This is a genomic window from Marisediminitalea oceani, assembly GCF_003731635.1.
In the GTDB taxonomy this organism is placed as follows: Bacteria; Pseudomonadota; Gammaproteobacteria; order Enterobacterales; family Alteromonadaceae; genus Alteromonas; species Alteromonas oceani.
On sequence record NZ_RCUA01000087.1, the window covers coordinates 57672 to 170145 of the forward strand.

Here is a 112474-nt window from a genome sequence, read left to right on the forward strand (position 1 = left end):
TTCATCTGCAATGGCCGGTAACGGTGCGCCATGCTTTTGCGCTATCGCCATTGACCTGGCCGTATTGCTGATTGCACCGGTATGCTCATCGATAAAACGACTCAGCTCAGTTCTCATTACCTGCGCTCGCTGGGCCATGTAAGAAGTTAACTGCTGTGCCTGCTGGCGTTGCAACTGAGCAACGTGCACATAAGTCATAATCAGTACTACAAAGAAAAACAGCGAGGCAAACATGTAGCGGAACAAAGGCTCTACATTGAAGTGCAGCGAGTTGCCCACCGGCAAATAACGCAGTAACGCAATATACAATAGATGGCCAGACAAACAGGAAAAAATGCCGCTTATCCAGGTAATGGAGTAAGCCGTAAAGGCCATGGTGGGAGAGCCACTGTAGGTTGCATAGGCAAACACTATATAAACCGGCACAATCAGCGCGCTCCACCAACCAATCCCCAGTTTTAACGGACTCAGCGCATCCGCTTTGTTCGACAATGCATTTATCAGCAAAGGCTGTACCGCCAGAAAGGCGATCATAAATGGGTCGTTGCCATGCACCAGCAACACAGCATAGACGGCAGCAGACACCACCAGTGTAAGGGAAAAAGAAAGCAATAAGGCGGCAGCGATAGCAAAACCACCACCAAAAAACACCACCCCGCCGGTTTCCAGCGGGGCAGAGATTAGATTAACCGCAACTCCGGCCAGCGCCAGAGCAAGCGCCTGCAGCAACCTGTTTTCCATAGGGAATTATTCTGCGTTAGCATCCATGTAATCGAGAGTCAGATTGGTGAGTACCCGCACACCCAGTTTCATCCCGGCATCGTCAACATAAAACTCCGGCGTATGGTGAGCCGGCGAGTCTTCCACAGATACATCAAGGGGTTTACCGCCCAGCCACATAAATAACCCCGGCACTTTTTCCTGATAGAAAGAAAAATCCTCAGCACCGGTAACCGGCTTAGCCAGTATGGTGTTTTGCTTGCCCGCGGTTCGCTCTACGGTAGGGATCATTTGTGCGGTGAGTTCCGGGTCGTTATAGGTAATAGGGTAATTATAATCCAGTGGCAGGGTGAGCTCAGCCTTAGCGCCCATGCTGTCGGCAATGCCCTTAACCTTACGAGCCATCGCCTCGTAAACGTGTTCTCGCGCGGCATGGTTGAGGGTACGAATAGTACCAACCAGCTCAACCTCGTTAGGAATGATATTCGAGCGGTTACCGCCATGGATGGAACCAATGGTTACCACTGCGGCATCATCAATGATTTTCAGTTCACGGCTGACGATGGTTTGCAGTGACATGATCATCTGTGCAGCAGTGGTGATGGGGTCGACACTCTTCCACGGGTAAGCGCCATGAGCCTGCTTACCGTGGATGACTATTTTGAAAGGGTCTACCGCCGCCATGGTACCGCCAGGGTTATAGCTCACCGTGCCGATATCGTTATTAGCGCTGATATGCAGGCCGAAAATTACGTCCACATCCGGGCTCTTTAATACGCCTTCCTGCACCATTACTTCGGCTCCGCCCTTTTCACCAGCGGGCGCGCCTTCCTCCGCAGGCTGGAAAATAAACTTCACCTTGCCATGCAGCTTATCTTTCATTGAAGTTAATACCGAAGCCGCCCCCATCAGCATGGCCATATGGGTATCATGACCACAGGCATGCATGACCGGCACGTCATTACCATTGTATTCGCCGCGCTGTGTAGAACGCCAGGGCAGATCATTTTCCTCAGGTACCGGTAAGCCATCCATGTCGGCCCGTAACGCAACTACCGGGCCAGGCCGGCCGCTGTCCAGAATTGCCACTACGCCGGTTCTAGCGACACCGGTTTGCACTTCAAGATTTAGCGAGCGCAGATGCCGGGCCACGTACTCGGCAGTTTTAAATTCACGATTGGATAACTCAGGATATTCATGCAAATGGTGGCGCCAGCTGATGACCTCACTCTCAATCTCATTGGCCAACCGATCCACTTCACCGGACTGAGCAAAAACAGGCAGGGAAAAAAGAGGTAGCAGAGCAGCAAGTACGACGCGACGCATAATGTTATCCATAAAATTACAATAACTTTACACTACCCCTTCTGATCAAAAATCACAAAAAAAAACCGCTGTCAGGCAGCGGTTTTTAGTAAAATATAAACTAATGATTAACTTCGCTGACGCTTCATCGCGTCGAAGAACTCATCATTGGTCTTGGTCATGGAAAGTTTATTGATAAGGAATTCCATGGCGTCGATTTCTGACATTTCATGCACAATCTTACGCAGGATCCACATCTTCTGTAACTCGTCCTGACCGGTAAGTAACTCTTCACGGCGAGTACCAGAGCGATTAAAGTCAATAGCCGGGAATACACGCTTTTCAGCAATCTTACGATTGAGGTGCAGTTCCATGTTACCGGTACCTTTAAACTCTTCGTAGATAACTTCATCCATCTTAGAGCCGGTATCAATCAGCGCGGTGGCGATGATGGTTAAGCTACCACCTTCTTCCACGTTACGGGCAGCACCAAAGAAACGTTTCGGTTTGTGCAGTGCGTTAGCATCCACACCACCGGTAAGTACCTTACCTGATGATGGAATAACCGTGTTGTAGGCACGCGCCAGACGGGTGATTGAATCCAGCAGGATAACCACGTCTTTTTTGTGCTCAACCAGGCGCTTGGCTTTTTCAATAACCATTTCAGCAACCTGAACGTGGCGGCTGGCCGGCTCATCAAAGGTAGAGGCAACTACTTCACCGCGCACCAGACGGTGCATTTCGGTAACTTCTTCCGGACGTTCGTCAATCAGCAACACCATCAGTTCACAATCGGGGTGATTAGCCGCAATGGATTGTGCGATGTTTTGCAGTAATAAGGTTTTACCCGCTTTCGGTGGTGCCACAATCAGACCACGTTGACCTTTACCAATCGGTGACGCCAGGTCCAGTACACGGGCGGTAATATCTTCTGATGAACCATTACCACGCTCCATGCGCAAACGTGAATTTGCGTGCAGTGGGGTTAAGTTTTCAAAGAGGATTTTATTACGGGAGTTTTCTGGCTTGTCGAAGTTAACTTCGCGGATTTTTAACAGGGCAAAATAACGCTCACTGTCTTTCGGCGGGCGAATTTTCCCGGCGATGGTATCACCCGTACGCAGGTTAAAGCGTCTGATTTGGCTGGGTGAAACATAAATATCATCTGGCCCCGCAAGATAAGAAGAGTCAGCAGAGCGCAGGAAGCCGAAGCCGTCCTGGAGGATTTCCAGTACGCCGTCGCCAAAAATGTCTTCGCCACTTTTTGCGTGGGATTTTAGAATCGAGAAAATAATGTCTTGTTTTCTCGCGCGGGCCATATTTTCGAGGCCCATTTCTTCGGCAAGGGCGACCAATTCGCTGATTGGCTTATTCTTAAGTTCCGTTAGATTCATACTGGTGGGTCTTTGTGCTTGAACGTCTTTTTGGGAAATTCGTTAATTAATAAGAATAGTGCTTGAGCCCGGAGGCGGGCTAGTAAGGATGCCAGGCAAGCCTAGACTCAGTAAAGGTAGCACCATATTTTACTATCGTCCAGACTAAATCCCGCAAATGTTAAAAAAAGATTGCGAAACCCTCGCAGCCCTTTTTTCTTCTATGCCGGCACCGGCTGTGGTTGCTCAATACAGCGTAACAACATGGCCATCTCAGGTGAGAATCCCGCAACCGCCGGGATCTTAACTTTATAACCACTGCCCGGTGCTACCACTAACGTTTCATCCTGCTGGGAGCGCAAGGTATCGAGAGCAATCTCGGTATTGCCGGCCGGTGTCATCACTTCGAGTTTGTCGTTAACGCTGAAGCGGTTCTTTACTTCCACGTACCACCAGTCGTTGTCACCATGGGTTACCTCACCCACCAGCTGACGGGTATCGCTGGCTGAATTACCGCGGGCATATTGCTGATAGTCCTGATGGTTATGGCGTTGCAAAAACCCATCGGTATAGCCCCGGTTCGCCAGGTGCTCCAGTTCCAGGAACCAGTCGGCATCGAATGCCTCGCCCCGGCAGGCTGCATCAATAGCCTTACGATAAACCTGAGCGGTACGTGCGCAATAGTAAAAAGACTTGGTCCGCCCTTCTATTTTCAGCGAATCCACGCCAATCTCCACCAGCCGCTGAACATGCTGAATTGCCCGTAAGTCGCGGGAGTTCATTATGTAAGTCCCGTGCTCATCTTCAAAGGCGGGCATGGGTTCATCGGGGCGCTGGGGTTCGGTTAATAAGAATGCCTGGTCAGTCGGCGTGCCCATACCCAGAGTTGGCTCAACGGCATCACGAGCCGGAATATACTGGCCTACTTCATTATCCACTGCCGCTTCCGCTTTATATTCCCAGCGACAGGCATTGGTGCAGGCACCCTGATTAGGATCCCGTTTGTTTATATAGCCGGATAACAGACAACGTCCCGAGTAGGCCATACACAAAGCGCCATGCACAAACACTTCAAGTTCGATATCCGGGCAACGCTGCCTGATTTCTTCGATTTCGTTTAAACCCAGCTCTCGCGACAGGATAACCCGCTTGATCCCCTGCTGCTGCCAGAACTTTACAGCCGCCCAGTTCACGGCATTGGCCTGCACTGAGAGATGAATAGGTAAGTCAGGAAAATGCTCGCGAGTGAGCATTATAATGCCCGGGTCCGACATGATCATGGCATCGGGCTGTAACTCAGCCACCGGGGCCAGGTCCTGCACGAAGGTTTTTAACTTAGTGTTGTGCGGCGCAATATTATTAACGATATACAGCTGCTTATGATGAGCACTGGTGTAATCCCGGGCTTCCTGCAATTTGGCCAGGGTAAATTCGTTGTTGCGTACTCGCAGTGAATAACGGGGCTGACCGGCATACACCGCATCGGCGCCATAGTGCAGTGCATATCTCAGGTTTTTCATTGACCCGGCGGGTGACAGTAATTCAGGTTTTCGCATAACGTTAAGGTAACCGGTTAAAAAAAGCGCCGAAGCTTAACCAACCTATGCAGTAATGGTATTAACCGAGATCAAATAATGCGTTTTTCGGGCACAAAAAAACCGGCCTTAGCCGGTTTTCTCAGTACGATTTTCACCGTATCAGATGTTTTCGTTCAAAAACTCAGTCAGCTGCGCTTTTGACAGTGCACCCACTTTAGTGGCTGCAACATTACCGCCTTTAAACAGCAATAACGTAGGGATACCACGGATACCGTATTTCGGCGGAGTTTCATTATTTTCATCGACATTCAGCTTGCCAACTGTTAACTTTCCTTCAAAGTCGGTTGCGACCTCTTCCAGAATAGGGGCAATCATTTTACACGGGCCACACCATTCAGCCCAGAAGTCAACCAGCACAGGACCTTCAGCATTGATAACATCTGCTTCGAACTTATCGTCAGTCAACTGGATAATTTTGTCGCTCATTCTTTTCTCCGTAATTGGTCTGTCGCTGAATTGTTCAGCTCTACCATAAGTGTTATATAGAAACTGTTTTTTAATGCAAGCACTGATAAGCTATAAGCTATGCAAACAACTCATTTAACCGAAACACATTTTTCCGATTTACCCATCAATGGCAAAGTCATTGATGCCTTAAATGCTGCAAATTTTACGCATTGTACACCAATTCAGGCGCTAAGCTTACCTCCTTTATTAGAAGGTAATGACATAGCCGGCCAGGCCCAAACCGGAACGGGTAAGACCATGGCATTTCTGGTCGCAACTTTCCACCATATTTTGAGCCGGGAACCAAATCCTGACGGTGAAAAGGAAGGGCCAAAAGCCATCATTATGGCACCTACGCGGGAACTTGCCGTACAAATTTACAATGATGCAGAACTGCTTAGTAAGCATACAGGGCTTTCACTTGCTCTCATTTATGGGGGCGAAGGTTACCAAAGTCAACGCGAAACTTTGCAGGATGGGGTAGATATCGTTATAGGTACGACAGGCCGCATACTGGATTATTACAAACAAGGCGTGTTCTCGCTGAATAATATCCAGGTTGCCGTGCTCGATGAAGCCGATCGTATGTTTGACCTTGGCTTTATCAAGGACATTCGCTTTTTATTCCGTCGTATGCCGCCAGCCGCCGAACGCCTGAGCATGCTGTTCTCAGCCACGCTAAGCTACCGTGTGCAGGAACTGGCTTACGAGCATATGAACAACCCTACTCACGTACAGGTTGAAGCCCAGCAAATGACCGCAAGTCGCGTGTCAGAAGAATTATTTTACCCGTCAGACGACGATAAAATAAAGCTGCTGCTAACCCTGATGGAAGAAGAATGGCCGGACAAAGCCATTGTATTTTCTAACACCAAGCATGGCTGTGAGCGCGTTGCCGACTGGCTTGAAGCCGACGGTCACCGGGTCGGTCTGTTAAGCGGCGATGTACCGCAGAAAAAACGTCTGGGTATTCTGGAAGACTTTACCGGCGGCAAACTGGACATTCTGGTCGCCACCGATGTAGCAGCCCGAGGCCTGCATATCGAAGCAGTTTCCCACGTTTTCAACTATGATTTACCCGACGACCCGGAAGATTACGTACACCGCATCGGCCGTACCGGTCGGGCCGGAAAAAGCGGCGTTGCAATTAGTTTTGCCTGCGAGAAATACGCGCTCAACTTGCCGGGCATCGAAAGCTATATCCAGCATGCGATTCCGGTTACGGAATATGTGCAGGATGCCTTGCTTGACGATATTAAGCCACCGAAACCGCGTCAGCGTCGCCAGAACCGTCGCCCGTCTTCGCGTCGCAATAACTCAGGCAGAAGTTCAGGTAAGCGCCCACAGCATAAAAAGAATTAATATCGCAGTAAAACGTTATGCAGCCACAAACCGATTTTGACGCCGAGACACTCGGCGAATACTACGCCGCCGTAGACCTCGGGTCGAACAGCTTTCATATGGTGGTTGTACATGTTGCCAATGGCAGCGTACAGATCATCGGTAAGGTAAAACAAAAGGTCCGCCTGGCGGCCGGTCTCGACAAAGACATGGTTTTAAGTGAAGAAGCCATGCAACGTGGCTGGGATTGTTTGCAGACGTTTGCTGAGCGATTACAGGACATTCCGGCTTCTAATATTCGTATAGTTGCTACGGCAACACTGCGTCTTGCAGTCAATGCGCAGACCTTTATCGATAAAGCAGAGAAAATCCTCCACCATCAGCTCGACGTCATTCCCGGCGAAGAAGAAGCCCGGCAGATTTATCTTGGCGTAGCCTATACGTCGGCTAATCAGGGCAATTCCCTGGTAATTGATATTGGCGGGGCCAGTACCGAAATTATCATCGGTAATGATATGCAGCCTATCCATATGGTCAGCCTCGATATGGGCTGTGTCACTTTTATGGAGCGCTATTTCCTCGATGGCGAGCTATCGGAAGCCAACTTCCAGCGCGCCAAAGAAGCCGCCTACGAGCTGCTTGACCCGGTTGCCGATGCTTTCCTTTGCTTTGACTGGCAAAACTGTCTGGGCGCGTCTGGTACGCCTCAGGCGATCACTGAAATTCTGGTAAAACAGGGGATCAGCGATGCTATCCGGATTGACTATCTGTATAACCTGAGACAGCAGTGTATTGACTGTGGCAACCTGAAAGATTTGGTGATCGATGGTCTTGAGCCTAATCGACAGCCTATTTTCCCCAGTGGCCTGACTATTCTGCTGGCCTTGTTTGAACGATTAAAAATCCGCACCATGAATATTTCCGGCGGCGCGCTCCGCGAGGGTTTGATTTATGGCATGCTGGATAACCTTAAACATAACGACCGCCGTACCCAGACCTTAAATACCGCCATTCGCCGGTACCATATTGATAAGCCCCATGCGGTTAACGTAAAGCAACTGGCAATCAATTTGTGTAAGCAGCTCTGTCAGCAATCAACGTTTTGTCATCTGGACACCGAGACGGTGCTGGATGCAGCCGCCATGCTGCACGAGATTGGCTTGCATATTGAGTATAAAAAGCACCATGAACACGGTGCCTATATTCTTAATTATATCGATTTACCTGGTTACACGCGCTTACAGCGAGCCGCTATCAGAGACCTGGTAGGCGGTCATCGTCAGGCTATCGATTTGCAACCTTTTGCCTTGTATCACGAGGACGTAAAGCCCATGCTGGAAGGTTTGCTGCGGATCCTGCGAATTGCGGTGGTTGTGTGTTTACGCCGCCATCAGCAACATATTCCTGCCATTGAGCTGAAAGTCGACGGCCTTGACTGGACACTGACATTCCCGGAGAAATGGCTCAAGGAGCATCCTCTTATTAATGCGGAACTGGTTAACGAAGCCTGGTTACAGCATAAAGCAGGCTGGCACCTTACCTGTCAGTAGGGCCAGCCAGTCTGGTAGATTAGCGGTTTTGCAGCAGACGGGCCGCTTCCGGCGCAAAATAAGTTAAAATGCCATCGGCACCGGCACGTTTAAAGGCCAGCAGAGATTCCAGGATAACCTGCTCACGGTTGAGCCAGCCATTGTCGAAAGCCGCCACGTGCATGGCATACTCACCACTCACCTGATAAGCAAAGGTTGGCACTGCCAGCTCTGACTTACAGCGACGAACGATATCAAGATAAGGCATGCCCGGCTTAACCATGACCATATCAGCGCCTTCTTCCAGATCCAGTGCTATCTCAGTCATGGCTTCATCGCTGTTGGCCGGATCCATCTGATAGGTTTTCTTGTTCCCGCCTTTGATATTTGCTGCAGAGCCGACAGCGTCGCGGAAAGGCCCGTAGTAAGCAGACGCATACTTAGCGGCGTAGGCCATGATACAGGTATGGACAAACCCAGCTTCTTCGAGCGCATCGCGAATGGCGCCGATGCGGCCGTCCATCATGTCTGAAGGGGCGACAATGTCCACACCCGCTTCAGCATGCGATAACGCCTGTTTAATTAAAATTTCGACCGTTTCGTCGTTCATCACATAGCCGTCTTCATCGATCAGGCCATCCTGCCCATGGGATGTGAACGGGTCTAGTGCAACATCAGAAATAAGCATCATTTCCGGTAATTCGGCTTTCAGCGTACGGATGGCAGTTTGTGCGATTGCGTCAGCATTAAAGGCCTCACTGGCACACAGGGTCTTTTTCTCCATAGGAGTGACCGGGAATAACGCCAGGCTGCGGATACCCAGTTCATAGGCCTCTTTAGCAGCTTCTACTAACAGATCGATGGATAACCTTTCTACGCCGGGCATGGAAGGTACAGCTTCGCGCTGGTTACTGCCAGGCAGTACGAATACCGGATAAATAAGATCGGCAGCAGTGAGTTGGTTTTCGGCAACCATCGCGCGTAATCCTTCGGTACGACGCAATCGACGCATGCGGCGCGGCAAATATTGTGAATAGCTCATAGTTTTATCTCAATGTGGTTTAACTGAGGTAGCAACAACCCGGTTTCGACCGGCCTGTTTAGCGGCATACAGCCTTTCATCGGCCAGTTTAAGCAATTCTGTTTCGGCATCCTCATGGGAAATAATTGCACTGGCGACACCGCCACTCATGGTTAGTGAAATGCTTTCATTATCGATAATACAAGGGGTATCGGCTAACTGCTGACGAATCGACTCAATGAGCTGACCGGCCCCCTCGGTCTCGGTATTGGGCAAAATAATAGCAAACTCTTCTCCACCGTAGCGGCACACATCGTCGGACGGGCGTTTAAGTAAGCTCTGCAGCGTTTGCGCCACATGGCGAATACAGGTGTCGCCAACACTGTGGCCGTATTGATCGTTAATCTGTTTAAAGTGGTCGATGTCTATCATCGCCAGTGCCAGTGGTGTTTGCTCTCGCCTGCTGCGTCGCCCTTCGGCTTGTATGCGCTTGTCAAAGTGCCTGCGATTGCGGATGCCGGTGAGCGGGTCGATGGTATTGAGTTTTTCCAGTTCGCGGTTAGCATCCGACAGCTCACGCAGCGCAATTTCAAGCTCCAGCGTGCGCTCCTGCACTTTGTACTCCAGCTCATCCTGAGCTCGTTGTTGCAGCTCAATAAGCTCCTGTTTAGCCGATACCGCTTCGCGCTCCTGTTCGAGCGCCTGCTCCTTTGCCTGCATCATCTGATCGCGCTGGCGACTGTAACTCATTGCGAGGATAAACGATAACATCAGAGCTTCGATAGTCGCACCGTACACCAGCAGTACCTGTGACGGAATGCTGATATTCAGTACACCAAGATTATCCAGACTGGCCGACAAGGCACTGATTAACAGCGCACTCCACGCCAGCGCGTAATATCCGGCAATACTGATGCGGCGCACGGCAAACCAGATGGCCACACCCATAATCAGAATAACCGTGATGGTAAGCAGCATTAAAAAGACTTTAATCGAGATGGCGTAATCGAGCAGCAATGCGCTGACTGTTAATACCAGAAATGATAGCGCCAGGGCTCTGAAGCACTTGGTAAAGAACGGGCTGTGTTGCCGGACTTCCAGCAGTGAACCTGAAAAAATAACCGCAAAAAACAACGTGGCGCTGGCCAGAAACCCGACGGCCTGGCTTTGGAACCAAACCTGGTTGGGCCACAGGTACTTATAACCAAAACCATGCAGACTTGCCAGCGTGAGGCCAAGGCACAGTACGTAACCAGTATAAAACAGAAAGGTCAGATTACGGGTGGTAAAAAAGAAAAACAGATTACTCAGCCCCATGGCTAGTAACAGGCCAAAGAACAGGCCCATTATCAGGTTGGTGTTGGCGGTATACTCACTGAATGCCTGGCGCTGCCAAACCTTTACCGGTAGTTTCACTACACTGGATGACTGCACCCGCACAAACACCTCTGCCGGCCGGTCATTTTCCGGCAGGGCAAATAAAAAGCTGTTGTAACGCAACTCGCGTTGATTAAAGGGTTCCTTATCACCCGCCGAAAAATGCTGCTGCGCTTCACCCTGCACCACCCACAGGTCAATGTAATCCAGCAGGGGATAGTCGATTTCGATATAGGACGGCTGACTATCAAGACTGGCAGAGGCTAACGAAAACCTTACCCAATGGGCTTTATCGCTGTAGCCAAAGCTGATTGGGTTGCTAATCGGGTGCCAGTCGGTATTAGTCCTTATCGCTGTTAAGGTACCTGGCGAAGAGGTAGCGACAGCAGCTTGCAGTTCAGGCGTAAAACTTTGCTGGGTATCATCGAGGGCAGACCGGGTGATTACAATAAGCACCGCCACAACCAACAGGCTGGTTAGTATAAATAACCACTTTTCTGTAACCAGTTTGGTTGACGCAAAAAACTGCATACTATTCGCTCTGCTAGCCAAATAACTGTTTGGCGTTGTTAAAGCTGATATTTTGTACCTGTTCAACACTCAGCGTTTTGATCTGAGCGACAGTTTGGCCAATATGCGGCAAACAGGCCGGCGCATTATTGCGCTGTCTCGGCTTCCGATCCTTAGGATACAGATAGGGCGCATCGGTTTCCAGAATAAGCCGCTCTGCTGGCAGCTCGCTTAGCGCTTCTCGTAGTGACTCTCCGCGTTTAGCGTCACACACCCAACCGGTAATCCCTATGTACAGTCCCAGCGCCAGGTAGGCTCGCATTTCTTCAGGGGTACCGGTAAAACAATGGGCGATCCCGCCTGCCAGCTTACTTTTGAAAGGTTCGAGAATAGCCAGTTGTTCGGTAAAAGCGTCCCTTTCATGCAGATATACCGGTTTGTTGAGCTCAACCGCCAACGCCAGCTGTTCAGCAAACACGGCGCGCTGCACATCACGGGGAGAGAAATCACGGTTAAAATCCAGACCGCACTCCCCCACTGCCACCACGCCGGGCTGTTTAGCTTTTTCCCGCAATTCCTGCCAGTGTTCCGGACGGGCATCTTTAGCATTGTGAGGATGAACGCCGAGGGTATAACAGAGCTGCTCAGGATACTGTTGATAGTAATCTTCAGCCTGCTGCCATTCATTCGGATGAGTGGTGATAAGACAAAGTCTGGAAACGCCGGCAGCAAGGGCATCTTCGATGGTTTGTTCGACGGGCATACGCGTATCGAACATATTTACCCCGGCATCAAACCAGGCCATGTTAGCGGATCCGCTTTACTTTAATGCGGCGGTTAACGCCGTCATGACTCAGAAAGAAAGCGCCGAGAAAACCGCTTTCGATAGTCACTTCCATGCCGGTGTCGAGCTGCATTGGCTGACTATCTTTTTGTTGCCACTGAGTGCCGTTATCCAGAGTGATTAGCAGTTTGCCACGGGCAGTCTCACCAAGTTGTGAGATAGTGGCGGTGATTTCATCAATGTCTTCCTCAACCGTCTTTGGCGGTAAACCAAAGTCGGCAGGTGCCTGACTACGCGGCTGAGTCTGCTTGCGCTCGTCACGTCGGGCCTGAGCTTGTTCAGACCTGTTAGCAGCCTGCTTGTCACGTGCCTTTTCTGTGCCAGTGACCGCTGGTTTCTGTGGCTTTTTCTGGTTGTTTTCGGATGCGGTAAAACGCTCAAGGGCCGGGGATTGGATGGCATCAAAACAAGCGAGGCGCCGGGAATCATTGTCGATGGCTTTACAGGATGCAATGGCCTGAAGCAGGTTGTCGGCATAGCTATTTACCGACACCAGCCACAACAAAGCAGGTAAAATCAAAGCGGACAGTTTTTTCATGGCTGGCATCCTTTGGTTTTGTTTTAGTGTCTCAGGCCATTTGTTGTAAACAGTTTAGTCCTTCGCGGCGGACTCTTCCTCATCATCTTCGTTTTCATCTTCGTCATCGCGACTATACAATGCGCCGATGACTACACCGCACTCAAACAATATCCACATTGGGATAGCCAGTAACGACTGGGAAATAATATCCGGCGGTGTCAGCAGCATGCCAATAACAAAGGCCCCGACAATAACGTAAGGCCGTTTCTGTCGCAGGCTGTTGGCATCGGTTACGCCGGTCCAGCACAGCAGAACTATGGCAATGGGGATTTCAAATGACACGCCAAAAGCAAAAAACAGCTTCAATACAAAATTAAGATAACTGTTGATATCGGTAGCAACGGTTACGCCTTCCGGGGCCACCGAGGTAAAGAATGCAAACACCACCGGAAATACCACGTAATAGGCGAACGCCATACCGGCATAAAACAGCAGGGTGCTGGAGAACAGCAGCGGTGCTACCAGCTTCTTCTCGTTGCGATACAACCCCGGAGCAACAAAACCCCACACCTGAAACAGCACATAGGGGATGGCAATGAAAAACGACAGCACCATGGTTAACTTGAAAGGTGCGAAGAAAGGCGACGCGACGTCTGTCGCAATCATGGATGAATTAACCGGTAACGTCCGTAACAGCGGCTGAGCCAGCAACTGATAAAGATCGTTAGAAAAATAAGCCAGGCATGCAAATACCAGAAATACGCTGAGGACAGCGCGCAGCAACCGTGAGCGCAACTCAATCAGATGCGATATAAGACTATTTTCTTCAGACATTTATGGCTTTTTATACGGTTTTTGAACAGATTCGGCAGCTTCTTTTAGTTCGTCAACGCTGTTTTTCAACTCCGGAGACAAATCTTTAAGCCCTTGTTGTTCCGCTTTTTTTAAATTCTCATGCAACTCGTGAACCCGCAGTTGATGCTCAACTTCTTCCTTGAACCCACTGGCCACGTTCCTAACGCTTCGAATTGTTTTCAGAGTAGAGCGCATAGCACCGGGCAGCCGTTCAGGCCCCAGCACAACAAGCGCCAATACACCAATTAACAGGATTTCCCAAAACCCAATATCGAACATTAGTGTTTTTCTTTAGTTTCGCTTTCTGTTTTAACAGATTCGCTACCGGCCTTTGGCTTTTCTTCCACTTTAGACTGCGGCTCTTTAAAGTCGGCGTCTTCTTCAGACACAGCTTTCTTGAAACCTTTAATTGCTCCGCCTAAATCCGAACCAATGCCTTTTAATTTTTTGGTACCAAATAACAGCACAACAATTACCAGCACGATGAGTAGTTGTACCCAACCAATATTGCCCATAAAAACCTCTTGCTTACATCAATGACTACAGTATGCCATTGACTGTCAATTCAAACAGCACTTTTATCGATTAATCGCGATATTCTACCGAGCTATTTGTGATAAGCCAGTATTGATTAGTCCGCAAGCCAAAAAAATCGCAGGTCAGATCTGTGCCGCCCGATGACGAAAATTTTATTTGCAGCAATCGGCATTATCGCGCAAGCTAACTTAATCAGTTACAAGCATTTTCATGGAAGTCAGGTGCTTAACTACCAATGTCCGAATTAGACACGCTAACGATAAAAGGAACTGGCCATCTTGTTTAAACGCAGGCAATTCGCCAGTTTGCTGCTCCTTGGGTTATGGGTGAGTAGTCAGGCCCTCGGTCAGTCTGATGACACATCGGTTGAACGGGATAAGCCGCAGCAAAGTCCGCCGGTCACAGAAAGCTGGCTGGACAACTGGCACAGTAATTTTAGTGAGTCCATGGATTACACAGCGCAACGTCTTGACGAGTTTTTTGCGCTGGCAGACAGTGACGAGCATAAAAATGCCAGGGCTGAAGGCAGAGTGCGATTTGGCTGGGAGCCCCGTACCCGGGATCTGGCTGCGCAGGATTTTCGCTTCAGGGTCAGGGTAAAATTACCGGCTTTAAAAGACCGCGTAGATTTAATGCTATCTGATGACGAAAGCTACGACCGTCAGGACTCCATCCGCGCAGCAAGGGATGCGGTTAACGAAAACCGCGACTCCACTACCCTGTCGCTACGCTATCAGGAAGAACAGGACTCGCCTATATCCCACCGTATTGGTGCCGGAAGACGAGGCCAGTTGTTTGCCAAAAGTCAGTACGAAAACGATTATCACTTTACTGATGTGCTGAAGATGGATTACGACGCCGAGCTTTACTATTACACCCGGGATGAGCTTGGCGCCGAGCTCGGACTCGATTTCACCTACCTGCTGGCCGATGAAAAATACCTGCGCTTTAATAACCGTTATTATTACCGCGACCGCTTTGAAGACTGGTTCTGGCGACACGAAGTGCAATACCTACGACCGCTCACTCAGGAAAGTGCCATATTGTATACCTTTGTGACCAAAGGCCTGACCAAGCCCAATCACCACCTGAATGAGGTGTATACCAGTGCCCGCTGGCGCACTAACTACTTGCGCTCGTGGCTTTATTTTGAACTTGAGCCGTTTGTATTATGGCTTCGCAAAGAAGACTTTAAGCCCTCTTATGGAGTAGCCATGCGCTTTGAGTTTTACTACGGCCAACAGTAACTGGCCATAGAGCGCGTTTCATTGCCCATTGCGCTCACATTGTGATTTTTCTGGCGGATACTTTCTCACCATACCAGCTGAAAAATAAAACAAAATGAAATCAGTGTATTACTCTGCATTAATGTATTTTCGTAACAGTTATAAACCGCAACCCTCTTGCTCACAAACCCAGAATTGGGTTTAATAGACCATCTGGACTGGTTAATTATTAATCGCTATACGCAACAAGGAGGGGCATCAATGCTATTTAAAAGCTGCATTAAACTGTTATTTTGCCTCGGGCTATCCCTGCCAGCGTCGGCGTTACAACCAGATCACGACGAACTCCTTTTACAGTTCCAGCAAAGCTTCGGTTATCAGAGTCCACCGCTGTTTTACAAACCTCCGCCACAACTCAGCTCCCGGTTTGACGAAAGTCACCTCAGTGTGTTTTTTTCCTTCTTCTCTGTGGCACTCATTATACTGGCCATTCGTGGTCAGCAACGTCAGGATTACAGCCAGTTTCGGGATCCCCGCAAACACCACCGGCTGGCCTTACCTAACCACCAGTTTTAGACAAAAAAAAGCCCGGCTAAGCCGGGCTTTTTAATGTTTGAGTGGTTATGGGCGCAGAGCGCGCTCACCCCGGGCCAGGCCACACACGCCGGTGCGGGATGACTCGATGATCTCTGTGCATTGCGCCATGGTGGTAGCAAAGGCATCCAGTTTATCTGTGGTACCGGTTACTTCCATGGTGTAGTTGTTTAACGATACATCAAGGATGTTGGCGCGGAAAATGTCGGCGTTGCGCTTCACTTCTGCACGAATAGCTTCATTACGGGTTGCTACTTTAATCAGCATCATTTCCCGTTCAATGTGCGCATTTTCTGATAAATCGATCACCTTAAGCACGTCCACCAGCTTATTCACCTGTTTGGTAATTTGCTCAATAACCTTATCATCGCCATGGGTGATGATGGTCAGGCGAGACAAGCTCGGATCTTCGGTTGGTGCCACACATAAAGAGTCAACGTTGTAACCGCGCTGTGAAAACACCCCAACAATTCTCGACAGTGCACCTGGCGCGTTTTCCATTAATACTGAAATAATTCTTTTCATCAGGTTCTCTCCGTCTTACTTAAGCGCATGTCATCCATCGCGCCGTACTTAATTTGCATGGGATATACGTGTTCATTCTGGTCGACTGCAATATCCATAAATACCAGACGATCAGTGATGCTAAAGCACTTCTCCATTGCTGCGTCTAATTCAGACAGCGAGTCAACTTTGATCCCCACGTGGCCATATGCCTCGGCCAGTTTGACGAAGTCGGGCATGGAATCCATATAAGAATGGGAGTGACGCCCTTTATAAATCATATCCTGCCACTGACGAACCATACCCAGAGCACGGTTATTCAGTGAAATAATCTTGACCGGCAGGTTGTACTGCAAGCAGGTTGACAGTTCCTGAATGTTCATCTGGATACTACCGTCGCCAGTCACAACCACTGAGGTCGCATCCGGATGAGCAAACTGCACGCCCATAGCGGCCGGTAAACCAAAGCCCATAGTGCCCAGGCCACCGGAATTGATCCAGCGGCGCGGCTTATCATACGGGTAGTAAAGCGCAGCAAACATCTGGTGCTGACCAACGTCAGAACTAACGTACGCCTCGCCATTGGTGTGCTTGTACAGTGATTCAATCACCTTTTGCGGTTTAATTACCGACTCACCCTGCTCGAAGTTCAGGCACTTGCGGCTACGCCACTGAGTGATTTGCTCCCACCAGTCAGCCAGTTTAGCTTTCTGCTCTGGCAGCTCTTCAGGGGTTAACAGGTTTAAAATTTGCTCCAGTACGGTTTCTACTGAGCCAACCACCGGAATATGGGCATTCACTGTTTTAGAAATCGACGCTGGGTCAATATCCACATGAATGATATCCGCATGCGGACAGAATTTCTCAACGTTATTGGTAACACGGTCATCAAAACGAGCACCCAGTGCTAAAATGCAGTCTGAGTTGTGCATGGTTTTGTTGGCCTCAAGCGTACCGTGCATGCCCAGCATACCGACAAACTGCTCGTGAGTGCCTGGGAATGCACCAAGCCCCATGAGGGTACAGGTTACCGGTGCTTGTAGTAATTCAGCCAGTTGGGTAACTAAGCCAGACGCTTCCGCCGTAATTGCACCGCCGCCTACGTAAAGTACCGGGCGCTCTGCCTTTTTAAGTGAAGCAACGGCTTTTTTCACCTGCTTCATGTGGCCGCGTACGGTTGGGTTGTAAGAACGCATGGTTACATCAGACGGGAACACATAAGGGTGCTCTTCCATGACGTTAACGATATCTTTTGGTAAATCAACCACTACCGGGCCCGGACGGCCGGAATTGGCAATGTAGTAAGCCTTCGCAATGGCATCAGGAATATCTTCTGCCCGCTTAACCAGGAAGCTATGTTTTACGATTGGTCGTGAACAACCCACCATATCGGTTTCCTGGAAGGCATCTTCACCGATGTGCATCGATGGCACCTGACCAGACAGGATAACCATAGGAATCGAATCCATATAGGCTGTAGCAATACCCGTTAAGGTATTAGTAGCACCTGGGCCTGAAGTGACGAGGACGGTACCGGTTTTACCTGTCGAACGCGCGTAACCATCTGCCATATGAGCAGCAGCCTGTTCATGACGCACGAGGACATGTTTGACATCATCCTGAGCAAATAATGCATCATAAATGTCAAGAACGGCACCACCCGGGTAACCGAATACATGTGTAACTCCTACATCTTTTAGCGCTTCCACCACCATGGCGGCGCCCGACATCATCTTCACGGTGTTATCTCCTGTTGGATCATTAATTCAAACTAACCATTTAAGTAATTCAATGAATTAGTTAAAGCAAACTGCTTGGCTGACAATCACTGAAAGTCAATTGTAAACTGACCTTGGTTGTTGTGTACGCGGACTATATCGAAGGCACCGGGAAGATCAAATAACTTTTTTCATAAAAGTGAGATACATATCCCAAATAATGAATATAATAGGATAAACATCCTATTTTTAACTATCCAAACCACAGAAAACGAAATTTTTGTATTTACATGATTTTAACAGTAGCAATTATCAAAACTGCCCTGCAGCGCTTAATAATTAACACCTTGCAAATTTATTACGGCGAAAAAATCAATTTAATTTACCACATCAAATTAGGATAAATATTTCGCTTAATCTTTTCAGCTTTTTTAGCTCGTCCGCTGGCAATGGCTTAGTTACAGCTTTATTGGCCACTGTGGCGATGAGCACCCGCTGCCTCTGCACATTCCCGTACCTGGCAACCCACTGTTCCAGTGTAACGGATTTCTGTACACAAAACGATCCGGCACCAATTTTTTCTACATCGGTACGTCCGGAATAGGTGCCAAAAATGCGATCCCAGATAATGATGACACAGCCCAAATTGGTATTGCTGCTGGCAAAATCATGGGAGTGGTGAAGGTACCGGATACTGCGATGACTTCATCGCTGGCCCTCATAATTGCCAGAATAATGGGTGAACCCACGGATAAAGCTAAAAACTACAGAGGATGGCCGCGATCAGCCCTCGCCGCTCCCATTTTAGTGATGTGATGATGGGTCGCGTGGATACGCCACCAGAACAAAGAACTGTGCTGTGCGCGATGTAACCAGTAGTAAATAAACTCTATGAGGGTTCTGACCATGATAGCGGCAAAGACCAGTCCTAAGACCGAAGTCGGCTCAATGGTAAAACCCAGCGGCAGGCTATCCCGCACGGCTTTAAACTCTTCTGATATGGGGGTTTGATAATAATCAGTATAAAAGGGATACCAGATAAACACCGCGCCGGCGAGCCAGAATACATCCTCGGTAAATTCTTTAGGGGTCAGAACCCAGTCCGGCCGTTTGGTCCAGATCCTTTCGGCGATGAGCACCAGCGGTAATAGCAGTACAATCATCCGAGCGGTAAATAAATCCGCATCGAACCAGTTATAAATCTGTATTGAGGCAACCGCAAAAACCGCCGAAAACTAACACCGGTTGCGGAAGGCTTAACAAAAAGTCCCGCCATGACGACGAATTTGCTATTGATGACTCTGCTACAGAGGCTTGCTCGGGGGTATGCTCATCACTCATATAGTTATCCGGAGGTAATATGTCTTGAGAAGGGCATAAGAATTTCTTAGACAACGCCACGAACCAAGAATGAACAGCTACCATTTTAACTGAACAAAAACCACCGGCAGTAAACAAGTTCAGCTTAGTGCATTTTTTAACCAACAGCCATTAAAAATGTACTTCCTGATTCTGGCGGAGCAGATATCCAAAGGGGACAATACGCTTTCTGACTTATCTGTTGCTGATTTACAACTACTTTTTGGGCACCCAGGCCCACAGCATTTCACACACCACAGGTTCGATATTATTAGCATCGGTTACGGTGACCTTAACCAACACCTCACCTTTTTCCTGTTGTTGCATCATCTGAATCTGTTCGTCACTGAGCGAGGCCACTGCCGTCATATCGCCTGTCGCCCGCTTCACGTATTGCAGATTCATCGATTTGATCAGTGGTAACTTATCCCCCGGCAGGTTTAAGCCAACAATAAAACCTGTTGCCGATTCTGCCAGTAAAGCCATTGCCGCAGCATGAACACTACCAATGTGATTCTGCACTTTTTTATAGTTTGGTTGCCTAAAAGTGACTGTAGAAAAGTCAGTAGACACAATATCCACCCGCGCAGTGCCCGCCAGTTTAACTTTATAGCGAAACATCCAGGTCAGCAGACGGCTGCTCAGCCAGGCAGGATAGTGATTTACTTTTTCGGCGTAGCGCCTTAAGGGGTTACTCGACATAAAAACGGCTCAACTGGTTAGACCAGAAGAGCCTACGTTTTCTTCGCGCACAAATCAAGAGCAAGCCGCGCCCTGTTAATTTGCTTTGAGGTCTGCCAGCAGCGCCTCGAGCTTTGCGGTATGCGCAGCATACTGCCGCCAGCGGCCAATGGACCGGGTGTTGATTGCTTCTCTTACCTGCACTTTACTGGCAGTTGAAACCGGAGCCTTATTTTTTTCTACCTGCAGACAGGCGGCCTCCCAACTGAGACCGCAAAAATCAATCAGTGCCGGGATTTCTTCAGCTGGCCGGGTAACCAGTTCCTCATAGGATTGCAGCCGCACGTTGTGTGGAAACAGGTTTTGCCAATGATGTACTAAAGAATAAAAATTCTTATAAAAACGTCCTGTAGATTCAAGATCATAGGCGTAAGCAAAATAAGGGCTGCTTAATGAAAACAACTGCCGGAAGTTACCAATACAGGTATCCATGGGATCCCTTAACAGACACACGATTTTTGCATTGGGCAGGGCCCGGCGAATTAACCCCACGTAGAAAAAGTTGAACGGGAGTTTATCCACCAGGTATTTTTTATTGTTTAGCAGAAATGACGTTCTTTCAAGATACCGACTGCCCAGTTCAGCAAAGGAGAGCTGCTCGGCGGCTTGTAAAGTGGGTAAATCGAGCACCTGATTAGAAGGCGTTTTCGCCAGCTCTTTGACAGCTAACCCGAAATCCTGGAGTTCCCCCCCTGAGGCCACCTGACTATGACTGGTAATGATACGCTCCACCAGCGTAGTACCCGAGCGCGGCATACCGAGCACAAAGATGGGTTGCGATGACGGATCGCCCTGATTAGCGGAGCTAACAGCCGGCTGCTGCGCCTGCAACCAGTTAAAGATAGCGTCATAATGTTGCTCAACCGCTGTAAACTGGCGCCTTTTAGCCTGCTTTGCCTCACTGAGAACATTGAAGGCTTTATCGTACTCTTTAAAAGCTTCGTATTCTTTTGCCAGTGCATGACTTAAATGCAATTTACCATCGATATCAGTGGTTTTTGCATGAAGAACAGATAGTCTTTCAATATGATTATTGGTATCACTGATGCCGCCGAGATCAGAAAGCGCATAGTGCGCCTGGTAATAGTCAGGCTTAAGCGCAATTGCTTGTTCAAATGCTTGCCGCGCTGTATCAAACTGCCCGGCAAACTTGGCCGATACTGCAAAGTTATAATAAAAACTGGCGTTATCCGGCGCCTTAGCCAGCGCCGCTTTAAAATACTTCAGCGCTTCTTCGTGCAAGCCCACCCGGCTTAAAGACACACCAACCGTATCCAGCGCCAGCGGTTTATCCAGACTGGATACCGGACACCTTGAGGCCGCGTCGACCGCAGCGGGCATATTGCCTAGCAGGGCATAACACTTGGTGAGATATGCATAGGTTTGGGGTTCTGGCGTCAGCTCGGCAGATTTATTTAACAGGCGCACCGCCTTCTGGATTTGCAGGATCTCAATATGCACTATGCCGAGCAGAAAGTAGGCCTCGGCATCATCGCCGTAGTGTTTAATCAACGTCACACAGGCGCTGTGTGCAGCGACATAATCACGTTGATTAATCGCACTCAGCGCCTGCTGAATAAACTGTTGCTTGTTTTGCATAGGTTGCTGTTCCAACAAAAAGGCACCTTGCGGTGCCTTTTAAGTAGTGATTTGCCAGGCTTGCTCTGCAAGCCCGAGGTTATGCAGTTTTACATCTCAAACTGATAACTGAACGTTACACCAACGGTGCGAGGGCGCAGCAGGAAGTGGCCGTAACCACGTTGTAAATCGGTGCGGTTAATCTCTATGTCACCAATTCCCTGATAACCCTGGTGGGCACGAGTTGATACAAAGGCGTATTTGTCGAACAGGTTATCAACATAGAAAGTGACACTCCAGTCAAAATCAGAGATTTTGGCGGTCAGGTTGCTTACCGCATAACCGGCCAGGCTCTCACCACTACGACGTTGACCAACCGTAGTAATGATATCGCTTTGCGCGGTAATACCGTAGTTAACATCAAGCATCTTATCGCCAAACACTTCCTGAGTGTAGGTCAGACCAAATGAGAACTGTTGTTCTGGAGAGCCAGGCAGGCGATCGCCATCTTTACCGTCAAACAGCTCATCCAGATTAGTTGGGTTACCATCTTCGTCAAACTCGTCGTACACGTTAAACAGGAATGGCGCGTCGGCCGTTAATTCTGCCTTGGTGTAGGAGTAAGTCGCATACATAGTTAACTCATCAGTGAGCACTGCGCGGGTAAACAACTCGACACCGCGTGAGTTTGCGCCTTCAGCATTGGTTGTGATGGGTTGCTGACCATTAACCGTTGCACCACCTACCTGCGCATCTTCCCAGTCAACATTAAACACTGCCGCATTGAAGTGCAGTTTGTTTTTAAAGAACGTGGTTTTCAGGCCTAATTCATAGTTGGTGGTGGTATCGGCGGTATAGACCTGCTCGTCTGGTAACGCACAGATAATCTGATTCTGGATTTCATCGATGTCCGGAGGACACGCGGCCACACCGTTGGCTCCACCGATACGGAAACCTTCACTTACTGTTGCGTAGGCTAATACATCATCAGTAACCTGGTAGCTGGCATTAAACTTAAACAGGGTACCTGAATCATCCGCGCCTTCTTCACCGAAATCGAGCACGATGGAGTCGGGATCGCGGCCCAGGAACACTGTTTCGAACAGCGGTAAGTCAACGGCTGAGCGTGAGTTCACCTCATACTCGTAAGCCCGTAAACCAGCGGTAATGGTTAGTTTATCGGTGACTTCATAACTTACCTCACCAAACAACGCCTGCTCTTTAACATCGGTATAATCCACCGAGTAGTATTCGAGCGAGTCCGGTCGAGGATTTCCACCCACTCCCCACACGTTCAGTGCGTACTCATCAAAGCCTGGCGTAAATTCCTTACTGTAGCCAAAGCTTTCTGTGTCGTAGTAAAACCCACCTACAATCCAGGATAACGGGCCACTGGGCTCAGACACTAAACGAATTTCCTGGGTAAAGCGGTCGATATCGCCCACTTCTTCAGTGAATGCACTGAAAGCCGGGAACTCTTCATAGGAATAGGCCAGACGAATTAGCAGATCAGTCTGGTCACGATTACCGATGTCTTCTGAGCCTGACCAACCGGTTGCTGAAACCAGTTCAGCAAAGCCTAAGTCGGCTTTTAATTCCAGGCTCAGCAGGTCATCTTCCTGCTCACGAGGTTCTTCGTAACGGTAAGCAGACTCGTACGGACCTAGCACGTCGTTTAAACCGTTAGCCGGGTCCAGGGCACCGTACTGAGTAATTGAACGGCCCTCTACCTCACGCTTCTGGTAGAAGTAGGAAACGGTTCCGTCGAACCAGTCATTCGGTGTCCAGCGCAAGGCAACACGGCCAGTCAGGGTCTTTTCGCCGTTGGCATCCTTAACCTGCTTAAGGTTTTCAGACACGGCGGTTGGATCTGTCCAGTCCGGATCAGGCAGCGAGACACCGCTTTCACGAACCACGTAGTTGTAATCCAGGTAGCCCGGATCGTTGAAATAGTTTACTGCGGCGCGAATGGCCAGCGTGTCGTCAATTAACGGCGTGTTAAATACGAAGCTCGCTTCGCCACCCATGGAATCACTTTCGGCAACGCTGAACACATCACCTTTTACACGGCCAGTGGTCAGATCCATCTCTACTTCATTGGGCAGATAACGAATTGCACCACCAAGAGTACCGGCACCGTACAGTGTTCCCTGTGGACCAATCAGTACCTCAACCCGGTTTACATCGATTAAGCGCATGTTCAAAAACAGCGGCACATCGCCAAAGTAGGTGGCAACCGTGCCACCGTCAGAAGACGGACCCGAAGAGTTAGTATTTAATCCTCGCACAATAATAGGAGAGTCAGTTCGACCGCCCTGGTTGGTAATAGTCAGACCTGGCACCCAACGGGCCAAATCTTCTAAATCTTCTAAATTCTGGTCTTCCATGATATCAGCGGTAATCGCTGAAATATTTAGCGGAACTTCCTGTAATGAACCGGTACGACGGGTAGCCGTTACTTCAATCTTTTCTATCTCTTTTGCACCATCAGGCTCCTGAGCCATAACAGCTGGTACCATGCAGGCAGTCATAACTGCGCTTGCAACGATAGAATAGGCAAATCGATTACCTGGTTTATTCATGTATGCTCCTCAACGACGATAAATCGACAACTGGTTTTTTTATATCCGGCCAATACAGCAGCTTTTGTGCCTGTTTTTATTTACTTAGCCTAATTATTTAGTGGTTTTGTACAAATAATCCGCATAGTTATGCATTACTGTTCAAGAAAAATGCAATATAGCGCTTTCACGACCGGATTGACGGCCCAATTAAGTGCAAAAAATAGTTTTAATGGCGCAAAATCGGCTGACATTCACCATTTTAGGGCGCTATTAGAAAAGTCGCACATAAAACATGCATAATTATGTGAATAAATATGTAGAACGACACACTTTGTGTATAAACTCCCGGCTGCTTTTTGTCTTCATCAACAGCTTACGTGGACAGGAGAATGTTGCAGATAACAAAGTGGTTTTGTTCAGGCTTTGTTTATTGCTCTAAATCTTTACTAATTTTGCAATCTGACTAAACAGAAAATTCGAAATACGATTACACGTCGATGTCCCTTAGGGACGATAAAGAATTTTTGATTTAAAAACTTCTCTGGATGAGAAATTGGAGCGGGAAACGAGATTCGAACTCGCGACCCCAACCTTGGCAAGGTTGTGCTCTACCAACTGAGCTATTCCCGCTTAAGAGTGGTACTTCGTTTGAAGTGGTGCGCATTTTACAAAATTATTTTGCCAGTGCAACACCTATTTTCATTTTTTTGCGTTTTTTTGTCTGAATGCTTAAATACTAAACACTTTCTCGCGATAGAACTGCATTTCAGCGATAGATTCACGGATATCATCCAGTGCCTGGTGAGTGCCCTGCTTGGTAAATCCATCGAGCGCTTCCGGCTTCCAGCGACGAACCAACTCTTTAATGGTGCTAACATCCACATTGCGATAATGGAAGTAGGCTTCAAGCTCCGGCATGTATTTCACCATGAAGCGGCGATCCTGACCTATAGTGTTGCCACACAGCGGCGATTTGCCGGCATCTACGTACTGAGCCAAAAAGGCAATGGTTTGTTTAGCCGCGGCATCTTCATCAAACTCACTGTCACGACAACGCTGGGTAAGACCACTCTCGCCATGTACCCGGGTACACCACTCATCCATCCCATCAAGAATTGCATCGCTCTGGTGCACGGCAATCACCGGCCCTTCGGCAATAACATTTAGCTGGGGGTCCGTCACAATAGTGGCAATTTCCAGTACTTTACAGGTTTCAGGGTCCAGACCGGTCATTTCCATATCGATCCACACCAGGTTGTCATTGTTTTTTGCCATTAACCTTGCCTATTTTCTCTCAAGAGGTGACACATAAAGTGCACAAAAGGTATCATGCACAGCCTAAAACGCAAACTTCGAGAACGGCGTGGCCAAGAAACCCAAATTATCCCATCGACAAAAGCGACAGGTAGCGGCAAACCGCCAGAAACGCCTGTCTCGCAAACAGCAATCATCTCCTGATTTATCTTCATTGCTGGCTGGCCGGGTAATTGGTCGTTTTGGTAAACAAGCCGATGTTCAGGACACCGAAGGCAACGTGGTTCGGTGTCATATTCGTCGCACCATCGAATCGGTAGTATGCGGCGATGAGGTGCTGTTTGCCCGTTCCGAAGTCCCCGACGAAAATATAGGCGGGGTTATCGAAATTGTACAGGATCGGCGCACCGTGCTAACCCGCCCGGATTTTTATGATGGCGTGAAACCCATTGCTGCCAATATCGACCAGATTATCGTGGTGTCGTCGGTAAAGCCGGAATTGTCGCTTAACATTATCGACCGCTATCTGGTGGCCTGTGAAGACACCGACATCAAGCCCTTACTGGTGCTTAATAAAGTCGAGCTTTTAAGTGACGAAGAACGTGAAACCGTGAGTGCTTCTCTGGCCATCTACCAGGAGCTTGGCTACGAGTTATTGCTTACCAGTTGTAAAAGTGGCGAAGGCATTACTGAGCTGCATGAACGTTTACGTGATAAAACCAGCGTGTTTGTGGGTCAGTCCGGGGTGGGTAAATCGAGTATCATCAATCAGGTACTGCCCGATGCCGACGAATTAGTGGGTGAGATTTCCGAAAACTCAGGTTTAGGGACACACACTACTACCGCTGCAAAATTATTACCCATTCCTTCTGGCGGGGAGTTGATAGACTCTCCCGGGGTGCGTGAATTTGCTTTGTGGCACCTCCCTCAGGAACGCATCACCTGGGGCTTTATTGAATTCAGAGATTACCTGGGCGGCTGTAAATTCCGTGACTGTAAACACCTCAACGATCCGGGCTGTATCATTCGTCAGGCCGTGGAAGAGGGTAAAATCAATCAGCAGCGTTATGATAATTACCATCGGATCATCGCCGCCATGGCCGAGCAGCGCCCGGCATATGCGAACCGTCTTATATCAAACCCTGATGAACCATAACCTTATGTTGGTATGTTTCCCCGCAAAATCGGCTACAATAGGCACCATTAGGCGCAAATAGCCCTCAGGCTGTGCCAGACAACATGTAATTAGGAGCATTCACTTTGTTGAATTGGTTTAAAGTCAACCTGCAGTATGTACTGCCTAAACACCTTATTTCCCGGTTAGTGGGTAAACTGGCCGCTGCAGAAGCAGGCGCCCTGACTACCTGGCTGATCAAGCTGTTTATAAAACAGTTTAAGGTCAATATGGACGAGGCAATGTACTCTCAGCCAGAAGACTATCGTACCTTTAATGCTTTCTTTACCCGACCGTTAAAGCCCGGCGTACGTCCTATTGAAGAAAATGACGACGTGCTGTGTCATTCTGTAGACGGCACTGTCAGCCAGTTTGGTGATATTGTTGGCGAAGACCTTATTCAGGCGAAAGGCCACAAGTTTACTTTATCGGCTCTACTGGGTGGCAATCCGGATCTGGCCCAGCCATTTAAAGGCGGTAAGTTTGCCACCATCTATCTGTCACCTAAGGACTACCACCGTATCCATATGCCTATCGAAGGCAAGCTTACCGACATGGTGTATGTGCCCGGCGAACTATTTTCAGTGAATCCGCTAACGGCAGAAAATGTACCAGGCTTGTTTGCCCGCAACGAGCGGGTAGTCACCATTTATGATACGCCGGTGGGCAAAATGGCCATTGTACTGGTGGGTGCAACGATTGTTGCCAGTATCGATACCGTTTGGGCCGGCACCGTTACCCCGCCAGCCGGTAAGCATGTCACTCATTGGCGCTACGAAGGCGACGAAGGGATTAATCTGGCCAAAGGTGAAGAGCTTGGTCAGTTTAAGCTGGGCTCAACGATTGTGGTGTGTTTTGAGCCGGATAAGGTCGACTTTGCCGACCTGGCCCTTGAGCAGGTTACCCGGTTAGGCCAGCCTTTTGCGACCAAAACAGCCCCTGCCGCTGATTAATGGATCCCGTTAAAAAGAGCCTTGTTACCCTTCACCTTGCGGTAGTGCTTTTAGGGGGTACCGGGCTCTTTTCCAAGATCATCCCACTAAACGCCATCGACATCACGTTGGGGCGAAGTCTGTTTGCCTGTCTGGCCTTATGCCTTTTCGTCAGGGCTGGCAGAGAGCATCTGCGTCTTGAACGCCGCCTCGATTATTTTATTGCCATTGGGCTGGGCGTACTTATGGCGGCTCACTGGGCCACCTATTTTGCTTCCATGCAGTACGCAGGTGTCTCGGTAGGGATGATTGCCATGTTCACTTTTCCGGTGATTACCGTATTACTTGAGCCGCTGTTTGAGAAAACCCGACTGGCCTGGCAGGACATGCTCAGCGCACTGGTTGTTGTTATCGGTATCGTGTTAATTGTGCCTGAGATATCGTTGGATAATGATGTCACGCTTGGCGTGGGACTCGGTGTGATTTCAGCAGTCCTTTATGCAGTACGAAACTTATCCTTAAGAAAGTACTTTTCTCACTATAGCGGTGCCCGTTCCATGGCCTGGCAAACGCTGATTATTGTTTTATGCCTGCTACCGTTCAGTGACCTGACAAGTACCCAACAGGACACCAGTGTATGGTTGTTGCTGCTGGCACTGGGTACGGCATTTACGGCGCTGCCTCATGCGCTCGTGGCGAATAGTCTGGCCCACCTGCGTGCCAAAACCTTTTCACTAATCGCCTGTATGCAGCCTTTTTACGGGGTGATTTTTGCCATTATCCTGCTTAACGAGTCGCCGGGATGGCAGACCCTGCTGGGCGGAATTTTAGTGACCTCAGCGTCAATTTATGAAACAGTAAACACCCATAAATCAGCATCTGCCACCAATGAGTAATCGTTATGTGGATCTTAGGTCACCGCGGCGCCAGCGCAGCAGCACCTGAAAATACTCTGGCCGCGTTTTCACTGGCCATGACACAACAGGCAACGGGTATCGAACTCGATGTTTATCAGGTCGAAGATGAAATTGTCATTATTCACGACCGCTGGTTAAACCGCACTACCAACGGCAAGGGCATGGTTACCAGCCATCCGCTTTCATACCTGCGTAGTCTGGATGCCGGTAATGGTGAAGTCATCCCCTATCTGGCAGAGGTATTCGAAATTCTGCCCGCAGACGCCGTGCTTAATGTGGAAATTAAACACCTGAGTAATGTGGATAGCTGGCTGGAGAAAATTCGCCAGGGCCTTGCTCAGAGCGGCTTCCCGGCTGAAAACCTGATTATCTCTTCGTTTAATCACCGCTGGATCCGCCAGATTAAAGCCGCCTGGCCGCAGGTGCACATTGGCGCACTCACTGCTACCTATCCCGAGAATGGGTTGGGTTTTGCCCACGATTTGGATGCCTTTTCGCTCCATATGGCACTGGATGTAGTAGATGAGTTCTATGTAAAAGAAGCCCGTCAGGCAGGTTTAAAAGTACTGGTGTATACCGTGGATTATCCTGAGGATATGCTGATGCTGAAAGCCTGGGGCGTAGATGGGATTTTTACCAATGTGCCGGACATAGCCCGACAGGTACTTAGCCCCGGGGAATAATCTTAACGGTGATTACTGGCCAGATGCTGAGAAACCACTTTGCCTTTGCAGCATCGACACTTTCGGCACAAGCGCAGGTTTAGCCAGTGGCCGAGAATAATCAGGCCGGCGCCAAAAGCGATAGTAAAGGGCTCGCCGGACTCACCAAACATGTCCTTAAACCAGTAAATCACCCCGCCACTTAGCAGTAGCAACAACGGGTAGTATTTACCATGATAGCGCACGGCACCGCTGATAAGCGCGACGCTACCGATAAGAATGGATAAGCTTAAAATGGTCCGTTCAAACCAGGTTTGGCCGAACATGCTGGAAGCCAGCAATGGTAGCAGCGGGATCGCCAGACAATGCAAAGCGCACAGACTTGAGATCCAGATCCCAAGCCGGTCTAAAAATGTTGGATTGTCGATGGGTGATTGCATAACTACCTTACCTTCAGCTGATGTTATAATATAACATCCTTGAGTTTTTTCAAGATCCCATCAACGATCTTCATGCAAATAGCGGCAAATTTCGACGAATGACATAGGGTAATAGCTTAAAACCCTGCTAAGAGCGTTTGTTTAGTTAGGCGCGGCAACACTTACCTGAGTGCTGCTGGCGTATTCACGTTGCGGTGTGTCAGGTTTAGCAAAGTAGTCGTGCATTGATTTCAGCACGAAGTGCTGTGCCGGCAGATTAGCGAGTTTTTCCTGCAGAAACTCAATGGTTCCCGGGTGGGGGTGAGCAATTATAATCACTTTAGAGTGCTTACGGGTTAGCGCTATCGCCCGCTGCCACTGCTCATTCATGAAGTCTTCGGTTTGTTCATGATCCAGAAACACGTGACGTCTGGCATTGGGGATCTGTTTTTCACGGGCCACCTGTTGGGCCACGGTAAAGCGCGTGGTGCGACTATCAACAAAAAATAACCCGGTGTGTTTAATCACATTCATCAGCGGGTGTAGCGCCTGGCCCGATGCCGTAAGTACACTGCCCATGTGATTGTTCACGCCAATAGCATAAGGTACCGAGGCAAGAGCAGCCTCAAAGGTCGCGGTAATTTCGTTGGCATACATCGAAGAGGTGATGGCTCCGGGCCCCAGCGGTTTGTCGGATTGCGCTTCCATTGGCAGATGCAGCATTACATCACGGGATTGAGCATGTGCTCGCTCAGCAAAAGCCTGGCCCTGCGGTGTATGGGGCAAAATGGAGAAAGTCACGGATTCAGGCAGCGCGAATGCCCGTTCGTCGGTGGCACGATAGCCCATATCATCAATGATGATATAAAGTTCTGCAGGTGCCTGGGATGGCTGATGTGCGGTCGCACGACTGGCAGCCGTTGTTGTCTGGCTAACCAGCATTCCCCACACAATAACGCAATATATACCGAGCTGTTTCAAGAGCGCACTTAAACCTGATTATTTGTAATTGTTATGGCCGCTAGCATACCAGCCGGGTTCACAATTACCAATATCAACTGCCATCAACCGCCTTATCTGCATCCATACCAGTCTGGCCCAGGCTATACGAATAGGCTAAATATCCAGCCACTGTAACGGGTTAAGTGCTTTGCCCTTATGGCGTATCTCAAAATACAAATTAGGTGAAGACTGACCGCCACTCTGACCCAGTAATGCCACGGTCTCGCCTTTGGCCACCGCATCACCGGCCGAGCGCAGCAGTGCCTGATTGTGTCCGTAGACCGACATATAACCATCACCGTGTTCAATAATAGTGACCAGGCCGAAGCCTCTCAGCCAGTCAGAATAAATAACCCGGCCATGGGCAATGGCTTTTACCGAACTGCCTTCGCGGCCATCTATCATGATCCCTTTCCATCGCACCTGGCCCTGACGACGCTTACCAAATAAACGCCGCAGTGTACCGTTGGCAGGCTTAAGTAACTTTCCCTTTTCGCCGGATAAGCCGGTTAACTCCTGCGGCACCTGACTGGCCCGCTGAGCACGCTCGATGGCCTCTACCAGTGCCTGTTCCGCTTCTCTTAACTGCGCAATCCGGCTTTCTTCGCTGGCAATTTTGCTACGCAGCTTTACCAGTGTTTGCTGGCGATCCTGTTGGCGGGCAACCAGTTCATTTTGCTGACGCTCCTGATCGCTCAGCAACGCGGTTAACTCCTGAGCCTTAGCCTGCAATTCGGCATTAACCTGCTCCAGCTCGGTGACACTTGCTTTAAACTGAGTGATTTCTTTCTGTCGGGCTTCATTCAGGTATTTGTAGTAAGTCAGCACGCGTTCGAAGCGCGCGGCGTCCTCCTGGTAAAACACCATTTTGGCATAGTCGTAGTTACCGGAGATAAAAGCGGTTCTTAGCTGACCGCCAAGCAGTTCCTGTTGCTGAGCAATAGCTTGCTCAAGCTCATCACGCCGGCTTTTGAGGCTTTCCTGCTGGTCGCGGTTTTCGGCCAACGCGGTTTTTGTGTTATTGAGCCGCCGGGCCACTGCACCGATGTCTTTTTCTGATTGTTCCAGCACTAATTGCAGTTCCTGGGCATCGGCTTTACTGCCCTGCAGTGCCTGTTGACGGGCTTTTAATTCTTCCTGTAGCTCCGCCAGTTCCTGCTCGGCGTCATTACTTTGCGCAAAGACAAGGCCAGCAGGCGATAGCCCATACAACAATGCCACCAGCACAAGGCTGATGGCACAGTTCTTTAGCAACACTATGATGGGCTGCATATCTCTATTTAAGATTTTAGAGTCATGATAGTTTTGCCGGTCATTTCTTCTGGTTGCTCAACGCCCATCAGATGCAACATCGTCGGCGCTACATCGCTGAGTGTGCCGCCCTTACGGGGTTCAGCATCACGACCAAAGTAAATAAACGGTACAGGCTCACTGGTATGGGCGGTATGAGCCTGGCCAGACTCGTTATCTACCATTTGTTCTGCATTACCGTGGTCAGCAGTGATCAGGCACTCACCGCCGGTTTTCTTCAGTGCCTCAATTACGCGTCCGATACACTTATCTACTGCTTCACAGGCTTTAACTGCCGCGTCGAAGTCGCCGGTATGACCAACCATATCGCCATTTGGATAGTTACAGATGATCACGTCAAACTTGCCGGATTCAATCGCTCCAACCAGTTCGTCCGTGAGTTTTTCTGAGTTCATTTCCGGCTGCAGATCGTAGGTGGCTACATCGGGTGATGGGATCAGAATACGCTCTTCGCCTTTAAATTCTTTCTCGACACCGCCAGAGAAGAAAAAGGTAACGTGGGCGTACTTTTCGGTTTCTGAAATGCGCAGTTGGGTCTTATCCTGCTTTTCCAGCCATTCGCCTAACACATTTACCAGCTTCTCGGCTGGGAAAGCAACTGGCGCATCAAAATCTGCCGAGTACTGAGTCAGCATAACAAAGGCCGAAAGCTCTGGTTTAACCGCGAGCTCAAAGCCATCAAAGTTTTTATCAACAAATACCTGGGTCAGCTGACGCGCACGGTCGGCACGGAAGTTCATAAAAATAATGGCATCGCCATCTTCTACACTCACGCTTTCGCCAATAACGGTTGGAGGTACAAATTCATCGTTTTTGCCTGCCTCGTAAGAGGCTTTTAATCCGGCAACTGCTGAATCGGCGGTCGCTTCGCCTTTACCCTGAGTAATCAGGTCGTAAGCTTTTGTTACCCGATCCCAACGTTTGTCACGGTCCATAGCAAAGTAGCGGCCGATGATAGTAGCTGTTTTACCACAACCTATCTCAGCAAATACCGCATCGGCTTTTTCCAGCGACGCTTCAGCGCTTTGTGGCGGCGTATCACGACCATCCAGGAAAGCGTGTAAGTAAACTTTTTTCGCACCGCGGTGAGCAGCCATTTTCAGCGCTGCAAAAATATGGTCTTCGTGACTGTGAACACCACCTGGTGAAAGCAGACCCATAATATGTACCGCTTTATCTTTACTTACCGCGTCGTCAATGGCTTTTACCAGTGCCGGATTGTGCTCAAACTCGCCGTCTGCAATGGATTTGGTTACTTTGGTAAAGTCCTGATACACCACGCGGCCTGCGCCGAGGTTAACATGACCTACTTCAGAGTTACCCATTTGACCCTCGGGTAAACCCACATCCAGCCCGGAACCGCTGATTAACGTGTTTGGGTACTCTTTGGTTAAAGCATCCAGATTTGGCGTGTTCGCGGCCAGGATGGCATTTTGATCTGCATCCTCACGATATCCCCAGCCATCGAGTACGATTAGTGCCAGTGTCTTCTTGGATTGCGTCATGGGTTCTCCTGTAAAATTTCGTTGCCCTTATCAGGCGATGCTGTTCGGGTTAGTTATCCGCTTGCCCGGCTTATTATTAGGTACCGATATTGTCAGGCTTTGGATTGTTCCGTAGGGCGAGGCATACATTTATATTACCAAACCCTAGAGGGGATTGAAGAGCAGATGTTGAAAAATACCTCAATCAGTTTAATTGAGAATGTGAATTAACCAACCGAAGTACAGTAATTTAGCGCGCTTAGCGTTGTATTAACTGGGCTTCCTCCGCGCAAAGCTGGTTTCTGTTGTTTTTTTCTATATACTTTGCACTCTTTTTTTAACAAACCGATGCATTGGGAAGACGTAATGGATCAACTCATCGAATTTGCCAGCAATAACATTATACTGGCGGGTATCTGGCTGGCGCTGGTTATTATGCTGATTTACAGCTATGTCAGCGGTCTGATTTCCTCTGTCAAAGAAGTCAGTGTGCACGAAATGACATTGCTGATTAACCGTGAAGATGCAGTGGTTCTTGACACCCGCCCTGCCAACGACTTTAAGGCAGGTCATATCACCGGTGCCCGGCAGATCAAGCCGGAAGAGGTTCGTGAAAAGAACTTCAGCAAGCTTGAAAAATACAAAGACACGCCCATTATTGTTGTTTGTGCCATGGGTAACAGCGCACGCGGCGTAGCTGCTGCAATGACAAAAGACGGTTTCAGTAAAGTAAATGTACTGAAAGGCGGCATGAACGCCTGGTCTCAGGCCGGCTTACCCGTTGCTAAATAATCAACCAAAAGGCCGCTATTGTGAGTAAAGTTGAAATCTACACCAAAGCTTATTGCCCCTTTTGCACCCGGGCAAAAGCCCTGCTCCAGCAAAAAGGTGTTGAATACACTGAGTATGCCATCGATGCCGAGCCTGCCTTGCGCGATGTTATGATTGAGCGCGCAAATGGCGGTTATACAGTGCCGCAAATATTCATTAACGACCAGCACATTGGTGGTTGTGATGATATGTTTGCGCTGGAAAGACAGCAAGAACTGGATCCACTGCTGGCCAGCTAATTATTCTTATAAAATTTAAAATTACACTTAGGTAAAAACATGTCTGAAGAAAACCAAAGCAATCAAGAAAACGCCGCTGCCGGCCAGGGTCAAACGCCACAGTTCAACATTCAGCGTATCTACACAAAAGACATTTCTTTTGAGTCTCCGAACGCACCAGGTATCTTCACTAAAGAGTGGAAGCCAGAAATCAAACTGGACATCGATACCTCTACTGACAAACTGGATGGTAACCTGTTCGAAGTTGTTCTGTCGGTTACCGTTACAGCCACCATGGGCGAAGAAACTGCATTCCTGTGTGAAGTAGAGCAAGCCGGTATTTTCATGATTGGTGACATGCCAGAACAAAACAAAGCGCACATGCTGGGTTCTTTCTGTCCGAACACGCTGTTCCCATATGCTCGTGAAACTATTTCTAACCTGGTTAATCGCGGTACCTTCCCGCCGTTAAACCTGGCGCCGGTAAACTTTGACGCGATCTTTGCTGCATACATGCAAAAACGTGCTCAGGAAGCTCAGGCATCTCAGCAACAACTGGACGCCTAAGACGCCCATGAATGATGCGTCGGTTACCGTTCTTGGAGCAGGCTCCTATGGCACTGCTCTGGCTATCTGTTTAGCCCGTAACAATACACCCACCGTACTGTGGGGCAGAGACGCCAAACAGTTATCTGTTATGGCTGACAGCCGCCAGAACGAACGGTATCTGCCCGGCGCCTCCTTTCCCGATGCGCTCTCGGTTGAGAGCGATTTAGCCTCTGCTGTTGCGCACAGTCGCGATATTCTGGTGGTGGTACCAAGCCATGCCTTTAAAGGCATGCTTGAGCAATTAGCGCCGTTACTGCACGACTCTCAGCGAATTGTGTGGGCCACCAAAGGCCTAGAGCCGGGCAGCGGTCGTCTGCTCAAAGAAGTTGCTTTGGAAGTGCTGGGTGATAAATACCCGCTGGCAGTGTTATCAGGGCCGACTTTCGCCAAAGAAATGGCGGCGGGATTACCCACGGCTATCTCACTGTCTTCCACTGACGATGAGTTTATCGACGCCATGGCAGCCAAACTGCATTGCGCCCGTTCATTTCGGGTTTACAAAAACCCCGACTTTACCGGTGTGCAACTTGGCGGCGCGGTTAAGAACGTAATTGCCATTGGTGCCGGGCTGGCCGATGGGCTGGGTTTTGGTGCCAATGCCCGTACTGCGTTAATTACCCGCGGACTGGCTGAACTGACCCGTTTGGGCGTTCAGGCCGGCGCGCAGCCAGAAACCTTTATGGGTATGGCCGGGTTAGGCGATCTGGTGCTTACCTGTACTGACAACCAGTCCCGTAATCGCCGCTTCGGCCTTGCTTTGGGTAAAGGCACATCGGTGGACAACGCCATGGAAGAAATCGGTCAGGTAGTAGAAGGCTACCGCAACACCGAAGAAGTGGTTATCCTGGCTCGTAAGCTGGGCGTGGAAATGCCCATTTGCGAACAGATTTATGCGGTACTTTACGAGGGCAAATCGCCTAAAGACGCCGCCCTGGCCTTACTGGGCAGAGAGCTAACGTCGGAATGAGATAAATCTCCCTACAGCACGAATCAAGGATGATTGATGCGACTTTTTTGGTACTCTCTAATATATTCATTGCTCGTAGGCTGCGCCTCCCCTGACAATACCACTATTCACGAGCAAGAAAATGAATACATTGGTATACAAAATGGACAGCTAGTTTTTAATAGTGGCATAACAAAACAATCAAAAGTTGAACTATTCAAAGCATTTCAGTCGGCATCAGTAATTCCAAATCGCCTTTTAGTTTCCAGTAAAGGGGGAGACATAGAACAAGCTCTGGAAATAGGTCGCTGGATTCATCACCATAAACTTGATGTTGAAGTAACAAAGTTCTGTTTCTCCTCTTGTGCAAATTATATCTTTCCTGCCGGAGTCAATAAGTTCTTAAGAAAAGACTCTATTCTGCTTTGGCATGGCAGTGCCTGGCAGCAGTCTTGGCGGATACCAGACACTGCAATCAATATGTCAGAACAAGATATTAGGAAGCTGTTTACGAACTTAAGGACGGAAGAATCACTATTTTTCGACGAAATTGGTGTAGATAACCTGTTGACTGTATACGGACAACATATTGATTCACTAATAGATCATTTTTGGAGAATGATTGGACGAGGGTCTATTGGATTCGACTACTCACTTAATGATTTAGAACGACTTGGGCTAACAAATATTCGATTAATTGACGGCGATTGGAACTGGCGAGATTCAAATACAGATAAATCGCATCTGATAAAACGAGTTAAATTAGACGACAACTATCAGTTTGAGAGGCTTCGCTTTGATAAAAATGACGCCGAATCAATACCTCTCATACTAAAAAATTAATATGGCTTAACGCGCACCGTCGTAACCAAACTGACGCCAGGACTCATACACAAATACCGATACCGCATTCGACAGATTCATGCTTCGACTATCTGGCAGCATAGGAATGCGCACCCGTTGCCCGGGCGGTAACGAGTCGATGATGTCATCGGGTAATCCGCGGGTTTCCGGCCCGAACAATAACGCGTCACCCTTTTTGTATTGCACATCAGAGTGAAACGCTTTGCCTTTGGTGGTACATGCAAATACCCGTGCTGGCTGACGCTCTTCAAGAAAACGCTCGAAACTGGCATAGCGCTTAACTTCTGCAAACTCGTGATAATCCAGCCCTGCCCGACGCACCCGTTTATCATCCCAGTCAAAACCCAACGGCTCGATAAGATGCAGTGCATAACCGGTATTGGCACACAGGCGAATAATGTTACCGGTGTTAGGTGGAATTTCTGGCTGGTATAACACGATGTCTAACATGCTGGTTCACTCTTTTCTAAGTCGGGCGGCATTATGAGAGGTTTCGTGCAGCCGGTCAAAATTCGCTGCTAAAGAAATCGAATATACGCTTCATCACCGGTTGGCGAATGGTGTCTTTCTCAATCAGAATTTCATGGCGGGCAGCTTCTACCAGAATATATTCGGCATCCGGCATGTTCGCTACTACCCTTTGCTGGCGCTTATTGTCGACCACGGTATCTTCGCCAGCTCCGAACACCAGGGCAGGCAATGTAATTTGCTGCGCATGTTGTTCCACCTTCCACATGGCGGCACTGGCCGCGGCAAGCCATTGCGGAGTTACTCCGCCTAGCTGAATCTCGGGCTGTTCAGCGTACAGGTTTCTGAATAACTGATAACGTATCTCACTACTGGTAAGCCGGTTAACCATAAAATCATCGGCATGATAATCGCGCTGACCAAAAAAATAGCCCGAACTCCCCGGCAGCAGCCAGTTGGCGCAGCGGTTAACTCCGATTAAAACTTTAGCCAGCCATTCGGGTAAAGCCGGACGAATCCCAAACATGGGCGAACCAAATACCACCCGATTAAACTGGGCAGGCCGTTGCAGGATAGTTAGCGCACCAATGGCTGAGCCCATGGAATGGCACAGCAGATTTAACGCCCCGCGCTGCTGTGGGGTAACAATCTCATCGATAAAGTGGCACATGTCATCCACATAGTGCTGAAAATCGTCGATGTATCCCTGGTGAGGATTAACCGTCATACGGCCAGACAGCCCCTGCCCCCGGTGATCAAGCACAAATACCGCAAAACCGTTGCGGTAAAGCTCATAAATCACTTCTTTATATTTAAGCAGTGATTCAATGCGGCCAGAGCTGATAAGCACCGATTGCCTGGCTTGCTCGGGAACACAGAAGGCATAACTAACTCTGATATCACCGTTTCCCTGAAAACTTCCCTGGGTCACATGCGTCTGCCAGAACGGCACAATGTGCTCTGAGAATTGTTGTTCTAACCGGGATTCGGTACACAGGTACCAGTTATGCTCTGTCATAGGATTTACAGGGATGTTGCCAAATGGTGTTCAGCTTGAATTAATCCCCCCCTGATGGCAATGTAATTTTGGTTATAGCGACATTCACGAAAAAGGAAAATCGAATGAACAAAGCAATCAGGATGCTGGGATTGGGCGCGTTAATAGCGTTTTGTAGCACAGCCTGGGCAGCCACCCAACCGCCAAGACAAGCCCCCACAATGTCTGCCGATGATATTGAGCTGGCCGAATCCAGTTTAATTGTGCGTATTGACCCCAAATACCCGTCTCAGGCCGCCCGCGACGGCCTGGAAGGTTGGGTTATGCTGTCTTACAACATCGATAAGCATGGCAGCGTTAGCGATATTGCGGTGCTCGACGCCAGCCCCAAAGGGATCTTCGACCGCGAAGCTCGCAGGGCACTGGCTAAATGGCGCTATAAACCCGCCGTTAAAGGCGGCAAAACACAGGCTGTACCAGGCGTAATGGTGTTACTGGAGTTTAACCTTAGCGACTAAATGGCGGTGTTTACTTACCGTAATCCGGCACCAGACGCTGATGACCGGCATCGCTGAACAAGGGCGAAGTGACCACCAGATCGGCGGTAGCCGGGGTACAGGCTACCGGAACATTCCATACAGAACACAATCTCAGCAGCGCTTTAACATCGGGGTCGTGAGGCGCCGGATTGAGTGGATCCCAAAAGAAAAACAACGCATCGAGCTTATTTTCCGCGATAAGTGCCCCGATTTGCTGATCCCCGCCGAGCGGCCCGCTTTTATAGCGATGCACTGACAAACCAGTTTCATCACTGATTAATTTCCCCGTTGTGCCAGTGGCAACCAGATTAAACGGGGCTAATAACGCCTTGTGGTGTTTGACCCATTGGAGTAATTCGGCTTTTTTGTGGTCGTGGGCGACCAGAGCAACAGTGCGGGCTGTCATGGGATATCCTGTTTTTATTTGTATGATTTTTGGCGAACTATGGCAAATCCTGCTACATCCGGCAAGAAATACAACATAAATTGTTGAAAAACCGTAAAGCCATTCATTTCCTTTAAATATTTATACAAAATTATTGCATAAATATGCCAAGATTGTATCATTAGCAGCAATTAAGATTCCGCACATTGTCTGTGCCTGACTAAACTATCAGTGTAGCGGAAGAAAATGACAGGATTAGGACATGAATATTAAAACCAACCGGCATTTCCCTGCGGTTGCTTTATCACAGTTTAGCTCTCCCCTGGCTGGCTACACTATGCAGTGCCTGTGGCGACGATGGAGTTCATCAACGCCGAAGAAGTAATGCACTAGTATGCGTAGCGCACTTTTTACCTTTGTGGTTTTATCGGCCTGCTCACAAGCACCAACACAAAGGTAAAAAGTGTTTTTTTAATTTTGTAACCAATCAATTTCAAACGATCAGATTATGTTTAACGTAGCAGTGATAGGCGCCAGCGGCTATACCGGGGCGCAGTTAGTGAGTTTAATCAGTGGACATTCACACATGACCTTGCAGCATGTACTGGTGTCTGAAAACAGTCAGGATGCCGGCAAGACGATTGCCCAGCTGCACGGTAACCTCGCGCACCTGACCCAACACGTACTTGAGCCATTAGCCCCGCACCGTCTGGCCGAACTGGCAGACTCTATGGATGCGATATTCCTGGCCACCCCTCACGAAGCCAGCCACGACTGGATGGCTGAGTTATCTGCCGGTAAAGCTAAAGTATTCGATTTGTCTGGCGCGTTCCGCCTCAAAGACACCGAAGTGTTTGCCAAACACTATGGCTTTGCGCACACCTCGCAGGAATGTCTGGCCCAGGCGGTCTATGGTCTTGCTGAATACAATGCCGATGCCATCAGCCAGGCCAGTATTGTGGCGGTTCCAGGATGTTATCCCACCGCTTCTTTGCTGGCGTTAAAACCTTTACACGATGCCGGTCTGCTGGACAACAGCGTACGCCCAATCATCAATGCCGTTTCCGGCGTAAGTGGTGCCGGTCGTAAAGCCAGCCTTGGTACCAGTTTCTATGAAGTGAGCCTGCAGGCTTATGGGGTGCTGGGTCATCGTCATACGCCGGAGATCGAACTCCACCTGGGTACGCCCGTTATCTTCACACCGCACCTGGGTAATTTCAAACGTGGGATCCTGGCTACGGTTACCGTTAAGCTAGCAAGTGGTACCAGCCAATCGACACTGGATAATCTGTATAGCGAAGTGTATGGTGACCAGCCTGTTGTGCGTTTGCGCGAAAGTTTCCCTAAAATTGATGATGTTGCGCATACGCCGTATTGCGATCTGCACTGGAAAGTCGACGAGCAATCAGGCTACGCCGTGATTACCAGTGCCATCGATAACGTGATGAAAGGCGCGGCCTCGCAAGCCATGCAGTGTGCCAATTTAGCGCTGGGTTTCCCGGCGACCGAGGGATTAATCAATGGCTGACATATCATCGCCGGTGGTTATAAAAGTGGGTGGCGCTCTGCTGGAAAATCCTCAGATTGCCGGCCAGTTATTGGCTGAGATCAAAACACTGCAAAGCCAGCGTCCGGTAATATTAGTCCATGGCGGTGGCCCGCTGGTGGAAACCTTACTGGCCGCCATGCAACTTACCAGTACCAAGATCGACGGTTTACGGGTAACCCCCGATGAACAAATGCCATTTGTTTGTGGCGCACTGGCTGGCAGTGCCAATAAAAGTTTATGCGGCCTGGCTATTGGTGCCGGTATCACACCGGTGGGACTATCTTTGCTGGATGGTGGCATAACCGATTGTAAAGTACTGAATGAAAATTACGGCGCAGTGGGCGTACCGGCTGCCGGCAAACCAGAGTTGCTTAATCAGCTGCTCAGCGCCGGCTTTCTGCCCGTTATAAGCTCGATTGGCAGCAACGCCGAGGGGCGTTTGCTCAATGTTAATGCCGATCAGGCAGCCACTGTAATTGCTGAACTGATGGGCGGCGATCTGTTGCTGCTGTCAAACGTTGACGGCGTATTTGATGGCGACAAACTACTGATACATGAACTCGACCAGCCACGGCTTGATGAAGAAGTGGCTAAAGGCGTGATCAAAGACGGCATGTTGGTTAAAGTGGCAGCAGCAATGCAGGCCGCCACCGAACTGGCTAAGCCGGTAACTATTGCAAACTGGTCAGCGCCGCTGACAGCAATATTGGACAATCAAACCGGAACCCGCGTAATTCCGGCCTCCCAGACATCTGGAGTATAAAATGAAGCAGGATTTATTGACGTTTGCTAACTGGACACCAGAGCAAATGCAGGAGCTATTGTCATTAGCGGTACAAATTAAACAGGCGCCACAAGCTTATTCACAGGCGTTGGCGGGCAAGTCCATTGTTGCCCTGTTTGAAAAACCATCGCTGCGTACGCGCGTCAGCTTCGATATTGGTATTAACCGTTTAGGCGGACACATGGTTTACTTAGACAGTCAGTCCAACAAGCTGGCTGGTCGTGAGGACTCAGTAGACGTGGCCGCTAACCTGGCTTGCTGGGCAGATGCCATTGTCGCCCGGGTATTTTCTCACAGCACGCTGGAAACCTTTGCCGAAGCGGCCAAGGTTCCGGTAATCAACGCGCTGTGCGACAAATACCATCCTTGTCAGGGCTTAGCCGACTACCTCACCCTGTTCGAAAAATTTGGCAGTTGTGAAGGCCTGACCATGGCTTATGTGGGCGATGGCAACAATGTTACCCATTCGCTGCTTATCGTAGGCGCGCTGCTGGGTTGTCATCAGGTAGTTGTGACTCCTGAAGGCCATGAAGCCAGCCCTGAGATGGTTGCTCAGGCCAAAGCTATCGCCGCCAAGACCGGCGTAAAAATCGTTGAGTCAAATGACGTTGCGGCAGCCAAAGGCGCCAACGTGATTTACACCGATACCTGGTTATCAATGGGCGATGACACGCCACTTGAAACCATTAAAGACAAATTCATGCCGTACCAGGTTAACGAAGCCCTAATGGAACTGACCGGTGCAACCCACGTGTTGCACTGTCAGCCTGCTCACCGCGACCTGGAAATTACCGGCAGCCTGATGGACAGCGATGCGTCGTTGTTAATGCAGCAGGCTGAAAACCGGATGCACGGCCAAAACGCAATTTTAACCCATTTACTTGGAGCCTAGTCAGGACACTCATTATGCGCAAAATCAATAAAGTTGTGCTTGCCTATTCAGGCGGTTTAGACACATCAGCCATCATTCCCTGGTTAAAAGAAAACTATGACTGTGAAGTAGTTGCTTTCGCAGCCGATGTTGGTCAGGGTGACGAAGAGCTGGAAGGCTTAAAAGAAAAAGCCATCGCCACCGGTGCCAGCGAATGTTACATCGTTGACCTGAAAGAAGAATTCGTTAAAGAATATATCTTCCCAACCATTACCACCGGCGCAATTTATGAAGGTGAGTACCTGCTGGGTACATCCATGGCCCGCCCGGTTATCGCCAAAGCGCAGGTAGAAATTGCCCGTAAAGTCGGCGCCGATGCGCTGTGCCACGGTTGTACCGGTAAAGGTAACGACCAGGTTCGTTTTGAAGGCGCATTCAACGCGCTGGCCCCTGATTTAGCGGTTATCGCGCCATGGCGCGAGTGGGATATGGTATCCCGTGAAGATCTGCTGGCTTATCTGGCCGAGCGTAATATCAAAACCACCGCATCAGCCACCAAGATTTACAGCCGTGATGCCAACGCCTGGCACATTTCTCACGAAGGCGGCGAACTGGAAGATCCATGGTGTGAGCCTAGCAAACAGGTCTGGACCATGACGGTTGATCCGGAAGAAGCGCCGGATCAGGCAGAGCGTATTAACCTGAAGTTTAACGAAGGCGCGCTGACTCACGTAAACGGCAAAGAAGTTTCACCGTACGAAGGCCTGGTTGAGCTTAACAATCTGGCTGCCGCCCACGGTGTTGGCCGTATCGACATCGTTGAAAACCGTCTGGTTGGTATGAAGTCGCGTGGTTGTTACGAAACTCCGGGAGGCACAGTACTGCTCAAAGCGTATAAAGCGCTGGAAACCATGGTACTGGACAAAGCTTCACTGAAATACCGTGAACAACTGGCGCTGGAGTTCTCTCACGTAATGTATGACGGCCGTTGGTTTACGCCGCTGAGCGATGCCCTGATTGCTGGCGCAGCCTCTTTTGCCAAGTACGTGACTGGTGAAATCGTGGTTAAGCTTTATAAGGGCCAGGCTACGGTTACTCAACGTCAGTCACCAAACAGCCTGTACTCTGAAGACTTCGCTACCTTTGGCGCCGACGACGTATACGACCAGAAGCACGCTGAAGGCTTTATCCGCCTGTTCAGTTTATCAAGCCGTATTGCGGCCTTGAAAAAGCAGGGAGAGTAATCATGGCATTGTGGGGAGGCCGGTTCGCTGCCGGCAGCAGTAACATGTTCCGTCAGGTCAACGACTCATTGCCGTTCGACCAGGCCATGGCCGCGCAGGATATGGAAGGTTCAATCGTATGGTCACGGGCACTGGCAAAAGCCGGCGTGCTGACCAGCGAGGAACAGCAGCAACTCGAAGCTGCACTCAGCGAATTAAAAGCCCAGGCGGAAGCCGGTGAAATCGACTTTAACGCCAGTGGCGAAGAAGACATTCACAGCTTTGTCGAAGCAGCCTTAATTGACAAGCTCGGCGACGTGGGGCGTAAACTGCACACCGGCCGCAGCCGTAACGATCAGGTTGCGACAGATTTCCGCTTGTGGTGCCGTACCCACATTGAGTCATTAAAAGCCGATGTGACGGCAGTGGTTCGCAGCCTGCTGCATACCGCCAGTCGTCACCAGCAAGCGATTATTCCCGGCTATACGCACTTACAGCGCGCCCAGCCGATCCGTTTCCCGCACTGGTGCTTAGCCTATGTGGAAATGTTTAAACGCGACCTGAGCCGGTTAAACGATTTACATGAACGCATGAATCAGTGCCCGCTGGGCTCTGGTGCACTGGCCGGTACTACGTACCCGGTCGACCGTCATGAAATCGCCGATCAACTGGGTTTCAGTGGCCCCTGCTTGAACAGCCTGGATGCGGTATCAGACCGTGACTTCGTGCTGGAGCTGCTATTTACCGCCAGCACCAGCATGATGCACCTGTCGCGTCTGGCTGAAGATTTAATTTTCTATAACTCTGGCGAAGCCGGTTTTCTGCAACTGGGCGACAGCGTGACCTCTGGTTCATCACTGATGCCGCAGAAGAAAAACCCCGATGCGCTGGAATTACTGCGCGGCAAATGCGGCCGGGTATTTGGCCACTTGCAGGCGCTGCTGGTCACCATGAAAGGTCTGCCTCTGGCGTACAACAAAGACATGCAGGAAGACAAAGAAGGTGCCTTTGATGCCGTGAATCAATGGCACTGCTGTCTGTGTATCGCTTGTGAAGTGCTCGACAGTCTGGCGCTTAACGAAGAACGCTGCCGGATTGCCGCCGCCCAGGGCTATTCTAATGCCACTGAGCTGGCCGATTACCTGGTAGGTAAAGGCATTCCGTTCAGAACGGCTCATGATATCTCTGGTCAGGTAGTATTACTGGCACTGGAGCAGAATGCACCCATTGAAGATTTATCGCTGGCACAGCTGCAATCAGTGTGCAGTGATATTGATGAAGATGTTTACCCGGTTCTCCAACTCGAATATGGCGTGGATAAGCGCAATATTCTGGGTGGAACCAGTGCTGAGACGGTCACCAAGGCACTGTACGAAGAACTGGAAAAACTGGATAAGTTAGGATAACTGCAAATGGTGCTATCGCATCACGAAAGTATTGGATTATTCAGAAGCTCGGCGCCTTACATCAATGCACACCGGGGTAAAACCTTTGTGCTGATGTTTGGCGGCGAGGCCATTGAAGACGATAACTTTCCCAATATTATTCAGGATATCGCACTGCTGAGCAGTCTGGGGGTACGTCTGGTACTGGTGCACGGTGCCCGCCCGCAAATTGATCAACGGGTAGCCCTGCGTAAAACCGAGGCGCGCTTTAGTCACGACGTGCGTATTACCGATAAAGAAACCCTGGAATGCGTAAAAGACGCAGCTGGCTCGGTGCGCTGCCATATTGAAGCGTTGCTGACCATGGGTTTACCCAACTCACCTATGCACGGTGCGCATATTCGCGTGTGTACGGGTAATCTGGTGGTCGCTAAACCTATGGGTGTACTCGACGGTGTAGACTTTGAAAACACCGGTCAGGTGCGTCGTATCGACACCACAGGTATCAACGACCACCTTAATGATGGCTCTATCGTGCTACTGTCGCCGATGGGCTACTCTTCTACCGGTGAAGTGTTTAACCTGTCTCACGAAGATGTGGCAACCCAGGCCGCGATCGCGCTGGAAGCCGATAAACTGGTGGTATTCTCCAACTATTCGGGCATTTTCCGTAAAGACGGCAAGCTTATTCGCACCATTGAGCGAAACCTGCTTGAACAGTTACACCGCGACGATGAGCTGATGACCGAAGCCACGGTTATCCGCGCACTGACTACCAGCGTGGCAGCGGGCATTCCTCGTGCTCACTGTGTCAGTTATGAAACCGATGGTGCCCTGCTGCAGGAATTATTTACCCGTGACGGTGCCGGTTCACTGGTGATGGAAAACCACTACGAGCAGCTTCGGGAAGCCACCATCGACGACGTGGGCGGCATCCTCAATCTCATCAAACCGCTGGAAGAAAGTGGTGTATTGGTGAAACGTTCCCGGGAACGGCTGGAGAATGAAATTCATCAGTTTATTGTGATAGAACGGGACGGCATGATCATCGCCTGTGCCGCGCTTTACCTTTATCCTGATGACGGCTCAGCCGAGCTTGCCTGTGTAGCAACCCACTCCGATTATCGGGGTAAAAACCGTGGCGAGCGGATCCTCGATGAAGTTCGCGAACGCGCCATTGCCGCCGGTATTCAGCGCCTCTTCGTTTTAACCACTGTGACCGGTCACTGGTTTCTGGATCAGGGTTTCAAGGCGGCGGATGTTGACGCGCTGCCAGCTCAAAAGAAAGAGCTGTATAACTTTCAGCGTAAATCAAAAGTCTACACCCTCGATTTATAGCTATAGCCTGCACTGTAGCCGGGTTCCCCGGTTGCAGTGGAAGCGTCACGAAAAATCCCCCTCTTTCATATTGTTAAGAGTTGGTTATAATTGGCTCAAACTGGTTAGACCAGAAGGTCATTTATGCTTTCTCCCCACGCTGTCACCATTGAGTGTACAGACGATATTGCTTTATCCGGCTTACTCTATAAGCCATTAGATTCACCCGTTGCGGCGGTAATGATTGCGCCGGCTACGGGCATCAAACAAGGATTCTATACCCGCTTTGCCACCTTTCTGGCCGAACAGGGTATTGCCGTGCTGACCTTTGATAACCGCGGCATCGGAGACTCACCCAAAACCCGCAAAGTGATGCGCGAAACCCGCTTACAGGACTGGGGCCAGAAAGACATGCCGGCAGCACTGGCTTTTCTACAACAACAGTATCCAGAGCAGCCACTGCACCTGATTGGCCACAGTGCCGGCGGCCAGTTGGCAGGACTAATGCCCAACGCCACCGAGCTGACCAGCATTATTACCTACGGCAGCTCATCCGGCTGTTTACGTAACTTTACCGGCGCCTATAAGTACCAGGCACAGTTTTATATGAACGTGTTTATTCCAGTGACCAATGCGTTATTTGGCCGTACTCAGTCCCACTGGATGGGTATGGGCGAACCGCTGCCGAAGGGAGTGGGTGCTCAGTGGCGTCGTTGGTGTAACGGTCAGGGGTATGCCAAAACTGAGTTTGGCAGCCATATTCAGCAGCAATATTATGACCAGCTTACCCAGCCGGCATTATGGATACGCGCAGTCGACGACCAAATCTCTCCACAGATCAATATGGAAGATATCCTCACCGTTTATGAAAATCTGAAGGTTACACGCAAAGTAATCGAACCTGCTGAGCATGGTCTCGGGCATCTTGGTCATATGCGTTTTTTCTCGAAACACGGACTGCCGTTTTGGCCGGATATTGTGAGCTGGATCGTTAAACATTCCTGATCCTAATCCGCTAGAAGTGTGCAAAAAAAGAGGGGGCACTCCATCGCCCCCTGAGGATCAAAAGAAGGGAACCACAAGCGCTTCACCCATCCGGATTGACGCCGTTGTGACACATCTGAAAAGCAATGTGCAATGCATGCCCTAGTGAAGCAAATGCATTACACTTTAGTATAATCAAGAGCCGTGCCAAATAGACTTTATCTTTATTTTACAGATAGTTAATTAAATACAGCGGAAAAACAGGCGGATAAAGGGTGGGTAAATGTTGCAAAACGATAACAGTTTTTACCGACTGCGCAGCTGCGCAGCCGGTAATCGGGCCAGAATCAGATACTGACCCGCTTGTAGGGACGGTATTCCGCGCGCCAGTAGTTTTTCTCAATGCTGGCTAGCAGGTTGTCGTCAGTTTGCTCCAGTGCCAGTCCTTGCTGCATTGCCACCTTGGCAACATCAAAGGCAATCTGGCGACTCAGGGCCGAGATCTTACGCAGTGGTGGCAACAACTCCCCCTCACCGGTATTGGCCAGCGGTGAAGCATTGGCCAGCGCGTTACTGGCAGCCATCAGCATTTCGTCACTGATTAAGCGTGCCTTTGAGGCAATCACGCCCAGGCCGATCCCCGGGAAGATATAACTGTTATTACACTGGGCAACCGGGTAAACATTGCCTTCGTATTCCACAGGCTTGAAGGGGCTGCCGGTAGCAATAACCACTTCCCCGTCGGTCCATTCGATCACCTGCTCCGGACGGGCCTCAACCTGGCGGGACGGATTGCTGAGCGGGAATATGATAGGCAGTTCTGTATGCCTTTTCATGGCGCGTACCACATGCTCGGTAAATAAGCCTGGCTGACCGGACACACCAATCAGCACATCGGGCTGTGCGCAGTTAACCACATCCAGCAATACCGGATATTCACCGCTGAACGACCACTCAGCAATTTCTTCCTGGGTATGTTGCAGGCGTTGTTGGAAGTCCCGCAGGCCATCCTGCCCTTCCATGACCAGTCCGTAACGGTCGACCATAAATATTTGCTTACGCGCCTCTGCATCGCTGAGACCTTCAGAAACCATTTGCTGGATCAGCATTTCGGCAATACCGCAGCCGGCAGAGCCTGCGCCCACAAACACTACTTTCAGCTCCGAGAGTTTCGCTTGTTTCATGCGGCATGCCGCCAGAATGGTACCTAGAGTGACTGCCGCAGTGCCCTGGATATCATCATTAAAGCAGCACACCTCGTTGCGATAACGGTTCAACAGTGGCATTGCGTTGGGCTGAGCGAAGTCTTCAAACTGAATCAGCGCTTCCGGCCAGCGTCGGTTTACGGCCCGAATAAACAAATCGAGGAATTCATCGTACTCCGCCTGGCTTATACGAGGGTGACGCGCCCCCATATACATTGGGTCATTAAGCAGTTTTTCGTTATTGGTTCCCACATCCAGCATCACCGGTAAGGTGTAGGCAGGTGAAATACCACCGCAAGCGGTATACAGGGAAAGCTTACCGATAGGGATCCCCATCCCGCCAATGCCCTGATCACCAAGGCCGAGGATTCGCTCTCCGTCGGTTACCACAATGACTTTGACCTTACGTTTAGTCGCATTGCGGACGATGTCATCAATCTGGTCGCGCTCTTCCCAGGAAATAAACAGGCCTCTTGAACTGCGATAGATATCGGAGAATTGTTCACAGGCGTCGCCCACCGTAGGGGTATAAATAATCGGCATCATTTCTTCAATGTGCGACTGGATCAGGCGGTAAAACAGGGTTTCGTTGTTATCCTGAATGGCACGTAAATAAATATGCTTATTCAGGGGCTCATCAAAGGAGTTATATTGCAGATAAGCCCGTTCCACCTGTTCTTCGATGGTTTCGTAGCGCGGGGGTAACAGACCGGTAAGGTTAAAACGGGCCCTCTCTTTAGCGCTGAACGCACTGCCTTTATTCAGTAGGGGGGTTTCCAGCAAAGACGGGCCGGCATGCGGTATATACAAATATCGCTTATCGTCATCAGACATTATTAGTAACCAGTTTCTTATTTTGTTGTTTTGAGTATAGACGTTAGAAGATTTCCTCTACGTCAGGCGTTGAGTCTTCCTGCTCAGCCGGATCCATGACTTCGTCATCTAAGACATACACGGTCGGCTCAGTGCCCCTCAGGAAATACTCGAATAGTGTGGTATGGTCTGTGCGCCGGGTCAACTTCCCACTGGTACGATCAATCCGTACCCGCACAATATCATCTGGTACTGACATGGCTTCTTCCGGCTCGTCCTCGAGAGCCACCTGCATAAAGCGAATCCACGCTGGTTGTGCCGCCATGGCACCGCTCTCGGTGCCCACCATAGCGTTACCCATCCAGCCAAACCGATCAGGATCGCGCTTAGCCAGCGGATTATTATAAGCCGCGCGACCCAGCTGCCTCGTCATGTCATCAAAACCAACCCAGGCAGTTGCCACCAGGTTACGGCTAAAGCCACTGAACCAGGCATCCCGGGAGTCGTTGGTGGTACCGGTTTTACCAGCCAGGTCGGTGCGCTGCAGAATATTTCTCGCCCGCCAGCCAGTCCCCTGCCAGTAGGTCTTTTTATTCCAGCTACCATTGGCTCTTACAGCGGTGCGCATCATATCGGCAACCAAAAAGGCATTTTGCGGCGTAATCACCCGGGGGGCTACCAACACTTCATCACTATCGGTCTGTACCGGCAGCGACTGGTTTAACTCGGCGGCCAGCAGCGCTTCGATATCCGCTTCCTCGCTGACCGGTTGCTGTTGTGGAGTATTGGTCTCATCACAGTCGTTGCAGGCAACCACCGGATTGGTTTGCCAAAGTACTTCACCCGTCTCGTTCAGTACCCGGTCGATAAAGTAAGGTTCAATCAGAAAGCCGCCGTTGGCAATGGTGGCCATGCCGCGCACTATTTCCAGCGGCGTATGGGAGCTCGAGCCCAGCGACACGGTTTCATCGCGGTGGATATCGGCCTTATCGAGACCAAACCGGGTGAGGTGTTCAATGGTATTATCCAGCCCTACGCCACGCAGTAAGCGCACTGATACGACGTTCTTCGATTTACCCAGAGCCACCCGCATACGGATAGGACCGTCATATTCTGCCGGTGAGTTTTGCGGACGCCAGGCCACACCCGTAGCTTCGTCCCATTCGTTGATGGGCGCATCGTTGATAATACTGGCCACAGTGTAGCCGTTGTCGAGTGCCGCAGAATAAACGAACGGCTTAATGTTTGAGCCCACCTGACGCTTAGCCTGTGTAGCGCGGTTGAACTGGCTTTGGTAGAAACTGTAGCCGCCTACAATGGCTTGTACCGCGCCGTCATGAGGGTCTAATGCCACAAAGGCGCCACTTACCTCTGGCAACTGTGCCAGACGCCACTGATTATCCTGTTCCCTGATATAGACAATGTCGCCCGCATTAACAATATCAGAGGCCTGAGCTGGAGGTTGTCCTTGTCGGCTATCACTTAAAAACGGCCGCGCCCAGTCCATCCCTTCCCATTCAATCACCCGTTCGATGCCGGTGACGTCACGGGTAGTAAAAGATTGTTCATCAACACTGGTAACAGCCACCGGAAACACAAAACCAAACGCGCCGGCGTTATCCAGTTGGTTGATGAGGGTTTCTTCGGTTACTTCACAGGGCCAGTCAGGATAGAGCGAGTCACTATCACATTCCGTCGATGTCTCTTCCGGGTTCGGTTCTTCGTTGTTCTGCTCCTGTGGCCATAAACGAGCCACAGCGCCGCGATAACCGTGGCGTTCATCATAATCGTGAAGATTCTGTTTCACCGCATTTTGCGCGGCTTGCTGTAATTCAGACGAAACCGTCGCGTAAACCTGATAACCGCCGGTTTCAGCTTCTTCCTTGCCGTACAGCGTCACCATTTCTGAGTAAATCAGGTCGGCCAGATAAGGCGCGTCCAGTTCGATTTCGGCACCGTGTTTTTCAGCTGTCACCGGCGCACTGGCCGCTTCTTCAAATTGCTGACGGGTGATATACCCTTCATCCAGCATCCGCAGCAACACGATACGACGACGCTCGACTGAGCGTTGTGGGCGGCTTACCGGGTTTAATACCGAAGGCGCCTGGGGCAGTCCGGCCAGTGTGGCAATTTGCGCCAGGGTTAGCTCGTCGAGCCGCTTACCGTAATACACCTGAGCGGCGGCACCAAAACCAAACGACCGGTGCCCCAACTCAACTTTGTTTAAATACAATTCGAAAATTTCGTCTTTGCTGAGCTCAGTTTCCATGTGCAGAGCAATAAAGACTTCCTTAATTTTGCGAATATAGGTTTTCTCGCGGGTTAAGAAGAAGCCCCGGGCCAGCTGTTGCGTGAGAGTACTCGCCCCCTGACTTTTCTCACCGGTCAATACAAGGTTAATGAAAGCCCGGGTGATGCCGATAGGATCAATACCAAAGTGTTCGTAAAAACGATTGTCCTCGGTGGCCAGAATCGCTTTTTGCAGCAGATCCGGCGCCTGGTCAAGGGTAACCGGTATGCGGCGTTTTACACCATACTGGGAGATGAGTTTGCCGTCATGAGTGTAGATACGCATAGGCGTTTGCAGCCGCACATCCTTGAGGATTGCAACGCTGGGCAGGTCCGGCTTGATATAAAAATAAATACCCGTGAGTGCAATACCGCCGAGCAGTGCACCGACAAATCCGAGTAATAAGAAGGTTTTGATATACTTCACAATAAGAATAAACAGGGCTTTTTTGCCAAAATGACTTATATTTTATACCTAAGTGTATTTATTAGAACCATTAAATGGAAAAAATTTAAGTAACATCTTATGTTAGAAATTGATCGCAAGTAAATGAGACTCAGTTGATATGCTAAAATCGCTGTTCAAAAAAAAGCAACCCCCCATTGTCGGACTCGACATTGGCACCCGTTGCATCAAGGCAGTTGTGCTGGAAGGCGCTGAAGGCGACTACACGCTGACCGCGTTTGCCTGCGAGCCGATTATTAAAGATGCATTCAGAGAGCGAGAGATCACCGACTTCGACGCTGTGAGTGTGGCGCTGCGTAAAGTACGTCTGGCACTTAAGAATAAAATTAAGCCAGCAGCCATTGCCGTAGCCGGCACATCCGTAATCAGTAAAATTGTTCATATGGAGCCTGACCAAACTGACTATGAGCTGGAAGGGCAGATAGAAGTAGAGGCCGACAGCCTGATCCCCTACCCGCTGGAAGAAGTTTATCTGGACTTCGAGGAAGTGGGTATGAGTGAAACCCATTCTGGCAAAGTAAACGTGTTGCTTACCGCCGCCCACCGCGATGTGGTAGATAGCCGCTCAACGCTGGTACGTGAACAAAGCTTCGAGCCGAAAGTGGTGGATGTGGAAACCTACGCAATGGGTAACGCGGTAGATTACTTTTATCCTCATGGCGAAGAAGCCCAGCGCATATGCTGCATCAATATTGGTGCCTCCCTCCTGCAGGTTTGCGTGTGGGACGATGGCAAGACTGTGTATACCAAAGAGCACACCTTCGGCGTAGATTCACTGCTGCAGGATTTGTCTCTGGTACATATGCTTGACCGTAAAGACACCGAAGAGCAGTTAATCAACAACACCCTGCCAAGTAACTGGATCAGCGATACCCTGCCTATTTTTGCGGCAAATCTGCAGCAGCAAATTAATCGTGCCTTACAAATGTACATGAGCACCATGCAGGCCAATCGCCCGGACAAGATCGTCCTGATCGGTGCTGGCGCGGTTATCCCGGCACTAGTAGATACCTTACAACAGGATCTCGGCATTGAGGTGGAAGTCTTTAATCCATTTGCCAATGTCAAAATCAGCGACAAACTGAATACTGAGCAGGTCGAGCAGGTTGCACCGTTACTGGCAATTGCTGCAGGCCTGGCCAGTCGGGGGATGTCAAGATGGCACATGTAAACCTTCTGCCCTGGCGTGAACAACGCCGTCAGCAGCAGAAACAACAGTACATTGTTGTGCTGGCGTTTGTGGCCATTATGACGGGTTTAATCTTCTGGTTAATTGGCCAGATTATCGACACCCAGATCAGTAATCAAAACTCGCGCAACCAATATCTGCAAACCCAGATTACCTCTCTGGAGAGTCAGATTGCGGAAATCAAACGCATTAAAGAAAGTAAATCGGCCATTGAGCAACGCATGGCCCTGATTGAACAACTGCAAAGCAGCCGTAATCTGGCTCCTCAGGTGCTCGATGAACTCGCTCGTATTGTGCCGCAGGGCGTTAGCTTTAAATCGCTCCAGCGCACCGGCTCCAGCCTTCAGGTACGTGGCACCAGTGAGTCAAACAACCGCCTGGCCGAATTTATGCGCCAGTTGGAAACATCAAAAGTGTTCACTTCCGGCGAACTGTCATCCATCGTGGCTGACACCAGCGCCACTGATGCGGTTAGCGAATTTACCCTGACCTTTTCGATTACCGAACAGGTTGCCATGGAAAAAGAACAGCAAGAAAGAGGTGGCAAATGAAAAAGTTTGACTTTGCCAAATTAAAAGAGATTAACGACCTCGATTTTGAACAAATTGCCATCTGGCCATTTGAGGTAAAAACCGTTGTTGCCTTATTCATTGTGATTGTGGTGTCTGGTATCAGCTATTTCGGTATTGTTAGTCCCAAGCTACCGCTGTTGGATCAGGCTGAAGCCAAGGAAGCCGAGTTAAAAATGCAGTTTCAGGCAAAATACCGTCTGGCGGCTAACCTTTCGGCGTACAAACAACAGCTGGCCCAAATCGAAGAAGATTTTTCCTCGATGTTAAAATCGCTGCCCACCCGCAACGAAACGCCCGGGCTGTTGGATGACATCACCTATGTAGGAACCAGCGCTGGCCTTACTTTCCGACTGTTAAACTGGGAAAAAGAAATTCCCAAAGAATTTTACACTGAGCTACCTATTCGTATCGAGGTATCCGGTGGCTATCACAATTTTGGTGAATTCGTGTCTAAAGTGGCCGACTTACCGCGAATAGTGACCATGCACGATTTTGAAGTGCACACCGACCAGGGCGGTTTACGCCTGAGTCTGCTGGCCAAAACATACCGTGCCGCCAACACCGAGAACAAGGAGAGTAAGTAATGTCGCAATTTACTCGCCTCCTGGGGATCGCAGTGGTAGCCTTGACCGCGACAGGTTGTGCGCCGCATATTGACGATTTGGTGGCTTACACCAACGAAGTCAGACAAAACACCAAACCCAGTATCGAACCTTATCCGGAATTTGAACAAAAACCGGTGTTCGTTTACGACGCGCAAGGGTTTCGTAGTCCGTTTGTCCGCCCGAAAGCCAGCCGGGCGCCCGTGGTTGCTCAGGTAAAAGCAAATTGTTTACAGCCTGATGCCAACCGTACCCGTGAGCCTCTTGAAGCCTACGGCATAGATGCTTTGTCACTCACCGGTAGTTTCCGCTCAGACGGTGACACCTGGGTGTTATTTAAAACCAATGATGGCGGGCTTTACCAGGCTAAAAAAGGCAGCCGCCTGGGTTTGTTCTTCGGACAAATCATCAGTATTGGCAACGACAAAGTGATTATTGAAGAGCTTGTTCCTGACGGCACTGGCTGCTGGCAGAAGAAAGAAACTACGCTAACGATGAAGTCGTGAGCAGGAGATTATTAGATGTCTAAGCGATATATCTTTAACGAAAGACTAAATCGGCAAACCAAACGCCGCTACTGGGTAGCTGGCGCCGTGGTCACGTTTTTACTATTTAATGTAGTTGCCGCTGAGCTCAGAGCTCAGGAATCTCCGCAATTGATTAACCCGAATGCCGAAGCTGAGAAAGTCTTTAAGTCGACACTGAAAGACATCGACTTTACCCGTGGCGCTAATGGTCTGGCAGTTACCACGCTGACCATGAATAACCGGGATGTGGAACCTCAGGTGATAGAAGCCAACGGTAAGTTAGTACTTACACTACCCGCAACCGAGCTCGCGGAAGATCAATTAATCGAACTGGATGTAACGGCGTTTGGCACGCAGGTAACCACTATCGAGACCTTTCAGGAGAAAGACTCATCGCGCATTGAATTTAATTACACCGGTAACGTAATCACTAACACTGAGCAGGACGGTAAAACCCTGACGGTGACTGTCAGTCCCATGAGCCAGGAGCAAATGGCCAAACTGGAAAAGAGCCAGTATGAAGGTGAGCCAATTTCCCTCGACTTCCAGGACGTTCCGGTTCGCCAGGTATTGCAGATTATCGCCAAAGTGAACGGATTTAACCTGGTGACCACCGATACGGTTACCGGCAATGTATCGATTAGCCTGACGGGTGTGCCCTGGGATCAGGCGCTGGATATGATTCTAAAAATTAAGGGGTTAGATAAACGTCAGGAAGGTAACATTTTACTGATCGCTCCCAGCGAAGAGCTTTCTCAGCGTGAAACCCAAAAACTGCAGTCAGACCAGCAGGTTGCGCAACTGGCACCACTTGCTTCAGCCAGCATTACGGTTAACTACGCGAAAGCCGCTGAATTATCGCAGATTCTGAAAGCCGAAGAAGGCGCCGGTGGTATTCTGACCGACCGTGGCACCGTTACGGTAGACAGTCGTACCAATACCATTCTGGTTCGTGATACGCAGGCGTCTATTGATGAAGCCCGCCGGGTCATTGAATCACTGGATATTCCGGTGAAACAGGTATTAATCGAATCACGCATGGTAACCGTGCGCGATAATGTGGACGAGCAGCTGGGCGTGCGCTGGGGTTTCTCTGACCGTCAGGACGAAAACGGCGTGTCAGGCTCACTCTCCGGAGCAGAAACTATAGCAGGCGGCAATGTCCCGGCCCTGAGTGACAGACTTAATGTTAATCTGCCGGTAGCCAGTGCCGCAGGCAGTATCGGCTTTCAAATTGCCAGCCTGGCTGATGGCACCATTTTAGACCTTGAATTATCGGCCCTGGAGTCAGAAAACAAAGGTGAAGTGATTGCCAGCCCGCGTATTACCGTGGCTAACCAGCAGGAAGCCTACATTGAACAAGGTACAGAAATACCTTATTCACAGGCTACTTCCAGTGGTGCCACCTCGGTAGAGTTTAAAAAGGCCGTGTTAAGCCTCAAGGTAACGCCGCACATCACCCCGGATAACCGTATCATTCTGGATTTGATTGTTACTCAGGATACCCGTGGTGAAACCGTCCAAACCGCTACTGGTGATGCCGTGGCCATCGATACCCAGGAAATTAAAACCCAGGTATTGGTAGAAAACGGTGAAACCATTGTCCTCGGTGGTATCTTTCAACAGGTTAACAGCAATGATGTGAGTAAAGTGCCACTGTTTGGCGATTTGCCGGTGGTTGGCGCATTGTTCCGCAATAGCTCAACCGTGTACCAAAAACGTGAACTGCTGATTTTCGTAACGCCTAAAATCGTTACCGAAGCACTGTAATTTTTTATGCCTCAGGCAGGAAACCCCTGTCTGAGGCAATAATTTTCGTCTTTTCTCCCCCCAATCCGGTTCTTAATCCTTTGGCTAAGCTTCATTTTTGGCGCTTTCGCCCTAATCCCTGCAACAAAACTTGCATAGCGGTCTGAGAAACTGAGATAATCCCGCTCTCGAAATTTTTACGAGGTTTTGTGTATGTGCTTATTAGCGACAAAATAAGCACGTGTGAACGGGTGGTTGAGGAAAACAGAACATTCTGCCCTTAACATAGATAAGTTGTGAAATAAGCAAATATGGCTGAAAAACGTAATATCTTTTTGGTTGGTCCAATGGGAGCAGGTAAAAGTACCATTGGTCGTCACTTAGCAGATGAGTTACACCTCGAGTTCTTCGATTCCGATCAGGAGATTGAACGTCGTTCTGGCGCAGACATTACCTGGATCTTTGATCTCGAAGGTGAAGATGGATTCCGCAAACGCGAAGAAAATGTCATTAATGATTTAACTGACAAACAAGGTATTGTGCTGGCCACTGGCGGCGGTTCTATTATGACCAAAGCAGTGCGTAACCGCCTGTCAGCGCGTGGTATTGTAGTGTATCTGCAAACCACCATCGACAAACAGGTTGCCCGTACCCAGCGCGACAAGCGTCGCCCCTTGTTACAAAAGGATGATCCGGAAAAGGTATTAAGAGAACTCGCTGAACTGCGTAACCCACTGTACGAAGAAGTGGCCGATTATGTGGTTGAAACCGACGATCAGTCAGCGCGAGCCGTTGCTAACCAAATTATAAGCAAGATTGGGTTATAACATTTAAAGGAGCTACAGGCGTGTCAACCTTAACCGTAGAACTTGACGAGCGTAGCTACCCTATTCAGATTGAAGCCGGACTGTTATCGCAGCCCGGCTTTTTTGTGCCCTACATCAAAGGGCAACGTGCTGTTATCGTCACCAACGAAACTGTGGCACCCCTTTATCTGGAGCGGGTACTGGCGGCTTGCGGAGACAAGCAAACCGATGTCATCACTTTACCGGATGGCGAACAATATAAAACTCTTGAGCAGTTTGAAGTAGTAATGACCCGCCTGCTGGAAATTAACGCAGCCCGGGATGTCACTCTGATTGCCCTGGGCGGCGGTGTCATCGGCGACCTGTGCGGCTTTGTTGCAGCCACCTATCAGCGGGGCGTACCCTTTATTCAGGTACCTACCACCTTGTTATCGCAGGTAGATTCATCCGTAGGCGGTAAAACCGCGGTAAATCATCCCCTCGGCAAAAATATGATTGGCGCGTTTTATCAGCCTGTGCTGGTAGCTATTGATATCACCACGCTTAACACCCTGCCAGAGCGTGAATTTGCCGCCGGTATGGCAGAAGTCATTAAGTACGGCATTATTTATGACGCTGCGTTTTTTGACTGGCTGGAAGCCAATCAGCAAAATCTTAAATCACTCGAGCCAGAGGCCCTTGGCAAGGCTATTTTCCGTTGCTGTCAGATCAAAGCTGAGATTGTGGCTCAGGATGAACGTGAAGGCGGTATTCGTGCGCTGCTTAACCTTGGCCATACTTTCGGCCACGCTATCGAAGCCGAACAGGGTTATGGCAACTGGCTACATGGCGAAGCGGTAGCGGCTGGTATCATCCTTGCTTGTAAAACGGCAGAACACCTTGATTGGTTAACACCGTCAGAAACCCGTCGTGTTGAAGCGCTCCAGCAGCAATTTAAGCTGCCGGTTGCCGGCCCTGACAGTATGTCTGTGGCTGACTACATGCGCCATATGGCACGCGACAAGAAGGTCGAGGCAGGTCAGATCCGTTTTGTTATCCCCCAGGGCATTGGCAAAGCGGTGGTAACCAAAGACGTTACCCAGCCTATTCTGGACACGGTATTAAGTTAATCGGGTAATATAACTGGCCGTTTAATGAGGAAACTACCGTGGCATCTGAGCTGCACAGCAGGCTTGAATATTTAGTCAACTACTCGTCTCAGCTGATTTTTGTCAGCGGAGACAGTATTGCTGAGCAGCAACGCACGCTGGAATCCTTCGTTTTTCAGCAGTCCGACAACACCGAACTGGCGTTTATTACCGCCGAGCCGGATATGCAGGTCACCGATTACCGTGGCACCCTTTGCAAACAACTCCTTGGCCAGGTTGTGGGCAGTTATATCCGGCCGTTAAATGAATTGCTCGCCGGTCTTAATCATCATGATGGACCGGTACTCATCACCATCACTCAGGCGCAACATATTCCCAATAGTTTCCTGCAGGAATTGTGGGATTTGGTTTTACAAAGCCGGTTTGCCAATAATAAACAGCACCTTAATGTGCTGCTATTTGGTGAAAGTGACTGGGCCGAACAAGCCAAAGAGTGGCTGCCGGCCAAGAATACCAACACGCCCCTGTTGATTAGCAGCCAGTCGGTATCTACCCAGCAATACAGCAGTGATGTGGATAAATTACTGGCTGAGCGCCGGGCCGCTTTTGAACGTTACCGTCAGGAACGCGGCGAAGCAGGCGCTCCCCCGCTCACCGATAACCGTTTACGTTCACCCTGGCTGTGGATTGGCGTAACGCTGGTGTTTTTATCCTGCTTTGTTGCGATTATGGGCTGGCAATACGGGGCTACCATGACCACCCTGTTTGATCCGCTCGATAGCAACGAACCGAGAAACACGCAGACTATAACTGATGAGCCAGAAGCGCTTATCAAGCCGACCCGAACACTGAGTATTGTAAAGCAGGATAATACCGCCGCTATGGACCAGCAGCCGGTAACAGAAGCTGAACTGCCGACTGCTCAGCCGCGCGTTATGGCCAGTTTTAATGATGCAATTAAAGCGATTCCGGCCCCAGCCAACAATCAGGTTACCAACGATAAACCCAATACCAAGGAACCGCTCGCGGCTACGGATGTAACAGAGCCTTCTTCGGCAGAAGCCGCCACCGCACAAAACGCTCAGCCACAGCAAGTTACTGCATCAGCTGAAACAGTAAATTCTTCAGAGCCTGCGGAAGTAACTAACATTCAGGCCGCGCCGCTACGAGACTCGCTGAATACCGGAACAGTGCAATTAGCCAATGATCAACCGGCCAATAGCGATGCCGGTCAGTACTGGATTCAGATTGCCGGCATGAAAGATTTGGAGCTGGCCCGGGATTTCCTAACGGATCATCAGCTCACCAGCCAGGTCACTATTTACAAAACCTATCGCTACGGTGGTGACTGGTATGTCATTCTGTGGTCAACGCCCGCTGCCTCTTTACCAGCCGCTCAGCAGCAACTGCAGGCCTTACCGCAATTTCCTGGCAGCGACAAGGCATTCGTTAAAGCCGGTAACCAGGTAAAAGCAGAAATAGCCAGTATCCCCTAATAATTATCGATTTCTGGCTATTGTCGGTTGTCGAGATCCGCGCTGACAGATACAATCAATGATTCGTTAAAGTTGAATGCCACCCAAGGGTAACCTTTCCGGGTGCGGGATGCTGGGCTTTGTGGCAGTTGTTCACAATATCCCCAATAATAAAAATCATAGCGTCAGTGAGTAGTTACCAACATAATGGCCGTCAGTAAACACCGGGCTTTCCTCAAATGGGCAGGAGGCAAATACAGTCTGGTTGAACAAATCAATGCACACCTGCCAGAAGGGAAGAAGCTCATCGAGCCTTTCGTTGGCGCAGGGTCGGTGTTTCTCAACTCTGACTTTAAGCACTATGTGCTCAATGATATTAATCCGGACCTGATTAATCTCTACAATCTGCTAAAAGCGCAACCTGACCCGCTCATCAATGATCTGAAAGATTTTTTCTCGCCGCACCATAACAGCGAAAAAATCTATTATGGCCTGCGTGAGGAATTCAACCAGACCAGTGACCAGTATTACCGTGCTCTGTTGTTTGTGTATCTGAATCGACACGGCTATAACGGCTTGTGCCGCTACAGTCTCAAAGGCCGTTTTAATGTGCCATTTGGCCGATACAAACGCCCCTATTTCCCGGAGCGCGAGATGTTTGTGTTCGCTGAAAAGGCACAAAAAGCCAGGTTTACGTGTTTACCGTTTGAAAAAGTGTTTCAGCATGCCCGCAGAGGTAGCGTGATCTATTGCGACCCGCCTTATGCACCAATCAGTAAAACCGCTTTGTTTACCAGCTACGCGGCCAAGCAGTTCAGCTTATCCTGTCAGCATAAACTGGCAACTCTGGCTCAGCGTGCCGCGTTTAAACGAAACATTCCAGTACTGATTTCAAATCATGATTTACCGATGACGCGGCAGATGTACTATGGCGCTCAAATCACTACATTAAATGTAAAACGCTCAATCAGTCAGAAAGGAAGTGCTCGCAAGCCGGTAAGTGAGTTGCTTGCGTTATTCAAACACAAGCCTGTGTACCCAATCACCGCAGTAGACGACGAATAGTTACCAGCTATAAAACTGATTCAGGGGGTAAGCCAGTTCACCAGGCCAATCAACCCGAGTACCAGCAATACAACGAAGATAATCCCCACCACAATATAAGGAGCAATAGTTGTTTGTGAAAAATCCTGCTGGTATTTTTGCTGACTCTGAACACCAAAGGCACTGGCCAGTACGCTTTGTACGACTCTCAGGAAACCCGGTTTATTTGCCACAACATTACAACCAGCGAGCGGTTACTCGCTGTCTTTGCCTTTGTGACGTGACAGTAATTCGAGAAGATCGAGAAAATGAAAACGGTAGGATGTAGAGCGACCTGTCAACCAGCTGACCCAGCTGACTTGCTCAGCTTCATCAAGCACGTTTGCCACTCGGTTTTCCAGACAATCTGCCTCTGGCGATCCTACGCTCAGGTTAAAACTGCCCACGGTTAAAGCCAGAGCAAATACTGCTCCTGCGACGCGCCAGTTCAAGCTTTTCTTTAGCTTTGTCATACTGAAAACCATTCCAGAATAAAATCCATTGGTGTAATTATAATCAGTCTGTTACATCTGGCAATGAAAATTTTAACCAAAAGTACAAAGGCCACACTAATGTGTGGCCTTTGCGTGCACAAAACATAAACACTGTAAAAGTGTTAAAGGTCTCTTACAGTTCGAAATCTACTGAGTAAGAAACAGTGTATTTGATTGAGTCATTATCACGCTCTGGCGTGTTTGCGAAATCATCATTGTCGTCTAAATCAGTACCACTGATCATAAACGCAAAGCCATCTTTAGCAATGGTTACACCGTAATCAATGTAAGCGTCAGTAACGCCGTTAAATGATTCGGCAAAATCACCCTGGTGGTGACCTAAGTGCAGACCAATCTCTGTACCGCTCTCCAGCGCAATGCCGTAATCAAGTGAAAGGTAAGTTGCCTGGCCGAAACCGAAGTCTTCACCCGGACCTTCATCTGGCTCAGCATTCGCTAATACAGATAACGTTGCACTGAAGCTGCCGTAACCGATGCTTCCGTAAACTTCACCAAAATCATAACCCGCATTTTCATCGTAGTTATAATACAGGTAACCTACGTCGTAGCTGATATCACCAGCTTCGCCAGCAAAACCAAAGTAAACGTCATGCTCATAAGAGTAAGCGTCAGATTCTTCATACTTAACGTTAGATGCCCAGGTACCCGCGTAGAAGCCGCTATCGCTGGCGTAATCGATACCGCCCTGAACCGCTGCTTCGTTCATGGTCTGAGTCAGACCACGCCAGATGTAGTTGTTAGTTACGCTTACGTTACCAGACAGGCTATCAGCCAGTACAACTTGTGACGAAAGACAAGAGCCAACAACGGCTAAAGTTACCAGTGTTTTATTAAATTTCATGTGTGTTCTCCGTATAAATCACGCATAAGTGTTTTTATTTAAATCACTTTTCTGTCTGTATTTTTATTTTTGTGATGTCGGTATACGCAAAACTAGTGCCCAATGTGTCGACACTTGCCAATGGGCCACATAAACTTAATAAATTACTGTTTTAAATGCATTTTTATTCACAACTTTTACAGCATAAAAATCTTTAAAAGCGCTTTCGCACAGTCAATTAGCAATAGTCTGCACCAAAAAGAAGCAAAATCACCGTTAAGGTGCGAGATAAAACCTTTTGCCAGTTACGATAATCCGTTAAAATATCGCCCAATAAATACGCTGGCCAAGTGTTTGTTTTGTCGTACATATCACATAACAACAGCGCTTCTCATCACTCGCCCGGCATTACTCTGCTTCCCTACACCGTCTATAAGGGTTAATCATGCAACGATTCCTGATAGCACCGTCGATACTCTCGGCGGACTTCGCCCGTCTGGGTGATGATGTACAGCGTGTGCTCGACGCCGGCGCTGACGTGGTTCACTTTGACGTGATGGACAATCACTACGTGCCTAACCTGACCTTTGGCCCGATGATTTGTTCTGCGCTGCGTAACTATGGCATTACCGCACCTATAGATGTGCACCTGATGGTTTCGCCGGTGGACGACTTAATTACCCAGTTTGCCGATGCCGGTGCCAGTTATATCAGTTTCCACCCGGAGGCCTGCCAGCATCTCGACCGCAGTCTGCAGTTAATTGCTGATAAAGGCTGTCAGCCGGGTCTGGTATTTAATCCGGCCACGCCACTGCATTATCTCGACTATGTAATGGACAAACTGCATCACATCTTATTAATGTCGGTTAACCCTGGTTTTGGTGGTCAGTCGTTCATTCCTGGTACGCTCGATAAGCTCAGGGAAGTCAGGTCTCGTATCGACGCTTCTGGTCAAAACATCCGTTTGGAAGTTGACGGCGGAGTTAAAGTCGATAATATCGCAGCCATTGCCGCTGCCGGTGCGGATATGTTTGTCGCCGGTTCAGCGATCTTCAATCAGCCGGACTATGCCGCAGTTATCCAGCAAATGCGTGACGAACTGGCTACAGTGTCTTCAAAGTAATTAAGTGTGAATAGGTAAATAAGTAATGAGCGCAAAACCAATCGTATTAAGCGGCTGTCAGCCATCCGGACAGCTTACCCTGGGTAACTACATGGGTGCGCTGAAGCAGTGGGTCTCCATGCAGGAAACACACGACTGTCTGTATATGATTGTGGATTTGCATGCCATAACGGTTCGTCAGGACCCGGCCAAACTCAAAGAAGCTTGTCTTGATGGTCTGGCGTTGTATCTGGCCTGTGGTATCGACCCAACCAAGAGTACGCTGTTTTTGCAGTCTCATGTGCCTGAGCACGCGCAGCTTTCGTGGGTGCTAAACTGCTTTACCCAAATGGGTGAACTGAACCGCATGACCCAGTTCAAGGACAAGTCGGCCCGCAATGCCAGCAATATTAATGTAGGCCTGTACAGCTACCCGGTTTTACAAGCCGCCGATATCCTGCTTTATCAGGCAAATGAAGTGCCGGTAGGTGAAGACCAGAAACAACACCTGGAGCTTACCCGCGATATCGCTACCCGCTTCAACAACATCTATGGCGACACTTTCCGCATTCCGGAGCCTTACATTCCTGAATTCGGTGCTCGTATTATGAGCTTGCAGGAGCCGGATAAGAAGATGTCTAAATCAGACACCAACCCGAACAACTTTATCGGCTTGCTGGAAGAACCTAAGAAGGTAGCCAAGAAGATCAAACGCGCTGTCACCGATTCTGACGAGCAGGCGCGCATCTATTTTGACTGGGCGGAAAAACCAGGCGTGACTAACCTGCTGACGTTATTATCTCTGGCTACCGGCAGAACAGTAGACGAGCTGGTACCCGCTTACGAAGATAAAATGTACGGTCATTTAAAGTCAGACGTGGCTGATGCAGTGGTTGCGCTGATTGAACCACTACAACAGCGTTACAATGAGCTGCGTGCCGACCGGGCCTATCTGGATAAAGTAATGCACCAGGGCGCAGAAAAAGCCCAGGTACGTGCGGCCGCTACGCTCAAGGCTACTTACGAGGCGCTGGGATTTATAGCTAAGCCCTGAGAAGTCGATTAAACCTTGATACTACTGATCGACAATTACGATTCCTTTAGTCACAACCTGGCAAGATATTTTCAGGAGCTGGGTTGTGAGCTGCAGGTAGTGCGTAACGATGCTATTACAGTGGCCGATATCGATCCGGCACGGATTCAGGCAATTGTCATCTCGCCAGGCCCCTGCACACCCAATGAATCCGGCGTCAGTCTGGAGGTAATCCGTCAGTTTGCCGGCATCATCCCAATCATGGGCGTGTGTCTTGGTCATCAGGCTATCGGTCAGGTATTTGGCGCTTCAGTAACCAATGCCCTGCAGGTTCGCCATGGTAAGCTCTCCGGCGTTAAGCACAATGGTGACAGTCTGTTTACTAATATTCCGCACCAGTTTGTAGTCACCCGCTACCATTCTCTGGTTATCGATCCGGCTTCTATCCCCGACTGCCTGCAAGTAATAGCCTGGAGCGATGACGGCGAGACACCCGAAATCATGGCTGTGAAACACAAAGACCTGCCGGTATGGGGTGTTCAGTATCACCCGGAGTCGCTACTCACCGAGTATGGTCATCAGGTTCTGCTAAACTTTTTGCTACTGGCTAAGGTTGTTTCAGCAGATGCCGATATCAATTGTGTATCAGAATTCAACGGTCAGTCCGTTACACTGAACAATGCGATGTAAGGCACTGGTTATTTAAACGGTCTGATTGCCTGAACAAACACAAACATGTCCTAGCCTTAGCATTGCAAAACAGATAAGGTTCGGGTATTACATGGATAGAGCGGGACTTCAATGGTAGAGCGGTTACTGGCCCCACCAGCTTTTGCTAAACGATTTAACTATTTATTGCTGGCACCTGAGCTTGCGAAAGCGATGATTGGCCGTCGTGGACCCGGTGAAGTGAGTTACGCCGAGTCTGAGCAAAGCTTTACCCGCCGTCAGCTGCTAAAAGTTGAAAAAGACGCTATTAAAAGCAAACTGGAAACGGCTAAGATCCAGGCCAATTACGTACAGCAAATTAACCAGCAACTGCACACGGTTATCGACAAAAAGCTGCTACAGACACTGGCCGACACCCAGGATGTATGTGAAAACCTGCTGAACTGGTCAGAACATACTACCAACCTGATAGACTTACTTGCCACACCATCGGCTACCATCAGCAAGGTTGAAGCCATTGCGGTAAATATTCCCTGGCTGGTTGATGAACTGCTTAAGCAGGTAAACCAACCGCAATACCGACGCCGCGATGCCCGCGGTGATGTGATTGCCGTAGATACCCTCAAAACTGCTCTGAGCTTCATTGGTATAGACAATGTAAAGCGGGTCATCCCGGCCCTCATTTACAAACAGACCTTGCCGTTAATAAGCGATCCGTTTCCGCAAATAAAGCACAAGGTCTGGGAATACAGCCTTATATGCGCCAGAACTGCCGAAGCCATTGCGAAAAGCCATAAGGTAAAACCTTTTGAGGCCTACACCCTTGCCCTTTTTAGCCAGCTGGGTCGAAGTGCTATTATCAAGCTTTATTTTCGCCTGTTTGAACAGGTGCACCTCGACTTTTTACGCCATGCGCAAAAAGCCAAATTACGCAATCTGCACTCGGCGCTGGTTCAACTGGTACCAGATCCAAAACGCTTACTGCCTTTAATTGATGAGCACAGTGACAAAGCAGCCCTGCATTTGTTTGAATACATGGTCTTTAAGCGCGTTGGATATACCAGCGCCATGCAACAGGTGTTGCAGGACGTATTACCAGAGGATGCAGATCCGCTCACACAAGTGTTGCAACAGGCCCGTTATTACGCCAAATACCGCATGTTAAAAGACAATAACCTGTTCCTCGATGACGAAAATGACAAGTTCATCGCGGGCTGCGCTATTGAGTCCGATTTGCTGCAAAAACTGCATAGCCAGACACTTCATCTGCTCCCCATACTGACCGATCTATGAGCAAAACATCGGCGAATAAGCCGTTGTGAAGACCAAAAATGCGCTTTTTCAACCGATTCATAATCATTCAGCCGTAAAGCCTGTTTTACAGGCAAAAACCTCACTATAGCCAGCATGGAGCAGAATCCGCCGATATTTTTGCCCCGACGGCCGCATATTCACATATATGGATAGTTATTCACATTTTATGCAATAAGTGCCAGACCCCTTGATTTTACTGCCTTTGAGGAAAGGTAATAGACAAGACAACAGCCATTTAAGGTGGCATACTGGAGCGCTTAAAAATGAATTGAAGCCATAAATTCGCCAGCCTGAAAGACGCGGGTTTATGACGATAACTAACAGTTAGAGGTGAAAAAATGCAGGTAACCCGCGAAATGTTTGATCAAGTCATGGTTCCTAACTACAACCCGGCCAAAATGGTCCCGGTACGTGGTCTGGGCTCGCGAGTTTGGGATCAGGCAGGTAACGAGTTTATTGATTTCGCCGGCGGTATTGCCGTAAATGCACTGGGCCATTGTCACCCGGAGCTGGTTAATGCCTTAACTGAGCAGGGTCAGAAATTATGGCACCTGAGTAACGTTTTCACTAATGAGCCGGCATTACGACTGGCCAAAAAGCTCACCGACCATACTTTTGCTGAGCGCGTTTATTTCGCTAACTCCGGCGCAGAAGCTAACGAAGCCGCTCTGAAACTGGCTCGTCGTTTCGCGCTCGAACAATATGGTGAGCACAAACAAAAAATCATCGCTTTCACCCAGGGCTTCCACGGCCGTACTTTCTTCACCGTAACAGTAGGCGGCCAGCCAGCTTATTCTGATGGCTTCGGACCAAAACCAGGTGCGGTTGAGCACTGCGATTACAACGACCTGGCAGCATTTGAAGCGCTGATTTCAGATGAAACCTGCGCGGTAATGATGGAGCCGCTGCAGGGTGAAGGCGGTATCATTTCGCCGGATCCAGCCTTTGTTAAGGGTGTTCGTGAACTGTGCGACAAACACAACGCACTGCTGATTTTCGATGAAGTCCAATCAGGCGTAGGCCGAACCGGCCACCTGTATGCATACATGGGTCTGGACGTAGTGCCGGATATCCTGACCACAGCCAAAGCCCTTGGCGGCGGTTTCCCGGTAGGCGCTATGCTCACCACTACGGCCATTGCCCAACACCTTAAGCCTGGTACTCACGGCAGCACCTATGGTGGTAACCCATTAGCCTGTGCCGTGGCCGAGCGTACTTTTGATATTGTCAACGACCCGGTTGTACTGAACGGCGTTAAACAAAAGGAACAGTTGTTCCGCGACACCCTGGAAACCATCAATGCCAAGCACAAAGTGTTTGCTGAAATTCGTGGGAAAGGGTTGCTGCTGGGTTGTGCATTAAACGACGACTTCAAGGGCGAATCACGTAAATTCCTCGACGCGTCTACCGAACAGCAACTGATGTGTCTGGTAGCCGGGGCTAACGTTGTTCGTTTTGCTCCGTCTCTGGTTATCCCAGACGAAGACATTGCCGAAGGTCTGACTCGTTTTGAACGTGCTATTGCGAGTGTGGTAGCGGCACGCTAATTAACCGGGAATTGCTCATGTACATTATTCGCCCTATTCGATCGAGTGATTATGACGCCCTGTATGCAGTAGCAGAAGAGTCCGGCATCGGCTTTACGTCGCTGCCGGTCAACGAAGGCCTGCTCAAGCGTAAAATCGGCAAGTCACTGGAAGCGTTCAGTCGCGATGTGTCTGCGCCTGGCAATGAATCCTACCTGTTCGTTATGGAAGATATCGTTACCGGCGAAGTCGTCGGTACAACGGGTATCGAAGCCGCGGTTGGCACTGACGATGCTTTTTACCACTACCATTTGGGTAAGGTGGTACACGCGTCCCGTGAACTCAATATCCATAACACGGTTGAGATCCTCACGTTCTGTAACGACTACACCGGTGTCAGCGAAATCTGCACGCTGTTCTTGCGGGAAAATGCCCGCAAGGGAGTGAACGGCCGGTTCTTATCCAAAGTACGTTTTTTGTTTATGGAAGAACACCGCGAGCGTTTCGCCGAGATCGTGATTGCCGAAATGCGCGGCGTCAGCGACGAAAATGGCCGCTCGCCATTCTGGGAGTGGCTCGAGGAGCATTTCTTCTCCATGGACTTCCCCACCGCAGATTACATGACCGGCATTGGTAATAAGGTTTTCATTGCCGAGCTTATGCCGAAATATCCGATCTACGTCAATCTGCTCAGCCAGGAAGCCCAGAACGTTATTGGCAAGGTTCACCAGAAAACCGAACCGGCGCTGCGCTTACTGCAGGAAGAAGGCTTTAGTTGCCGTGGTTATGTCGACATTTTCGACGGTGGTCCAACGGTGGAAGCCCGCTTAAGTCACATCAATACCGCCCAGCGTAGCCGCCGTGCAACGGTACATATTGACGACCAGTCGGCTGCCCAAGACGGCGAACTTTGCTACATCATTAATACTAAAATCGCCGATTTCAGAGCGGTTGTTGCCGATGTCAGTTTTGATGAACAGACCGGCCAGGCAGTGCTTTCTCACAAAGCTGCAGCGTCGTTAGACGTGGAAGAAGGCGACTCAATTCGGTTCGCGAGCGTGAAACCCCGCAACTGATATCAATACACAATTACAACAGCATCAGGACAGAAATCATGCAACAAGCCATTCATTTTATTAATGGGCAGTGGGTTGCCGGAGAAGGTTCTCCAATTACTTCGGTCGACCCGACCAAAAATCAAACCATCTGGCGCGGCCAGGCCGCCTCAGCTACCCAGGTAGACAGCGCCCTCAACGCCGCCCGCGCGGCGCTTCCTCAGTGGTCAGCTAAAACCGTTGAAGAACGCCTGTCACTGATTAAAAAATTTGCCGAATTGCTGGGCGAAAACAAGCAACAACTGGCAGCGCTGATTGCACAGGAAACCGGTAAGCCACTGTGGGAAACCGCCACCGAAATTGGCGCGATGATTGGCAAAATTGCCATCTCAGAAAAAGCTTACTTCGAGCGAACCGGCACGGTAGAAAACCCAATGCCGGTGGGCAAGGCATTCATCCGTCATAAGCCCCACGGTGTCGTGGCGGTATTCGGCCCTTATAACTTCCCGGGTCACCTGCCTAATGGCCACATCGTGCCAGCGCTGATCGCCGGTAACACCGTAGTATTTAAACCCAGTGATTTAACCCCGGCAGTTGCTGAAGCAACCGTTAAGCTATGGGAGCAGGCTGGTATTCCGGCAGGCGTGCTTAACCTGGTTCAGGGTGAAGTGGAAACCGGCAAGGCGCTGGCTTCACATCCGCAAATCGATGGCCTGTTCTTTACCGGCAGCTCGCGCACCGGCAAGATCCTTCACGAACAGTTTGCCGGCCATCCGGGTAAGATCCTGGCGCTGGAAATGGGTGGCAACAATCCGCTCATCGTTACCGAAGTAGCCGATACCAAGGCCGCCGTGCATGACATTATCCAGTCTGCGTTTGTCACCTCAGGACAGCGTTGCACCTGTGCCCGTCGCCTGTTTATCCCGGCTACTGCCGCTGGTGATGCGTTAGTGGATGCCCTGGTTAATGCCACCCGCAAGATTTCGGTGGGTCACTACGACGCTGAGCCACAGCCCTTTATGGGCGCTATGATCAGCGCCGCTGCAGCGAAGGGAATGGTAGCAGCCCAACAGCAACTGCTCGACGCCGGTGCCACAGCACTTGAGCCGCTTAAGCACCTTGACGAGCAAACTGGTCTGGTGACACCAGGGATCGTGGACGTAACCACTATTGCCGACACCATGGAAGACGAAGAACACTTTGGTCCGCTGCTTAAGATCATTCGCTATACCGATTTGGATACCGCTATTGCACAGGCTAACAACACTCGCTTTGGCCTATCGGCCGGACTGTTAAGCGACAGCGAAGCGGATTACCAGCATTTCTTTACTCACATCCGGGCCGGGATTGTAAACTGGAACCGTCCAATTACCGGCGCCAGCAGTGCCGCTCCCTTTGGTGGTATTGGTGAAAGTGGTAATCATCGCGCCAGTGCCTACTACGCGGCAGACTACTGCGCATACCCGGTTGCCTCAGTTGAGCTGGATAAAGTGACTTTACCCGGCACTCTGAGCCCTGGATTAGAATTAGAATAAGGACAGAAATTCGTTATGCATAAGACAACCGATAGCCTGTTTTCGGCGCTCTGGAACGATTACGTTAGTATTACCCCCAGTGCGCTGCGCATTCATAAGCTGCTGGCCGGTGAGGAAAACAGCCCGCAAATCGTTAACGACCATGTGGCGTTTCGTACCTTTGCGCTGGATAAAACCCGCCTCTCTCACCTGGCTGAGCATTTTCTGGCACTGGGTTACGAAGCGAAGGGCGACTACGACTTTAAAGCGAAAAAAGTCACCGCCCAGCACTTCGAACACCCGGATCCAACAGTGCCTAAAGTGTTTATCAGTGAGCTACGCGTAAATGAGTTCTCTGCCGAAACACAGCGTATTATCCATGCGCTGGTAGAACAAATGCCTGCCAGTGTAGTAGAGGCCGAAAACTTTCTTTACTCAGGCCGTCACTGGCAGCTTTCCACCGAGGAATATCAATCGCTCATCAGTGAATCTGAATATGCCGGCTGGCTGGCCGCCTGGGGCTTTAGGGCTAATCACTTTACCGTGAGCGTAAACCACCTGAACAACATCGACACCCTAGCCGATGTAAACATCCTGCTGAAAGAAGCCGGTTTTGTGCTTAACACTTCAGGCGGCGAAATCAAAGGTGGTGAGTCTGTCTACCTGGCGCAGTCATCAACTATGGCTGATGAATACAACCTGGCGTTCAGCGATGGCAGTCTGAATATCCCTAGTTGCTTTTATGAGTTTGCCCAGCGCTACACTATGCCGGATGGCAAGCTATATCAGGGTTTTGTTGAAGCGTCTGCAGATAAGATTTTCGAAAGCACTAACGCGCGTTAATCTTGTATAGCACGGTCGGGTATTATTGTCCCGACCGTGTTTACTTAACCATGCGCCAGCCCTGGGTATGTTTTAATATAAACTGATCATAAGGCAACGGTTTTTCAAACAGGAACCCCTGATAAGAATTTATGCCTATATTTTCCAGTAATGGCAAATAAGCAGAATTATCCACCCCTTCAATAATGACCTCCAGTCGTAAGCTGTCGAGCATTTTAAAAATCCCATTTAACAGCGCACGCGCCCGCTCAGAACCATCAATCCCTTTTACCAGACTGCGATCGAGCTTTATCACATCAAAGTCAAACTTGCGCAAATAACTCAGCGACGAAAAGCCGGAGCCGAAATCATCCAGCGCGAGAATAAATCCATGGGATTTCAAAGCCGCCAGCCCTCTAATTGCCGCCGCTTCATCCTGAATGAAAATAGACTCAGTAATTTCGATCTCCACCAGCTCGGGCGACACAAAATGTTCTGCACAAATAGCTGCGGCATCTTCAGCAAAGGATTCACTCAACAACTGATTAGCACTGATGTTCACCGACAAAGGCAGGCTAATGCGCTCGGTTTCCAGCATGCTGATATATTCACAGGCAGACTCCAGGGCCACCAGCCCGATATCCATATCCAGACCGTGTTGCTCAGCCAGGGGAATGAAGATCCCGGGACTGACGATGCCGTGTAGTGGCGAAAACCAACGGCATAATAATTCCGCACCAATCAGGCTGCCAGCCACGTTATACTTGCCCTGCAGGTAGAATTCCAGCCCCCGGTTACGGATGGTCCGGCGTAAGTCGCTGAGCATGGTTACCTGTTCTTTTACACTTTCAGTCAGGCCATCGTGGTATTCAAATACCCGGCCCTTACCACCGGTTTTAGCCCGGTACATGGCCACATCGGCATTTTGAATAATTGCCTCGATACTGTCGCCATCCTCAGGATAAGCCGCTATGCCTATACTGGCCGACACGGTGAGTTCGGTTTTGCCGCTGTTAAAGGTCTGGCGTTCAAGGGTGTCGATCACCTGGCGGTTGAGCTGATGAAAAGCGGCCTTATCTAACTCGGTGCTGACGATAATAAATTCGTCGCCACCCCAGCGGGTAACAATCGCCGAGGCAGGAAAGGCACTACTCAACAGGCGGGCAACAATCTGCAGACACTCATCGCCGAGCTCATGACCGGCAATATCATTGATTTGTTTAAAGCCGTCCAGGTCAATGAAGGACAATACAAAACGTTGTTGCTTATCCACCAGCTCTTCCAGCGCACTACGCAAGCTTAAGCGATTCTTCAAGCCGGTGAGATCGTCGTGATTGGCCAGCACGCGTAGCTGTTGTTCGTTTTTCTTGCGTTCACTGATATCCCGCAAGGTGGCAATTAAGTAAGATGAACTCTGGTGCCTGGCTTCAAATACCGACAGTGAAACGTCAACCGCAATAGCCTCACCATCCCGGGTAGTGAGTTCGGTTTCAAACCTTTCCTGCCGACTCTGATTAATTCGCTCCAGCGGTTCCTGAGCATCACTTAAAAAACAATCCAGCCGCAACTTTTCGACAGTCTCAGTATCACCGAGCCTGGCTAATCGCCTGAAAGCCTTGTTAGATTCAGTTATTTGCAGACTGGTAGACAACACCAGCATAGGTTCGCGGGAGCTGGAAAAAGCGGAAGCCATAAGCTGAAAGGATTGCTCGGCGCGGTGTTCCCGGGTTTTATCCTTAGCCATTCCGACGATGTAGGTGGCGGTACCGGTTTTATCCCTTTCCAGCACCTTGCCTCGGGCGCGGGTCCATTGGTAACCACCCACCCCACGGATCCGGCAAATCAGTTCAATATCGTCGCTTTCACCATTAACCGCCATAGACCAGCCTAACTGCACCTGGGGTAAATCATCTGCATGCACCCTACGCATCAGCGCGATGGCATTTTGTTTAACCTCTCGCAGTTGCTTGTGGCGTAAGCCGAAGGAACGGATGATGAAAGCATCTTCCTCTGCATGCCACTCAAAATAGCTCTCCTGACTGGCCCATAGCGCCAGTTCAAGCTTTTCCTGGTCGCTACGACTTGTGGTCAGTGCATCATAAAGGGCCCTACTCTTTTCTGTGAGCAGAGTTTCGGCTTGTTTTCTGGCCGCCTTTTCCCGTTCCAGTCGTCGGGTCAGACTGGCAACACTGGCTGCGGGGGGTGAGATATCATTCACGATGCAAGCAATTTAACGTCTATATGATAAGTGTGCGGTACTTCGGTTGGCGTCACATGATGCTCAACCCGTTGCGAGAAATACGCTGCTGCGCCATCAATAAGCCCCTCAGCCAGGGCGTAAAGGTCGTGCATGGAATGATATTCCATCTTAATTGTGTCGGGAGTACGTTCCAGTACCTTAAACGAAGGCAGGTCTGCATCAGGGTACAACTTCCTTACCTGCACATGGATATCGTCATCCAGGCAATCGAGGATCTCCAGCACCGACTGTCGGTTGGCCATCATCTCGGCATGACCTGCCGATAACACCGTGAACAGGTACTTGCCATAATCGTAAAGTAAATCGTTCAGTGGCCGGCCAGTCTTATTGACCAGCACCACCATAATTTTTTGCAGCTCACTGAAAGGATAATAACCTACAGCGGTAAAAGCACCGTCATTCTCCAGGTTTGCCTCAACCAACACCTCGTCGGCAAACTCAGGTGAGATATTGTCCTCGAGCATTTCCACCAATGACGTGAACACAATTCCAAGCATAGCAACTTTCCCTAAATCCTATGGCGATTGGTATTAAGTGTAGAAGAAGTGGCTGAAAGTACACACAAATTGCCCGCTAAAACAGGATTTTTAGGCTAAAGGTGATAGCACTGGGGGGACGTTTTACAGAAATGCGCGCGCCCTCTGAAGCGAGGGCGCTAAATAACAGTTAGATTTCGATGTCGACCTGGTCAACGCGCTGTAACCCGCGGGGGAGCTTATTACCGCGACGACCGCGCTCGCCCTGGTAGTGCGCCAGATCGTCCGCGCTAAGGGTCATACTTCGTTTGCCCGCAGTAATTTTAACTGCCGCGCCTTCCGGAACGACCGAAAGCACTTTGACATACTCTTCGTGGGTTTGCGCTTTGGCCGATGGGATACTGATAAGCTTGTTACCCTTACCTTTACCCAGGCTCGGCAAATCCCGTAATGGAAACAGCAACATACGACCTTCGTTTGAAATAGCCATGCACCAGTCGGTCTCCAGGTTATCCACCCGCTGCGGGGCGAGCACTTTGGCACCAGTCGGCAGGTTCAGGTAGGCTTTACCCGCTTTGTTTTTACTGATCATATCAGCAAAGGTGCCAACGAAACCGTAGCCAGCGTCGGAGGCCATCAGGTACTTTCCGTCGTCTGCGCCCATTACTACATGGCTAAACTGCTCCCCGGCCACCACACTGAAGCGACCGGTCAGCGGCTCACCCTGACTTCGGGCCGATGGCAAGCCATGCGCATCACAGGAGAATGCCCGTCCGGAAGTATCGAGAAATACCACTGGCTGATTACTGCGCCCCTGCGCACTGGCAAGGTACTTATCGCCCGACTTATAACTTAAGGCCTCAGCATCAATATCGTGCCCTTTGGCGCACCGTGCCCAGCCTTTTTCAGATAGCACTACTGTAACGGCTTCACTGGGCACCAGTTCTTTCTCGCTCAGTGCCTTAGCTTCCGCTCGCTCAACGATAGGAGAACGGCGGTCGTCACCATAGGTTTCTGCATCCTGGAGAATTTCTTTCTTAATCAGCGTTTTTAAACGGCGATCGGAGCCGAGTAACTGCTGCAGATGGTCGCGCTCTTTTTCCAACTCTTCCTGCTCACCCCGAATTTTCATTTCTTCGAGCTTGGCAAGGTGACGCAGTTTTAGTTCCAGAATCGCTTCGGCCTGCTTGTCACTCAGACTAAAGCGGCGCATTAACTCCGCTTTGGGTTCATCGTGGAAGCGGATAATTTCAATTACCTCATCAATATTCAAAAAGGCAATCATTAAACCTTCAAGAATATGCAGGCGAGCCAGCACTTTATCCAGGCGGAATTGTAATCGACGGGTGACAGTATCTTTTCTGAATACCAGCCACTCACTCAGGATAGTCCGCAAATCCTTGACCTGAGGCCGGCCATCCAGGCCAATCATATTCAGGTTAACCCGGTAGCTTTTTTCCAGATCGGTGGTGGCAAACAGATGCTGCATCAATTGTTCGGTATCGACCCGGTTAGACCGTGGCACAACCACCAGCCGGGTGGGATTTTCATGATCTGATTCATCGCGCAAATCGCTGACCATGGGTAACTTTTTAGCCTGCATCTGACCGGCAATCTGTTCCAGAATTTTCGCACCGGAAGACTGATGCGGCAGGGCGGTAATAACCACATCGCCATTTTCTTCATGATACTTAGCGCGCATCTTAATGCTGCCGCGCCCGGTTTCGTAGAGCTTACGAATATCACTGCGCGGGGTAATAATTTCGGCATCAGTGGGATAGTCCGGCCCCTGAATATCCTCGAGTAATTCATTTAGCTCGGTTTTGTTGTTATCCAGTAATCTGGCACAGGCATTAGCGACTTCACGCACATTGTGCGGCGGAATATCGGTGGCCATCCCCACGGCAATACCGGTTACCCCGTTAAGCAGGATGTGCGGTAATCGCGCTGGCAGCACCTGCGGCTCGTTCAGCGTGCCGTCAAAGTTAGGGATCCAGTCAACGGTTCCCTGGCCCAGTTCTGACAACAGTACTTCACTGAATTTAGACAGCCGCGCCTCGGTATAACGCATGGCAGCAAATGACTTAGGATCGTCTGGCGCTCCCCAGTTGCCCTGCCCGTCGACCAACGGATAGCGATAGGAGAAAGGCTGAGCCATGAGGACCATAGCTTCGTAACACGCAGAATCACCATGGGGATGAAATTTACCCAGTACATCACCCACGGTACGGGCTGACTTTTTGTACTTTGCCGTGGAGCTCAGGCCCAGATCGGACATCGCATAAATAATCCGCCGCTGTACGGGTTTGAGCCCGTCACCAATATTGGGTAAGGCACGGTCCATGATGACATACATGGAGTAATTCAGATAAGCGTCTTCAGTAAATCGTCGAATGGGGAGCTGTTCGACACCGTCTTGGTTAATGGTAATTTCGTCGCTCATGGGTACTGTTTTATTCTCGTCTTATTATTTACACCAATCCGCCGGGGGAGTGTGAGTTGCCGCAATGATTCTCACCCCATTGTGAGTGAATCCGCCATGAAGCGCAATAGATCATCTGTGTCACCCCGGGCAGATTAATCCTTATTCAATCAAGCTTTTGCAGACGAGCCAAAGTTAGGGTTTAATAAGCGTTCGGCAACCGCCATCTGTATTTAAAGGCGCACTCATTTTGATCGGCAAATTCTCCGTTATCCGCTGGTTACTCCTGCTTACCTGGCTCAGCCTGCCAGCGCACGCCGGTGTGCATCTGTATGAAGGGGAACAAACCCAACTGCTGGCCGATAACTTCGCTATTCAGCATGAGCAGTCCTCGCCCTTTACCATCAGTGAAATTCTCAAACGTCGCCACGAATTTATTTACCAGGCCGACAATAATCCCAACTATGGTTTCAGCGATAAAGGTCTGTGGCTGCATGCCGAGCTGTCCAACCTTTCACACAACACCGACTGGGTCTTCTCATTAAACTTCAGTCAGCTCGATACGGTTGATTTCTACCTGGTAATTAACAATGAGGTGGTATCACAGAGCCACCAGGGCAAGCTGCAACGCGAACAGCTTTACCGCGTACCGACTTTTAACACCAGCATTCCCATTGGTGAAGAAGCCGAACTGTTTATTCGCGTACAAAGCGATTCTTCCAGCCTGATTGCACCGATTTATGTAATGTCTGAGGCGGCCGAAATTCGTATCAGCCAGGTAGATAACCTTATCTGGGGTCTGTTTTATGGCGGACTGTTCATTCTGGCCATCTACAATCTGGTGCTCTATTTTGGTTCCCGTGAGCCAAGCCTGATTGCCTATGTGGCTTATATCGTTACCGTACTGGTCTGGCAATTTGTATGGGGCGGTCATATCGACTTTTTCTTCTCCGATACGTTGTCACCGCTGCTGTCTCCGTATACGTCGCTGATATTCTCATTGATAGGTATCAGTTCCGGTATTTTCTCACTGATATTTCTGGAAACCAAAACCAATTCACCGTCCATGCATCCGGTGGTTGTGGCTTTCTTATGGTTGCAGGCCATTATGGGGCTGGCTACGCTGGTCGATATCTTCCCACCGGTATGGGAGCATAATCTGGTGTATGGCATTGGTATGTTGTCGATTACCAGTTACATCGCAGCGGGGTTTGAAGCCTACGGTAAACGCTACCGACCAGCGCGCTACTTTATTTTCGCCTGGGGTATTCTGGCCACCGGCGCCATTGTTGGCATGCTCAGCCTGGTGGGTATTTTGCCGTCGAACCTGCTTACCACCTATTGTTTTCAGGTGGCGGTATTCTGTGAGGCAGGCCTGTTTTCAATAGCCCTGATGGAGAAAAGCCGCAGCCAGCTTGAGAACGAAGTCAGCCAGGCCACCGACGAACTACGCCACAATATGGAGCTGATAGAAGAGCAAAACGCCCGGCTCGACATCGCCCGTAAAGACGCCATTAAAGCCAGTAATGTTAAGTCACAATTTCTGGCCAACATGAGTCACGAAATCCGCACACCTCTGAACGCCATTCTGGGTTTCAGTAAAGAACTCACTAACCTGACCCTGCCAGTGGATAAAATGGAACAGGTGCGGATCATCAACACTGCGGCCGACAACCTGCTCACCATTGTTAATGACGTACTGGATTTCTCAAAAATCGAAGCCGGTAAACTGCAAATTAATAATCAGCCATTCTCCCCCAACTCTTTGATTGAAGAGATGGTCACCATAATGTCGAAGTCGGCACATATGAAAGGACTGGAGTTTATTCTTGAACTGGGCCCGTTACCGGAAAAGCTGATTGGCGACGTATTCCGTATCCGGCAAATCCTTAACAACCTGCTAAGTAACGCCCTCAAATTTACCTCCTCGGGCTATATTAAACTGGCCGTAGAAGGTAAGGCACTGCAACACGGAATTCATGAGCTGGAAATTAAGATCGAGGATACCGGTATTGGTATCAGTCGCAAGGATAAGAACAAACTGTTCAGCGCGTTTTCCCAAATCGATGACGCGCTTAACCGTAGCTACCAGGGAACCGGCCTGGGCCTGGTGATCTGTCAGGAGCTGGTCAAGTTAATGCGTGGCCACCTGACGCTCAAAACCTCACCGGGACAAGGCAGTACCTTTACCGTTGTGCTACGAACCAACCAGTTAAGCCAGCGCTATGCGCTGTCACCATTACCTGAGTGGCTTAACAAGCGGGTATTAATTTTTGACCCGCATCCGGAGAGTCGCCGCGCCAGCGCGCAAATGATGATTAGTCTGGGGGCCAGGGTATATTGCGTAGAGTCTATTGCTCACCTGACGTCTATTGAAGAAGAGTTTGATTACCTGTTTGCCACCCTGCCAACGCTGAAAAAAGCCGCTCGTGAGCAAATGCTCGAAGCCTTGTGCGTATTTAACGCCGATAAGCGAATCCTCTGGTACTCCGGTGACGAGCCGCTGACCGACTTTCCTGCCTACATCGAGGATTTTGAGGCCCAGGTCAGAATGCCACTCACCATTACCAAGCTTGAGGGGATTGTTCACGGTAACATTAAAGAAAAAGTCTCTTCCCAGCAGAGTAAGCTCAACACATTGCCCAAAGCCCGTATCCTGGCGGTGGACGATATGGACATGAACCTGAAACTGCTGGATACCTGGCTGGCTGATTCGCCGGTGCAACTCACCTTGTCCACCAGTGGTCAGGACTCAGTGAATCGCTGTAAAAATGAAGAGTTTGATTTGATTCTGATGGACGTTCAGATGCCGGGAATGGATGGCATTCAGGCTACCCGCCACATCCGTAAGACGCCGCTTAACGCCGGAACGCCAATTATTGCCGTTACCGCCCATGCATTTAAGGAAGAGCAGGAACGCCTGCTATCATCCGGCATGGAAGATTATCTGCCCAAGCCCATTGAGTTTTCCACGCTTATCACACTGATTAAACGCTGGTGTCAGGGCGTGGACAGCAGTGCCATGGCGCTGCCAACGCTCGACTGGCAGCTGGCCCTTAAGCGTGCTAATCAGAATCGGGATTTGGCGATGGAACTGCTCCGTGAGTTTATTGCTCATTTACCGCAAGCGGCAGAAGTCATCAGAAGTGAATGGGATGCCCGCCATTACAAGGGCGTCCAGGATGAGATCCACCGCCTCCATGGTGCCTGTTGCTACACTGGGGTACCTAAACTTCAGGCGTTGGCTAACGAGATGGAATCAGCCCTGAAACTGGGCAATCATTATGAAGTGGCAGAAATGCTGCCGACCATCATTCTGGAATGTGAAATCGCGGCTGCCCAGGCTGACAAGTTTATTCAGGACAACGGCGCCTTTAATTCCCACTAAGCCTGTTCTCGTAAACGCGCTACCTGGCATTCACGTAACAGCCCGACAAACTCGCCCGGCTCACGGTCTAATTCGCTGGCGGAAATAAACACGTCATAGCCCAGCGCACTTCTTACCGCTGTCATGCGATTAGCCAGAATTGCCTTAATACCAGTTAAGGTCTCACCGTTTTCCAATACGAAGGGTTTATCTTCAAACAAACTGCTGCTGTAGCAGCCGCCAGTCGAGCAGGACTTGTCCTGTGCGTGAACCATCAATGGCCTTTGCTCAATAATGATGTGGGAGGCCAGACGTGGCGAGATGGTGGTTAAAAAATCGTCGTACCGTTTTAATTTAAAGCCCACCAGTTCCAGAGTGTCATGGTCAAGCCCGCGACTCACACGGGGGCAATCCACCCGCTGGATATCGTCCCAGGCTATATGCCATTGTCCGCAGCGATGCTGGTAGCTTACTTTATCGCGGCCGATAGCCAGACTATGCGGCGGCTCCCGTAATTTAAACCAGCCCACTAATATGGTCACAATGCCGCCACTTATGGCAAAGATGAGGGGTAGAAACAACCAGTCAGGGCTCAGGCTCAACGCCACTGAAGCAATCAGCAATACGGCTACGCCAATCAGAAGCGTGGTCAGGCCGTTGCGCTTGGCTGTAGAGCGGATAAAAATGTAATCATCGCTGGAAGACATAGAAATACACCACAAACATTAATATTGTCCAAATCACATAGAGCCGCATACGTTTACAAAACGGGCAGTTCGTTGACCACCAGCCGGCCTTGTTTTTACTCCCCTTCGCGGAGGACTCAGTCTGGCTCTGATTCGTCATTTTGTTGGGCTCAGGCATACGCGGTACTGTTCATTTAAACGACGGGTTTGAGTAAATAGTTTATCATGCCCCGGTTGCAACGCTGAGGGAATATATTTAGCACGCCAATCTTGGCAATATTTACGCACAGGGATATGATCCCGCGCAACGATAATCCGCACGGCAGTTAGCGATTTTTGCTACACTAGCCACAAATCAATGAGGCCGCAGCTAAATCTATGTCGAGTTTCACCGGTAATCATATTCTTTCTGTCTCTCAGTTCGATCGTGATGCGATAGAACTGGTCTTTAGTGTCGCCCAAAGCATGGAACCTTACGCCAAGCGTCAAAAGAGAACCACTGTTCTTGATGGCGCAATTCTGGGTAACCTGTTTTTTGAACCCAGTACCCGAACCCGGGTGAGCTTTGGGACTGCCTTTAACCTGCTCGGCGGTGAAGTGCGGGAAACCACGGGCATGGCAAACTCTGCGCTGGCTAAAGGAGAATCCCTGTACGACACTGCCCGGGTACTTAGCGGCTACTCCGACATTATTGCCATGCGCCATCCGGCTGCCGGATCGGTTGCTGAATTTGCCCAAGGCAGCCGGGTACCGGTGTTAAACGGCGGTGACGGCGCCAATGAGCATCCCACCCAGGCCTTACTTGATCTGTTTACCATTAAGCGTGAACTGCAGTTTAATAACAAAACCATTGATGGTCTGCATATCGCCATGATTGGTGATTTACGTTACGGGCGAACCGTGCACTCCTTGTCTAAACTGCTGTGTTTATTCAAGAACGTTCGTTTTACCCTGATTTCTCCTAAAGAACTGGCGATGCCGGACTATATTCTGGAAGCTATTGAAAATGCCGGCCACTCGTTACAAGTTACCGACCAGCTGGAAGGGAATATGGACGCCGATATTTGTTATCAGACCCGTATTCAGGAAGAGCGCTTCCCTTCGCAGGATGAAGCCAATAAATACCGCGGAAAATTCCGTTTAAATCAGTCGATTTACACCCGGCATTTTCAATCTAAAACCGTTATTATGCATCCGTTACCGAGGGATTCCCGTACAGAGGCTAACGAGCTGGATAACGACCTCAATCTCAACCCTAATCTGGCGATTTTCAGACAAACCGACAACGGCGTTTTAGTGCGCATGGCGTTATTCGCTCTCACGCTCGGCGTGGAAAATCTGGTGAGTCAATACGAAAAGCCTGTCATCTGGTATAGCAATAAGAGCTAAAAACATTATGCAACGATCCGAACAACTATTTGAGCGCGCCCAACTTTCTATTCCCGGTGGCGTAAATTCACCTGTGCGAGCCTTTAAAGCAGTCGGCGGAACACCGCGCTTTATTGAAAAGGCTGACGGCCCGTATATCTATGATGTGGATGGCAAGCGATACATTGACTATGTGCAATCATGGGGTCCTATGGTACTGGGCCATAACAATGACAAAATCCGCGAAGCGGTAATCCATGCCGCGGCTTCGGGTTTAAGCTTCGGTGCGCCCACTGAAGCCGAAATTATTATGGCCGAAAAAGTGCGTGAGATAGTGCCATCCATGGAAATGGTCAGAATGGTGAACTCAGGCACCGAAGCCACAATGTCAGCCATTCGTCTGGCGCGTGGTTACACCGGCAAAAATAAGCTGGTGAAATTTGAAGGCTGCTATCATGGCCACGCCGATTCCCTGCTGGTAAAAGCCGGCTCCGGCGCCCTGACCCTTGGCGTACCGAGCTCTCCGGGCGTACCAGCCGACGTAGCACAGCACACCTTAACCGTTGAATACAATAACCTCGATAGCGTTAAGCAGGTGTTTGCTGAAGTGGGCGACGATATTGCCTGTATTATTGTTGAGCCGGTTGCCGGCAACATGAACTGTATTCCTCCTGTCGATGGCTTTTTGCAAGGCCTGCGCGATATTTGTGACGAACACGGCGCGGTACTGATTTTTGACGAGGTGATGACTGGTTTTCGGGTTAGTCGTGGCGGCGCGCAGGAGCGCTATGGCGTGACTCCCGACCTGACTTGCCTGGGCAAAGTCATTGGTGGCGGTATGCCGGTGGGTGCATTTGGCGGTAAAAAGTCCATCCTCACCCATATTGCGCCAACCGGCCCTATCTATCAGGCGGGTACCTTATCAGGCAACCCTATCGCCATGGCGGCGGGTCTGGCAGCAATGGAACAAATTGCTGAGCCTGGCCTTTACGAACCTATCTTCAACAGCACCAAGGCGCTGGTTGAAGGATTTCAGGCTATCGCTGATGAACATGGTATCCCGTTTACCACCAACCACGCCGGTTCAATGTTCGGCCTGTTTTTCACCGACGTAGATAAGGTTGTGAACTATCAGCAGGCAATTAACTGCAATCAGGAGCGCTTTAAGCAGTTTTATCACGGCATGCTCGACGAAGGTGTTTATTTGGCTCCGGCCTCTTATGAGGCGGGCTTTGTGTCTAAAATGCATACGCAGGACATTGTCGACGCTACACTTGAAGCGGCGCGCAAAGTGTTTGCCAACCTTTAAGTTAACGGGCGGGTCAGGAACAATGCAGGGATGACGCTGCTTTACACAGCCTTTGTGTGCGTAACGGTACTCTATGCCGGGATTGTAACCCTGCTGCTTATCAGACAGAAACGGGTAACCCGGCGTATCGCCCGGGCGGCGACCCGCGTTATTCCTGAACCGGTCATTCGGAACGACGATAGCGAACAACGTTTTCTGGAAAAGGCAGATGAAGCCATGCGGCTGAATCAGACTTTCCAGAAATTTGTACCGAAACAGTTTGTCGACCACTTTGCCAAACATGGTATCGACACCCTCGAACTCGGCCGCGCCGACGAAGACGAAGTTGCCATCCTGTTCTGTGACATTCGGGGGTTCACCGGCCTGTCGGAGAAAATGAAACCCCAGGAGTTAATGAACTTCCTGAATTCCTATTTTTTGCGCATGAATGACCCCATTCACCAGAACGGCGGCTTCATCGACAAATTTATCGGCGACGCCATTATGGCCCTGTTTGACCACCCCGGCGGCACTGGCACCGACAAAGCCACCGATGCGGTGAATGCAGCGCTCGACCTGCAAAAAGCCCTCAGCGTGTATAACAGCCACCGGGCTAAATCCGGCTATGAAGGCATTCGGGTTGGCGTAGGCGTTCATATTGGCCCGGTTATTCTGGGCACTGTGGGCAGCGATGACCGAATGGACACCACTGTGATTGGCGACAGCGTGAATATCGCCTTTCGTCTTGAAGGCCTGGCGCCGAAGTATCACGCCGATATTGTTATCAGTTCGCAGACACTCAAAGCCATTAGCCATAAACAGCAAATAGACTGCCGGGTGCTGGATGTGGTCAGGGTTAAAGGCAGGCTCCGGTTAGGGTTTATGAAGTACTTAACCACCTGAGTGAGGATGCCCGTAAACAAAAACTTATCGTGGCGCCCTATATTCGTGATGGCCTGGCTTGCCGTATTACCAGAGACTGGCAGGAAGCGCTCAGCCATTTCAATAAGGCTTTGCTGATAGCCCCCGACGATCGATTGCTGCATCATCACATTCATACCATTGAAACTCTGATGCACACTGACCTCCCGGACGACTGGGATGGCGCTGTAGCACATTAACCAACAGGAAGCCGAAGTGAGTAATTACGATATACAGACAATTTTTCAATGGCTTATCCCCGTGGCTATCATCATGACCGTGGTGGGGTTTATTTTAGGTAAACGCAAAACAGACAAACCCATACTGACCGCGCTGTCTCTGGGTATTTCTGTCTTCGTGCCGATTGTAGCGATTGTGTATCTTATCTACCTGCTTAATAAACCTGATCAGGCTGCGGCAAAATAAGCTGTTCGTGCAAGACCAATAAAAAAGCCAGACGGGAAGTGGAAGCCCGTCCGGCCAAAGCATTCAACCATCACCGGGTAGCGCTGGTTGGGTTACTGATTAAACATGCTCAGTAGAGCGCAGCGCCTGGATCCGCTGTTCCAGCGGCGGGTGACTCATAAACAGCTCTGAGAAACTGCGTTTACCGGCAATACCGAAAGCCATCATGGTGCCTTCCAGTTCGCTTTCCCGGTTAGACTTGAGTCGCTCCAGTGCCGCAATCATTTTTTGTTTACCCACTAATGAAGCGGAACCCGCATCAGCACGGAACTCACGTTGACGAGAGAACCAGAACACCACCACACTGGCCAGCGCACCAAAAATCACTTCCAGAATGATAACCGTGAACATATAAGCGAAACCGCCCACTACCTCACCATCTTCATCGTTTTGCATCAGATTGCTGATTAAGCCTGCAACCACCCGGGCCAGGAAAATTACGAAGGTGTTTACCACGCCCTGAATAAGCGCCAGGGTAATCATATCGCCATTGGCCACATGAGATACCTCGTGGGCCAGTACCGCCTCAGCTTCTTCCTGCGTCATGTTTTGCAGCAAGCCTGTGGACACTGCAACCAACGCGTTATTGCGATTGGCACCAGTGGCAAAAGCATTGATTTCCGGCGAGTCATAAACCGCCACTTCCGGCATGCCGATACCGGCTTTCTGGGCCTGGCGTTTTACGGTTTCCAGCAGCCATTGTTCAGTCGCATTTCGCGGCCGTTCTATAACAACAGCGCCGGTTGAGCGCTTTGCCAGCCACTTAGACATTAACAGTGAAATAAACGAACCACCAAAACCAAATACAGCAGCAAATATCAGTAAGCCACCCATACTCTGGCTGTTAATACCCAGCACGGCAAACACCACACTGAGCACAATCCCGAGTACCAGTACCACGGCCAGGTTTGTGATCAAAAACAGCACTACACGTTTCATAAAAGCCTCGCTAAACAAGAAACGAAAATTAACACTGTGCATTATATAGGGTCATACACTGTAAGTTAAAATCGTATATAACTTACATTTAGTCAGATAAAAACTGATCAAAAACACCAGATGCTGGTATCAGCTACGCAGGGCTTTTACCAGTTGCAGAACGGCAGGGTGAGTGAGTTTGCGCTCTGGGGAGATCGCGTAGAGCTGCTCGGTAACACGGTTGATAACACCGACTTTAAGCAAGCCAAATTGCTTTTCCAGTTGAGGTGCCAGCAGCAAGGGGGCAGAAAACGCGCCCAGCCCTTCCTGGGCAAAAGCCAGCATCAGCGCGCTGTCGTCAAACTCAGCCGTGATATCAGGCTGAATATCCTGGGTGCTGAACCAGCCTAACAACTGTTGTCGAATTAGCGACTTTTTGCCTTGCAGCAGAAAAGGGGCGTTATGCAATGAGCGGGGAAAGTCCTGAGTTAGTGTGTCGTATTTATCGGCGGCGGCATACACAGCCATGGGCGACTCGGTGATTAAATGGCTGTATGCCTTAATGTGACTGCCGGTTTGAATGGGCTGGTCGGATAACACCATATCCAGACGGTTAACCGCCAGTTCGCCGAGCAATGAGGTCAATTCTCCCTCCCGGCACACCAGTTTTACCGGTAACTGTAAGACCGGCTTAAGCATTTCGTAGACCAGGGTTTTGGGCAGCACATCGGTGATCCCCACGGTAAAGCTCTGCCACTGGTTGTGCTGCTGATTAAGCACCGACTTGAGTTCTTCTCCGAGCTGAAAAATGTCTGCCGCGTAGCCCTGCACCAGTATCCCCAGCTCGGTGGGTATCAGTCGCCGGGATTGGCGGGTGAATAACGATGCGCCAATGGTGTCTTCCAAAGCACTTATCTGGCCACTGATAGTTTGCGGTGTGATATGCAGTAATTCGCTAACCCGGGCAATAGAGCCGTGCTCGGCCACCATATAAAAGTAATACAGCTGATTGTAGTTAATTGGCGTCATGGGCAGGTGGCGTGATCAGAGCTTGGCCTGGGCTTTAATAAACGCGATGGACGGTGCGAAAAAAGCGCAGCCTGTCTCGGCAGCGGTATAGTCCAGCCAGCGATCGTACTCGCCGTCGCCACTGCCGTATACCTGACTGTGTAACATTCGTTTAAAGGGTTGTGAGCTGGCAGAACAGATAACCGAAAACATACCCTGCGATGTCATATCGCCGTAAGGCATGCCCTGCTTGAGCAAGTCCGCCTTACCCTGCTCGGTAGCAATAATACTGGCCCTGACGCTATGAGAGGAAGGATTACACTCTACACTGGGCAGGTTATGCTCTTTGGTTGTGCCCATGATTTGTTCCTGCTGGCGTTCAGACAGGCTCAACCAACGGCGTAAATCGTGCCTGAAGCGCTGTACATGCACATAGCTGCCACCGGCAAAGCCGTTGTCATCGTCTTCGATAACCGCAACTTTGGCTCGCTGCAGGCCCCGGGGATTGTCCTGGGCGTACAAATAGCCATTAAGATCGCGACCGTCCAGATAGCGGAAGCCCTGTATCTGTTCCACCAGCTCTACGTGGATCCGCAGTAGTTCCATGATCTCCAGGCCAATGGCATAGCAAATATCGATGCGATCAGCGCGGATTTGAATAAACAGATCGCAGGGCGTGGAGGGTGCAACACGGTCTTCACTTTGCATATCAGGAAACGGCGTAAGTTCAACGGGGATGGGGCCGGGATAAAGTTCACTCCAGTAATTACTGCCCACGGCAATAATCCCTGACACCATGGCTTCATAGTGTTCATTATCGTAATGATCAATCACTTCCAGAGCCCGGCCCAGCTTGGCACGGACTGCCTGTGAATCGTCGTCAATCACATTGAACAACAAGTACTGCGCATGCAGATTGGGTTCAGCACAAATACCTTTTTGTGGTTGCGACATAGTCTTCCCGTTGTTTTTATCGTTATCGACCGGTGTTGTTATTTAATACCCGGCAGCCTGACCATCTTTGCGGCTTTCCGATGCTCCATAGTATATCTGCTTATCGGCATCATACATAATCGCTTGATAGCCACCGTAAATCCCCAATATATTTTCCAGTTTGTGGCCTCTTTCCAGCAACTCTCTTTCGGTGCTCAGCGAAAAGCCACGTTCCAGACTAATCGAGCCACCGTCTTTCATTAAGGCGCCGGTAGGGCTGCTTGAGCCACTGTGAATAAACCGGGGCGCATCTCCAGCCTCCTGCAAATTCATACCAAAATCAATAAGGTTGACGATTATTTGCGCATGCATCTGGGGTTGTGTGGCGCCGCCCATAACGCCAAAGCTTAACCAGGGTTTATTATTGCGCGTGACCATGGCCGGAATAATGGTATGAAAGGGACGTTTACCCGGCTGATATTCGTTACTGTGACCGGGCTCCAGGGTAAATAACTCACCTCTGTTTTGCAGAATAAAGCCCAGCCCTGGCGGGGTCATGCCGGATCCCATGCCGCGATAGTTACTCTGAATTAATGACACCATATTACCGCGGCTGTCGGCAACGGTGAGATATACAGTGTCGCCGTCGATAACGCCAGCATCATAGCGGTTGGCCGCCTTTTGCGGATCGATAAGTTTACGGCGCTCCCGGGCATACTCTTTACTGATAAGCGGTGCTACCGGGATATCATTAAATGCAGGATCGGCGTAGTACTTAGCACGGTCCTCAAAGGCCAGTTTTTTTGCTTCAACAAAGGTATGGATATAGTCGGCAGAATCCAGTCCCATGCCTTCGATATCGTACTGTTCCAGAATATTGAGGATCTGCAGCGCCGCAATGCCCTGACCGTTAGGCGGTAACTCCCAGACATCATAGCCACGATAATTAGCTGATACCGGCGTCACCCAGTTAGAGGTGTGAGCAGCCAGGTCCTCATAACTTAAATATCCCCCCTGCTCTTTCATGTAAGCCGCAACCACCCGGGCAATATCACCTTTGTAAAATGCATCCCGGCCGCCGGTAGCGATTTTTTCGTAGGTCGCAGCCAGCCCCGGATTCTTAAACACATCACCCTTTTGCGGCACTTTACCGCCCGGCATAAAAGTGGCTGCAAATGCCGGGTAATGACCGATTCGATTAACATTCATTTGCCAGTAATAAGCCACAAGCTCGCTAATCGGAAAGCCGTTACGTGCGTAACGAATTGCCGGCGACAGCAGTGAAGTCATGGGTAAGCGGCCAAAGCGGTTGTGCAGCTCAAACCAGCCATCTACCGCTCCGGGCACAGATACCGGCAACGGCCCGAAGGATGGAATCTTAGTTAGCCCCGCAGCGGAGAATACTTCAGCAGTCAGCGATTTGGGCGACCGTCCTGACGCATTCAGCCCGTATAGCTGTTTACTCTCAGCATCCCAGACAATCGCAAACAGATCGCCACCAATACCGCTACCGGTGGGCTCGACAAGGCCTAGCATGGCGTTTGCTGCAATGGCTGCATCGATGGCGCTGCCGCCTTGCTTAAGGATATCCAGGCCAACCTGAGTTGCCAGCGGCTGACTGGTTGCCACCATTCCTTCCCGGGCAATCACTTCGGAGCGACTGGCAAAGGGTTTGCCGGTAATTCTGTCATAAGCACTGGCGGATACAGAGATCACCAGCCCCATAACCACACAAGTCAGCTTTATTCCCATGCCTTTTACTAACCTCAACATCATTATTATTTCGTTACCCTTGTTATTGTGAGTATCTGGCTGTCTGTAAGAATTACCAGCCCGGCGTGAATGCTTTGCCTAAGATAACATATTATTACAATCCTTCACTTTTTGCTGAAAAACCAAACACCTTTAAATACGCGGGCTGCGCAACCATCAGCGGGCGCAGGCGAATTGGAATCATGTTTGCAATGCTGTTGGTAATAATGAATTGAGTTGCTATGAGCTAATAATCTGTCCCCTCGCTTGCAGTACTAGTGGACCATTTTTTCAATTTGTCTTGTGAGACATCCAACCGCAGAGAGTCAGTACCATGAGCACAGAATTTAGTATCGTTACTATTGTGAAGCATCGCACCCAGCAATTGTCTAATTTGCTAAGCAGTATTGAGCGTTCTTCAGTTATCCCCAAAGAGGTGGTGATTGTATGGATGACCTCGCCCAGTGACGAGTCGCTATTAAGCAGTGAGCACTTTGACATTCAGCATTGTTTCACCACGCATTCAGAGTTACCCATAGCCAAAGCCAGTAATCGTGGCTTTGAAGCCTGTACCACAGCAAAGATTATCTACCTGGATGTAGACTGTATATGTCCGGCAACGCTGCTGCAGGAAATGACAGCTCCATTGGTAAACGGCAAGGTGACCACCGCAAACATAACTGACCTGCCGTGCAAAGCTGAAGAAGTCTCTGAAAGTGTCTTACAAGACCTGGCAGCAATACCCGTTCAGGCGCCCAAAGAACTTCCTTTTGTTCATTTTGATGCCACGGCATTTGCTATCACCAGCGATGATTTTGAGCGTCTCGGTGGCTTTGATACCGACTACGATGGCTATGGCTTCAGCGATGTGGATTTTGCCATGCGTTGCAGCCAGGCCGGTCTTACACTAGTGAATACAGGCCGGCACATCTTTAAACAATTTCATATGCATTTTGATCCGCCACTTAATCACTTGTGCGATCTCGTTGCCAATGCGGAGCTGTTTAAACAAAAGTGGAGTTGTTATCCCTTCTGCGACTATTTCGAGAAGTTTGCTGAGCTTGGCTATGTGAATGCGGATTATGAACAAGCCGGGATCCGGGTTACCCGCCTGGCATCAGAGGAAGAGCTGGATGAATTTTTTATTGAACAGCCCTGCGAGGAACAACCGGAAGTTGCAGAGGAAATGCGGCAAACCGCTTAAGACGTAAGACATTAAAAAGCACGGTTCAATTGATGAAGTGAACCGGGCTTTTTTTGCATTTAGCTGACTTATTTATCTTTCAGCGGTGTTTCTTCGGTTACCGGTACCGTATTCACATCGGTATCCAGTGACTCAACCGCCTTTCTAACGCCAGCCGCATAGTCCGGGTGGACCTTTTCGAGTACCGCATACCAGCGTTCTTTTACCCCATCTGAGCATGGCCCCATGGCCGCTGCGTAATTTTTGTATAAGCGGGCCTTTTGTTCGTCGGAAAACATTTCATACAGTGCTCTGGGCTGCACGTAATCAATATCTGCTTCCTCCTGATTGTATCGGTCGGCGTCGCCGTCGATACGCAGCGGTGGTTCGGGGTTTTCCACCTGCGCTTGTGGGCCGCTATGCTGATTAGGTTCGTAATAGGCATCGGGGTTATCAAAATCATTGGTAAAGAATCGCATGGCGCCATCTTTGTGATAGTGATTCACCTTAGCGTTTTTTGGTGCATTAGCAGGCAGGGCTTCATAGTGCGTTCCGAGTCTGTACCGGTGCGCATCTGCATAAGAGAAGATTCTTGCCTGAAGCATTTTATCCGGACTAAACCCAATGCCTGGCACCACATTAGAAGGGCTGTAGGCGGCATTTTCTATCATCTGAAAATAATTTTCCGGTACGGTATGCATTTCCAGCTCACCTACCTCAATCAACGGATAGTCTTTGTGTGGCCAGACTTTGGTTAAATCGAAGGGATTGTAGGCCTGATTACCGGCTTCCTCTTCAGGCATTACCTGAATGTAAAGTGTCCACTTGGGGTAGTTGCCTTCATCAACGGCGTTGATAAGGTCTTCCTGATATGACTCCCGGGTTTTGCCAATAATGTGCTCGGACTCTTCATTGGTATAATGCTCGTGACCCTGCTGGGTTTTAAAATGGAACTTCACCCAGAATCGCTCGCCCATAGCATTCCACATACTAAAAGTATGTGAGCCATAGCCATTCATATACATCGGGTTTTTGGGAATACCGCGGTCAGACATTAAGATCGTCACCTGATGCACGGATTCGGGCTGAGCCGCCCAGAAATCAAACATGGCTTCCGGGCTTCTGAGGTTAGTTTTTGGGTGGCGTTTCTGGGTGCGAATAAAGTCAGGAAACTTAAAGGCATCGCGGATAAAGAAAATGGGCGTGTTATTACCCACCATATCCCAGTTGCCCTCTTCAGTATAAAACTTAAGGCTGAATCCACGCACATCGCGTTCTGTATCGGCCGCGCCGGACTCTCCGGCTACCGTCGACCAGCGGCTTAACACGTCGGTTTTCTTGCCGATTTCTGAAAACAAATCGGCGCATGTGTATTGGGTAATGTCATGAGTAACGGTAAACGTACCCTGCAGCCCCCATCCCTTTGCGTGTACTGCCCGCTCTGGAATACGCTCACGATTTTGATGGGCGAGCTTTTCGATTAGCTGATAATCCTCCAGCAGCACCGGACCGCGACTGCCTGCCGTTTTTGAAGTGGAATTTGACGAAACCGGGGCGCCTGCGGTGGTGGTTAGCTTGGGTGCTTTAGCCATTTTCTATCCTTTGATTATGAGTTCCTGAATTGGTACGCCTTCGGGCTCTAAAGCGACCAATCGATTTTATCGGTTGGTCGGCGCAGTCGAAGCGATTAGCTCAGCAAAACGTTAAGCGCTACCAGCGGCTTTTACGCAAAAATACCACCACCTGTTAAAATATAGGGCTAACCGGTTGGCATTGCTTGCAGTAAACATACTGCTGATCTTATGAACTGCTGCTGGTCACAATTCCAGACCCTTCGCCAATAAGTGGGATGCAGTCAATGACAACTTATTTTGTAGCCGTTATTACACTAAACCTGGTTTGTTTTCTGTTCATCCTGCTGTCCGGTATTCAGCATAAAAAACATCACTACTACTCACTGGCAATCGTTAATTTACTGCTTGTTGGTTACCACTTTTTATCCTGGCGTTTTCACCAGGCCTCCACGGTTTCCGAAGCCATTACTCTAAGCCGGTTACACACCAATACCGTCATCCTTGGCTGGCCGTTTATTATTTATACCTTTGGCCACTGGTGCAGATTCCGCTATACCAACCTTATGGTATTAGCTTTCGGTACTATGGCGGCCATTTTCACGCTGTTTAACACATTCTCTGATACGGTTTTGCGACATGGTAACAACCCACAACTGGTTAAATTTGATAACTTGTTCGGCGAGCCAATGTCCCTGCTGGTTGGTGAGCCCAGTATGTTTTTCTCCCTGTTCCATGCTGGTTTTATTGTTATGGCTGTTGTGCTGCTTTTGTTTGCTTTACGCTTTTATCAGCAGCAGAACAATTTTATCTCACTGGCTCTGACCATTTGCCTGGGGTTGTCGGTAGCCACCAGCTTTATGAGTTATCAGATAGACAGTGGTAGCGTCCCATTGTTCTACACAGGAGGCCTACCCTTTACTCTTATTTCTCTGGCTTTCGCCTTAATGCTCAGTGTTTCATACCGGCGGAATGCCAGGGAGCTGGATCATCAGCGTAAACGCCAGGGTGAATTCGAACTCGCTCTCAGACGCCTCGCTACCAGTGCGGCAGGCGAAGACGCCGATCATTTTTACATCGAACTGATTGCAACCCTTTATCAACTCTCACCGGCGGAATTCATATTTATCGGTGATAAGTGTGCAGACAGTGAGACTAAGATAGAAACCAGGGCTGTACTAAAACACGGGCAACCAGTGCCAAACTTCACTTATCAGACTGAAGGCACAGCCAGTCAGGAGGTGTTAGACCGGGGCCTGCATAGTGAGAAGCACATCACCGCCGCCAGCTTTAAATGTCGGGAAGCCAATGAGGCACCGGCCTTTGCCAGCTACACCGGCATCCCCATTGAGAATAGCAGCAGGGAGAAGGCGGGCTTAATTATGATGTTCTTCTCGCGACCCGACGGCATTGATAGTGCCCTGCAACAAGCCCTGCAGGTCGTCTCATCCCGTGCTGCATCAGAATTACAGCGCGATCAACTCGAACAAAAACTGCGCTCCATGGCTTATTATGATTACCTGTCGAACTTACCTAATCGCGCCCGCTTACTCGAGGTGCTCAATGCTACGTACCTTGATGCCACCAGGCATCGGCAGAACGCCTTGCTAGTACTGCTCGATCTGGACCATTTTGGTGAGATTAACCGAAAGTACGGCTACGAAATTGGCGATCAGGTTATTCATATTCTGGGTAACCGATTTGCTGCCTATCGCTCTGCAGACGTTTTTATAGCACGTAATGGCGGCGATGATTTCGCCATATTGCTAACCAACCTGCAAGCCGATTACACCGCGCTACTGCATGTTCACTGGGCCGCCCTGAAAGCCATAGTCAGTGATGAAATCACTATCGGCCGACGCAAGATATCGGTTCAGTGCAGCGCCGGAGCCGTGTTGTTCCCAGAACAAATTGAAAGCCGTTTTGATGTGATCAGCTCAGCAGAACACGCGTTGCAACAAGCTAAAGAGCGTGGCCGCAATCAATGCTCATTGTTTGCCCCTGAAATGCTGGCCATCAAGGATGCTGCCCGTGAGCTGGAGGAGGACTTATCCAGCGCGTTACAATATAACGACGAACTCTCAATGGTTTATCAGCCAAAGGTGGATGCCCATGGCAGACTGACCGGCAGTGAGGCGTTGCTGCGCTGGCACCATCCGGTTAAAGGGTTTATCTCACCGGCTCATTTTATACCCATTGCCGAAGAAACAGGCCTTATTCATGAGTTGGGCAAATGGGTGTTACGCCGCGTCTTTGAACAGATCCGCGACTGGCAACAGCGAAGCGTGCCGCTTTACCGGGTTTCGATTAATGTTACGGCTTCCCAGTTTGCTGAAGGCGACTTTATTCATTACCTGCTTGCACAACGGACTGAATACAACATACCGGCACAGCTGATCGAAGTAGAGCTTACAGAATCAAGTTTGCTATTCGATAGCCACAAAGCCATTGAGCAACTAAAAACCTTACAGAACACCGGTATCTCGGTGGCACTGGATGATTTTGGTACCGGTTATTCATCACTCTCTTATCTGCGCGATTTACCGCTAAACGTGCTTAAGATTGATAAGTCCTTTATCGACAATATCGACCATCAGCAAAGTAAGGAGCTGGTCAGGTCAATTATCGCCATCGGCAAACATATGAAGCTGCTCACCGTTGCAGAAGGTACAGAAAGCAAGGAGCAGGTAGAGATGCTTAAAGAAATGGGCTGTGACTATTTTCAGGGTTACTACTTTAGCCGCCCGCTGACGCCAGAAGCTTTTGAAGCATACGTAATGAGATAGAGCCTCAGTAAAAGCAAGAAAAAACCCCGCATAAGCGGGGTCTGAGTCGAAGTGATTTAGGCTTATTATTATTAACTTAAGTGCCTAATCAATAATGTGTCCGAAGATTATGAACGGCCACCAGTGAAGTCAGGATAAGCTTCCAGACCACATTCACTGATATCAACACCTTCAAATTCTTCTTCTTCGCTAACGCGTACACCGATAACTGCTTTGATGATTAACCAAACCACTAAGCTGGTTACGAATACCCATACGAAGATAGTCAGAGCACCGATGATTTGACCAGAGAAAGTCGCGCCACCAGTAACAGGAACCAGTAACAGACCTAACAGACCAACAACACCGTGAACAGAAATCGCACCTACCGGATCATCGATTTTCAGTTTGTCCAGAGTAACGATGCTGAATACAACCAGGATACCGCCCAGGGCACCAAACAGAGTCGCAGTCAGTGGCGTAGGAGTAGAAGGTTCAGCAGTAATAGCAACCAGACCAGCCAGTGCACCGTTAAGTGCCATTGTCAGGTCAGCTTTACCAAACATGATGCGAGCAACAATCAGAGCAGCAATAGTACCACCCGCTGCAGCAGCGTTAGTGTTCATGAAAACTACAGCAACCGCGTTAGCGCTTTCTACAGTAGCAGTAGCCAGTACTGAACCACCGTTGAAACCGAACCAACCCATCCACAGGATGAATGTACCTAAAGTTGCCAGAGGCAGGTTTGCACCAGGGATAGCGTTAACTTTGCCATCTGCAGTGTATTTACCTTTACGAGCACCCAGTACCAGTACACCCGCTAATGCAGCCGCTGCACCAGCCATGTGAACGATACCAGAACCAGCGAAGTCAGAGAAACCAAGGTCGCCCAGTGTGTACATGCCGAATACAGACGCGCCACCCCAGGTCCAGGCACCTTCCATTGGGTAGATGAAACCAGTCATCACTACCGAAAAGGCAAGGAACGCCCACAGTTTCATACGCTCAGCTACCGCACCAGATACGATAGACATTGCAGTGGCAACGAATACTACCTGGAAGAAGAAGTCAGCTGATGGTGCATAGGTTGCTGGTTCATCAGCAACGCCAGTTGCGCCGTCGCCTACGATGCCGCCCAGGAAAGGTACCCAGTCACCACCGCCGTACATGATGCCGTAACCGCAAATCATGTACATAGTACAAGCAATCGCAAACAGTGCGATGTTTTTAGTTAAGATTTCAGTTGTGTTTTTAGCACGTACAAGGCCAGCTTCCAGCATGGCAAAACCTGCAGCCATCCACATTACCAGTGCGCCACAGATCAAAAAGTAAAAGGTATCTAACGCGTACCCTAATTCAAAAGTTGTTTCCATTATGCTTATCTCCGCAAATTTCTCGTCGACTGCTCTTACAGTGCGTCGGTATCTGTTTCGCCAGTACGAATCCGGACAGCGCCTTCAAGGTCGTAAACGAAGACCTTGCCGTCACCAATTTTGCCGGTTTTCGCAGCACCTGTGATGGCTTCAACCAAACGTTCCACCTGATCATCCTGAACTGCAATTTCCAGTTTGACTTTCGGCAGGAAGTCGACCTGATACTCGGCTCCGCGGTATAATTCTGTATGTCCTTTTTGACGTCCGAAACCTTTCACTTCGGTTACGGTCAGACCGTCAATACCGATTTCTGAAATGGCTTCACGAACATCATCCAGCTTAAATGGCTTGATGATTGCTGTGACTAGTTTCATGTGTTGCTCCCAAAATAATAGTGGTTTGCTACCAGTGTTCATGTTGTGCGAGATTGACTAGAACAAGTCCTATGCCATAAATTAAAACCCATATAAATCAACAACTAAATCAAAAATTGTTATATTTTCTTACAATTTTACGCACCATTTAAATGCATGAGACCCGGTTTGCACCATTTTGGTGCCATCACATTTCATCCTGTCAGTAATGTCGTTTATCGCAGGGAACTTAGCGTAAAACAGCCGGTCTATCTGGCATGGAAAAAATGGACTTAGCCTTTACCGGGCCCACGCGTTTTCAACCTGCTGAACCAGCCCCGAAAAAGGCTGGCAGGCTGGTGTGGCTGATTGTCGGCTCGGTGCTGGTTCATATTGCAGTAATCGCCACGTTATCGTTTCCGCCGCCTGTTACGCCGCCGGTGAAACCCAGTCCGGTGAAAGCAGTTCTGTACACGCCTGTTGTGCCTGCACCAACCCAGCCCGCGCCGGCAGAATTGCCCGAGCCCGCTGCAACCGATGCCCCCCCTGAAGAGCCAGAAATAGTCGGGTCTCAGCCCGTAAACGAACCATCACAAACCGAACCCGCGACACCGCCAGCGCAAGCCGAAGAAATTTCCGGTGTCAGTACTGAAGCCTCTGCACCGTCTTCAGGTGAAATACTTACTCAGGCAGAGGACAGCCCCGCACCACCTTCACGGCGTCTATCTAACGCCATTAATCGGGGGATTGCAGGACTGCAGTCACAAAAACAGCATAAACTCGCCGAACAAGTTACGCGGCAGCGCCGTCTGGAGCAGAAATCACCAGATTTACGCATTGGTGAGTACCAACCAGCCGAGCAAACTATTGGAGAATATGCCGTGAATTGCGAAAAGGGAGTGAATAGTACTGTGGCAACAGTTGCGCGACTGTTTGGAGGCAATGTAAAGTGCAACAGTCGCAACGAGTTCCAGCAATTCATCGACAAACGACAACATAAACAACCAGAACAATAAGGGACTGCCCGTGGCCGGAGCCAACCTACTTGCACTCATTGATGATATAGCCACCCTGCTAGACGATGTCGCCATGATGTCGAAAATGGCAGCCAAGAAAACTGCCGGTGTGCTGGGCGATGATTTAGCGCTGAATGCCAATCAGGTACAGGGCGTGAAACCCGACCGCGAGATACCCGTGGTGTGGGCAGTGGCTAAGGGCTCCTTCATCAATAAACTAATACTGGTGCCTGCCGCATTGTTGATCAGTGCTTTTGTACCGGTACTAATCACAGTACTGCTGGTACTTGGCGGTCTCTATTTATGTTTTGAGGGAGCTGAAAAAGTGCTCCATCGTTTCCTGCCCCATGCCGACAGCGCCGAGGAAGCCGATGAGCGCCTTAATAATCTGGCCGACGCTTCCATTGACCTGGTGCAAATGGAGAAAGATAAAATTAAAGGGGCGATACGCACCGACTTTATTTTGTCTGCAGAGATTGTAGTGATCACCCTCGGTAGCCTGCAGGGTGCCGACCTTACCACGCAAATTCTGGTCCTCAGCGGACTAAGTATCGCCTTTACCATTGGGGTTTACGGTCTGGTGGCCGGCATTGTAAAAATGGATGACCTCGGCTTATACCTGCTACGTAAATCATTAACGGGTGGCTACAACAGTGCGCAACGCATAGGCGGGCGTTTTTTACTGACAGCGGCACCAATTCTGATGAAGGTATTGTCATTCGTGGGCACCATCGCAATGTTTTTAGTCGGCGGCGGCATTCTGACTCACAGTATCCCGTTCTTACATCATCTCGCTGAATCGGTAACCCAGCTGATACCACAGATAGCCTTAATTCTGAGTATTGCTGCCGATGGTATCGCCGGATTAATCGCAGGGACGATCATCGCTTTCGCCCTGGCTATTTTTAATAAAGTCCGTCAGTAAAAAGGCTCCGCATCACAGTAAAGTAGCGTTAGCCATTTGCGCTACTTTACTGGCAATTAAATTATTAATTAGCAAAAAAAACCACACACTCAATTTTACCCGCCTTCGCAAAACCACAATAAAACCATATAAATCAAAATCTTATAAATTAATCACCTGACTGGCACAACTATCGCTAACTATTCTGCGACTTAGATTAACAGACAGCCTGCTCGGCGAGCATGATGAGGCTCTGATTGGGTACAGGGCAGTAAGTGTGAATCACTTACTGGTGTGCCCGTAACGAACAGCGAGGTTCAAGATTATGATTACTTACAGTTTTTTAATTTGGCTTTTATTGGGTCCGGTGCTGGCCTATATCGTTGCGCTGGGGATTTTTAACGGGATTCGTTACCTGTTTACGTCAGACTCATTGATCCACTAAAGGCTTACCGCATTTGTATCCCTGGACACTCCCGTAGTGCCACTTCTCAGGAATTGCAGATCTCTGCAATCTCCTGAGTTTTTTATCTGCTGAAGACCAATCAATTCTCCCAGGCAAACTCACCAGACTTAAGGCTTTTCTTATCAAAGACAAACCTTCAAAAATTCACCAATAAAGAATAAAACTTTACCTCCCCCCTTAAAGTGAGCTTATTTAAATCGAAGAAAGAACAAACTTTGTGCCCTTCTTCAGTGTTGTTATCGTCACTGGCATACATAACAAACCAGAAGAATCATCATGGATGAGGATTCAGTCGATGCGGCACATGGATGTGCCGTCATTGACGGTCTGGTTTGTTCTGCCAGGGACGATGACGTTGTTTACTGATAAGGGCTGCGGGGAGTCCAGAGGGTGTCGCATTACACCCTCTGGTCGGCGTCGGCGACTCCGACAGCGATCTTTAAACATCATTCTTTCGCTGAACCAGGGCTAAGCTCTCAAAAAAAGGGAAGGGGAGCCACCTTCCCTTTGGGTGCTGTCGGCACCCCGACATATTGCCGTTCAAGCAAACCAGATTAACCTATCAACCCCCAAACAACCGTTCCCACCAGGACTTTTCCTTAGCTTTCTTAGCCGGCGCTTTTTCTCCCGACTGACCCACACAACCCTTAGCAGGCGGTAGCGCATCAAGCACGGCAGGCACACTCATACTGCCCTGACATCCAGCCGTTACTACCGCACCGGTTGCAGGATCGAAATGCGCGATCCCAAGGCCATTAGGAAAACGTCGAGACAGGGATTTAGGTTCCTGTAACTGCTGATAGGCAAGGAACACAGGCAGTGCACCAGTAGAGCCCGTCAGGCCGGTTGAGCGGTTTTCATCATTGCCTACCCAGACCGTAGCCAGATTATTGCGGTCGTACCCGGCAAACCAGCTGTCGCGGTAATCATCGGTGGTACCGGTTTTTCCCGCCATGTTTATGTTGTCATAGGTTCTGCCAATGGCTTTTGCTGTACCTTCGGTGGCCACCTTATAAAGCGCGTAATTAAGCAGGTAAGCTGACTCCTCATTAACACGCTGCTCACCATACTCCGCCTGACGCCACATTAAGCGGTTATTCACGCTCACAATGGCACTCACCGTATGTAGCGGTCGGTACGCACCATTATTAGCAATCGTCTGGTATATCTGGTTGGTTTCAAAGGGGGTCAGCGCGACCGCGCCCAGGGTAAGCGCAGGTACTTCCGGAACCGGCCGTTTAACACCCAGATTTTTTAAAGTGGCGGCAACGTTATCAATACCCAGCTCAAGCCCCAGATTAACCGTAGGCACATTAAGTGACAAACTAAGCGCATCAATAAGCGGCACGGAGCCACGGTAAGTTTTATCAAAGTTTTGCGGCTGCCAGTTATCACCGTGTTCATCGCTGAGAGATAATGGCTTGTCTTCCAGTGGTGTAGCCAGATTGTACTGCGCTGGTTGCTCCAGTGCCGTCAGATACACCGCCGGTTTTACCAGCGAGCCTATGGGCCGAACCGCATCCAGAGCGCGGTTAAAGCCAGCAAAGCTGACATTGCGTCCGCCTACCAGTGCGCGCACCTCACCACTGCCAATGTCTGATACCACCATAGCGCCTTCCAGGGTCGCTTCGCGGCCTGGTTGCAAGCGGTCCAGAGTGCTGGTTAAAGCCTTTTCGGCGCGGCGTTGGGCATAAATGTCCAGAGTGGTGAACACCTTCACGCCCGACTCCCGAATGTTAGGGTCGGCAAGAATGGTTTGTAGTTCTTTACGCACCTGGGTCATAAATGCCGGGTGTTTACCGGTTGCCAGACTGTCGCCTGTAGCAATGCCTACTGGCCTCGATACGGCCATTTCGTATTGCTGCGGGGTTAACTCATTGCCTTCCAGCAACAAACGCAGTACCAGATTGCGCCGTTCGATGGCACGTTCGGGGTACTTACGGGGGTTGTAATAAGAAGGGCCTTTTATCATCCCTACCAACATGGCGATTTCGGTTTCGTCGAGTTCGTACACCGGGCGGTCAAAGTAAAAATAGCTGGCCAGGCCGAAACCGTGTACAGCCATATCACCGCTCTGCCCCAGAAACACTTCATTCAGATAAGCCTGGATGATCTTGTCTTTGCTGTAGCGGGCATCAATGATGATGGCCATCAGTGCTTCTTTAATTTTTCGTTCAAGCGAACGTTCGCGGGTCAGATAGAGGTTTTTAACCAGTTGCTGAGTGAGCGTACTGCCGCCCTGAACTGTGCGTCCCGCTGCGATATTCGCCAGTAGCGCACGAATGATAGACAACGGGGCAATACCGTGATGACTGTAAAAATCACGATCTTCGGTAAGCGTTAATGCCTTTACCAGTAACGGCGGCACATCTTTCAGCGTCACCAGCATACGATCTTCCTGACTGCCACTGGCAAGACGGGTTACCAGCCAGGACTCCAGCCTGACTTGTTGTAATGACTGGTCGGTTTGTAAATCAGTAATAGAGGCGATGCGCGCACCATTCCAGCGGATAGCTAACTGCCGCAACGGCTGAAAGCCATCAGGAAAATGGAACGCCCGACGGTAAATATTAATAGCTGCCTGACTAACACTGTATTCGCCACTGCCCTGAATCTGATTCACCCGTCGGTAACCCAGCAGTTTCAGCTCATCCAGCACTTCTTTGCGAGTAATCTCCTCACCCTTTTGCAGTTGCAGCGGACGGGCGTAGATTTGTGCAGGCACCTGCCATTTATTACCTGAAAAGTGGTGCTTAATCTGGGCATCAAGATAAATAATGTAGGCCCCGAACAGCACCAGCAGAATTAAAGATAACTTCCAGAAAAACCGCCAGAGTCGGCGTTTTCGGTTAGGATTAGAAGTAGGCTCGGCTTTTTTTGATGTCACAACGCTTCCTGTAAATACTTTGCGGGTACGACCGGTTGCTGGCATTCAGTCCGGGCAAGGGACACAGCAGTTTTGTTTGCGCTGTATCAATTACCTGTATGCAACTTTAGGCTCATCAGACTAGACAAGTGATTGTTCGCTTTTTACTCTGTAAGTCAATCAGCCTTTGGGAAAGCCATGATACTGGCTGAAGTAAGGAGTTTACCATGAAAATTACCGTCGATATCGATCTGTCACCGTCAGAAGCTCGCGAACTCTTAGGCTGGCCGGACATGACCAAAATCCATGAAGCCACCATTGCCATGTTTACCGAACAATTAAAAAACGGTAACCAGGAAACAATGATGACCCTTCTGAAACCCTACCTTGATGGCAGTCAGCAGGCCTTTTCTTTCTACCAGAAAATGATGGAAGGCATTGCCACCAGCACCGCCTCAGGCAAAAAATAACAACTTCAAGGAGCACTTGTGGAGCAACAGGATAAGCAGGAAATTCTGGACACGCTGAACCAGTATGCTGAGCAGTTTAATAGCATGGTACAGAAAATTCTTACCCGTCAGGCTGATTCGAACGACGCTGCAAAGATGTTCGACCCGCAACACTTGCAACAGCTACTGACCACAAAACTGGCTGATAAGGTAGAAGTAGATACCTCTAAGCTGGTTGAAAACCAGATGGAGTTTATGCGCCAGCAAACCGAGCTTTGGCAGCAGGCAAGCAGGGCCATGTTCGGCGAGAAGGCTGAAGCAGTAGTTAGTGAGTCACGTGGTGACAAACGTTTCAGCCACACCGACTGGAATGAAAACCCGGTTTTTAACTATTTAAAGCAAGCCTACCTGATTAATTCCAAAATGCTGCAGGGCATGATGGACTCCATGACCTTTGCTGATCCTAAATCTGCTGAACAGGTAAAGTTTTATACTCGTCAGTATATTAACTCGGTAGCGCCAACCAATTACCTGTTCTCTAACCCGGATGTGTGTGAAGAAATCCTCAAGTCCAAAGGGCAAAGCATGCTCAAAGGCATTGAGAACTTCATGCGCGACCTGGAGCAGAGTCCGCTTGAAGCGTTTAAGATTACGCAAACCGATATGTCGGCCTTTGAGCTTGGTGAAAACCTCGCCACAACTGAAGGCAAGGTGGTGTATCAGAATGACCTCATGCAGCTCATTCATTACACACCGAAAAAAGCTAAAACCTACGCGCCACCGGTGTTGTTCGTGCCGCCGTTTATCAACAAATATTACATCCTCGATCTGGATGAAAAGAAATCCGCAGTAAAAGGACTGCTCGAAAACGGCTTTAGCGTGTTTATGATCTCCTGGGTCAATCCGGATAAATCCCTGGCCGACCATGACTTCGTGAGTTATATGGAGCACGGTCCGCTGGCCGCGCTGGATGTGGTATGCGAGATTACCAAACAGCCCAAAGTTAACATGACCGGCTTTTGTGTAGGCGGAACCCTGTCAGCCGTAACTGCAGCTTACCTGCGCGCCCGGGGCGATGAGCGAATTCAGTCACTTACTCTGCTAACCACCCTGACCGACTTCAGTGAGCCAGGTGAAATTGGTAACTATCTGACCGAAGAAAGTCTTAACGCCATGGAGCAGAATGCCGACATTAAAGGCGTATATGATGGCCGCATACTGGGGCTTAGTTTCAGCCTGTTGCGCGAGAACAACCTGTTCTGGTCGTACTTTATCAATAACTATCTAAAAGGCGAGGATCCCGCCGCCTTTGATATTCTGTTCTGGAACAGTGATGCCACCAATATCACCGCCGCCTGCTTTAAACAGTATGTGCGTACCATGTACTGGGAAAACAAACTGCGGGAACCAGGTGGTATGGTGATTGACGGTGTGCCTATCGATTTAGCCAATATCGACGTGCCGGTATACTTCCTGGCCACCATTGCCGATCACATTGTGCTCTGGCAGGCCGCTTATAAAGGCACACAACTGGTGGGCGGTGATACCCGCTTTGTACTGGCTGGCTCCGGGCACTTAGCAGGGGTAATTAACCCGCCCGCTAAAGGCAAGTATCCCCATTGGATCAACGAAGACCTGCCAGAAGATGCCGCCGCCTGGTTTGACGGCGCCACTCAGCATGAGGGCTCGTGGTGGCCGGACTGGTACAACTGGTTGCAGTCACACAATGATAAACAGGTTACTTCACCAAAACCGGGGAAACATAAGTCTTACCCTATTATTGAAGATGCACCAGGCAGTTACGTTAAACGACGTCTCGGCTAATTATAAACTGCCCGATATTTGCCCTGTCGGCCTGTTCTGCGCTACATTGCAGGATAGCTGACAGGGTTTACTGAACCTGCCAGCCCCGTTTCGGGGCTTTTTTTCGGTTTTTTCATCACTCTGTAAACCAGATTCTGAGGCTGCTAATGCCATTGCACGGCAATCATTAACAAGCAGCCACAGGCGCTGCTCACTCACGGACAAACAAGATAAGCACAGGTTGCCATGATTACTATTAAGAAATATCCAAATCGCAGGCTTTATGACACGTCTCGCAGTCAGTATGTGAACATGGATTACATTAAAACACTGGTCAATGAGCGTACCGACTTTAATGTGGTCGACTCAAAATCCGGTGACGATGTAACCAAGACCATCCTGTTACAGATCATTAGTGAGTCTGAAACCAATGAGCATCAGTCGCTGCTCACCAATAAACTCCTCAAGCAGCTTATTCGTTTTTATGACTCTGATATGCAGTTATTCCTTCGCGAGTACCTGGAACAAAGCCTGATTAGTTTTATGGAACAACAGGACAGTTTGCAGGGAATGATGAAGAATATGGTCGATACCAGCCCGCTGGGTATGTTCAGTAAAATCATGGAACAGAATATCGACGCCTGGACCAAATCACCAAAAGATCAGAAAAAATAGCCACTTGCTGCACCGCAGCATAAAAAGTTGTATAGTTATTCTATATTGTTATAGGCATTTTGCTGCATTGCAACAAAATACCCCTTGACCATTCCGCCTTCTGCTGTCTAATATATAACCAACGAATGCTGCAACGCAGCAAGTATAAACTTCGAACGGGAGTGTTATATGTTTGGCAAATTTTCAGAGCAACTCAAGAAGTCTTCCAAGCCGGTGAATTCATGGATGGCCGTGAATGCAAAAATGCTGGAAGATTTATCGCAAAACCAAACCGAGTTGTTTACCGGTTTATTGAGCGACAGCGTGAAATATCTCGAAACCGTGTCGGTACAAACCGAGGCGAAAGGTGTTTTTGCCGCAAATTCTGAATTTGCTGAAGCCATGCGCGACCGTTTGGCTGTTGCTTCTAAAGGCGCTTACTCAACATTAAGTCACTTACAGTCTGACATGAAAGACGTAGTGAAATCGTCGATTGAAGATAGTGCCGAAGCCGCCAAAGAGGTCACGAAAGAAGTAACCAAGGCTGTTGAGAAACCAGCAGCCAAGGCCGCACCGGCAAAAGCGCCTGCGAAGAAAGCAGCGCCAAAACCGGCAGCCAAGGCCGCTCCTAGTCCGGCGCCCGCGCCAAAAGAGGAGCCAGCCCCGGCAAAGGAAGCTAAAGCAGCGGCGAAACCTGCTGAAGCTGAGGCAAAGCCTGCAGCTAAGCCGGCTGCAAAGAAAACCACGCGTACGCGTAGAACAACTTCGACAGCTAAAAAGCCAGCAACTAAAGCGGCCGAAACCAAATCAACCAATTAATTAACGACTCTTTAAGGAGAGACTAATGCTAGAGCAAATGACTGAAAAATTTCAAACTGCAATGAAGCCTGTAACTGAACTTGCGACTTTGAACATGAACACCATGCAGGAATTAGCTGAAAAGCAAAATTCTCTGTTCTCTACCCTGATGTCTGACGGTATGTCTTTTGTTGAGACTGCCAGCCAGCAAAAGGACCTGATGAGCCTTGCTGAAGCGCAAAAAGCGTATTTAGAAAGCATGCAGGAAAAAATGACTGAGTCTGCGAAAAGCAGCTACACGCTGATCACTGAAACCCAGCAAAAAGCGGGCGAAATGATGAAAGGCATGAGCGAAGAGTTCACTACTAAGTTTACTGCTAAGTAAGACTCCGCCAGGCTAAAAATGCCCGCAACACTTGCTCTGAAAATAGAACAAAAGTGTTATGCGGGCCCAGAAAAAGGGCTGTTATACTTAATGGCCCTTTTTTGATATTTGTATTACATTTTTTTGACATCTGTGGAACCAAGGGCGTTTTTGTCGGTCCACATATCACTCAAAAAGTAGTACCTCCGGGAGTGAAACAATGAATTACCAAGCATACGACTACATGGCTCGCGGTGCGCAAATCATGCATGAAGGGTTTAGTCTGCTAAACGATATTGCCAGCCACCCGTCGAATCCATTTTCCCACACTATTCCAGGCCGTGTCAGCCGGGCGAGTCTTGAGACTGCCATGCGACTAACCCGCCGTTACGAGAAAGTTGGCTTTAATATTGACGAGATCACCATTGATGGCAAATACCACGCCGTTAAGGAAGAAGTTGCAGTATCCAAACCGTTTTGCGATTTAATTCACTTTAATCGCGTAGGTGTGCACGACGATCATAAAGTATTGCTTGTTGCGCCGCTCTCCGGCCACTTTGCTACATTACTCAAAGGCACCGTAGAAGCGCTGTTGCCAGACCATGAAGTGTATATTACCGACTGGGCTGATGCTCGCGAAGTGCCTCTGGACGAAGGCCCTTTCAGCTTTGACTGTTATGTTGAATACCTGATTAGCTTCATGGAGTATCTTGGTCCGAATACCCATTTAATGGCTATTTGCCAGCCCACCGTTCAGGCATTGATTGCCACCGCGGTAATGGCCGAGCAGAAGAGCCCGGCTACGCCTCATACGCTTACGTTGATGGCGGGCCCAATCGATACCAGTAAAAATCCTACCCGGGTGAATGAGTTTTCCAAGAAGCATCCCATGTCCTGGTTCCGTAATGTCGCCATTATGACTGTTCCGCACGGTTATCCGGGCGAAGGCCGTAAGGTGTATCCTGGCTTTATGCAGCTTGGCGGTTTTATTAGCATGAACCAACAGGCACACATGCAGAAGTACATCGATTTCTACCAGAACCTGTTTCTGGGTGAGGAAGAAGATGCCGACCGTTTCCGGGCATTCTACGACGAATACCTGGCGGTACTGGATATGCCGGCAGAGTTTTATCTGGAAACTATCGAGCGCGTATTTAAAAATAATGAAGTGGCTCGTGGCGCCATCACCTACAAAGGTCAGCCGGTTAACTTCGAGTCTATCGAAAATACGCCGCTGTTAACCGTTGAAGGGGCTAACGACGACATTTGTGGTTTGGGTCAGACCGAAGCAGCTCAGCATTTATGTAAGAGCATTCCAAAATCCAAACGTAAACACCACGTTCAGCAAGGTGCCGGTCACTACGGTATTTTTAGCGGTTCACAGTTCCGCAAACATATTCGTCCGTTGATCACCGATTTTATTCATAAATTTGCCTGACGTTATCTCGCCCATGCTGGCAACTTAGGTTAGCATGGGTGCTCTTAATTTCAGGGAGATTTCTATGCGCTTTGTTCCCCGCTGCACATCCGCTAAAGGTCAGCGTTTGTTCCCACGGTTAACCTCCTGTTTTATGCTGTCTGTGGCAGCGCTGAGTTTTCAACCGACTGCTTATGCCCAGCAAAATATCGATGAGCAGCCCTCTGCTGATGCCGATCCGGTTCAGGCCTTTAACATCTGCAAGCAAAGCCTGCAACAATCAGCCTTAGAGGCGGGTATTACACCAGCCACAGCCGAACAGGTTTTTGCCAATATCAAATATCAGCCCAGAGTCATTGAGCTTGACCGCAGCCAGCCGGAGTTCGTACAAACTTTTCCCGGTTACTTCAGTAAGCGGGTCAATGACTGGCGAATCAACAAAGGTCGTCACCTGGCCGGCGAGCATAAAGCGCTGCTGCAGGATTTGGTAAAGCAATACGGTATTCCCGCTCAGTACTTACTGGCGTTCTGGGGTCTGGAAACCAATTTCGGCGGCTATAAAGGGAAAATGCCGGTACTCGATTCTCTGGCAACCCTGGCCTGTGATCCGCGACGCAGCACGTTTTTCACCCGCGAATTGCTCACTGCCGTAAAGTTGCTGGAAGAGCAGTCTTTAGAGCAGGAAAAAATGGTGGGATCCTGGGCGGGTGCCATGGGTCACACCCAGTTTATGCCATCAGCCTATGCTAACTACGCCATTGACGGCGACGGTGACGGACAGATTAACCTCTGGGATAGCGAGGCAGATGCGTTAACATCAGCGGCCAACTTTCTGTCTCAGCTGGGCTGGCAACCCGGGTTCCGCTGGGGCAGAGAAGTCAAACTGCCGGGCGGTTTTGATTACTCATTACTGGGCTATTCTAAACGTCGCACCGTGACCGACTGGAACGAACTCGGGGTAACCCGTGCCAACGGAGATGCACTGGGTAGCAGCGATATGAATGCCTATTTAGTCATGCCCGCTGGTCATGAGGGGCCAACCTTTCTCGCCTACCCTAATTTCAGAGTGATCATGCGCTGGAACAATTCTGAGTTTTACGCCATTGCGGTAGGCCGGCTGGCAGACAGAATTGCCGGCGACGGTGAACTGGTTGCATCCCTGCCTCCTTTGCCGAATTATCGTCGCGACGATATCAAAGCCATGCAGGAACAACTTAATCAGAAAGGAATTGATGTGGGTGGCGCAGACGGTATTTTAGGACCGGCTACCCGCGAGGGGATCCGCGAATTTCAACGCCGTAGCGACATGATTGCCGATGGTTTTCCTTCGCTGGCCGTCATGCAGGCACTGGGTATAGAAGTTACTCCGACCTCTTAATTGTATTGAGTGAAAAGAGCCGGACAGCGCTTTCTAATCAAAGCATGTCCGGCTTTTTCGGTTTAGTACATATGCTGACCGCCGTTAATAGACAGCGTTGAGCCTGTGATAAAGCTCGACTCATCTTTAATCAGGAACAACACACCATCAGCGATATCTTCCGGCTTACCTAAACGGCCAACCGGGATTTTCGCAACAATTTTCTTCAGTACGTCTTCTGGTACTGCGCGTACCATATCAGTATCAATGTAGCCTGGAGCAATAGCATTTACGGTGATGCCTTTTGCAGCACCTTCCTGAGCCAGCGCTTTAGTGAAGCCATGGATCCCGGATTTCGCCGCCGCGTAGTTCACCTGGCCATACTGACCCGCCTGGCCATTGATTGAACCAATGTTTACGATACGGCCAAATGAACGCTCGCGCATCCCTTCGATAACCGCCCGGCAAGTGTTAAAACACGAAGCCAGGTTAGTTTGGATAACCGCGTTCCACTGTTCAAACGTCATACGGTGCATGGTACCGTCGCGGGTGATACCGGCGTTATTGATCAGCACATCTACCGGTCCGAAATCCGACTCGATCTGCTCGATAGCGGCTTTAGTTTTCTCAAAGTCTGACACGTCAAACTTCATTGCTGCAATACCGGTTCGCTCGGTAAATTCCTGTGCCGCCTGATCGTTTCCGCCATAGTTAGCCACTACGGTATAACCCGCATCCTTCAGTGTCGTACAGATTGCTTCACCAATACCGCGTGTTCCACCTGTAACGAGTGCTACTCTGCTCATGCTCTTTCCTTCTTGTTTGATATTGCTCAACGTACAACTGATTACTATATAATCATCTATAGCTTGAATATTCCACCGTGAAAATCAGACGTTGGTCTATAAACTATTCTCCAAGTCAATAGCCTATTCGGTCTATATGACATTTTAATAATAGTATTCAGTTACTTATTCTTCGTTGTTTTAACAGAAGGAATTGCAGTGGTCGGATCTTCAGGCCAGTAATGTTTGGGATAACGGCCCTTCATATCTTTTCTCACCTCAGCATAACTACCCTGCCAGAAGCGCGGTAAATCATTAGTAGTCTGAATCGGTCGGCCAGCCGGTGATAACAACTCTACCGTAACCATCTGCCGACCCTGAGCAACGGTCACTGGTGCAGCACTGCCATACATTTCCTGCATTTTGACTGACAACACTACCCGCGATTCGCTTTCATAACGCAAGCGTCGTGTTGTGCCGCTGGGCACTTTAAGGCTCGCGGGCAATTGTTGCTCAATGACCTGACGCTGAGGCCAGCTCAATGTTTGCAGTAGTACCTCCGCCCAGTGCGCTTTTTTAAGCTGGCTAAGTGACGCGCATCGCCCTAATACGGCATGCACCACCTCCTGCCCGAGTAACCAGCTTGTCGACACCTCCGGCCAGGACGCGTCCCCGTCAAACCCGCTGGCCACAAGATTATGTGTTCGCGCCATATTAAGCCGGTTTAAAGTCTCTTCAAGCTCGTTAAAGAATGGCCAGTCTTTAATGTCTTTTTCGCCTAACCAGTCTTGCCAGCACTGAATTCTTTGCGCTTCGCCGAGCTTAGCCAGCGGTTTGCGGGATAGCAGGATTTGCTTGAAGTAACGCCGCTCTTCGGCCTTCATTGTGTCGCTTTGAGCGTCATAAAAGGCAACCTGCTGTGATGAAACAGAAGCCGTGAAATGCTCACTGATAAGCTGCTCTTCGATTGGCTGTGCTAAACGAATCAATAAATTAGTGCCTTTGCGTTGGCCAGCTAATACCGCCAGCCAGGGATGTTCTGTCGCCGCCGGCTGAACCAGTTCTGCACCGGTCCCCATCGCTAGCTTAAACTCCTGTAAATTGCGCGCCCGGGCAATCCAGCCTGGCCTGGCCAGACTTATTGCCAGGCCAAGGTAGTGTTCCGGCACATTCAGCCTGGAGTCTATTTTGGCGTCGCTGCCTAGCAAACGAGCATACCTCGACGCCTGACGGCTTACCGATTGTCTGACCGGAGAAGGTATGGAGCGAAGAACATCACTCACCAGCCAGTGTTCCGTTCGGGGCGCTTCTTCGGCCAGGGCAGTCACCACGCAACCAGCAGTCAGCAGTGTCTGATCATCCGTTAATTCAGCTTCCTCTTTTAGCTGTAACAGCATACTGGCGAATTTTGCATCAACCGGTAGTTTAAGACTGTCCTTACCAAGTGGCGTAATCCGCCCGTTAGTATCCAGTAATCGTAGTTCCTGCAGCGTCTGCGTCGCGGCATTTATTTGCGCGTCACTCGGCTTGTCCAACAGCGGCAGGGCATCAAGAGAAGTGCCCCAGTCGGCACTGTGTAGCACCAGAGACGTTATGTCTTCAGTGCGTATGGCGGGTAGAGCGAACTCTGCCAGCCGGCTATGGGCTTCTTTACTCCATAGCCGGTAGCATGTGCCCTCCTGTACCCGGCCCGCACGACCTTTACGTTGCTCAGCTGATGCCTGTGAAATCATCTTTAATGAAAGCTCGGTCATGCCGGTTGTCGGATGAAACTGAGCGACCTGCTCCCGGCCGCTATCAATGACCAGACGGATACCTTCAATAGTTAAGCTAGTTTCTGCAATATTAGTAGCCAGTATGACTTTTCTTAAACCCTCTACATGAGGTCTAAGAGCTAATTGCTGTTGCTGAAGTGGCAAAGCACCATGAAGAGGTAGGACCGCTACTTCTTTGCTCTCTATGCCAGACAGAGCACCTAACACCTGATTAATGTGTTTTACGGTAGGTAAAAACACCAGTATGTCGCCGCATTCTTTAGTGAGCACCTCGGTAATCAGGGCGCCAATACGCGGGCTCAGTTGCGAAAGATGACACTCGCCCACATACACTTCTTCCACGTCGAAGCGGCGCCCCTGGCTGGATAATACCGCTGCTTCCGGTAACAGTTTACGCAGAGGGGTAACATCCAGCGTTGCCGACATCACTACCAGGCGCAGGTCATCACGCAGGGTTTGTCGCACCTCAGTGGCGAGCGCCAGACTGAAGTCGCTGTGCAGGCTACGCTCATGAAATTCATCAAACAACACAATATCCACGCCGGCCAGTTCGGGATCCTGCTGCAACCTGCGGGTGAGGATCCCTTCGGTAATAATTTCCAGACGGGTGGCCGCACTGGTTTTCTGCTCGCCGCGAATACGATAGCCAACTGTCTCGCCTACCTCCTCGCCTAACTGCCGTGCCAGATAGCCCGCCAGTTGCTTCACCACCACACGGCGGGGTTGTAATAGCAGAATCCTAGCGGAGGTTGACCGCAACAAGGCCATGGGTACAGCGGTGGATTTACCGGCACCGGGCGGCGCGCTGAGCAACACATCAGTGGTATCCAGAGCGGTAAGTAAATCAGGTATTATGCTTTCTACGGGTAATACTTTCGACATCAGAATAAATTCGGCAACGCGCTAAAGAATAGTTGTTCTTTAATTATTTGCACTACAATTGAGTAAACAGAGGCAGTATAGCCATGGCCGGTTAAGACATAAACCTGTCTTGTTCTGCGCCGGATAAACTGCCAACATATAATACCAATCTGCATAGAAGTTTGCCCACTCAGCAAGACTGGCAGGTTTTGTGGCTAGGCTTGGTTGCA

Annotated in this window: 99 protein-coding genes, 1 tRNA gene and 1 pseudogene (1 of these 101 running past the window's edge); 55 read left to right on the top strand and 46 right to left on the bottom strand. The window is 49.7% G+C overall.

What is annotated here, in order from left to right:
* The 5 genes from D9T21_RS21750 to trxA form a co-directional block, all read right to left on the bottom strand.
* Window positions 1-741 carry the beginning of an ATP-binding protein gene (locus tag D9T21_RS21750; RefSeq protein WP_123327265.1) on the bottom strand. It extends 2076 nt beyond the left edge of the window, so 741 of the gene's 2817 nt are visible here — the first part of the coding sequence; its start codon is at window positions 739-741; the stop codon falls past the left edge of the window.
* Window positions 742-747: 6 nt separating this feature from the next.
* Window positions 748-2046, bottom strand: coding sequence for an amidohydrolase (locus D9T21_RS21755; RefSeq protein WP_123327348.1), 1299 nt, complete (start codon window positions 2044-2046; stop codon window positions 748-750).
* Window positions 2047-2153: 107 nt separating this feature from the next.
* A complete protein-coding gene (gene rho, locus D9T21_RS21760) occupies window positions 2154-3419 on the bottom strand; it encodes a transcription termination factor Rho (RefSeq protein WP_105936163.1) in 1266 nt (421 codons plus the stop codon).
* Window positions 3420-3619: 200 nt separating this feature from the next.
* Window positions 3620-4954: a prephenate-dependent tRNA uridine(34) hydroxylase TrhP gene (gene trhP, locus D9T21_RS21765; protein WP_123327266.1), complete on the bottom strand. Its 1335-nt coding sequence runs from the start codon at window positions 4952-4954 to the stop codon at window positions 3620-3622.
* A gap of 141 nt (window positions 4955-5095) precedes the next feature.
* Window positions 5096-5422 (bottom strand): thioredoxin TrxA, encoded by a 327-nt coding sequence (gene trxA / locus D9T21_RS21770; protein ID WP_105936165.1) that lies wholly within the window; start codon window positions 5420-5422, stop codon window positions 5096-5098.
* A 99-nt stretch (window positions 5423-5521) separates the two neighbouring features.
* On the opposite strand from trxA, the gene rhlB reads away from it, so the two are divergent.
* Both rhlB and D9T21_RS21780 read left to right on the top strand, forming a co-directional pair.
* Complete coding sequence (gene rhlB, locus D9T21_RS21775) at window positions 5522-6805, top strand: ATP-dependent RNA helicase RhlB (RefSeq protein WP_123327267.1); 1284 nt, start codon at window positions 5522-5524, stop codon at window positions 6803-6805.
* A gap of 17 nt (window positions 6806-6822) precedes the next feature.
* Entirely contained in the window at window positions 6823-8334 is a 1512-nt protein-coding gene (locus tag D9T21_RS21780) for a Ppx/GppA phosphatase family protein (protein WP_123327268.1), read from the top strand.
* A 19-nt stretch (window positions 8335-8353) separates the two neighbouring features.
* Here the strand turns inward: D9T21_RS21780 and hemB are convergent, their stop codons facing one another.
* The 7 genes from hemB to tatA are packed head-to-tail and all read right to left on the bottom strand — an operon-like array spanning window position 8354 to window position 13955.
* Window positions 8354-9355 (bottom strand): porphobilinogen synthase, encoded by a 1002-nt coding sequence (gene hemB / locus D9T21_RS21785; RefSeq protein ID WP_123327269.1) that lies wholly within the window; start codon window positions 9353-9355, stop codon window positions 8354-8356.
* Between the two features lie 9 nt (window positions 9356-9364).
* Complete coding sequence (locus tag D9T21_RS21790; protein WP_123327270.1) at window positions 9365-11242, bottom strand: sensor domain-containing diguanylate cyclase; 1878 nt, start codon at window positions 11240-11242, stop codon at window positions 9365-9367.
* Between the two features lie 13 nt (window positions 11243-11255).
* Window positions 11256-12026 carry a TatD family hydrolase gene (locus D9T21_RS21795; RefSeq protein ID WP_123327271.1) on the bottom strand — a complete coding sequence of 257 codons (771 nt, stop codon included), beginning with the start codon at window positions 12024-12026 and terminating at the stop codon, window positions 11256-11258.
* Between the two features lies 1 nt (window position 12027).
* Window positions 12028-12603, bottom strand: coding sequence for a hypothetical protein (locus tag D9T21_RS21800; RefSeq protein WP_123327272.1), 576 nt, complete (start codon window positions 12601-12603; stop codon window positions 12028-12030).
* A gap of 54 nt (window positions 12604-12657) precedes the next feature.
* Complete coding sequence (tatC, locus tag D9T21_RS21805; protein ID WP_123327273.1) at window positions 12658-13419, bottom strand: twin-arginine translocase subunit TatC; 762 nt, start codon at window positions 13417-13419, stop codon at window positions 12658-12660.
* Window positions 13420-13719 (bottom strand): Sec-independent protein translocase protein TatB, encoded by a 300-nt coding sequence (gene tatB / locus D9T21_RS21810; protein ID WP_123327274.1) that lies wholly within the window; start codon window positions 13717-13719, stop codon window positions 13420-13422.
* Window positions 13719-13955 (bottom strand): twin-arginine translocase TatA/TatE family subunit, encoded by a 237-nt coding sequence (gene tatA / locus D9T21_RS21815; RefSeq protein WP_105936174.1) that lies wholly within the window; start codon window positions 13953-13955, stop codon window positions 13719-13721. The genes tatB and tatA overlap by 1 nt, the downstream gene beginning before the upstream one ends.
* 300 nt (window positions 13956-14255) lie before the next feature.
* Between tatA and D9T21_RS21820 the strand changes: the two genes are divergently transcribed.
* Both D9T21_RS21820 and D9T21_RS21825 read left to right on the top strand, forming a co-directional pair.
* The gene (locus tag D9T21_RS21820; RefSeq protein WP_123327275.1) at window positions 14256-15224 is read left to right on the top strand and encodes a hypothetical protein; all 969 of its coding nucleotides are present in this window, start codon (window positions 14256-14258) and stop codon (window positions 15222-15224) included.
* A gap of 240 nt (window positions 15225-15464) precedes the next feature.
* Entirely contained in the window at window positions 15465-15779 is a 315-nt protein-coding gene (locus D9T21_RS21825) for a hypothetical protein (protein WP_123327276.1), read from the top strand.
* Between the two features lie 45 nt (window positions 15780-15824).
* Here the strand turns inward: D9T21_RS21825 and ilvN are convergent, their stop codons facing one another.
* The 8 genes from ilvN to orn form a co-directional block, all read right to left on the bottom strand.
* The gene (gene ilvN / locus D9T21_RS21830; protein ID WP_105936177.1) at window positions 15825-16322 is read right to left on the bottom strand and encodes an acetolactate synthase small subunit; all 498 of its coding nucleotides are present in this window, start codon (window positions 16320-16322) and stop codon (window positions 15825-15827) included.
* On the bottom strand, window positions 16322-18040 hold the full coding sequence (locus D9T21_RS21835; RefSeq protein ID WP_123327277.1) for an acetolactate synthase 3 large subunit: 1719 nt from the start codon (window positions 18038-18040) through the stop codon (window positions 16322-16324). The genes ilvN and D9T21_RS21835 overlap by 1 nt, the downstream gene beginning before the upstream one ends.
* 743 nt (window positions 18041-18783) lie before the next feature.
* The gene (locus tag D9T21_RS21845) at window positions 18784-19182 is read right to left on the bottom strand and encodes a sterol desaturase family protein (RefSeq protein ID WP_123327279.1); all 399 of its coding nucleotides are present in this window, start codon (window positions 19180-19182) and stop codon (window positions 18784-18786) included.
* Window positions 19183-19594: 412 nt separating this feature from the next.
* Window positions 19595-20080 (bottom strand): DUF4442 domain-containing protein, encoded by a 486-nt coding sequence (locus tag D9T21_RS21850; RefSeq protein WP_123327280.1) that lies wholly within the window; start codon window positions 20078-20080, stop codon window positions 19595-19597.
* Between the two features lie 75 nt (window positions 20081-20155).
* The gene (locus tag D9T21_RS21855) at window positions 20156-21736 is read right to left on the bottom strand and encodes a tetratricopeptide repeat-containing sulfotransferase family protein (protein ID WP_241155788.1); all 1581 of its coding nucleotides are present in this window, start codon (window positions 21734-21736) and stop codon (window positions 20156-20158) included.
* Window positions 21737-21807: 71 nt separating this feature from the next.
* The gene (locus D9T21_RS21860) at window positions 21808-24279 is read right to left on the bottom strand and encodes a TonB-dependent receptor (RefSeq protein WP_123327282.1); all 2472 of its coding nucleotides are present in this window, start codon (window positions 24277-24279) and stop codon (window positions 21808-21810) included.
* A gap of 536 nt (window positions 24280-24815) precedes the next feature.
* Window positions 24816-24891: transfer RNA gene (locus D9T21_RS21865), tRNA-Gly, on the bottom strand.
* Window positions 24892-24990: 99 nt separating this feature from the next.
* Complete coding sequence (orn, locus tag D9T21_RS21870; RefSeq protein ID WP_123327283.1) at window positions 24991-25536, bottom strand: oligoribonuclease; 546 nt, start codon at window positions 25534-25536, stop codon at window positions 24991-24993.
* A gap of 88 nt (window positions 25537-25624) precedes the next feature.
* Between orn and rsgA the strand changes: the two genes are divergently transcribed.
* The 4 genes from rsgA (at window position 25625) to D9T21_RS21890 (ending at window position 29221) form a co-directional block, all read left to right on the top strand.
* Window positions 25625-26671, top strand: coding sequence for a small ribosomal subunit biogenesis GTPase RsgA (rsgA, locus tag D9T21_RS21875; protein ID WP_123327284.1), 1047 nt, complete (start codon window positions 25625-25627; stop codon window positions 26669-26671).
* A 104-nt stretch (window positions 26672-26775) separates the two neighbouring features.
* Complete coding sequence (gene asd, locus D9T21_RS21880; RefSeq protein WP_123327285.1) at window positions 26776-27642, top strand: archaetidylserine decarboxylase; 867 nt, start codon at window positions 26776-26778, stop codon at window positions 27640-27642.
* The gene (locus D9T21_RS21885; protein ID WP_123327286.1) at window positions 27642-28517 is read left to right on the top strand and encodes a DMT family transporter; all 876 of its coding nucleotides are present in this window, start codon (window positions 27642-27644) and stop codon (window positions 28515-28517) included. Before asd ends, D9T21_RS21885 begins: the two co-directional genes overlap by 1 nt.
* Window positions 28518-28522: 5 nt before the next feature.
* A complete protein-coding gene (locus tag D9T21_RS21890) occupies window positions 28523-29221 on the top strand; it encodes a glycerophosphodiester phosphodiesterase (RefSeq protein ID WP_123327287.1) in 699 nt (232 codons plus the stop codon).
* Window positions 29222-29223: 2 nt separating this feature from the next.
* On the opposite strand, the gene D9T21_RS21895 is transcribed toward D9T21_RS21890, so the two are convergent.
* The 4 genes from D9T21_RS21895 to gpmI form a co-directional block, all read right to left on the bottom strand.
* Window positions 29224-29640, bottom strand: a complete 417-nt coding sequence (locus D9T21_RS21895) for a MerC domain-containing protein (RefSeq protein WP_123327288.1) — start codon at window positions 29638-29640, stop codon at window positions 29224-29226.
* Between the two features lie 141 nt (window positions 29641-29781).
* Window positions 29782-30600 carry a divergent polysaccharide deacetylase family protein gene (locus tag D9T21_RS21900; RefSeq protein WP_164464813.1) on the bottom strand — a complete coding sequence of 273 codons (819 nt, stop codon included), beginning with the start codon at window positions 30598-30600 and terminating at the stop codon, window positions 29782-29784.
* 135 nt (window positions 30601-30735) lie between these two features.
* Window positions 30736-31893, bottom strand: a complete 1158-nt coding sequence (locus D9T21_RS21905; RefSeq protein WP_123327290.1) for a murein hydrolase activator EnvC family protein — start codon at window positions 31891-31893, stop codon at window positions 30736-30738.
* 8 nt (window positions 31894-31901) lie between these two features.
* The gene (gene gpmI, locus D9T21_RS21910; RefSeq protein ID WP_123327291.1) at window positions 31902-33437 is read right to left on the bottom strand and encodes a 2,3-bisphosphoglycerate-independent phosphoglycerate mutase; all 1536 of its coding nucleotides are present in this window, start codon (window positions 33435-33437) and stop codon (window positions 31902-31904) included.
* Between the two features lie 345 nt (window positions 33438-33782).
* Here gpmI and D9T21_RS21915 point away from each other — a divergent pair, with 345 nt between their 5' ends.
* Genes D9T21_RS21915 through D9T21_RS21935 form a run of 5 tightly spaced genes read left to right on the top strand, consistent with a single transcriptional unit; the run spans window position 33783 to window position 36863 of the window.
* Window positions 33783-34208, top strand: coding sequence for a rhodanese-like domain-containing protein (locus D9T21_RS21915; protein WP_105936196.1), 426 nt, complete (start codon window positions 33783-33785; stop codon window positions 34206-34208).
* 20 nt (window positions 34209-34228) lie between these two features.
* On the top strand, window positions 34229-34486 hold the full coding sequence (gene grxC / locus D9T21_RS21920; protein ID WP_105936197.1) for a glutaredoxin 3: 258 nt from the start codon (window positions 34229-34231) through the stop codon (window positions 34484-34486).
* A 39-nt stretch (window positions 34487-34525) separates the two neighbouring features.
* Window positions 34526-35032, top strand: a complete 507-nt coding sequence (secB, locus tag D9T21_RS21925) for a protein-export chaperone SecB (RefSeq protein ID WP_123327292.1) — start codon at window positions 34526-34528, stop codon at window positions 35030-35032.
* 7 nt (window positions 35033-35039) lie between these two features.
* The gene (gene gpsA / locus D9T21_RS21930; protein ID WP_123327293.1) at window positions 35040-36041 is read left to right on the top strand and encodes an NAD(P)H-dependent glycerol-3-phosphate dehydrogenase; all 1002 of its coding nucleotides are present in this window, start codon (window positions 35040-35042) and stop codon (window positions 36039-36041) included.
* Window positions 36042-36077: 36 nt separating this feature from the next.
* Complete coding sequence (locus D9T21_RS21935; protein ID WP_123327294.1) at window positions 36078-36863, top strand: hypothetical protein; 786 nt, start codon at window positions 36078-36080, stop codon at window positions 36861-36863.
* Between the two features lie 6 nt (window positions 36864-36869).
* Here the strand turns inward: D9T21_RS21935 and trmL are convergent, their stop codons facing one another.
* The gene (gene trmL / locus D9T21_RS21940) at window positions 36870-37334 is read right to left on the bottom strand and encodes a tRNA (uridine(34)/cytosine(34)/5-carboxymethylaminomethyluridine(34)-2'-O)-methyltransferase TrmL (RefSeq protein WP_105936200.1); all 465 of its coding nucleotides are present in this window, start codon (window positions 37332-37334) and stop codon (window positions 36870-36872) included.
* Between the two features lie 55 nt (window positions 37335-37389).
* A complete protein-coding gene (locus D9T21_RS21945) occupies window positions 37390-38370 on the bottom strand; it encodes an alpha/beta fold hydrolase (protein ID WP_123327295.1) in 981 nt (326 codons plus the stop codon).
* A gap of 104 nt (window positions 38371-38474) precedes the next feature.
* On the opposite strand from D9T21_RS21945, the gene D9T21_RS21950 reads away from it, so the two are divergent.
* Window positions 38475-38867: an energy transducer TonB gene (locus D9T21_RS21950; protein ID WP_123327296.1), complete on the top strand. Its 393-nt coding sequence runs from the start codon at window positions 38475-38477 to the stop codon at window positions 38865-38867.
* Between the two features lie 10 nt (window positions 38868-38877).
* Here the strand turns inward: D9T21_RS21950 and D9T21_RS21955 are convergent, their stop codons facing one another.
* On the bottom strand, window positions 38878-39294 hold the full coding sequence (locus D9T21_RS21955) for a methylglyoxal synthase (RefSeq protein ID WP_123327297.1): 417 nt from the start codon (window positions 39292-39294) through the stop codon (window positions 38878-38880).
* Window positions 39295-39535: 241 nt separating this feature from the next.
* Between D9T21_RS21955 and D9T21_RS23195 the strand changes: the two genes are divergently transcribed.
* From D9T21_RS23195 to D9T21_RS21990, 8 genes are all read left to right on the top strand, one after another.
* Complete coding sequence (locus tag D9T21_RS23195; protein WP_277423869.1) at window positions 39536-39658, top strand: hypothetical protein; 123 nt, start codon at window positions 39536-39538, stop codon at window positions 39656-39658.
* Window positions 39659-39781: 123 nt separating this feature from the next.
* Window positions 39782-40801: an N-acetyl-gamma-glutamyl-phosphate reductase gene (argC, locus tag D9T21_RS21960; RefSeq protein ID WP_123327298.1), complete on the top strand. Its 1020-nt coding sequence runs from the start codon at window positions 39782-39784 to the stop codon at window positions 40799-40801.
* The gene (argB, locus tag D9T21_RS21965; protein ID WP_123327299.1) at window positions 40794-41585 is read left to right on the top strand and encodes an acetylglutamate kinase; all 792 of its coding nucleotides are present in this window, start codon (window positions 40794-40796) and stop codon (window positions 41583-41585) included. Before argC ends, argB begins: the two co-directional genes overlap by 8 nt.
* Window position 41586: 1 nt before the next feature.
* The gene (locus D9T21_RS21970) at window positions 41587-42498 is read left to right on the top strand and encodes an ornithine carbamoyltransferase (RefSeq protein WP_123327300.1); all 912 of its coding nucleotides are present in this window, start codon (window positions 41587-41589) and stop codon (window positions 42496-42498) included.
* Between the two features lie 14 nt (window positions 42499-42512).
* Window positions 42513-43721: an argininosuccinate synthase gene (locus D9T21_RS21975; RefSeq protein WP_123327301.1), complete on the top strand. Its 1209-nt coding sequence runs from the start codon at window positions 42513-42515 to the stop codon at window positions 43719-43721.
* 2 nt (window positions 43722-43723) lie between these two features.
* A complete protein-coding gene (gene argH, locus D9T21_RS21980; protein WP_123327302.1) occupies window positions 43724-45106 on the top strand; it encodes an argininosuccinate lyase in 1383 nt (460 codons plus the stop codon).
* A gap of 6 nt (window positions 45107-45112) precedes the next feature.
* Window positions 45113-46423: an amino-acid N-acetyltransferase gene (gene argA / locus D9T21_RS21985; protein WP_105936208.1), complete on the top strand. Its 1311-nt coding sequence runs from the start codon at window positions 45113-45115 to the stop codon at window positions 46421-46423.
* Between the two features lie 123 nt (window positions 46424-46546).
* Window positions 46547-47407: an alpha/beta hydrolase family protein gene (locus D9T21_RS21990; RefSeq protein WP_123327303.1), complete on the top strand. Its 861-nt coding sequence runs from the start codon at window positions 46547-46549 to the stop codon at window positions 47405-47407.
* Between the two features lie 326 nt (window positions 47408-47733).
* Here the strand turns inward: D9T21_RS21990 and D9T21_RS21995 are convergent, their stop codons facing one another.
* Both D9T21_RS21995 and D9T21_RS22000 read right to left on the bottom strand, forming a co-directional pair.
* Window positions 47734-49425, bottom strand: coding sequence for an NAD-dependent malic enzyme (locus D9T21_RS21995; protein ID WP_123327304.1), 1692 nt, complete (start codon window positions 49423-49425; stop codon window positions 47734-47736).
* 43 nt (window positions 49426-49468) lie between these two features.
* The gene (locus tag D9T21_RS22000) at window positions 49469-52120 is read right to left on the bottom strand and encodes a penicillin-binding protein 1A (protein ID WP_123327305.1); all 2652 of its coding nucleotides are present in this window, start codon (window positions 52118-52120) and stop codon (window positions 49469-49471) included.
* Between the two features lie 139 nt (window positions 52121-52259).
* Between D9T21_RS22000 and pilM the strand changes: the two genes are divergently transcribed.
* The 9 genes from pilM to D9T21_RS22045 all read left to right on the top strand — a co-directional run bounded on the left by pilM (window position 52260) and on the right by D9T21_RS22045 (window position 61232).
* The gene (gene pilM / locus D9T21_RS22005) at window positions 52260-53330 is read left to right on the top strand and encodes a type IV pilus biogenesis protein PilM (protein ID WP_123327306.1); all 1071 of its coding nucleotides are present in this window, start codon (window positions 52260-52262) and stop codon (window positions 53328-53330) included.
* Window positions 53318-53899, top strand: a complete 582-nt coding sequence (locus tag D9T21_RS22010) for a PilN domain-containing protein (RefSeq protein WP_123327307.1) — start codon at window positions 53318-53320, stop codon at window positions 53897-53899. The genes pilM and D9T21_RS22010 overlap by 13 nt, the downstream gene beginning before the upstream one ends.
* The gene (locus tag D9T21_RS22015) at window positions 53896-54504 is read left to right on the top strand and encodes a type IV pilus inner membrane component PilO (RefSeq protein WP_123327308.1); all 609 of its coding nucleotides are present in this window, start codon (window positions 53896-53898) and stop codon (window positions 54502-54504) included. Before D9T21_RS22010 ends, D9T21_RS22015 begins: the two co-directional genes overlap by 4 nt.
* A complete protein-coding gene (locus D9T21_RS22020) occupies window positions 54504-55028 on the top strand; it encodes a pilus assembly protein PilP (protein WP_123327309.1) in 525 nt (174 codons plus the stop codon). The genes D9T21_RS22015 and D9T21_RS22020 overlap by 1 nt, the downstream gene beginning before the upstream one ends.
* 15 nt (window positions 55029-55043) lie before the next feature.
* Window positions 55044-56819 carry a type IV pilus secretin PilQ gene (locus tag D9T21_RS22025; protein WP_123327310.1) on the top strand — a complete coding sequence of 592 codons (1776 nt, stop codon included), beginning with the start codon at window positions 55044-55046 and terminating at the stop codon, window positions 56817-56819.
* Window positions 56820-57109: 290 nt separating this feature from the next.
* Window positions 57110-57625: a shikimate kinase AroK gene (gene aroK / locus D9T21_RS22030; RefSeq protein WP_105936217.1), complete on the top strand. Its 516-nt coding sequence runs from the start codon at window positions 57110-57112 to the stop codon at window positions 57623-57625.
* Between the two features lie 20 nt (window positions 57626-57645).
* Window positions 57646-58713: a 3-dehydroquinate synthase gene (gene aroB, locus D9T21_RS22035; RefSeq protein ID WP_123327311.1), complete on the top strand. Its 1068-nt coding sequence runs from the start codon at window positions 57646-57648 to the stop codon at window positions 58711-58713.
* A 38-nt stretch (window positions 58714-58751) separates the two neighbouring features.
* Window positions 58752-60188 (top strand): SPOR domain-containing protein, encoded by a 1437-nt coding sequence (locus D9T21_RS22040; RefSeq protein WP_123327312.1) that lies wholly within the window; start codon window positions 58752-58754, stop codon window positions 60186-60188.
* A 186-nt stretch (window positions 60189-60374) separates the two neighbouring features.
* Window positions 60375-61232: a Dam family site-specific DNA-(adenine-N6)-methyltransferase gene (locus tag D9T21_RS22045; RefSeq protein WP_123327313.1), complete on the top strand. Its 858-nt coding sequence runs from the start codon at window positions 60375-60377 to the stop codon at window positions 61230-61232.
* A 20-nt stretch (window positions 61233-61252) separates the two neighbouring features.
* On the opposite strand, the gene D9T21_RS22050 is transcribed toward D9T21_RS22045, so the two are convergent.
* From D9T21_RS22050 to D9T21_RS22060, 3 genes are all read right to left on the bottom strand, one after another.
* A complete protein-coding gene (locus tag D9T21_RS22050) occupies window positions 61253-61444 on the bottom strand; it encodes a DUF2970 domain-containing protein (RefSeq protein WP_123327314.1) in 192 nt (63 codons plus the stop codon).
* A 21-nt stretch (window positions 61445-61465) separates the two neighbouring features.
* Window positions 61466-61723: a hypothetical protein gene (locus D9T21_RS22055; protein ID WP_123327315.1), complete on the bottom strand. Its 258-nt coding sequence runs from the start codon at window positions 61721-61723 to the stop codon at window positions 61466-61468.
* A 154-nt stretch (window positions 61724-61877) separates the two neighbouring features.
* On the bottom strand, window positions 61878-62606 hold the full coding sequence (locus D9T21_RS22060; protein ID WP_123327316.1) for a TorF family putative porin: 729 nt from the start codon (window positions 62604-62606) through the stop codon (window positions 61878-61880).
* Between the two features lie 424 nt (window positions 62607-63030).
* Between D9T21_RS22060 and rpe the strand changes: the two genes are divergently transcribed.
* The 8 genes from rpe to D9T21_RS22100 all read left to right on the top strand — a co-directional run bounded on the left by rpe (window position 63031) and on the right by D9T21_RS22100 (window position 71641).
* A complete protein-coding gene (gene rpe, locus D9T21_RS22065; protein ID WP_123327317.1) occupies window positions 63031-63708 on the top strand; it encodes a ribulose-phosphate 3-epimerase in 678 nt (225 codons plus the stop codon).
* A 25-nt stretch (window positions 63709-63733) separates the two neighbouring features.
* Entirely contained in the window at window positions 63734-64741 is a 1008-nt protein-coding gene (gene trpS, locus D9T21_RS22070) for a tryptophan--tRNA ligase (protein ID WP_123327318.1), read from the top strand.
* A 15-nt stretch (window positions 64742-64756) separates the two neighbouring features.
* Window positions 64757-65410, top strand: coding sequence for an anthranilate synthase component II (locus D9T21_RS22075; RefSeq protein ID WP_123327319.1), 654 nt, complete (start codon window positions 64757-64759; stop codon window positions 65408-65410).
* A 111-nt stretch (window positions 65411-65521) separates the two neighbouring features.
* A complete protein-coding gene (locus tag D9T21_RS22080) occupies window positions 65522-66682 on the top strand; it encodes an HDOD domain-containing protein (protein ID WP_123327320.1) in 1161 nt (386 codons plus the stop codon).
* A 359-nt stretch (window positions 66683-67041) separates the two neighbouring features.
* A complete protein-coding gene (locus D9T21_RS22085; RefSeq protein ID WP_123327321.1) occupies window positions 67042-68250 on the top strand; it encodes an aspartate aminotransferase family protein in 1209 nt (402 codons plus the stop codon).
* A gap of 17 nt (window positions 68251-68267) precedes the next feature.
* Complete coding sequence (gene astA / locus D9T21_RS22090) at window positions 68268-69305, top strand: arginine N-succinyltransferase (protein ID WP_123327322.1); 1038 nt, start codon at window positions 68268-68270, stop codon at window positions 69303-69305.
* Window positions 69306-69343: 38 nt separating this feature from the next.
* A complete protein-coding gene (gene astD / locus D9T21_RS22095) occupies window positions 69344-70819 on the top strand; it encodes a succinylglutamate-semialdehyde dehydrogenase (protein ID WP_123327323.1) in 1476 nt (491 codons plus the stop codon).
* A gap of 15 nt (window positions 70820-70834) precedes the next feature.
* Window positions 70835-71641, top strand: a complete 807-nt coding sequence (locus tag D9T21_RS22100) for a DUF1338 domain-containing protein (protein WP_123327324.1) — start codon at window positions 70835-70837, stop codon at window positions 71639-71641.
* 40 nt (window positions 71642-71681) lie between these two features.
* Here the strand turns inward: D9T21_RS22100 and D9T21_RS22105 are convergent, their stop codons facing one another.
* From D9T21_RS22105 to parC, 3 genes are all read right to left on the bottom strand, one after another.
* Window positions 71682-73838 carry a putative bifunctional diguanylate cyclase/phosphodiesterase gene (locus D9T21_RS22105; protein ID WP_123327325.1) on the bottom strand — a complete coding sequence of 719 codons (2157 nt, stop codon included), beginning with the start codon at window positions 73836-73838 and terminating at the stop codon, window positions 71682-71684.
* A complete protein-coding gene (locus tag D9T21_RS22110; protein ID WP_123327326.1) occupies window positions 73835-74377 on the bottom strand; it encodes a heme NO-binding domain-containing protein in 543 nt (180 codons plus the stop codon). The genes D9T21_RS22105 and D9T21_RS22110 overlap by 4 nt, the downstream gene beginning before the upstream one ends.
* A gap of 169 nt (window positions 74378-74546) precedes the next feature.
* Window positions 74547-76799 carry a DNA topoisomerase IV subunit A gene (gene parC, locus D9T21_RS22115; protein ID WP_123327327.1) on the bottom strand — a complete coding sequence of 751 codons (2253 nt, stop codon included), beginning with the start codon at window positions 76797-76799 and terminating at the stop codon, window positions 74547-74549.
* A 229-nt stretch (window positions 76800-77028) separates the two neighbouring features.
* On the opposite strand from parC, the gene D9T21_RS22120 reads away from it, so the two are divergent.
* Complete coding sequence (locus D9T21_RS22120; RefSeq protein ID WP_241155789.1) at window positions 77029-80166, top strand: hybrid sensor histidine kinase/response regulator; 3138 nt, start codon at window positions 77029-77031, stop codon at window positions 80164-80166.
* Here the strand turns inward: D9T21_RS22120 and D9T21_RS22125 are convergent.
* Window positions 80163-80852: a DUF2982 domain-containing protein gene (locus tag D9T21_RS22125; RefSeq protein WP_123327329.1), complete on the bottom strand. Its 690-nt coding sequence runs from the start codon at window positions 80850-80852 to the stop codon at window positions 80163-80165. The two genes, D9T21_RS22120 and D9T21_RS22125, sit on opposite strands and share 4 nt — an antisense overlap.
* A gap of 357 nt (window positions 80853-81209) precedes the next feature.
* Between D9T21_RS22125 and D9T21_RS22130 the strand changes: the two genes are divergently transcribed.
* The 4 genes and pseudogenes from D9T21_RS22130 to D9T21_RS22145 all read left to right on the top strand — a co-directional run bounded on the left by D9T21_RS22130 (window position 81210) and on the right by D9T21_RS22145 (window position 84834).
* Window positions 81210-82220: an aspartate carbamoyltransferase gene (locus tag D9T21_RS22130; RefSeq protein ID WP_105936234.1), complete on the top strand. Its 1011-nt coding sequence runs from the start codon at window positions 81210-81212 to the stop codon at window positions 82218-82220.
* A 7-nt stretch (window positions 82221-82227) separates the two neighbouring features.
* Window positions 82228-83508, top strand: a complete 1281-nt coding sequence (gene hemL / locus D9T21_RS22135; RefSeq protein WP_123327330.1) for a glutamate-1-semialdehyde 2,1-aminomutase — start codon at window positions 82228-82230, stop codon at window positions 83506-83508.
* A 30-nt stretch (window positions 83509-83538) separates the two neighbouring features.
* A pseudogene (locus D9T21_RS22140) lies at window positions 83539-84608 on the top strand (adenylate/guanylate cyclase domain-containing protein).
* A 16-nt stretch (window positions 84609-84624) separates the two neighbouring features.
* A complete protein-coding gene (locus D9T21_RS22145) occupies window positions 84625-84834 on the top strand; it encodes a hypothetical protein (protein ID WP_123327331.1) in 210 nt (69 codons plus the stop codon).
* A gap of 99 nt (window positions 84835-84933) precedes the next feature.
* On the opposite strand, the gene htpX is transcribed toward D9T21_RS22145, so the two are convergent.
* The 4 genes from htpX to ggt form a co-directional block, all read right to left on the bottom strand.
* Window positions 84934-85812, bottom strand: coding sequence for a protease HtpX (gene htpX / locus D9T21_RS22150; RefSeq protein ID WP_123327332.1), 879 nt, complete (start codon window positions 85810-85812; stop codon window positions 84934-84936).
* Window positions 85813-85941: 129 nt separating this feature from the next.
* The gene (gene nhaR / locus D9T21_RS22155; RefSeq protein WP_123327333.1) at window positions 85942-86820 is read right to left on the bottom strand and encodes a transcriptional activator NhaR; all 879 of its coding nucleotides are present in this window, start codon (window positions 86818-86820) and stop codon (window positions 85942-85944) included.
* 15 nt (window positions 86821-86835) lie between these two features.
* Window positions 86836-87753 carry a Dyp-type peroxidase gene (locus tag D9T21_RS22160; RefSeq protein ID WP_123327334.1) on the bottom strand — a complete coding sequence of 306 codons (918 nt, stop codon included), beginning with the start codon at window positions 87751-87753 and terminating at the stop codon, window positions 86836-86838.
* A 42-nt stretch (window positions 87754-87795) separates the two neighbouring features.
* Window positions 87796-89484, bottom strand: a complete 1689-nt coding sequence (gene ggt, locus D9T21_RS22165) for a gamma-glutamyltransferase (protein WP_377907906.1) — start codon at window positions 89482-89484, stop codon at window positions 87796-87798.
* A 334-nt stretch (window positions 89485-89818) separates the two neighbouring features.
* Between ggt and D9T21_RS22170 the strand changes: the two genes are divergently transcribed.
* Entirely contained in the window at window positions 89819-90688 is an 870-nt protein-coding gene (locus tag D9T21_RS22170) for a glycosyltransferase family 2 protein (protein ID WP_123327335.1), read from the top strand.
* A 68-nt stretch (window positions 90689-90756) separates the two neighbouring features.
* Here D9T21_RS22170 and D9T21_RS22175 read toward each other — a convergent pair whose 3' ends face one another.
* Window positions 90757-92259, bottom strand: a complete 1503-nt coding sequence (locus tag D9T21_RS22175) for a catalase (protein WP_123327336.1) — start codon at window positions 92257-92259, stop codon at window positions 90757-90759.
* 266 nt (window positions 92260-92525) lie between these two features.
* On the opposite strand from D9T21_RS22175, the gene D9T21_RS22180 reads away from it, so the two are divergent.
* Window positions 92526-95024 (top strand): putative bifunctional diguanylate cyclase/phosphodiesterase, encoded by a 2499-nt coding sequence (locus D9T21_RS22180; protein ID WP_164464814.1) that lies wholly within the window; start codon window positions 92526-92528, stop codon window positions 95022-95024.
* A 107-nt stretch (window positions 95025-95131) separates the two neighbouring features.
* Here the strand turns inward: D9T21_RS22180 and D9T21_RS22185 are convergent, their stop codons facing one another.
* Together D9T21_RS22185 and glnK are read right to left on the bottom strand one after the other, a co-directional pair.
* On the bottom strand, window positions 95132-96376 hold the full coding sequence (locus tag D9T21_RS22185; RefSeq protein ID WP_105935565.1) for an ammonium transporter: 1245 nt from the start codon (window positions 96374-96376) through the stop codon (window positions 95132-95134).
* 35 nt (window positions 96377-96411) lie between these two features.
* Window positions 96412-96750, bottom strand: coding sequence for a P-II family nitrogen regulator (gene glnK / locus D9T21_RS22190; protein WP_105935564.1), 339 nt, complete (start codon window positions 96748-96750; stop codon window positions 96412-96414).
* 257 nt (window positions 96751-97007) lie between these two features.
* Here glnK and D9T21_RS22195 point away from each other — a divergent pair, with 257 nt between their 5' ends.
* On the top strand, window positions 97008-97745 hold the full coding sequence (locus D9T21_RS22195) for a hypothetical protein (protein ID WP_123327338.1): 738 nt from the start codon (window positions 97008-97010) through the stop codon (window positions 97743-97745).
* Window positions 97746-97755: 10 nt separating this feature from the next.
* Window positions 97756-98670, top strand: a complete 915-nt coding sequence (locus D9T21_RS22200) for a DUF808 domain-containing protein (RefSeq protein WP_123327339.1) — start codon at window positions 97756-97758, stop codon at window positions 98668-98670.
* Between the two features lie 1007 nt (window positions 98671-99677).
* Here D9T21_RS22200 and mrcB read toward each other — a convergent pair.
* Window positions 99678-102002, bottom strand: a complete 2325-nt coding sequence (gene mrcB / locus D9T21_RS22205) for a penicillin-binding protein 1B (RefSeq protein ID WP_241155790.1) — start codon at window positions 102000-102002, stop codon at window positions 99678-99680.
* A gap of 206 nt (window positions 102003-102208) precedes the next feature.
* Between mrcB and D9T21_RS22210 the strand changes: the two genes are divergently transcribed.
* The 7 genes from D9T21_RS22210 to D9T21_RS22245 all read left to right on the top strand — a co-directional run bounded on the left by D9T21_RS22210 (window position 102209) and on the right by D9T21_RS22245 (window position 108844).
* On the top strand, window positions 102209-102451 hold the full coding sequence (locus D9T21_RS22210) for a DUF6489 family protein (RefSeq protein WP_105935560.1): 243 nt from the start codon (window positions 102209-102211) through the stop codon (window positions 102449-102451).
* Between the two features lie 18 nt (window positions 102452-102469).
* Window positions 102470-104254, top strand: a complete 1785-nt coding sequence (locus D9T21_RS22215) for a PHA/PHB synthase family protein (protein ID WP_123327341.1) — start codon at window positions 102470-102472, stop codon at window positions 104252-104254.
* 225 nt (window positions 104255-104479) lie between these two features.
* Window positions 104480-104908: a polyhydroxyalkanoate synthesis repressor PhaR gene (phaR, locus tag D9T21_RS22225; RefSeq protein WP_123327343.1), complete on the top strand. Its 429-nt coding sequence runs from the start codon at window positions 104480-104482 to the stop codon at window positions 104906-104908.
* 168 nt (window positions 104909-105076) lie between these two features.
* Window positions 105077-105706 (top strand): phasin family protein, encoded by a 630-nt coding sequence (locus D9T21_RS22900; protein WP_123327344.1) that lies wholly within the window; start codon window positions 105077-105079, stop codon window positions 105704-105706.
* 25 nt (window positions 105707-105731) lie between these two features.
* Window positions 105732-106070, top strand: a complete 339-nt coding sequence (locus tag D9T21_RS22235) for a phasin family protein (RefSeq protein WP_105935556.1) — start codon at window positions 105732-105734, stop codon at window positions 106068-106070.
* 199 nt (window positions 106071-106269) lie between these two features.
* A complete protein-coding gene (locus D9T21_RS22240; RefSeq protein WP_123327345.1) occupies window positions 106270-107487 on the top strand; it encodes a polyhydroxyalkanoate depolymerase in 1218 nt (405 codons plus the stop codon).
* Between the two features lie 64 nt (window positions 107488-107551).
* The gene (locus D9T21_RS22245; protein WP_241155792.1) at window positions 107552-108844 is read left to right on the top strand and encodes a lytic murein transglycosylase; all 1293 of its coding nucleotides are present in this window, start codon (window positions 107552-107554) and stop codon (window positions 108842-108844) included.
* 62 nt (window positions 108845-108906) lie between these two features.
* Here D9T21_RS22245 and phbB read toward each other — a convergent pair whose 3' ends face one another.
* Window positions 108907-109629, bottom strand: a complete 723-nt coding sequence (gene phbB / locus D9T21_RS22250; RefSeq protein ID WP_105935554.1) for an acetoacetyl-CoA reductase — start codon at window positions 109627-109629, stop codon at window positions 108907-108909.
* 161 nt (window positions 109630-109790) lie between these two features.
* Window positions 109791-112265, bottom strand: a complete 2475-nt coding sequence (hrpB, locus tag D9T21_RS22255) for an ATP-dependent helicase HrpB (RefSeq protein WP_123327346.1) — start codon at window positions 112263-112265, stop codon at window positions 109791-109793.
* Between the last annotated feature and the right edge of the window lie 209 nt (window positions 112266-112474).

Bases quoted from the DNA above. Each gene is read 5' to 3' on its own strand.
- D9T21_RS21755 (WP_123327348.1), bottom strand. From the start codon at position 2,046: ATGCGTCGCGTCGTACTTGCTGCTCTGCTACCTCTTTTTTCCCTGCCT.
- rho (WP_105936163.1), bottom strand. From the start codon at position 3,419: ATGAATCTAACGGAACTTAAGAATAAGCCAATCAGCGAATTGGTCGCC.
- trhP (WP_123327266.1), bottom strand. From the start codon at position 4,954: ATGCGAAAACCTGAATTACTGTCACCCGCCGGGTCAATGAAAAACCTG.
- trxA (WP_105936165.1), bottom strand. From the start codon at position 5,422: ATGAGCGACAAAATTATCCAGTTGACTGACGATAAGTTCGAAGCAGAT.
- rhlB (WP_123327267.1), top strand. From the start codon at position 5,522: ATGCAAACAACTCATTTAACCGAAACACATTTTTCCGATTTACCCATC.
- D9T21_RS21780 (WP_123327268.1), top strand. From the start codon at position 6,823: ATGCAGCCACAAACCGATTTTGACGCCGAGACACTCGGCGAATACTAC.
- hemB (WP_123327269.1), bottom strand. From the start codon at position 9,355: ATGAGCTATTCACAATATTTGCCGCGCCGCATGCGTCGATTGCGTCGT.
- D9T21_RS21790 (WP_123327270.1), bottom strand. From the start codon at position 11,242: ATGCAGTTTTTTGCGTCAACCAAACTGGTTACAGAAAAGTGGTTATTT.
- D9T21_RS21795 (WP_123327271.1), bottom strand. From the start codon at position 12,026: ATGGCCTGGTTTGATGCCGGGGTAAATATGTTCGATACGCGTATGCCC.
- D9T21_RS21800 (WP_123327272.1), bottom strand. From the start codon at position 12,603: ATGAAAAAACTGTCCGCTTTGATTTTACCTGCTTTGTTGTGGCTGGTG.
- tatC (WP_123327273.1), bottom strand. From the start codon at position 13,419: ATGTCTGAAGAAAATAGTCTTATATCGCATCTGATTGAGTTGCGCTCA.
- tatB (WP_123327274.1), bottom strand. From the start codon at position 13,719: ATGTTCGATATTGGGTTTTGGGAAATCCTGTTAATTGGTGTATTGGCG.
- tatA (WP_105936174.1), bottom strand. From the start codon at position 13,955: ATGGGCAATATTGGTTGGGTACAACTACTCATCGTGCTGGTAATTGTT.
- D9T21_RS21825 (WP_123327276.1), top strand. From the start codon at position 15,465: ATGCTATTTAAAAGCTGCATTAAACTGTTATTTTGCCTCGGGCTATCC.
- ilvN (WP_105936177.1), bottom strand. From the start codon at position 16,322: ATGAAAAGAATTATTTCAGTATTAATGGAAAACGCGCCAGGTGCACTG.
- D9T21_RS21845 (WP_123327279.1), bottom strand. From the start codon at position 19,182: ATGATTGTACTGCTATTACCGCTGGTGCTCATCGCCGAAAGGATCTGG.
- D9T21_RS21850 (WP_123327280.1), bottom strand. From the start codon at position 20,080: ATGTCGAGTAACCCCTTAAGGCGCTACGCCGAAAAAGTAAATCACTAT.
- D9T21_RS21860 (WP_123327282.1), bottom strand. From the start codon at position 24,279: ATGAATAAACCAGGTAATCGATTTGCCTATTCTATCGTTGCAAGCGCA.
- orn (WP_123327283.1), bottom strand. From the start codon at position 25,536: ATGGCAAAAAACAATGACAACCTGGTGTGGATCGATATGGAAATGACC.
- D9T21_RS21885 (WP_123327286.1), top strand. From the start codon at position 27,642: ATGGATCCCGTTAAAAAGAGCCTTGTTACCCTTCACCTTGCGGTAGTG.
- D9T21_RS21890 (WP_123327287.1), top strand. From the start codon at position 28,523: ATGTGGATCTTAGGTCACCGCGGCGCCAGCGCAGCAGCACCTGAAAAT.
- D9T21_RS21895 (WP_123327288.1), bottom strand. From the start codon at position 29,640: ATGCAATCACCCATCGACAATCCAACATTTTTAGACCGGCTTGGGATC.
- D9T21_RS21905 (WP_123327290.1), bottom strand. From the start codon at position 31,893: ATGCAGCCCATCATAGTGTTGCTAAAGAACTGTGCCATCAGCCTTGTG.
- gpmI (WP_123327291.1), bottom strand. From the start codon at position 33,437: ATGACGCAATCCAAGAAGACACTGGCACTAATCGTACTCGATGGCTGG.
- D9T21_RS21915 (WP_105936196.1), top strand. From the start codon at position 33,783: ATGGATCAACTCATCGAATTTGCCAGCAATAACATTATACTGGCGGGT.
- secB (WP_123327292.1), top strand. From the start codon at position 34,526: ATGTCTGAAGAAAACCAAAGCAATCAAGAAAACGCCGCTGCCGGCCAG.
- gpsA (WP_123327293.1), top strand. From the start codon at position 35,040: ATGAATGATGCGTCGGTTACCGTTCTTGGAGCAGGCTCCTATGGCACT.
- D9T21_RS21935 (WP_123327294.1), top strand. From the start codon at position 36,078: ATGCGACTTTTTTGGTACTCTCTAATATATTCATTGCTCGTAGGCTGC.
- trmL (WP_105936200.1), bottom strand. From the start codon at position 37,334: ATGTTAGACATCGTGTTATACCAGCCAGAAATTCCACCTAACACCGGT.
- D9T21_RS21945 (WP_123327295.1), bottom strand. From the start codon at position 38,370: ATGACAGAGCATAACTGGTACCTGTGTACCGAATCCCGGTTAGAACAA.
- D9T21_RS21950 (WP_123327296.1), top strand. From the start codon at position 38,475: ATGAACAAAGCAATCAGGATGCTGGGATTGGGCGCGTTAATAGCGTTT.
- D9T21_RS21955 (WP_123327297.1), bottom strand. From the start codon at position 39,294: ATGACAGCCCGCACTGTTGCTCTGGTCGCCCACGACCACAAAAAAGCC.
- D9T21_RS23195 (WP_277423869.1), top strand. From the start codon at position 39,536: ATGAATATTAAAACCAACCGGCATTTCCCTGCGGTTGCTTTATCACAG.
- argC (WP_123327298.1), top strand. From the start codon at position 39,782: ATGTTTAACGTAGCAGTGATAGGCGCCAGCGGCTATACCGGGGCGCAG.
- argB (WP_123327299.1), top strand. From the start codon at position 40,794: ATGGCTGACATATCATCGCCGGTGGTTATAAAAGTGGGTGGCGCTCTG.
- D9T21_RS21970 (WP_123327300.1), top strand. From the start codon at position 41,587: ATGAAGCAGGATTTATTGACGTTTGCTAACTGGACACCAGAGCAAATG.
- D9T21_RS21975 (WP_123327301.1), top strand. From the start codon at position 42,513: ATGCGCAAAATCAATAAAGTTGTGCTTGCCTATTCAGGCGGTTTAGAC.
- argH (WP_123327302.1), top strand. From the start codon at position 43,724: ATGGCATTGTGGGGAGGCCGGTTCGCTGCCGGCAGCAGTAACATGTTC.
- argA (WP_105936208.1), top strand. From the start codon at position 45,113: ATGGTGCTATCGCATCACGAAAGTATTGGATTATTCAGAAGCTCGGCG.
- D9T21_RS21990 (WP_123327303.1), top strand. From the start codon at position 46,547: ATGCTTTCTCCCCACGCTGTCACCATTGAGTGTACAGACGATATTGCT.
- D9T21_RS21995 (WP_123327304.1), bottom strand. From the start codon at position 49,425: ATGTCTGATGACGATAAGCGATATTTGTATATACCGCATGCCGGCCCG.
- pilM (WP_123327306.1), top strand. From the start codon at position 52,260: ATGCTAAAATCGCTGTTCAAAAAAAAGCAACCCCCCATTGTCGGACTC.
- D9T21_RS22010 (WP_123327307.1), top strand. From the start codon at position 53,318: ATGGCACATGTAAACCTTCTGCCCTGGCGTGAACAACGCCGTCAGCAG.
- D9T21_RS22015 (WP_123327308.1), top strand. From the start codon at position 53,896: ATGAAAAAGTTTGACTTTGCCAAATTAAAAGAGATTAACGACCTCGAT.
- D9T21_RS22020 (WP_123327309.1), top strand. From the start codon at position 54,504: ATGTCGCAATTTACTCGCCTCCTGGGGATCGCAGTGGTAGCCTTGACC.
- D9T21_RS22025 (WP_123327310.1), top strand. From the start codon at position 55,044: ATGTCTAAGCGATATATCTTTAACGAAAGACTAAATCGGCAAACCAAA.
- aroK (WP_105936217.1), top strand. From the start codon at position 57,110: ATGGCTGAAAAACGTAATATCTTTTTGGTTGGTCCAATGGGAGCAGGT.
- D9T21_RS22045 (WP_123327313.1), top strand. From the start codon at position 60,375: ATGGCCGTCAGTAAACACCGGGCTTTCCTCAAATGGGCAGGAGGCAAA.
- D9T21_RS22055 (WP_123327315.1), bottom strand. From the start codon at position 61,723: ATGACAAAGCTAAAGAAAAGCTTGAACTGGCGCGTCGCAGGAGCAGTA.
- D9T21_RS22060 (WP_123327316.1), bottom strand. From the start codon at position 62,606: ATGAAATTTAATAAAACACTGGTAACTTTAGCCGTTGTTGGCTCTTGT.
- rpe (WP_123327317.1), top strand. From the start codon at position 63,031: ATGCAACGATTCCTGATAGCACCGTCGATACTCTCGGCGGACTTCGCC.
- trpS (WP_123327318.1), top strand. From the start codon at position 63,734: ATGAGCGCAAAACCAATCGTATTAAGCGGCTGTCAGCCATCCGGACAG.
- D9T21_RS22080 (WP_123327320.1), top strand. From the start codon at position 65,522: ATGGTAGAGCGGTTACTGGCCCCACCAGCTTTTGCTAAACGATTTAAC.
- D9T21_RS22085 (WP_123327321.1), top strand. From the start codon at position 67,042: ATGCAGGTAACCCGCGAAATGTTTGATCAAGTCATGGTTCCTAACTAC.
- astA (WP_123327322.1), top strand. From the start codon at position 68,268: ATGTACATTATTCGCCCTATTCGATCGAGTGATTATGACGCCCTGTAT.
- astD (WP_123327323.1), top strand. From the start codon at position 69,344: ATGCAACAAGCCATTCATTTTATTAATGGGCAGTGGGTTGCCGGAGAA.
- D9T21_RS22100 (WP_123327324.1), top strand. From the start codon at position 70,835: ATGCATAAGACAACCGATAGCCTGTTTTCGGCGCTCTGGAACGATTAC.
- D9T21_RS22110 (WP_123327326.1), bottom strand. From the start codon at position 74,377: ATGCTTGGAATTGTGTTCACGTCATTGGTGGAAATGCTCGAGGACAAT.
- parC (WP_123327327.1), bottom strand. From the start codon at position 76,799: ATGAGCGACGAAATTACCATTAACCAAGACGGTGTCGAACAGCTCCCC.
- D9T21_RS22125 (WP_123327329.1), bottom strand. From the start codon at position 80,852: ATGTCTTCCAGCGATGATTACATTTTTATCCGCTCTACAGCCAAGCGC.
- D9T21_RS22130 (WP_105936234.1), top strand. From the start codon at position 81,210: ATGTCGAGTTTCACCGGTAATCATATTCTTTCTGTCTCTCAGTTCGAT.
- hemL (WP_123327330.1), top strand. From the start codon at position 82,228: ATGCAACGATCCGAACAACTATTTGAGCGCGCCCAACTTTCTATTCCC.
- htpX (WP_123327332.1), bottom strand. From the start codon at position 85,812: ATGAAACGTGTAGTGCTGTTTTTGATCACAAACCTGGCCGTGGTACTG.
- nhaR (WP_123327333.1), bottom strand. From the start codon at position 86,820: ATGACGCCAATTAACTACAATCAGCTGTATTACTTTTATATGGTGGCC.
- D9T21_RS22160 (WP_123327334.1), bottom strand. From the start codon at position 87,753: ATGTCGCAACCACAAAAAGGTATTTGTGCTGAACCCAATCTGCATGCG.
- ggt (WP_377907906.1), bottom strand. From the start codon at position 89,484: ATGGGAATAAAGCTGACTTGTGTGGTTATGGGGCTGGTGATCTCTGTA.
- D9T21_RS22170 (WP_123327335.1), top strand. From the start codon at position 89,819: ATGAGCACAGAATTTAGTATCGTTACTATTGTGAAGCATCGCACCCAG.
- D9T21_RS22175 (WP_123327336.1), bottom strand. From the start codon at position 92,259: ATGGCTAAAGCACCCAAGCTAACCACCACCGCAGGCGCCCCGGTTTCG.
- D9T21_RS22180 (WP_164464814.1), top strand. From the start codon at position 92,526: ATGACAACTTATTTTGTAGCCGTTATTACACTAAACCTGGTTTGTTTT.
- D9T21_RS22185 (WP_105935565.1), bottom strand. From the start codon at position 96,376: ATGGAAACAACTTTTGAATTAGGGTACGCGTTAGATACCTTTTACTTT.
- glnK (WP_105935564.1), bottom strand. From the start codon at position 96,750: ATGAAACTAGTCACAGCAATCATCAAGCCATTTAAGCTGGATGATGTT.
- D9T21_RS22195 (WP_123327338.1), top strand. From the start codon at position 97,008: ATGGAAAAAATGGACTTAGCCTTTACCGGGCCCACGCGTTTTCAACCT.
- D9T21_RS22210 (WP_105935560.1), top strand. From the start codon at position 102,209: ATGAAAATTACCGTCGATATCGATCTGTCACCGTCAGAAGCTCGCGAA.
- phaR (WP_123327343.1), top strand. From the start codon at position 104,480: ATGATTACTATTAAGAAATATCCAAATCGCAGGCTTTATGACACGTCT.
- D9T21_RS22900 (WP_123327344.1), top strand. From the start codon at position 105,077: ATGTTTGGCAAATTTTCAGAGCAACTCAAGAAGTCTTCCAAGCCGGTG.
- D9T21_RS22235 (WP_105935556.1), top strand. From the start codon at position 105,732: ATGCTAGAGCAAATGACTGAAAAATTTCAAACTGCAATGAAGCCTGTA.
- D9T21_RS22240 (WP_123327345.1), top strand. From the start codon at position 106,270: ATGAATTACCAAGCATACGACTACATGGCTCGCGGTGCGCAAATCATG.
- D9T21_RS22245 (WP_241155792.1), top strand. From the start codon at position 107,552: ATGCGCTTTGTTCCCCGCTGCACATCCGCTAAAGGTCAGCGTTTGTTC.
- phbB (WP_105935554.1), bottom strand. From the start codon at position 109,629: ATGAGCAGAGTAGCACTCGTTACAGGTGGAACACGCGGTATTGGTGAA.
- hrpB (WP_123327346.1), bottom strand. From the start codon at position 112,265: ATGTCGAAAGTATTACCCGTAGAAAGCATAATACCTGATTTACTTACC.